We start from the raw sequence: 100376 nt of genomic DNA on the forward strand, positions 1-100376 counted from the left end.
TACTTTTTCCCCAAACATATAAACTTTTAAATCTAATTTTCTAAGACTTTCTACGTATTGTTCTCCAGTCATTAATCCCATTAAAACCATTCCCTTCATATATATATTTTAATTATTTTTAATTTATATTACTTTACGCTTATATATGTAGCAATACCTATGCCAAAGTTATTAATAAGTGATGTTTTTTCTAAAACAATATAGTATTAATGTACGTTAATACATATCTCCCAGTATTTCCATGAATTATTGTTATTCTTTTAACAAAATTATTTTTACAGAATATTATTGTGATCGTTTTCATTTATAAATTTTAGGAATAAATAATATCTGTTGCCAAAATGCAACAGATATTGAGATACAAATTCCATTAATCAATTAACTTTGACACAATATATGTGTTGTGCAAAATAATTATGTTTATTGCACTTCTGCAACACGTTTCATTTTTACAACATATCTTTTCCTGAATATTTTTTACGCTTTCTAACAAAAGTAGAAGCATCAATACCAAGTATTTTCGCTGCATCACGAACATTACCAGCATTATCAAAGGCCTGGCTAATAAGTTTAGCTTCCACTTTACCGACTGCATCCTTTAAATTACTTATGTCTTCACATCCACCATTTTTATCTATGTTGGTTAGAGAATTTTGGATTGGAAGATCACTTTGGAATATTTCATCGCTACTACTCATTACTATAACTCTTTCTACAATATTTTTAAGTTCACGCACATTACCCGGCCAACTATAATTATAGAGTGTATTTAACGCTTCAATAGTGAAACTTTTCTCAAAGTTATATTTATGGTTTAATTGCGATAAAAAATATTGTATTAACGGTACAATGTCTCCTCTTCTTTCTCGTAGCGGTGGTACAGTAAGTGGTACAACATTTAAACGATAATATAAATCTGCTCTAAAAAGTTTCTCTTTGGTCATACCTTCCAAGTCTCTATTAGTAGCTGCTAGTACTCTTACATTAATTTTTATTGGTTTTACTGCTCCTACTCTTTCCACTTCTCCCTCTTGAAGTACATTAAGTAACTTAACTTGTATATCTAAAGGAAGTTCTCCAATCTCATCAAGAAATACTGTACCTCCATCTGCTACTTCAAAAAGCCCCATCTTTCCTTCTTTGTTAGCTCCTGTAAAAGCACCTTTAACATATCCAAAAAGCTCAGATTCTATAAGATTTTGAGGAATTGCACCGCAATTAATTTTTATAAAATTTTTGTCCTTTCTCATACTATTCTTATATATGAATTTTGCAAATTCTTCCTTACCAACTCCAGTTTCTCCTAATATTAAAACAGTAGTATCTACATTAGCTACCCTTTTAGCAACATCCAATAAATCTAACATTGATTTATCCTGAGCAATCATATCAGATAAATTTAAATATTGAATTCTCATAGCTTCTATCTCTGAATAATATTTTTCTGTAAGCTTCATGTTTTTAGCAAGTTGATCTTGTAGCTCATATAGTTCTGTTATATCTCGTACATTTGTAACCACCATGCTTATATTACCCTTATCATCAAATACAGGGTTACTAGAAACTAACACCTTTTTACCCGTACTAAATTCCTGCTCAATGGTATTAGATTTTCTATTTTTTAAAACCATAAGGGTAGCTGACTTAGATATGTAGCCCTCTTTTTCTAAATCATACATATTCCTATTAATCATACTTTTTCTTTGTAATCCAGTTATGGTTTCATAAGATTTATTAATTTTTAAAGTGTTAGCTTTCCCATCTGTTATGTAAATACCATCAAATGATGATTCAATAACTGCATCTAATTCTGTGCAATTAAGGTTGTTCTCATTACATTCATTATTGCAATTAATTTTTTTCTTTAACTCATTAATTTTTTGTGATCCGTTTGCAAAACCCTGTTTCAACATATTATTAACGCTAAATATACCTACAAATTTACCTTCTGCATTTTTAACTCCCATATAACTTTCCTTAGCATCAATATAATCTTGTATTTTAGAATCATCATTGATAATATTTTTTTTATCTAATGATAAATTTTTTATATATATATTTGGACTAGTACCTTTAATAAAATTTTTAATTATATCATTTTTAGTTATAAGCCCAACCAAAATTTCTTTTTCATCTAGTACAGGTATAACTTCAACTTCATCATTACTAAATAACTGTGACGCTTCATAAAAAGTATTGTTTTCTTTAAGTGTGAAATTACCTTTCATCATGACATCCCTTACTTTCATAAAAACACCTCTCACCCTATAACTAATTAAGCTTTGCATTATTTCTAGATTGCATAGCTTCCTTTATTATATCAGATAAGGTCTAATTTAATGTACCTATTCATCTACTTTTTAGGAAAACATATATATATATTAATTTTTTTTTAAAATATAAGTATTTTTTCTTATTTTAATACTAAAACTTCTGCTTTTCCCCTTAAAACTATTTCTTCTTGTTCATTTAGACAAAAGGTATCGAGTATTAGAACCTTCTTTTTTTCATTTATTTCAGTTATAATAACCTTTGCTTTAATTAATTCATTTATTCTTACTGGTTTTATAAACTCTAAACTTTGCTTCAAATAAATATTACCTCCGCCAGGTAATTTCATTCCAAGCAAAGCGGAAATTAATCCTCCAACTAACTGTCCATGTACAATTCTACCCTTAAAGAAAGACTTTTTAGCTTTTTCCTCATCCATATGCATATAGTTATAATCTCCTGTAATTCTTGCATAGGATTCTACATCATCTTCTGTGAATTTTTTTATATACTCCTCGCTTTGGCCTATATAAAAGCTTTTAATATCTGGCATTTTGTCCTCCCCCACTGCATTACAAATTTAGAACATATAACAATAATTATATCATCCCTTTTATATTAATTGAGCACCATCTTACTAATTCACTCATTATTAAACAACCATCCCATGGAGAATCATAAAAATTCATATATCCGATCTTTACAACTCTGTCTACTCCAACTAGAGTAACTCTGTCTGCAAATTCTAATACCTTCTTGCTATTTTTAGACGCAATACCGATGGTTTGTATGTTTTTAGTAATTAATGGACACACATCTAAAATATCCTCAACCTCTTTTATAAATATAGTTCGTCCTGTAATGGCTTCCTGAAGCTTTAATTCTTCATCAATTAATATTGTATATTGGAGCCCCTTACTTATACAAAGTGATTTATTCATACTTAATAAGTATTCTCCTCTTTTGTTAATTATTTTAGCAGCTACAGCTTGTTCTAAGTCCATATTAATATATCTCTTAGAGATCTTTTCGAATTTCCCACTTAACATTTGGGCTGTTTCCTGGATTGTTACGTTACTTTTTTCTAAGAATAACACCTGAGGAGAAGAACATCCCTTTTGATTAAATGCAATTATGTCTGTAACAAGATTTTCTAGATATTCTTTAAAATTTTCACTTTCAATTGCTGTTTTATCAAAAACTGCAAAAGAATACTTAGGCCCAAAAATTATATCCTTACATGTAGTTTTTTTTGGCAATAGAGAAATAGAATCTACTGCTATTTTACTACCCCAAACTATTCTTACATCAGCTTTTAAAGACATTTGGGAGTTAAGATTTTTATCATCACTATCAAAATAAATAAGGGCTATGTTTTTTAATATAGTTTTAGAGGAGTAAATATTTCCTTTGTACTCAATAAATATATTATCCAAAAGTCTTAATAATTTATATGTTTTACTAACAGTTTCCTTGGACACACGTAGAATATTGCCGTTTTTGCATAATATACTTTGTAATACTGAGTAAATACCTAATGTAGGCACATTTCCCGCCATCCAATGGCATACTAGCCCCTTTGGTTGAGCTTTAATATATTTTTCATCCTCTACTTCTACAAAATCATCTAAATATTTTATATTACCTAAGTTTAATTTTAACTGTTTCTCCATGTTTATTTTTTTCAAGTAAAAACATAAGAATGGAACACCTTCCATTCTTAATATTTCTTTGTCTTTTGCAATTTTTTTACTATATTCATTTATTAAAAGTATTATAGCTTGAACAGGAATATTATGAATTTCTAATATGTTATTGTTTATGCTGGTTGCAATTTCATTAAAATCTTCAAACTTTATACCGTTTTCATTAAACTCACCATTTAATTCAAAACAATTTATCATCTTCCTACCTCCCTCTCTGCAAAGGTATCCCCGCAACCTCTAACTTCGGCCTTGTCAACTCTTGACTTAAATCTAAAGTATTTGCCTCTCCTACCACAAGGGCAATCATCTATACCAATAAACTTCCCAATATCCTCAGTTAGAATAGCCTGGGATGGGTAGCTTGAACCTAGAATACTCATTACCTCTATAAGCCCTTTCTCACCAAACTTCACCTCTTCTAGAGTTTGTATGTCCCTTATAATAATCTCTGCAAAATTTGGTACATGTTTATGCCCATATTCACAATCAATAAAAACTACTCCTAACTGCTCTACCATTCCATAGAAATCTATTATATTAGTAGCACTAGTGTTGAATACCTCTGCAGCAGTTTTTCCGAACACTTCCTTCTCTACCTTTTCAGAGGTTAATTTTTTCCACCCTCCACTATGTAGCAGCTTTAAATTTGGCATATTTAATTGTATTTCTTCCTTCTTTAATACTTTTAAAAATTTGGACCATAGTATATAAGTAAATCCATAAACGATTATTTTCTCATCTTTATACTTTCTTTCAAACTCGCGAAGTCTATCTATGTTTACTTTAAGTTCATCTTTTTCCTTATCCATAACATAAAAAAGCTTGCTTGCAAAAGTACTTACCCCTCTAATAGCAGCACCACGTGCAGTTATGCTATCTCCTCTTTTATTGCTATCTTCGCTATCTATAATAAGCATTGGTCTTCTCTTTGATCCTAAAAAGCTAGATAATGTACTTATTAACCCTTGTGTTTGTCTTATTGCAGTCTGTTTATCTAAATATATTTTACTGGGAATTCCTGTAGTTGTTGCACTAGATTGTAGTACTCTTACCACTTGCTCAATCTTACATACTCTAAGATCAAATGATTTAAACATATTGACAGGTATATACGGAACTTGTTCTAATGTTTTAATACTGTTGATATCTACACCTAATTTATTATACATAGATTTTATGTTTACATTTTCCCTATTCAAATCTAGCTGAGATAATATAGTTTTCAAAACTAGTTTTTCCTTCTCTTCTTGCTTTATATTAAACTGTTTGCCCATCACTAACTCATCTATAAGCTCTGTATGCTCCAATTTATTCACCCTCTTATTTTTACTTGAGTTTTTTAAGTAACACTTTACCTGAAGAATTTTTTGGAAGAGTGTTTAAAAATTCTATATATCTTGGAGTTTTGTATGTTGGCATTCTTTGTTTGCAAAATGATAATATATATTTAAAATCTATATAAGGTTTGTTTTCTATTAATACTACAAAAGCCTTTACAGCCTCTCCTAAAATATCATCTAAAACACCTATAACGGCGCATTCTACTACCTCGGGGATTTGTAATATTACATCTTCTATTTCCTTAGGACTTATTCTTATTCCCCCACTTTTAATGATATTTTTTTCTCTCGCTACTATATATACATACCCCTCATCATCTACCTTAGCTATATCCCCTGTATATAAATATCCTTGCCTTAATACTTTATCCGTTCCTTCCTTATCATTAAAATATCCCTTCATTATATTACCACCACGAGCTACAACCTCACCTGTATCTCCAGATTTTACTCTTTTTCCTTCGCTATCTAAAACTAGAAGTTCTGTCCCTTTTATACCGCATCCTATGGAATTCATCTTTTCAATAATTAAGTGAGGAGGTAAATAAGATAATCTCGCTGTAGCCTCAGTCTGGCCATACATTATGAATATCTCTACTCCTTTTAGAATATCTATAAGTTGTTTTATAAAAATCTCTGGGAGCTTTCCCCCTGCTTGAGTTATATACCTTAATGTAGGAAGCTTAGTGCTTTTTATATCTGTCATTCTAAGCAGTATTTGATAAGTGCTAGGAACGCCTGAAAAGCCTGTGCAATTATACTTATTTATATCCTCAACAACTGTTTGTGGAAACATAAATTTATTGTTAATTACAAGGCTTCCCCCTACTCTAAAATGAGTATGTAAAATTGAAGTACCATAGCAATAATAAAAGGGAAGAACATTTTCCACTCTATCTTGATTTGTAAGCTTCAAGTATTCAATTATAGAATCTGTATTGTAGATGAGATTGTAATGAGTAAGCATCACTCCTTTAGGATTCCCTGTGGACCCAGAAGTAAAGAGAATTACAGCCACATCTTCTTTTATATCTATATCTTCAATATCATTATAGTCATTTTCTTGATTGCAAATTGGATTAATCTCATTTTTATCTGTAATAATCTCAACCTCTTCATAATCTAAAGCGTTTATTTTTTCACTATATTTACTTTGAGTAAAAATCAACTTAATTTGTAGAGAGTCAATTATATACTTTATCTCATCACTACTTAAAGCTGGATTAATGGGAACACATATAGCTCCACTTTTAATTACTCCAAAATAGTTTTCAATAAAAAAATTAGAATTCTCTGAAACTAAAAGTACAGCATCTTTTTTAGATAAGTTTTTATTTTTTAAAAACGAAGCTTTTTTTTTACGTTTTCATAAGTTTCCTTATAACTTACTTCATTTTTAAAAATAATAGAGGTCTTATCTAATTTTGATGAAAACTCGAAAATATAATCTGTAAAGGTCATATCTCAACACCATATTTCCCAACTATTTTCTTAATGTCACCTACAGTATACATTCTAGAAATATCTACTACGTCTAAAGATATCTCAAAAACTTCTTCTAAATTTGTTATAAGTTCTACATGTCCTAGAGAATCCCAACCCTCGATTTCATCTGGTCCCAAATCATCATTTATATCCTCTACTTTTTTTATATCAAATATGTCACATAATACCTTGTTTAGTTTTTCTAAATTACTCACAATAACTCCTCCTAAATATTAATATTTATTTTATAACAAGCAATATGTATGCCAGTTTTTATTAAATAACAGTTCATTACTCGAAACACTAGCGTTACTTATTTTTTTTACTTAATTTAACTATAAAATTACTTAATGTTGATTTCATTGAAATAATTATATCATCTTAACGTCTATTCCCTTTAAAATAAGCTTTTGTATAAATAATATTTTTTCTATATCTATAACTATTAATTGTTCCTCATTCACCTCTATCTTATCCGACAAAAGTATCTTGAATCCATCAAAATAGTAAACTGAATATCCTTTTAGATTGCAATTATCAAATCCCATTCGCACCTCAGGCACATAATACTTTTTAGTAGATCCACCACAACATGCACTTGTTTCATTTACAATAGTATAAATTATAACGGAATTTGCATCATTTTTATTTAAGTACTTTAATGCTCTTTCACTAATTATAATTTCCAACTAAGCACCTCCTATAGAATATTTATAGCAATTTTGATGCCAAAAAAAATCACACCTCCCTAAGTATAATCTTTTTTTCCTCTTTACTAAAGTTAAAATAGTCATATAAATAATTTTCGTCTTTCCCCTTAATATCAAACATAACTGGAATACATAATTTCATTAAATTGTTTGGATAATACTCATATGCATCTTCACCTAATTTTTTAGCAAATGTCTTAAAGTAAAATTCATAGATTTTACTATTCAATAAATATAATAAAAACTCATAAGTATAAGGTACATTTTCTTTTAATGTCAATGCATAAACATCTGCACTAAAATAACTTCCTATGTCAAGAGCAAATCTGTTGCTACTTGCTTTAAACGGAAAGATTATTTTTTCCCCTTCAAAAATGTTTTGGTTTCTTCCCCATTGGAGTTCATACCACTTACGTATACCCCTAATACATTCTCTTCTATTTAATAACTTTTCCTTTTGCTGTTCAATATAAACTATAGCATTATTGTATTCTTGTGTGTTATGGATCAAATCTGAATATATTATGTAACTATCTTGCCTTAAAACTACATTTTTTTCAATATAACTACTCTTAATCCAAGGCTTTATTATATCTTTTTCAATATTTTCTCTTATCGCAATATCATTGCTCACAACAAATGCTTTGTCACACCCTGTTATTATCCCCTGATAGCTATTACATATATTACTTAGAGTTGTGATTTTTTTTTGTTCTATTTTATTTATTATGTTTCTCTCTTTTTCATCAATTAAAATCCAACCCTTATCATTTATTTCGTTTTTATTAAGAAGAAAACTGTTAAACTCATTCCCTTTTTTTAAAAATACACTATCATAAAATTCCTTTTTACTTTTACCCTTTACGTTTATTGGTTTTATAATATTAATTTCATTATCCTCATTTTGATAATTTGTAATAAATATAACCAAAGGATCTATTCCAACATTTTTAAATGGTCTTATTCCATAAAAGTCAATAATTTTGTCTATAGTGCAATCTTCTTTTAAAACCTTCCTCAAATCTTCTCCACTAGGAGATTCTAAAAAGTATCTTGAAGTAATAAAAGTAAGCTTTCCCGTTACATTTAAGTCTTCTAATGCTTTTTTAAAAAAGCAATAGGATAAATCTCCTTTATCCCTGTACACTTCTTTGTATCTTACTTTTAAATAAGATGCGTATTCGTTATCTATAGATTTTTTACCCACATAAGGTGGATTGCCTATAATAATGTCAAATTTAACTTCATTTTCATATAATAGAAAATCCTTATTGAAAATATTACTTGGCACGTTACATTGACTTAAATCATATAAATCTATTATAAGAATTTTTACAGCTATATCATCAATATCAAAACCATACAGATTATGTGTTATTATGTGCTCATCTATGTTTTGAACGTTTAAGTTCATCCCATTATTTTCATTAATTTCATATATATTATTTACATATAATTTTTTAAGGTACTTAAAACAACAAATTAATATATTTCCTGTTCCACAAGATGGATCCACAATTTTTATATAAGGATTATTTATTAACTGCTCAACTTTTATTGTATTTTCTATCATATACATGGTTATAGGTTCTGGAGTGTACACTGTTCCTTTTTCTTTATTATTTTTTATAAACTCATAATAAACTTCACCAAAGCTTCTTTTTTGCGATACTTCTATTTCTCTTTTATAATTTACTAAAGCAATGCTCTTAAAAACATCGTCGATTGGACTTAGAATAATATTATATAATTCACAGATTTTCTGTTTTAACATCTCAAGCATTTATTATCTCCCACCTATGTAACTATAAATAAAGCTTAGTTATAGTTATATTAATATATACAGTTCATATGTTTTATCTACACATAATTTTTATTTTCACTTTACTTGAAAAGTCTTTTAAATTATGACTTACATATTTTCATCAACAATAACTAATATTTCATCCCTTTTTACTCTACCCTGTTTCACTAATTCTGTGCATATTGCTTTAATTTCTTCTTTATGAGTTTCATCTTTGATACTGGAGAGATTAATTTTAACATTAAGTATTGCACTTTCAATAGACGCTTGAAGCATTAATGCTGACACCCCCGCATCAGAAATCGCGTTTTTGTTACCTAATTGTGCAGCTACTTTAACATACTCATATATTTTATATGCTTCCTTTGCAACACTTAAAGGAATTTGTAATGCTTTTAGGTAGCCTTCTTGAATTCTAATACTTCGAACCTTCTTTTCGTCGTTACTTTCCTTTGGAAGTTTAAAAGCTGACATGAGACTTAAAAAATACTCTGTATCTTTATTCATTAGTTCTATAAATTTATCCTGATTTTTAAGGCATAGGTCTAAATTTTTTATAACAATTGTTTTGTCTTCATCGCTGTATTCATTATATGCCTTCTTACCCACTGTTAAATTGAACACCATAGAACCTAAGGCAGTAGCTAATGATGCTCCTAGTGCTGCAACACTTCCACCTCCTGGCGCAGGTGAATTGGATCCTAACTCAGTAATAAATAGTCTAACTGTTTTTTCATCTAACATATGTTATAATCTCCTTCTTACATATAATATACTTCTCTAAAAATTGCACTTATTGTTCATAATACAAATGCTTTATATTTTATATCCTAATAACAGTACTAATTATATTATTAAACTTAATTTATCCATTGTCAATATAGTATCTAAATTTAATTTTGCACTACAATTTCGCCATTTTTTATTACTACTTCTACAGCATTTACTCCAAAATGATATATTAAATAATTTAGACTTTTACTATTAAAAATTACTATATCCGCTTTCTTTCCAACCTCAATGCTCCCTATTTGTTTTTCTCTTCCTATAGCACAAGCTGCATTTATTGTCATCGCATTGATAATCTCTTCTGGAAACATTTTCATGCCAAAACAAGCAAATGTCATAACCGTTTGTAATGACTCTGTAGGCGAAGTACCCGGATTACAATCTGTTGCTAAGGATACAGTAACTCCTTGATCTATCATCTTTCTAGCATTAGCAAAATTGTTTAACATTAGATAAAATGAAGTTGAGGGTAATAAAACTGCCACTACATCATTTTCTGCTAAAGCCGCTATCCCGTCGTCTGTGGTTGCAACCAAATGTTCTGCAGATATAGCTTTTAGTTCACCTGCAAGTTCAGCACCCTTAATTGTTTCCACTTCATCTGCATGGATTTTTATCTTTAATCCAAACTTTTGTCCAGATTGTAATATACGTCTACTCTCTGCTACAGAAAAAACTCCTTTTTCACAGAAACAATCAATAAACTCCGCAAGTTTGTTCCTACTTATATATGGAATCATATTATTAATTAAATCTTCAATATAACCTTCCCGATCCATTTTGTATTCCTTTGGTATTGCATGGGCTCCCATAAATGTAGATACAACGTCTATAGGATGTGATTCATTTAGCATTTTGTTTACCTTAAGAATTTTAACCTCTGTTTGTAAATCAAGACCATACCCTGATTTACTTTCAACAGTAGTAGTTCCATGTTTAAGCATTATATCTAACCTTTTTTTACTTTCCTTCATAAGCTGGTCCATTTTAATACTCCTAGTATTATCTACTGTACTTTGTATTCCACCACCGCTGTTTAATATTTCAATATAACCTACCTTATTTAGCTTCAAAGGTAATTCTTTTTCTCTAGAACCTGCATATACAACATGTGTATGCGGGTCAATTAGTCCAGGTGTAACTGTTTTAAAACGCCCGTCTAGGATTATGCTGTCACACGTTATATATTCTTTGTACCCCTCTCCTTCGCCCAGAGCTTTGATTCTGTCATTTTCAATGATTAAATATGCATTTTCTTTGATTTTTGCATCCTTCATCTCTTGACCTTTTTTCCTATAACTTCCACTACAAGTAACTAGACACTCAATATTTTTTATTACGATAGCCAACTTTTTCCTCCATTCTATATTAATCTTATTCCCAAATTCTCTTTTCCAATATTTGATTCATTGAAAAGTCTTCTATTTGTAAATAGTACTGAGCACTTTGTATTAAGGCATCCATTGGTAGTAGTCCGATAACTTCACTTCCGATTACGGGAACGCCATAACGTTTTGCCTCCATTTTTACCATTTCAAATGCTTTATATACTCCCGTTTTTTCATAGTTCACTAAATTCATAGACACTTGGACTATATTTCTGTCTTCAAGTTTTACCCCCATAGCTTTTACGAATCTTAGACCTCCTCCAATATTCCTAACACCTCTCGCAATTTTATCAGCAATTTCAAGATTATCAGTGCTTAGATTCACATTAAAGGCTACTAGTGGAACTCTCGCGCCAATTGCAACGCAACCAGCTTTTGCATTCATTTTAGCTCTGCCATAATCTGGTATCCATTTAACTTCTTTTATTTTTTCAAAGAATCCTTCATATTGCCCCTTTCTTATTGCAGCTAAGTTTTCTCTGTAAGCTACCGATGCTGCTTTTTCATACAAATACACGGGCACATCAAATTTAATTGATATTTCACTACCCACCCTCTTCGCTAATTCAACACATTCATCCATAGTTACATCACTAATTGGCACAAAAGGTACTACGTCTAAAGCTCCCATTCTAGGGTGTGCACCTTCTTGACACCTCATATCAATTGAATTATATACTTCTGATGCCATTGCTAAAATCGCTTCTTCTACTTTCTCTGGTTCACCCAAAAAGGTAACAACAGTTCTATTATGATCACTATCTGATGAATAATCTAATAATTTTATTCCACTTATGCATTTAACTGCATCAACAATTTTTTCAATTACCTCTTTGTTTCTTCCCTCACTAAAATTAGGTACACATTCAACTATTCTTGCCATTGTCTTTTTCCCTCCACTAATTTTTTTATTACGGCGTCTACACCAGTACCTTTACCTTTTGTTCTACACTCTCCAATATAGATCCATCCTTAATTAAATTAGTAACCTTGTCTAATTCAATATACATAATCTTATCTCTCTCAATAAACTCTACATATCTGCGTACAACCTCATAGGCTGCCTTTGTACCTAGCCCTAAAGTATAACCGACTCTAAAATCTATAGCTTGACACGCTGCCATAATTTCAGTTGCCAGTACCCTTTGAACATTTTCAATAATATCTCTACCTTTTCTAGCTGCTATTGTTCCCATACTTACGTGATCTTCTTGGTTTGCGGAAGATGGGATAGAGTCAACTGATGCTGGATGTGCTAAAATCTTATTCTCAGACACAAGTGCTGCAGCCGCATATTGAGTTATCATGAATCCAGAATTTAACCCACCTTCTTTTACTAAGAAAGCTGGTAAATCATTTAGTTGGTAATTAATAAGTCTCTCTAATCTTCTTTCTGAAATACTAGCAATTTCAGCCATAGCTATCCCTAAAAAGTCAAAACTTAACGCCATAGGTTGCCCATGAAAATTACCTCCAGAAATAACATCCCCTTCTTCTGTAACTATTGGATTATCAGTAACTGAATTAATTTCAATTTCAACTTTATTTTTCACATACTCTACTGCATCCTTGCTTGCACCATGGACTTGAGGTATACATCTTAATGAATAGGCATCCTGAACTCTTATCTCCCCTTGGTTTGTTATAAAAGTGCTTCCTTTAGTAAGGTTCAAAATGTTTTTAGCAGTATCGATTTGACCTTTATGAGGCCTTATGCTGTGTGTTCTTGGATCAAAGGCATCTTTTACACCCCTTAGCGCTTCTAGACTTAATGCTGCTGCAATGTCACTTATCTTTAATAAATTAATACTATCATATACGGCTAATACACCCACTGCAGTCATAACTTGGGTCCCATTTATAAGCGCCAAACCTTCTTTTGCTATAAGCTCAACAATATTTATGCCTGCCTTCTTCATAGCTTCACTACCTTTTAAAACTTCACCATTGTACTCTGCCTCTCCCTCTCCAATCATTACAAGCACCATATGGGACAATGGTGCTAAATCTCCTGATGCACCAAGCGATCCCTTTTCAGGAACTATTGGATTAACGCCTTTATTAATCATTTCTATTAAAGTTTTTAGTGTACTTAGCCTTATCCCAGAGTATCCTTTTGAAAGAGCATTTGCCCTTAATAACATTATAGTTTTTACAATTTCCCTTGAAAAACTTTTTCCAGTTCCACAAGCATGAGAAATTATTAGATTTCGTTGTAATTTCTTACAGTCATCCCCTGATATTGTTACATCACTAAATTTACCAAAGCCAGTTGTAATACCATAAATCACTCTATTATTACCCACTATTTCATCTACAATAGATCTAGATTTAATAACTCTTTGTTCCGCTTCCATTGTTAATTCAACCTTATAACCTTGCCTCGCAACCATAGCTATTTCCTCTAAAGTAAGATTATTTCCATTAATTTGTATTGTTGTCATAATTTCTTCCTCCGTCCTTTAAAATGCATTCAATACTACTAATATTCTTTATAATCTTCCAATAACCCTCCTAAAAAGGCAACATTGAATATTGCGAATATTTTTAATTCGTTAATACATTACTAAGGTAAACTGTTATAAGTTTATTATGCCTCCTAAAAGTTGATTAATATGCATATTCTTTTTAATGACTCATATTATAGTTTATGAGTGCTTTTTATGATTGAATATAAATCTTGAATTTGTAAAGGGGAGATTTACATGAAAAAAGATGGTATTGACCCAGACATCGCAAACCGGGATCTTTTCAATACACTTTCAAAGGGTAAAACAGTCGAATAAGAGTTATGTGTTCAAATTATAGAAATAGAAGATGAAGACAAATTTGATTTTGATCCTTTAGATGATACAAAAATTTGGCCATAGGGTAAATCTAGTAAAACCCCACTATAGGCTCAATATTAATTGAAATTAAGCCTATAGTAGGGTCTATTATTTTAGATATTTCTAAAACAGATAAAATATTCAATATAAACTCAAATGCATTCCTAGAAGTGATATTTATATGAAAAAAGATTATGTAATACCTAATCATTCTTTTGTTAATATAACAACCGACATTACAATCATTATACTTCCAATAATAATCCTAAACGAAATAGGCTCCCCTAAAATTAACGTTCCCATTAACAACCCAACTATAGGTTCAATTGTACTAAAAATTGAAGCTTTGGAGGGGCCTATTATTCTAACTCCTTCTAAAAATGCCATTAAAGCAACTACTGTAGATATACATGCTAATAATAATATTGCCACAAGTGCATAAAAAGAAATATGTATATTAAAATTGCTTGTAGTGTTTGCTGCTATAAACATTACAACAGCTGATGCGCAAGAAATATAAAAGGTTAACACATAACTGTTTATATTTTTAAATTCTTTATGAGATGCTCCTAGCACATATAACGAATATAGCAATGCAGCTATACCTGCAAGTATTATTCCCTTTAAATTAAAAGTGACACTTGCCCTATCAATCAAAATGTAAATGCCTATTAAGGAAATTATCAAAGAGGTTAATTTTCTAGGGTATATCTTTTCTTTATAAATTACATAAGACAATAAAGTAACAATAGATGGATATGTAAAGAAAATCATACTAGCCATTCCAATACTTATATAATTATAGGACAAAAATAAACTTGAGGTCGTAAATGTAAATCCGAACACTCCTATAATTAATACTAAAATCAATTGCTTTTTAGGTAACTTCAAAGAAATACTTTTAGATTTTAAATAATAGAAAAGCATGATAGCTGCAAAAAAGAATCTAAGGAATAATGTGGTGTATGTATTTGCTCCTCCTCTATATGACAACTTAGCGAGTATGGGCATAATACCAAAAGCACTGGCAGATAAAATAATATAAAAAATTCCTTTTGTCTTTTCCATAGTACTCCTCCTTGTTTTAATATAAAACACACGAAAATAAATAATAATGTTTTATTTGCTACTAAAATTGTACCATCTTTATGTTAATTTTTCATCATTTAAATATAAATTTTACAAATAATTAAGTATAATATTTTAAGGCTACGTTATATAACTTTTACAATAACAGCTTTTATTTATTTCTGATTAATTTTCTATACCGTAAAATAAAGATTGTTATATATAGTTTGTTACTATAAACAATACAATTTTTACTAGTGCTAAATATATTTATATTCAAAAAATAAATAAAACACCTATAAATATAGGTGTTTTATTTTATCCTAAAACCCAAATTATTTTGTGCTATCATTATATGCATTATCCCAAGTGTTTGAAAATACAAAATCTTTTATTGGTTTTTTATCATAGTGCTCTTTACTTTCTGCAATTTCTCCTATTGGAGTTATAGCAACTACTTTGTAGTTTTGTGGAATTGATAAGGCTTTTTTAATTATATCTTCATTAACTGCTGCAATCCAACAAGTTCCATAACCCTCATTAGTAGCTGATAAAACAAGATGCTCCATAGCTATTGCACTATCTACTAAATAATATTCTTTGTTTTCTACTTCTCCAGACGCATTAGGGTCTGCTACTATAACTGCTGTCATTGGCGCATCAAGTATTGACTGCGCTGCAGCATTATCCTTATTCATTATAGATTTAGAAATTTGTTCTAGTTCTTTTTTTTCATCAACCAAAATAAATTTGTATGAAGTACTATTTTTCCATGATGGTGACATCATAGCTGCATTAATCATTCTAGCTAATTTCTCTGCACTTACTGGTGTATTTTTAAATTTCTTAATACTTTTTCTACCTTTAACTACATCATAAAATTCCATATAACACACTCCTTTAATCTTAGTATGTGTAATTTTTGGCTAAACAATGTAGTTATTTTCGTACAATTTTATTTTTAATTGTTTTCCACAAATATGTACATTCCTCAATCTTGAATATGTATGTTAGAACAAAATACAATAAACTTCCTGTTATTACGCATACTAATAAAATTATTAAATTTATAGTGAAATGAGAAGTTGTATTCATTATAATCATTTTTTTTATTGAATAAATTACTATTCCCATAATGATAGAAGATATGGATATTTTCAATAAAGTTTTCAACATAGAACTAAAATTAATTCCTTTAAATTTTTTATTCATTTTAATAAATAGCATTAAGGTGATGAATACAGATGAAATTGATGAAGATAATGTTAATCCTGGCACTGACATATATCTATACAAAACAGCACTAAAAGCTACATTTATTACAACCCCAACTATACTATAAATCATTGGTGTTTTAGTATCTTTAGCAGAGTAAAATGCTCTATTTAACACGTCTCGAACTCCATAAGCAATCATAGTTGGTGAATAAAACACTAATGCTAAAGAGACTAATTTAACATCGTTTATTGTAAATTTCCCTCTTAAATATAATACACTAATTAAAGGTTCTCTTAAGATTACTATTGCAAGAGCTGCCGGTATCATAACTAAATTTATTATATTAATTGATTTAACTAAGGATTTTTTATATTCCTCATGATTATTTTGAACTATAAAAGTAGACAATATGGGGTATATTATCATAGAAACTGCCACAGCAAAAACCTCATAGGTGAGCAGTGTTACCTTATTGGCACATTCAAGAATTGAAGTTGCTCCTTCATACAAACTCATGGCAAATGATCTATTAATAAATAAATTAAATTGCATTGTTGCAGTACTTATTATTATTGGAATCATTAATAAAAACAGTTTCCTTAAGTCTTTATCCTTAAAATTCATTTCTAATTTATATTTATATCCAAGGCTCTTAAATTTTGGAACATTTATAACGAATTGTACAAAAAATGCCAAAACCGTTGTTATTGCAAATCCAGTAAGCCCGAATTTGTCAACAAACAAACTTAAATATATTATATACATTAAATTTGCTGCGGCTGCCATTGCGGCTGGAATAGAAAATTCTTTATGAGCTTGTAACGCCCCAGCAACAACTCCTTGAAGGGTTAAAAATAGTACAGATAAGAACATTATTCTAAGTATTTTTACAGTTTCGTTAAATATTAATGGGTCATTAGATAAATTGTTTGCAAAAAAATAGACTATGTAATAAGAGCACAATATTCCAATTGCCGTAATGAGTATAGTAAATAACATGGAAGTATTCGTTACGTTATTTACAAAACTATTTCTATCACTTAATTTTTTTTTCTCGATATAATCTGTAAGAATTGGTATTATAGTTGTGCTAAGTCCATATCCTAAACTTGTAAAAAGAAATACTACACCAAAACACCATACATATATGTCTGCTGAATGGGTAGTTCCAAATTTAGAAAACATTAAACTATCTCTTACTATAGCTAAAATTTTACCAATTATTACAAACAGCATTACAATCATCGAACTTTTTAGAACTTTGTTTTCTTTCATTGTACACTCCATCTTTTTGTGAATTTAAGAATTAATACAGCTTAACTCTCTTTAATTTTACATATAACATATCATATTAAGTATATTGATTTAGTATGTATTTATATATTTTAAAATAATTTAACCAGAAAATCTGTATAGTGAAATCTTTTGTAACTATATTATATAAATTCTCACCTTTCACCTTTATATTAATTTTATCTAGATATGCTTCTTTCATTGCAATATAAATATTTTCATTATCTTGCTGAGCTATTTTATACCCGCTATCGTCAGTCAGTATACTTTCTAAGTCCCCAACTTGCGTATAAATTAAGGTTTTTTTAACAACTCCTGATTCTAAAACCGTTAAAGGTGGTGCCCCTCCCTCACTTAGAGATGCTAAGACAGTAACACTTGAGGCATTTATATAATCAATTGGATTAGTAACATTTCCTACCATAATAATTTTTTCTTCTAATTTTAATGAATATATTAACTTCTCCAATTGAACTTTTAACTCCCCATCGCCAACTAATACTAATTTTATGTCAGAAAATTCAGAAGTTAGTTTTTTAAACGCAAGAATAACTTCTTTATGGTTTTTTATAGGATGAAGTCTTGCAACCATAACATATATAAATTCTTGCTTTTCTAATTTCAGTTTATTTCTTATATGTTCTGCAGATATCTTAATGCTAACTTTTTTTAAGTCTATTCCATTGTTTACAACCGCTATGCTTCCCTTGAATTTTTTCTTTACTAATAAATTCTCCAAGTTATTTGACACACAAATATAATGCATAAAGCTTTTTAGACCCATAATACTCAGTGGAGTGAAAATTAAATATTTAAATTTATTATTAAGAAAATCATATCTAAAATCACTGTGGATTACAGCTACAGTAGGAATATTTAATTTCTTTTTTAAAAACAAATGCATCAAGAAGGGTTTTGCACCATGAAAATTAACTATATTTATTGAGTTATGGTTTATAAAATTAACAAGCTCCATATTATTAAGTTTCTTACTAAAAAGTTTATAGCTAATATCCATCATTTTAGCTTTTGAGTAAAGTGGACCTTCTCCCATACATCCCATTATATTTTCAAAGTTTTTGTTGCTTTTACTGCATATACTTAATACGTGATTTCCACCTCCACCATTATCATTGCCTGATATGATATGCAAAACTTTAATATGGATCTCCTCCTTTATTCCCCTTCGTCGAAAACTATTCTTTAAGTTTATTCTTATCTCTTATTACTATTAAAATAAATTTAAAAATAGATGACAATCTTTTAATCCTAAAAGGTTCCTTTGCGACTCTAAATAACCATTCCATACCTAAATTAATCATCCATTTAGGTGCACGTTTTACATTTCCCGCTATTATATCAAAACTTCCACCAACACCCATAAATATTTTGCAAGGAAGTCTATCCATATATTTTGAAATGAAAATCTCTTGCCTTGGACATCCCATTGCAACAAATAGGACTTCTGGTTTAACTTTTTCTATATCCTTCAATATTTCTTCGCAATTATCCAGCTCAAAATACCCATCATGACTTCCTAAAACATTTAATTTACGATATTTAGTTTGTAAATTAATATTGCACATATCTACTGTTTCCTTGGTAGAACCTAACAAGTATATTCCCTTGTTTTCTTTTTCAGATTTTTTCACTATATTATCCATGACTTCTATACCTGCGATCTTTTCTTTCACTGGTTGCCTTACAATTTTTGAACAGATTACTGTACCAATTCCATCTGGGATAATAATGGATTTTTCACTTGTGAAATTATCCAACAATACATTATTTTGCATTCCATTAAAAAGCACTTCTGGATTTCCTGAAACTATATGAACTTTCTTAAAATCACTTATATTTCCAATTAATTCTTGCATGCTCCCATTATAAATTTTGTATTTTAGAATTCTTGTTGTCATAAGACCCTCCCAATAATTTACATTTTATAGATGTGCCTATAATATTAAATTATCTACAATAATTGATTATGTCAGTTTTTGTATATCACTTTTACTATCATTTAATAATGCTTCTACTGTAGCTAATAAAAACCAAAAATATGTTGTTGCTTTAGGCACAAATAGTAAGTTATCTGATAGGTTCATAAATATAAAAGCAGTAACACTTGCCATTACCCCAATATAAAATGGCCTGTTGAATTTATCTTTAGTTGTACTATACAATTTTTTAATCCTAAATAGGGCTGTTACTGCTACCCCTAAGAAAGAAACTGTTCCTATTATTCCTAACTCACTCTGTATTTTTAAATATGAGTTATGAGTTGTAAAAGCCTGATATTTATAGTATCTTAAATCTTTATACTTTTTTATATATTCAGCATATCTAGTAACGTAATTACCATTACCAACACCTAGCACTGGGTGTTCCTTTATCATTACTAAAGCCGTTTTCCAAATTTTAAGTCTTGATTCGTTTTGAGACATACTAACGATTCCCTTAACTCTTTGAAAAACTGAAGGAATAAAAAATATTAATATCCCGAAACCACCAAGAGCAAAAATCAACTTTATACTATAAATAAGTGTAAGGACTACTAACCCTAACCCAAATCCTAGCAACGCGTTTCTAGATAAAGTCATCAATAAATTAGCGAATACTAATATTGAAAGTAATATATATGCTATTTTCTTTTTCTTATTCTTTTCATAAATACTTAACATAATTACTGGAAAAATTATTAGTATTAGATAAGCACCGTACGTATTGGGATTAAAAAGCGTAGCAGCTATCTTTGTACTTTCTCCAAATACATTTGTTTTTTTAAATGTTTCAGCTAATGCAAACCCAGTGAAATACTGTACGATTCCTATACAGCTTAAAACAAAGGATGTAAATATATAGCATTTCAACAAAACATTTATTTGTTTCCTATTATTTATCTCATATTTTATAATAAAATACAAAAATATATACGATATAAATCTTGCACTTTCACTTAATGCTAATTTTTTATCAACTGCATAAATAGTAGATGCAAGCATCATGATTAGTAATATTGACATAAATATACTCAACTTATTTGTAAAGAAATCTATAATACCTTTAATAAAATTTTCTCTGCCTTTCTTAGACACTATTAACTCTATAATGTAGGCAAAAATTATTAGTGCCAAAATTAAATCAGTGAATGGTATCCCCTTAAACTGAATGTCTTCTGGAATTAAAGGTAATAACATAACATAAGCACATGTTAATGAAAATAAAATACTTTTATTAAGATTGATAATTCCACCTCATTTCAAATGGTACAAAATTATTTTAGTAATTTTGTGATTTTTAATGCTTTCCTTCTGTCCTTCATTGTAAATTTTTACTGAATATGTTAACTATCTTTTGTATTCTTTCTCTTATAAGTAGGCACCTTTTTTTCCATTAAAGATAATATGGCTTCTTTATTCTTCCCAACCACATTTTTAAACTCTTTAATAGATGTCTCAATAAAATCTATATCATTTCCAATAGGTTTTTCTACATATATTTTATCGTGCGTTGTTGACGTTAAGGCAACTTCATCCATTAGAAGCTCTTCATAAAGCTTTTCCCCTGGTCTTAATCCAACAAACTCAATTTTCACATCTACATCTGGTTCAAGTCCTGAAAGAGTTATTAAGTCTCTTGCTAAATCAACAATTTTAACTGGCTTACCCATATCTAAAACAAATATTTCTCCACCTTTCGCCATACCTCCAGCTTGAATAACTAATTGAGCAGCTTCTGGTATTGTCATGAAAAATCTGTTTATATCTGGATGCATAACTGTTACTGGTCCTCCATGAGCTATTTGCTTTTTAAATAGTGGAATTACTGATCCATTACTTCCTAAAACATTACCAAATCTTACAGCTACAAACTCAGTTTTACTAATTGTATCAAAAGCTTGAATTATGAGTTCACAAAATCTCTTGGTAGCACCCATAATATTTGTAGGATTTACTGCTTTATCTGTACTAATCTGAACGAATTTTTTAACACCAGCTTCATGACTACATTTTACAACATTATAAGTTCCTATCACATTATTCTTAATGGCCTCGGCTGGGTTATTTTCCATAAGTGGCACATGTTTATGTGCTGCGGCATGGAATACAACATCTGGTTTATGTACTTCAAAAATTTCTTTTAATCTATTAAAATCTCTAACAGACGCAATTATAAACTCTTTATTTAATTCGGGGAACTCATAATTAAGCTCCATTTGTAAATCATATGCATTATTCTCATAGATATCTAAAACTATTAATTTTTTAGGGTTAAATTTAACAATTTGTCTACATAGTTCAGAACCTATGGAACCACCACCACCTGTAACTAATATTGTTTTACCTTTAATATATTTATCAATATCTTCATTTATCAACGTAACTGGTTCTCTACCTAATAGATCCTCAATATTTACATCACGAAGCTCATTAATATTTACTTTTTCATCTATAATTTCATATATACCTGGAATTGTTTTCAACTTACATTTAGTCTGTTTACATATGTTGAATATTTCTGTTTTGGTTCTATAATCTGCAGATGGTATAGTTATAATTATTTCTTTAACCGACTTTTCCTCGCAAATTGAAATTATTTTATCTCTGCCCCCTAAAACTCTTATATCATTCATTACTTTACCTTTTTTAGATTCATCATCATCGATTAATCCCACAATATAATATTTAAGTTCTTTATGTTTTTTAATTTCCTTTACTAATAGTGCACCTGCATCACCAGCGCCTACAATAAGAATGTTCAAACTCTTGTCGCATTGCTTATTTTCTCCCTGGTTTTGTTCTAGTATCCTATATAGTAGTCTCGATCCCCCTAATGTAATTACACAGAGAAGCCAAAATATGATATGTACAGTAAACGGGAATCTATAGTATTCACTGTTAAATAAGGAATGACTAATTAAATAACTATATATTATAAACACGATATTTGCTAAGGATATTGAATACACTATAGATAATAATTCTTCTATAGAAGCATATTTCCATATATTTCGATATAATTTAAATATTTTATTAAAACCAATTATTAAAATTAATACTGGTATAATTGAAAGTTTAAAGAATTCGAAGTATTTATTAGGAATGTTTAAATCAAATCTCAATAATAGGGATATATATAATGAAGCCAAAACACAAACAATATCCACTACAAAGACTCTTTTATCAGTTTTCATTAAGTTCACGTCCTCTATCTAGTTTTAAATCTTTTGTAACTCTCCTTAATCATTTTACATCATTTCTAAAATTATTCAACATATTTTTTATACTTCTATTCCGCTAAATAACAGCATACATTATTATATCCTAAATTATTCTGTTTGTATAATTTAAAAGGATTTTTTAACTATTAATTAATGTTTTGATTAATAGTTTGATTTATAATGTACGGCAAAATAAAAAAAGCCAGTTTTACTTGGCCTTTTTAATAATATTATTTATTCTAGTTATTTTTACACTCATTATAAATTTCTTTAAACTTATCATTGTCTTTTATAGTTAAGAGATATTTCATAAAAGCTTTTTTAAGATCATTATTTTTAAGAGCATATTCTACATTAGCTTCTAAAAATCCTTCTTTATCCCCTACATCATATCGTCTTCCCTCAAAATTATATGCGTACATATCTTCTTCTGCTATTAAAGTTTTTAAAGCATCTGTAAGTTGAATTTCTCCACCCTTACCTGGCTTTGTGTTCTCTAAAATATCAAATATTCTAGGTGTTATAATATATCTCCCTAGTATTGCTATATTTGAAGGTGCTTCAGAAACCTTAGGTTTTTCAACAACATCTTTGACCTTATAAACCCTATCTTTTATTGAAGACCCATCTACTATACCATATTTGCAGACTTCACTTAATGGAACCTTTTGGACTCCCAAAATTGAAGTATTATAGTCTTCATAACAATCTATAAGTTGTTTTAAGCAAGGTACTTCACTATCTACAACATCATCACCAAGCATTACAGCGAAAGGTTCATTTCCAACAAAAGTTTTTGCACAACTTATGGCATGGCCTAGACCTTTAGGTTCTTTCTGACGTATGTAATAAATATTTGCTAAATTCGAAATATCTTGAACCATTTTTAAAACATCATCTTTACCGTTTTTTTGCAATTGATATTCCAATTCAATTGACTTATCAAAATGATCTTCGATAGCTCTTTTATTTCTTCCAGTTATAATTAGTATTTCCTCAATTCCAGATGCAACTGCTTCCTCAATAATATACTGTATTGTAGGTTTATCAACAATTGGTAACATTTCTTTAGGTTGTGCCTTTGTAGCTGGTAGGAATCTTGTTCCAAGTCCTGCCGCTGGTATTATAGCTTTTTTAACTCTCATAGTTCTTCTCCCCTCAAATAACACATTTTTATATTGCAACCATATTCAAAATTTTATTTGAAAATATTGAAAAACGAAATTTTTCCTTTTGATTTTTTAAGTTTTAGTTCTAAAAATTCCGTCAGGTCAACATTATTAATTATATTAGTCTGATTTTCAATAATCCAATTATATAATTTAACATTTACTTTTTCAACAATTTTATATGCTTCTTTTAATTTAGTTTTTCTACTTGTAATATTATGCCCATCACTACCCAAAATATGTATCATATTCCTTTTTAAGAATTCTTGAGCTGTTTTTTTTATATCTTTGCCATTGTCACCCAATAGGCTACCAGCATTGATTTGCATCATTACACCTTGATTTATTAAATTAATAATTAAATCATGATTTTTCATGATTTTAAGATTTCTCTCTGGATGAGCTAAAATGGGTTTTGCTCCAAGTAACATTAATTTGTAAAATACATCTTCAGTATAAATGGGAAATTGCCCATATCTTCTTTTCTTTATAGAGTTTTGGTAAATTGGGATGCATATATATCTCAAGACCAGATAAAATCTTAATATTAAAACTTTCTTCCCTTGATGCTATAACTAACTTATCTAATTTATTAATATATTCATCTCTAGCAATTTCAAATTCCTCAGTTATAAAATGAGGAGTAGAACAAATATATTCTACACCTTATTTTCTGCAATTTTCAACATTTCAAGAGACATATTTAAACTTTTTGCTCCATCATCAACGCCGTGGATTATATGGCTGTGAAAGTCTATCATAAGCTAACACCTTTTGATATTTTAATTTTCGTTTCCATAATAGCCCTTGTAGTACTTACCATGATAACCAGTTACAGCTTCAGGTACTTTATTAAATACAATCCCAAGTATTTTTCCACCAACCTTATCTATTAATTGTTTAGCATCTACCAATGCATTTTTTTGAGCTTCACCATAGGACGCAACAAAAACAACGCCATCTACTATTGTTGATAGAATTTGTGCATCAGTTACTGCAAGAACTGGTGGAGCATCAATAAGAACCAAATCAAATTCACCTTTTAACTCCTCAATAAAATCTCGCATTTTTTTACTTCCTAATAACTCTGCTGGATTTGGTGGAATAGGCCCACTAGTTAGTATAAAAAGATTATTAACAGTTGTCTTAACCACACATTCTTCTTTTTTTACGCCTTGAACTAATACATTTGTTAATCCTATAGAATTAGTGATACCCATTTTTTTGTGTATTGATGGTTTTCTCAAATCACAATCTACAAGGATAATTCTCATACCACTTTCAGCCATAGTTATAGCTAAATTAGACATTACTGTACTTTTACCTTCTCCAGAACCAGAGGACGTAACTACAATAGATTTTAGCTCTTTATCTAAGGAAGAGAATTGAATATTAGTCCTTAATGTTCTAAATGCTTCCGCTGTTCTAGATTTTGGATTTTTTAATGTTATTAGTTTTTTTAACATATTCTCACCCTCCTATTGTTTATCTTCAGTTAAAGGAATAATTCCTATAACTGGTATTCCAGTTAATTTTTCTATGTCCTCTTGCGTTTTTACGGTATTATCTAAATACTCTAATAAGAATGCTATCCCAAGTGATACCATAAGTCCAATAAAAAATGCAATTGCCATATTTAACTTAGGATTAGGATTATCTGGTACTGTAGGTTCTACTGCTTCATCTAAAAGTTGTACATTATCTACTTTTTTCACATCATTACTTACAAACTTTAATGACTTAGCCAACTGGTTAGCAATGTCCATAGCCTCTTTAGGATCCGTAGATTTAACCGTTATAGTTAAAAACTCAGTATCTCCTTTAGGTGCTACTGTTACCATTTCTTGAAGTTCAGTAGGATCTATGTTTAATTTCAGAGCTTTTATAACGTGTTCTGAAACCTTTCTTGATTTAGCAAACTCACTATAAGTTTTAACTAATTGTTGGTACATAATAACATCATTATAGCTATCTTTTGATGTCTCAGATTTATCTTCTGTCTTTCCAATTATTACTGATATGTCAGATTTGTATGTAGGTGTAATAACAAAATAACTTAAAACTCCGCTAAGCACCGTTGCTCCTATAGTAACTAAAATCACTAGCAGAAACCTTTTTTTTATGATATTTAAATATTCAATTATCTCCATTATTTACCCTCCGTGAATAGTTTTTCTAACTGGCATACAATTTCATCTTTTGCATCAATTTTTTTAGCTATATCTAAATGTATCCTTGCTTGTTCATAGTTTTTAACATTTAAATAACACATAACAAGGTTTGTACATATTTCAATAGATTTTGTAACCTCAAATGCTTTTCTAAAGTATTGAATAGCTGTCTCGAAATTTTCTAGACAAGCATAATTAATACCAAATTCGTTTATTACCTCAATTAAGTCTTTATCAATTGCTACTGCCTCATTTAGATAATATATAGCCTTCTCATAATTTTGTAGAATTCTATAAGCTACAGCAGTATGATAATATATATCTGGGCTATCTCCTAATTGCTCCATTAAAGGTATAAAAATCTCAAGTGCACCCTTAGGATTATTAGAAACCATTTCTTTTGCCTTTTGAAAACTTGTTATAGTTTCTAACTCGTTTTTAAGCTCAATAACATCTGTGGTTTTTTCTCCACCACCTTCAATATAATTTCTTAAAGCCATTAAAGCTAAGTCATGTTTGCTTTCGCTATTAAGAACTAATGATTCATATAAATATGCATTACTGTAATTAGTAATTTTTTTAGCTGCTTCAACAAGTCTCATCTCTTCATCTTTAAACATAATATTAGTTAATCTTAATTTATCAACTAAAAGAAAAATCTTATCATAATTCTCTTCATTTTCTTCTATACTTAATAGTCCTTTTAACATAATATATGCTTCCTCATAATTCTCATTTTCAATTTCTTTGAAAATTACACCCTTAATAAAACCTATTGAATTTGGAACAGTATTTATAATTACTTTATATTCTACATTATATTTAAAATGTTCATCTGCTCCTAAAACATAGAACATTCCCTCTATAAATAAATTAACTGGTATATTATCAAAATCTTCTTTTTTCTTTACTTTTTGAATTATTTCATTAGTTCTCACCGGAAAATATATATCATTTAAAATTGTAAAATTGTTGATTTTGCTGTCCTTTTTAATTTCTAAAAAAAGAAGGGCTGCTAATTTTTCAGAAAAATATGTTTTAATGTCCATGCTTACTCCTTCCTACTACGCTTAAATATTTATGCTACAATTGCTACTATTAATAATAATATAATGTTGACAATTTGTAAACATATAAAATCATAGTAGTGGAAATTATGCTTTTATTGGGATAAATGTTTTTATTTTATACATGCATTATTAACTATTGACATAACATTTTCTTTTAACTCAGTTATTTTCTTAGATGTATCCTCTAAACTATTTCCTTTAACTGAAAGATAAATTTTCATTTTTGGTTCAGTACCAGATGGTCTAACTACAAACCAAGAACCATCATCTAAAACAAACTTTAAGACATTAGATTTTGGTAAATTAATTATTTTTTCAGTGTTATTAACTAAATTCACTTCTAAACTAGCTCTATAATCCATTTTTTTTATAATTCTATTATTTCCTATTAGGCCTTTCATTGAAAGTCTTAAATGTTCTAATACATTACTTATTTTTTCTGCACCATCTTTACCTTTAAGTTCTATTGAAACTAAACTTTCCTCATAGTAACCATGTTCTTTATAAATGTCCATCAAAGCATCATACAAACTCATGCCTTTATTTTTATAGTGAAGTGTCATTTCACAAATTAACATTGCAGCTATTACTGCATCTTTATCGCGTACAAAATCCCCTGCTAAATACCCAAAACTTTCTTCAAAACCAAATATAAAGTCTTTTTCGCCCTTCTGCTCAAACTCTTTAATTTTTTCTCCAATGTATTTAAATCCTGTGAGCACATCTAACACTTCTGTATTATATTTTTTTGCAATACTTGCTACCATATCAGTCGTAACTATAGTTTTTATTATTACACCATTTTTAGGCATTTGGTTAGTATTGCTTAATGAGCTCAAAATATAATTACTTAAGAGTACTCCTGTCTGATTACCAGACAAAACCCTATATTTCCCGCCCTTACCTTTAACTACTACTCCAATTCTATCGCAATCTGGGTCTGTACCAAAAATAATGTCTGGATTAATGTCTTCGGCCATTTTAAGTGCTAATTCAAATACCTTTGGGTCTTCTGGATTAGGATATGCTGCTGTAGGGAAATTACCGTTTGGCATCTCCTGCTCTGCTACAACAGATACATTCTCATAACCTAATTCTTTTAATACTCTTCTTACTGGTATATTTCCTGAACCATGAATAGGAGTATATATTATCTTTAAATCATTCGCATATTTTTTAACTAAGTCTTTTCTTATAGTTAAGTTCTTAGTCTTATTAATATATGAAAAATAAAGTTCTTCCCCGATAATTTTTAACATTCCACTTGTTTTTGCGCTATTCATTTCCATAGTTTTTACTTTAGAAAAATCTTTAACGTTACCTGCCCTAGTTATTATTTGGCTGGCAACTTCATCAGTAACTTGTCCACCATCATCACCATAAACCTTATATCCGTTGTATTGCTTAGGATTATGTGATGCAGTAATAACAATACCCGCCTTGCTTTTTAATTCACGAACAGCATAAGATAAAATTGGTGTTGGAGTTAATGTTTCAAATAAATTTACAGAAACACCATTCCCGCAAAGAGTTTCTGCAGCCGCTTTTGCAAATTCCATAGACATATTTCTTGAATCATATGCTATAGTAACTGATATGTTTCCCTTGTATTTTGAGTTTAAATAGTCTGCGAGCCCTTGAGTGGCTTTACCTATGGTATGTATATTCATTCTGTTTGTTCCTGCACCTATTACTCCTCTTAGACCGCCTGTACCAAACTCTAAATCCTTGTAAAATCTATCTTCAATTTCTTTTTCATCTACTAACTGCTCAAGCTCCTTCTTTAACTCTAAATCTATAAAATCAGAATTAATCCAATTTTTATATTTCTCTTTGTATGTCATATATTATCCTCCTTGTGGTTCTATAAAGTAGATAACAAATGTTACCCCCCGTTGCTATTCCCCCTAATCTCTCTTTAGTCTATCATATTATACTATCAAACCATTACAAATAAAAGGCATTTTTGACAATTAACCTGTTTTTACATATTTCTGATTGTTATTTTTTATTCTAAAACCATAATTTCCAAGCATTTAAGAAGTTATTTTGTATAATTTATAATTTATTCTAATTGCATTTGCATATCTAATCCTATATAATTATTAATTGGCTGAATAAATATACTATAAATAGTAATTAAAAAAGATAATATAAATTCTTTCGAAAGGGGTGTATAAATTGTATAGATTAAATCAAAGTGAGACTCCATTATTTGATGCTTTAATGGAATATGTAGACAGAGAAACTCTTCCATTTCACGTCCCTGGACATAAAAAAGGAATAGGCGCTGATGAACAGTTTAGAAGTTTTATGGGGGATAACCCTTTTAAAATTGATGTTACAGTTTTTAAACTTGTTGATAGTTTTCACCATCCTACTGGGCCCATAAAAAAGGCACAAGAATTAGCAGCTGATGCTTATGGAGCTGATGCCTCTTTTTTCTCAGTTCATGGTACTTCTGGTGCTATTCAAGCTATGATTATGTCTGTAGTCGGATCTGGCGATAAAATAATTGTTCCAAGAAATGTTCATAAATCAATAACTGGTGGTATCATTTTATCAGGTGCTATACCAGTTTATATGCAACCAGAACTTGATAAAAAAATAGGTGTTGCTCATGGAGTTTCTCCAGAGACAGTAATCGATACCTTAAAAAATAACCCCGATGCAAAAGCTGTGCTTATTATTAATCCTACATATTACGGGGTTTCCACAGATATAAAAAAAATTGCAGATACGGTTCATGAATACGACATTCCCTTAATAGTTGATGAAGCTCATGGCCCTCATCTTAAATTTAACAGCAGGTTACCAATGTCTGCGATGGAAGCCGGTGCAGATATTTGTGCTCAAAGCACGCATAAAATAATTGGTTCATTAACTCAGAGCTCAATGCTACATGTTAATTCAAAGCGTGTTAGCCCTGCTAGAGTAAGGCAATTAATAAACTTAATGCACACAACCTCCCCCTCATACATACTAATGGCTTCGCTTGATTGTGCAAGAAGACAAATTGCACTTGATGGCACTCAGCTTTTAGAAAAAACTATAGATTTGTGTAATTATGTAAGAAGTGAAGTAAATAAAATCCCAGGATTTTATTGTTTTGGCGAAGAAATTTTAAATGGTTTTGGAGCTTATGCTTTCGATCCAACTAAAATCACAATAACTTGTAGAGATTTAGGCATTACAGGTTATGACTTAGATATGATACTTTCTAACAAATATCATATGCAAATGGAATTATCTGATCTCTATAACATATTAGCAGTTGGTTCTTTTGGAGATACAAAAGAGGGAATGCAACGATTACTTAAAGCTCTATGTGAAATAAGCAACGAATACTATGGTAAAGGATCAAAGAAAACAGATTTTATTGATATTCCTAGCATTCCAGAACAAGTTCAAATTCCTCGTGAGGCTTTCAACAGTGTTAATACTGCTGTAGAAATCAAAAAAAGTGTTGGCATGATAAGTGGGGAATTCTTAATGGCTTATCCACCTGGCATTCCAGTACTTTGCCCCGGAGAGAGAATAACTCAAGAAATTGTAGATTATGTTGAGAAATTAAAAAACACAGGATTATATGTCCAAGGAACTGAAGATCCTGAAGTTGAATATATAAAAGTTGTTCGCGAGGAAGATGCTATGCATATAACTGTTGAATAGAACAAAAGAGAACTCCAAATTAGGAGTTCTTTTTTGTTCTACTTAATATAAAACTCTATTATTAATATTTTCAATAGATTTACACCCCGTGAGGACCATAGCTGATTTTAATTCACTTTTTAAGAAATCGATATAAGATTTTACGCCTTCGGCCTTACCTCCAAAGGATGCAGTTACAAATGGTCTGCCAATAAGTACAGCATCCGCACCCAGTGCTAGCATTTTAAGTATATCTGCACCACTTCTAACTCCACCATCAGCTAAAATAATTACTTTCCCCTTAACTTCTTCCGCTATCTCTGAAAGAACCTCTGCTACACCTGGAGTTTGGTCTAAAACTCTTCCCCCATGATTTGACACTACAATTGCAGCTACCCCTGCATCGACCGCAAGCTTTGCTTCATCTACAGTCATTATTCCTTTTAAAATAAATGGAAGCTTTGTTGATCTAACAATTTCTTTTATTTCATCTACAGTTTTAGGCATAACTGGTTTACCAAGAAGTGCTAAGGTAATAAGCCCACATGCATCTATGTCCATACCTATAGCGAATACTCCTGCTTTCTCCGCCAATTTAATTTTTTCTATAATGTTTGCATTTTCCCAAGGCTTTATAATCGCAATTCCATTTCCACCTTGTTTTTCTAATTCAGAAAGATTAGTTGTGAGAAATGAATCTACAGCAGTGTCGCCCACCATTGGGAAAATTCCTCCCTCTAGGCATCCACTAATAACCCAAGATATATATTCTTCTTCACTATATTTACCACCCATATTTAAGGTAGTCCCAGATACGGGAGCTGCAAATAGTGGCACATCCATTTTTCGTCCAAATAATTCTGTAGACATATCAGGATCTTTTGCATCATGTATAGTTCTCATATTAAGTTTATATTTTGCCAATGATTCTATATTGATTTTAAAAGCGTCTCCAGTTCCCTTACCGCCCATTCCAGGTACTTCGCCAGCACAGGCAATTCCATTACATATAGGACAAACCTTGCAGCTTTTGTTTAAATTTCCTCTAGCATTTTTTAAAACATCTTTATAATTCATTTCCTTCCCCCTTAATTACAACTCCACCTTATCTATATTTCCTTCTGTAAAAACCTTTATACCATTTAATATTAATAACTGAGCAGTAATTCCATTACCTTGTCTTAAAGTTTTACTAAAAGTTCCATCATATATTTTCGAAACTCCACATGATGGACTTCGTGCTTTTAAAATAGCAATGTTGGCTCCAACTGCTTCTGCAATATATAATGTTTCATAAGCACCTTTTATAAACTTTTGGGTAACGTCCTCATTTTTGTCCAGTCCAACAATTCTAGCATTACCCTCTAACACATCCAGACCATTCCCATTTATAATTTCTCGCGCTACCCTAGGAGTTTCTAATCCTCCTAGTTGCTCAGGACAAACCGGCATCACTTTACCCTCTTTAAGTAATTTAAGTAATGCTGCATTTATATTATTCCCACCATCATATTTACAGTTAATACCACACAAACAAGCACTTACAATAATCATACTATAACCATCCTTTATTATAATCTTAACTATTTAAGTTCTACTACAGTAACTCCACTACCACCTTCACCATAATTTCCAAGTCTATATGTTTTAACATGACCATGTCTTTTTAACATATCTGTAATAGTTTTTCTTAATACTCCTGTACCCTTACCGTGGATTATTGTAGCTTCTTTAAGCCCACCTAAACAAGCTTCATCTAAGTACTTATCGACAGTATAAATAGCCTCCTGGGAATCCATACCTCTCAAATCTACAGATGTTGATACACTTCTTAAATTCAGCTTCATATCCCGCTTAATTATTTTCGCCTTTTTCTTGTCTTCATCAGTAAGTTTTGATTTTCGCAAATCATCTAATTTAACATTTATCTTCATTATGCCAGCTTGAACTTGCAGCTCACCTTTTTTATCAGGTTTCGAAATAACTATAACCTTTTGGTTAAGAGATGGTAAATATACTGCTTCACCTTGTTTTACACTTTTAAGTTTTTCTCCAAGTTCATCATTACTTTTTTCTACATGCTTTTCTAAGCTTTCAAGCTTATTTTTGATTTTCAATCTTTCCTCTTCAAGTTTCTGCCTTGCTTCAGAGGAGTACCCCAAATTTTCTAGTTGTCTCATATTTTTAAGAATGATATCAGATTCTTCCTTAGCATCCTTTATAAGTCTCTTTGCTTCCCTTTGAGCTTCATACATTGCGTTTTCTCTTATGTTTTCAAGTTTATATAACTTTTCCTGATATTTATCTTTAAGCTTGCTCGCTTGCAATTTCAAACTTTCTGCAAGTCTTGCATCTTCCTCAGCTTTTATACTTTTTTCTTGCAGACTTTGAACTAGTTCTTCAAACTCTAAGGTATCCTTAGAAATATTTTCTTTTGCGTTTTTTATAATATAAGATGGAAGACCTAATCTCATCGATATTTCAAAAGCATTTGATTTACCTGGCACTCCAATTATTAATCTATAAGTTGGGCTCAATGTGTCTACATTAAATTCTACAGATGCATTTTCAACGCCTGTAGTTTTTAAAGCATATCCCTTTAACTCACTATAATGTGTTGTTGCAACAACTTTTGTATTTCTCGCTCTTAAATTTTCAAGTATAGAAACAGCAAGTGCTGCTCCTTCAGTAGGATCTGTTCCAGCTCCCAATTCATCAAATAGGGCCAATGTTTTATTATCTGCTTTATCAATAATATTCACTATGTTTGTCATATGAGACGAAAAAGTAGATAAGCTTTGCTCTATACTTTGTTCATCACCAATATCTGCAAATATTTCATTAAAAAAGCTTACTATTGAACCTTCTCTTGCTGGGATTAAAATGCCACTCAAAGCCATTATTTCAATAAGACCTACTGTTTTTAGTGTTACTGTTTTACCACCAGTATTGGGCCCTGTTATTACGAGGGATGTAAATTCTTTTCCTAAATATATATTACTTGGCACTACCACTTTAGGATCGATTAGTGGGTGCCTCGCTTCCAATATATCTATTTCTCCTTCTTCATTTACACTTGGAATAATAGCATTAAGTTCTATTGCATACATTGCTTTTGCAAAAATAAAATCTAATTCCCATACTATATCTGCATTGTTTTGAACAATATTTATATTTTCATATATTTTATACGATAATTCGGCTAAAATTCTTTCAACTTCTGCTTTTTCCTTTAGCATAATTTCCTTAATCTCATTATTTAAGTTAACAAGACTCATTGGCTCAATAAACAATGTAGCTCCTGATGAACTCTGATCATGTACAAGACCCGGAACACTGCCTTTATGTTCTACTTTAACTGGAATTACATATCTATCTCCTCGCACCGTATAAAGACTTTCTTGAAGATATTTTGCATTAGATCTAACTAATGAAATTACCTTTTCTTTTACAGATGCACTTTTCTCTTTTAAAGATTTTCTTAAACTGAATAGTAAACTACTAGCCCTATCAGAAATTTCGTCATCACCAATAATAGCTATAAAAATTTCATCCTCTAATTTTTTAATTGGTACAATGCCAATACATATATCAGTAAGAACTCTAAAACTCTTCTCTCCTTCTATATTACCAACATAATTTTTAAATAATCTAGCACATCTAAGCATTTGAGCAATTCTCAGAAGCTGCATTGGCATAAGAGAAGCCCCTTTAGATGCTCTGTTTATCGGACCACGAACATCATATATACCCTCAAATGGAGCACTCCCTTTTCTCGATAGGAGTAACAATGCCTCATTAGTTTCCTGCAAATGTTCTCTTACTTCATAGATATTAGTATATGGTTCTAAACTTTCAATAATATCCTTACCTGCCGTAGTTTTCGCATATACTTTTATCCTATCTTTAATTTTGAAATATTCTAAAACCTTTAATGATTTTGTGTTCACAATTACACCGTCTTTCCTATGTTAATAAACTTAGTTGCCTAATACTATTTATTCGACTCCTCTTTTATAATGCCCTCTAGTATAATTTTTAAAATCTCCTTGCCAATTTTTCTTAATATAATTATTAAGGACCTCAATAGTCTCTTCATAATTTTCATGGATAAAATCTAATCTAAAAGAGGAAATATTATTTTTTTTAATTTCATCAATATTAGCTATTAAGTTAACAGGCACATTATTATAAATATAACTTCTACAATACTTGTCGGTTTTAATACTAAATTCTACACCTTTTCTATCTTTAAGCGTATATGATCCTTTGCTACAATTAGCTATACAGTTTTTATTTTCACTCTTGTTACCAAAAACACTACCTATAGCACAATATTCACTAACCATAAGTTCATATTTTCCGTAAACCATAATTTGAAGCGGCAAAGAACTTTTATATGCCATTTTTTTAATTTCCATTGCGTTTAATTCAGCACTAATACATGTTCCTGTAAGATAACTCTTATAGAAGTCGCTTGCATAGCTGTTAAAAACATTTAATTTATAATCTCCAATAATAGTTATTTTTTTATTGAATTTGCTTATTACTCCTAAATTAGCTGTAATAATACCTTTTATATTAACTAAGTTGTCTTCTATAAACTCACAAATACTTTTAAATTCACTCTTAATAATGTTTGGAACTTTAAGATAAGTATTTATATCACCATTATTCAAATCTAAATTAACCCCTCTCATAAAAGGATTTATAGCAATATTATTAAAGCCCATTTCAATTACGGCCTTTAATTGCTCTTCACTAGAAACATATATAAGAGTCTTAGGTAAAATGTTATCATCTTTATTTTGTGTAAATTCTATGTCTTTATCTACTTGCAGTTCAAGTCCTTTATTATAATTAATTTGCGTATTAGTTTTCTCTCGTTTGTATTTTCTTATTATATTATTTTGAACAGCTTCTATTAATTTCCGCCTTACTAAATTTAATGAAGCCATTGGAATAAAACCTTCTTCAAAACTTTCAAAAGTCACTTCATTTATTATAAACGGGGTATCTCCTGTTTTAGATATATTTTTAATTAAGCGCTGTTTATCTAGTGGCTTGCTTATTGCTTCTTGCACAAAATCTCCTTGTACGCTAAAATTTTCCCCAAGGTAACTCGTGCTTATTTTTAGAGGCTTGTTAATTCTAAATTCTATTGAAAAATCTAATTGTATTTTCCTGTTAAATTTTTCACTATAACTCAGCGCTAGCTCCTTCATTAAATGAGCATCGGATATTTTATATAATAAGTCTGAAGCTTTATATTTAGTAGGTTTTAATATAACTCTATCACCTTTTAACCCTACTGCAACCTCTACTCCATCCTTTATAATTTTAGATAATGTAAACCCATCCTCGCCAAACATTATACCATCTTTTAATGCAACATCCTCTAAAAGCGTTACAGATAAATCATTTGATGCTAAGCCAATTGAAATCCCAGAATTCTTAGGAACTTTGTATGCCATCATATCTTTTCCTTTATTACCGTATAGATATGCCTTTGAAAACCCTTCTCTGTTAAATAATTGAGTTAAGACTTTAGTATCCTTATCTAATTTTTGTATTTTATTATTATAAACATTGTCGAGCGCACGTCTATATATTTCCACTACCCCTGCAACATATTCTGGCTTTTTCATTCTGCCTTCAATTTTTAGTGAGGATGTTCCACTTGCAACTATGTCTTTTAAGTTTTCTAATGTACAAGTATCTTTAGGGCTTAAAATGTATGCCTTATGTTCCTTATTAGTACTCTTATCTATCAGTGTATAAGGTAATCTACATGGTTGAGCACATCTACCTCTATTCCCACTCCGACCGCCAATAATGCTACTCATAAGACACTGTCCTGAATAACATATACATAAAGCTCCATGAATAAAAACTTCTGTTTCCAATTTTAAAGTATTTGATATGTACTCAATTTCTTTTAAACTAAGCTCTCTTGATAAAACTATCCTTTTAAATCCAATCTCTTTTAAAAATAAAGCAGCTTCACCATTGTGAATAGTCATCTGAGTTGAAGCGTGGAGCTCAAAATCCGGAAAATTATTTCTTATTAAATATATTAATCCAGTATCTTGGACAAGCAATGCATCAACTCCAATGCTATACAAAAATCCTACATATTCCATAATATCTTTTAATTCATTATCCTTTACTAACGTATTTAAAGTAACATATACGCGAACCCCATAAATATGACAATAATCTACTGCAAGAGTTATGTTTTCATCATCAAAATTAAAAGCGTAAGCTCTTGCAGAGAATTTGCTTCCTCCTATATAAATTGCATCTGCCTTCATTTGCACTGCTGCATATACACTATCCATGCTGCCAGCAGGGGCTAATAATTCAATCTTTTTCATTTGCATCTCTCCTAATAAATCTTCTATGTCTTATTATACAATAAATGTTGTGATAAATTAAGAGATTAATAGATTTTCATTAATATAACAAATTTTTTATACAAATAGATACAACTTTTAGTTATAGCATAATTCGGGAAAAAGCTCTAATTAATAATTTCCAAATAGGTATTATATAAATCATTTATTAATTTTTCCCAGTTATAATTTTCCTTAATATGATTTTTAAGTTTACTATCCCTACGTTTTTCAAATCCCTTCTTTACTGCATCGCTTATGCTATTGTTATCATATGGGTCACAGTACAAAGCCATATCTTTAAAATATTCTTTATCACAGCCCTCGTCAGATGATATTACATTACATCCACTTGCTGCTGCCTCAAGTGAAGATAACCCTGGCATTCCTATAAAACCTGGATTTACATGCAACTTTGCAAATCTATATGCATTGTACACATTATAACTATCCATAAAACCTAAATATATTACATTGTTATAACTAGTACATTGTTTAAGATATTCATTGTCATCTACACTTCCTATTAAAACTAACTGCTTTCCGAGCTTCTCACATATGCTACATAAAGCAAGCTGATTTTTATTTTTACATATTCTTCCTACACATAAAACATAATTATTAAGATTATACCTCTCTGTAAAATTATATAGAGGTACATCCTCATCTTCAACCTCTACAGCATTATATATAACTTTACATTGCGTATTAACATTAAATTCTTTGAAAATAAGATCCTTTTCTAATTCACTGTTACATATTATAATTTTACTCTTTTTTAGAATTTCCTCTTTATAACTACTACATTTTTCATATAATTTCATATTCTCGATATTATTATTAATCATATGGTATTTTTTCATGTCCCAGTGCATAGGCGATATTACAATATTTTTTTTATAGAAATGTGCAATCTTATAGTACCTGTATGTTTCCCCAGCAGTATCTATATTAAATAAATGCACTATATCATACTCAGAATAATCGTATATCCCACCATCATTTATATCTACTGTTACACCTAATTTACGTAAATATTCAGCTGTCTTAATTACCTTAATAGAATCAACTGCAAAATTTCTATAATAATCTTGTCTAACGCACAATAGAACTTTCATGTTTCATTTCCTCCTATATCTTACTATGCTTACTGTACAATTACGCTAGATCATGTTTACTTATAATATTTGGCTAAACATAATATAAAGTTAACTTTTACTTTCAATTCTTTTATTTATATAATATTACAGTATAACCTAAAAGTTTCTATATAATTATGTTAAATTAGTTATGTTCTTGCAAAATAAATAATGAATTTATTTTAATAAGTATTATATGATTTTAACGTGATAAGGCACCTATAATATATTATAGGTGCCTTATCATATAAATTTAAACTTGTAATTTCCAAACGTATTCCCCTAATTTATTAATATATCCAATTCTTTTACCTACTTCAACTCTTGCAATTCCATCAATAAATTCGTAGGCTTCTTCAAAACTTGCCTCTATAACAATATTCCCCTTGCAATCTATGTAACCCCACTTCTCTCCTATTTGTGCAGCTATTAAGCCTTCACTCATAATATCTATATCCTCAAACTTTGTGGGTATTATAATATTTCCACTCTTATCAATACAACCATATTTTTCATTCTCACAGATTACAGCTATACCATTATAAAATCTATCTGCCCATTGAAATCTAGGTTTTATAATAATTTCTCCACTGCAATCTATATAACCGTATTTTTCCCTCATTTCAACTGGTGCAAGTCCCTCATTAAATTCTGCGCAAACATTATATCGAAATTGTATAATTGTTTTACCCTTATTGTTTATATACCCATATTTACCCTCAGAACAAACGGGTGCCATTCCACAGTTAAATTCGTAGGCATAATCATAAATTGCATCTATTATAACTTTGCCATCTTTATCTATATAAGCTATTTTACCACCTATTTGAATTGCTGCTAACCCCTCGCTAAAATCGTTAGCATCCAAGTATTTTGGTGGTATTACCTCTGTGCCTTCGCTATCTATATATCCCCACATATATCCACTTTTTACTGCTGCTCTTCCTTCCATAAAGCCATTAGCTTCTTCATACTTAGGTTCCACTATAAGGTTCCCACTTAAACTAATATATCCTTTTTTGCCCTCAATCTTTATTGCCGCAAAACCTTCATTAAACTGCTGAACTTCATCATACTTGGGCTCTATTACAAATCCTCCATCTTTATTAATAAAGCCATACTTTTCTCCAATACCAACTATTGCTAATTCCCCTTCGAACTCCTGTGCATAATTAAAAATACATTCTATAACTACATTGCCTTTATTATCTATATACCCATATCTCTTTTTGTATTTTACAGGATATAAATTTCTCTCATTATTCATAGCTAAAACTTCCTTTCACTTTTAAAAACTTGAGTACTTAAAATTATAAGTTTGTTCTTTAATTATCATTATACACTGAAATGTTTGGATAGGTAATTTTAAAACACTACTAAAATGTAGATATAAATATTAATGTAAGATAATGCATACAGGACAATGATCTGATCCAACAACCTCATTTAAAATAGAAGCTTCTTTTAAATCACTTAATAAATCCTCGGTTACAAAGAAATAGTCAAGTCTCCACCCTACATTTTTTTCCCTAGCCTTAAATCTGTAACTCCACCAAGAATATTTTACTTCTTCCTCGTGAAGGTATCTAAATGTATCCACATAACCATAAGATATGAATTTATCCATCCAAGCTCTCTCTATTGGTAAAAATCCTGAATATTTTTCATTTGCTTTTGGGTTTTTAAGATCAATTTGGTTATGAGCTGTATTATAATCTCCACAAATAATTAATTTTTTTCCTTTTTTTCTCAATATTTCACAATAAGTGAGTAATGTATCATAAAATTCCATTTTATAATTTAATCTATCTTCATCTTTCTGACCATTAGGAAAATATATATTAAATACAGTACAATTTTCAAACTCTGTTATTAATATTCTACCTTCATTATCAAATTTCTCTATTCCGATACCATAAGTCACAGATATTGGTTTTTGCTTAGTATATGTAGCTACCCCACTATAACCCTTCTTCTGCGCACAGGAAAAGTATGAATAATAACCCTCTATATTTTTAAGTTCTTCACTTATTTGGTTTTCTTGGATTTTTGTTTCTTGTATACATAAAACCTCTGGTTGTTCAACCGTTATCCATTCAATAAACCCTTTATTTTTTATAGCCCTTATGCCATTTACATTCCATGAATATATCTTCATAAAAACACCTTCCTTCTTAATTGTTTTATACAATAAATTTACCTATATATCTATTATTTACTATTTTAAATCCAGTATGTAAAGTTCTTAATATTAATATATCATATTATTGACTATTATAAAATTACCTATTGTACTTATTGCTTAACAATAAGTATTATAGTTTTTCAATGATTCATTTTAATTGTCTGCTTTAAAATATACATAATTATTATCACCCTTATGGTTAAACCAGAATACTATTATAGTAAAAGGGGGCTTCACTCATGGACCATAGAGAAAAATATACTGGAAGCAAAGAAGTTTTTTACTTTTTTTTAAAGGATGAAATTATAAAATTATTTAAGGATAAACTCAAAATAGACGGTCACCGTGTTTTAATACCAGACAATGAAGAATTAGATTACGAATTTAAACTTGATAGCGATGAAGATTATGGTAATTTTACAATTAAAGTTAAGTGGGGAGAAAAACCTAAACAAACTGACGATGATGAATTTGAAGATAACTCTATACTAGCTGAAAAGTTTAAAGAAAACACTAATATAAACTCTGATGGTATGGATATAACTACGAATGTAAGCTTCGACTACGAACCCTTTGAGATTTAATAAATTTTAAATCTACACTCCCTGAGGATGCATTCTAAAAATATCAAATTATACATTTGCAAATATAACTTTCTTTTCCTCAATACCAATTAACACTCCTCAGGGTTTTGTATATAAGTATAAATTGCAAAGTTACGTATAGCAATTCAAACCCCATCTATTTAATTAATTATCAGCTTTTAGATATTAAAAAGCAAATCTATTGTGCGTAGACGTTTAAATTAGATAACTGGTTAATAAATATTTATAATAGTTCTAGCATTTAAAATTGTTTTCTATTTTCAGAGTTTTACAAGGAGGTCACATAATGGACGAAGAAAATATAAATTCAATACTGTCCCAATACAATATTAATGTCGTTGATGTAAAAAAACAATCTGATAAGGGTAAGAAGGCCGTTTGGTGGATAAAAACTACTGGTGGTGATAAAGTCTTAAAAAAGCACTCCTGCTCATCTAAAACCCTAGAATTCATACTCTCAGCTGTTGAGCACTTACAAAATGGGAGAGTTAACTTATCTAAAATCATCAAAACTAAAGATAATTCTAATTATATAAAAGGAGTTAACTGCTGCTATGTGTTAAGTGATGCTATTATTGGCAATCCCCCAAATGAGGACAAACCTCAAGAATTAAAAATGATAGTAGAACAACTAGCTACTTTCCATTACGATTCTAAAAATTTTGTGTTTCCTGATGATTGCAAGCCGAGGTTACATTTGGGTCTTCAAAAAGATGAGTTTGAGGGTCAAATGATTAAATTAAAAAGCTTTTACGATCTTGAAATATCTAAACCTAAGCATTCAGAATTCGGACAAATTATTATAACAGAATTTCCTTATTTTTATAAAAGAATGCAATTAGCCATAACCGAAAATGAGAAATCAGGATATGCTAAATGGTCTCTTGAAGCTAAAAGTACAAATTGTCTTTGTCATCAGGATTTTACTGCGAGCAATCTCATTCTTACAAATTCAAAAGATATATTTGTTTTAGATATAGATTCTATTACTATAGATTTACCTACTAGAGATATAAGGAAATTTTTAAATAAGATAATGAAAAAGAAAGGTCAATGGGATTCAAAGTTAACATCACAGATACTACAATGGTACAATGCCTTAAATCCCCTAGATCATTGGAAATGGCAGGTATTAAAAGAAGCATTAATTTTCCCCCATCTTTTTGTAGGTATCATGAGCAAATATTATGAGAAGCGAGAAGTCAATTGGCCTGAGGCTAGATATATTGAAAGATTAAAAGGAATGATTAAAACAGAAAAATCTATAGAGCCTATTCTTCAAAATTTTGAAAGAATTATTCCTTCATAGGTTAATATAAGGAGGCATTAAATTGGAAAACGAATGGGATAATTATTTATCACTTGGTAGTAAAGTTCTTCTAAAGTACGCTATAAAGGCACAGAATTTAAAAATACTTCAGAGTAAAGGTTTGAAAACATTATGGAAATTAACGTATAAAAATATACCATTATGTCTTAAAAGATTAAATCAATCTTTTGATGAGGCTCTTTTCTCCGTAAATGCACAAATATATACATTGAATAATGGTGGTAGTGTACCGAAAGTCTATCCTAATGCTAGAGGAAATTTTATAACTGAGTATAACGGACAGTTTTTTGTATTATACAGCTGGATTAATGGACGCGATATGAATTTAGATGATCCTAAAGATTTAAAATTGGCCTTGCAGTCATTGTCAAATTTTCATGTAGACTCAATTGGATATGACCCACCAATACATGCCAAGATATCATCTAAACTTGGCAACTGGCCAAAACAATATGAATCTATGAAAAATAGAATGTTAAAAATAAAAGAGATTTGTATACAATCTCCCAATATCACATCTTATTCAAGCTTTGTACAGCATATAGATCCAATAATAGAAATTTGTAACAAAACTATTAATTTAATTAATAGTTCTCCTTATAGTGATCTATGCAATATTAATCAAAGAGATTGCTGCTTATGTCATCAGGATTTCGGCACTGGAAACGTAATGTTATTAGAAGGCAAAGGCATAGTTATTGATTTAGATAGTGTAACTTATGACTTACCTGCTAGAGATTTAAGAAAGATTATTGGAAAAAGAATGATGAGACTTAAAAATTATAGTATTAAAGATATTGAATCTATCCTAAAATATTACGAAACAAATAATATCCTATCCCCAGATCATAGGGAGGTTTTAAAAATTGATCTGATGTTCCCTCATTGGTTCTTTGGTTTAGTAAAGACTCTGCATAAGAATCCCAAACCTACAAATAGCAATAAACTTTCTTTAATTGCAGAATTCGAACAAAATAAATTCTCTGTTTTGGAGAAATGGCTTTAAGGAGGCATATTATGAAAATAGCAATAGTTTGTACGGAAAAGCTTGCTTTCCCTCCTGTAAATGGGGGAGCTGTTCAAATGTATCTTGAAGGTGCCTTGCCTATATTATCAAAACTTCATGAAATAACTGTGTTTAGTATACAAGATCCTAAGTTACCTAACACAGCTACTGAGAGAGGCGTAAAATATATACGATTACCTGCAAGCACTAAAGAAGAATATGTGATTGGTGTAAAAAGCTACCTTTCAAATGTCTTTGATTTAGTCCATGTATTTAACAGACCTCGTTGGGTTCCCTTCTTAAGTAAAGGCTTAACTTGTGCCTTTAGTTTAAGTTTGCATAATGAAATGTTCCCGCAAAATAAAATTAGTAGTGACTTAGCCAATGCCTGTATTAATAGAGTAAGTTTTATTACAACTGTAAGTCAGTTTATTGCAAATGGCGTAAAAGAATTGTACCCATCAGCTGCAAGTAAACTTCATCCTGTGTATTCTGCAGTAGATTGTAATCTATATAAACCAATTTGGTATAGTGATAAGGATTCATATAGAACAGCATTGCGAGCAGAATACGGACTACAAAATTATAAAACAATATTATATGTTGGTAGATTAACTCCAAAAAAAGGTACCCATATAGTACTAGAAGCTATGAACTCTGTTATGAAATCACACCCAAATACGGCTTTAATGATTATAGGGAGCAAATGGTATGGTCGAAATCAGCCTACTGATTATGTAAAATCATTAAAGAGATTATCTAAAGAACTACCAGGACCAGTTATTTTTACAGGTTTCTTAAACCCTAAAGAAATTCCAAAGTATTATAGCATAGGTGATATTTTTGTTAATATGTCACAATGGAGAGAACCTCTAGCAAGAGTTCACTATGAAGCTATGGCTGCTGGATTACCTATAATAACAACTAATCGAGGTGGTAATTCAGAAGTAATGGAGGAAGGTGTGAATGGCTTTGTAATGAATGATTATGAAAACCCAAAGGTTCTTGAGAAAAATATAGTACGTCTTCTAGATAATAAAGATTTGGCACTTAGCATAGGTGAAAATGGAAGAAAATTAGCTGAGGAAAAGTATAGTTTTAATAGACTAGCTAATGACTTACTAAAACTTTTTGATAGTATTAAATAATTTAAGAACATTAGGGGGTGCATGTTGAAAAATATATTTTTAGTAACTGGGGGCGCAGGTTTTATTGGTTCAAACCTTTGTGATTATTTATTAAAAAACGGTCATAAAATAATCATTATTGATAACTTTAATAACTTTTACAACTCTAATATAAAGAGAAGTAATATTACCCATATGAAAAACTTAATGAAAACTAATAACATTTTAAATGATAATTTGATAATAGAAGAAGGCGATATACGCGATATTAATTTTTTAACAAGAGTAATTAGTTCATATAATATAGATGTTGTAGTTCATCTTGCAGCTATGGCTGGCGTGCGCCCCTCTATCATGGACCCACTTCTATATAACGAAGTAAATATTAACGGAACACTAAATTTATTAGAATTATGTAAGCAATTCAGCATAAATAAACTTATCTTTGCTTCCTCTTCTTCTGTGTATGGCAACAACCAAAAGCTTCCATTTTCCGAATCGGACTTTGTAGATTCTCCGATATCCCCTTATGCATCTACTAAAAAGTCTGGTGAACTATTGTGCCATGTTTATAGTCATCTATATGGATTTAATATAGCCTGTCTAAGATTTTTCACTGTATATGGACGCAGACAAAGACCTGATTTAGCTATTTACAAGTTTACAGACTTAATCTTAAAAGGAAAAGAAATTTGTATTTTTGGAGATGGCACTTCGCAAAGAGACTACACCTATATAGATGATATTATTCAAGGAATAGATAAAGCTATAACCTGGGCAAGTACAGATACTAGTAAATATGGAATTTTTAATTTAGGCAGGTCTGATACCATTATGCTTAAATATATGGTACAAAAATTAGAATCTGAGATTGGCATTAAAGCTAATATGAAATATTTAACCTCGCAGCCTGGCGATGTAGAAATAACCTATGCAGATATTACTAAATCCAATAAAATCTTAGGCTATAATCCACTAACAAATTTTGACGATGGCATTTCAAAATTTGTTAAATGGTTTAGAGCTGTTCCATTTTCAGGGTAATGTTATTGAAAAGGACTAACACTTTTTAAAGTATTAGTCCTTTTTTTGAACTTAATTTCTAATGTTTCCTTTTCCTATAGAGTAATACGCTTTAATATTAGCCTCTTTAATCTTCGCTTTATCCAATATATTTCTTCCATCTATTATCACAGATTCTCTCATTAGTTCTTGAGCCTTAAATAGATCAATATTATAGAATTCGCTCCACTCCGTACAAATTATAACTGCATCAGAGTCTGCTAAGCATTCATACATATCGTAACTATAAGTTATATCTGGAAAAATATTTTTTATTTCTTTTGTAACCATAGGGTCATATGCTTTTACATTAACCTTGCTTTTTAATAATTCTTCAATTATATACAAAGATGGTGCTTCCCTAATATCATCTGTATCTGGTTTAAATGTCAGTCCTAATATAGCTACTACTTTGTCTTCAACCTCTTTATAATATTCTTTTAATATTATCACGGGTAATACTCTCTGCTTTTCATTTACATTAACAGTTGCCCGTAGAATATCAAGGTCACAATTATAATTCTCAGATATTTTAACTAGTGCTTTTGTATCCTTTGGAAAGCAAGACCCACCATATCCAATACCTGCCTTTAAAAATAAAGGTGAGATTCTCTTATCCAATCCTAATGCATAGGCTATAACATCAATATCTGCTCCTACCTTATTGCAAAGGTTAGCTATTTCATTCATAAAAGAAATCTTCACAGACAACAATGCATTAGAGGTATACTTAATTAACTCTGCTGTTTCTGGATTCGTTAACACCATTTTTATATTAAATGGCTCATATAACTTTTTCATTGTTTCCTCAGCTTTAAGCGAGTCACAACCTATAACTATTTTGTCTCCATAAAAAAAATCATATATAGCTTTCCCTTCTCTTAAAAATTCTGGATTGGAAACTACATCAAAATTTCCCTTTGGCACTTGATTTTCCAGAAACTTAATTTTTATATATTTTTGAGTACCAACTGGCACTGTACTTTTAGTTACTATTACCTTATATTTATCAATATAAGGCGAGATTAAATTTATTACTTCATCTACTTGCGCAATGTCTACGTCCCAATTATCATTTGTTGGCGTGCCCACTGCAATAAAAATTATATCCGAAGACTTAATCCCTAGTTCAAAATCCTCAGTAAACTGAACACTCGCGACTCTTAGAGATTCTTTTAATAATTCGTCTAATCCCTCTTCAAAGATAGTTGGTGTTCCATTTTTTAGCATTTTTAATTTATTTAAATCTTTTTCTACGCAAATTACTTTATTTTCTTTTTTACCAAAGCATAATGCAGTTATAAGTCCTACATAACCAGCTCCAATAACGCATATATTCATACAATCACATTCTCCTCTTTGATAGTATCACATTTTTCATCTTATACACCTACCTGTTTATCATCAATTTTCATTTGTAAATTAATAATTCATTTCTGTATTATTAATAATATTTATCATTAGAACATTGCTTGTACATATAATTAACTGATACTAATGCATGATTTTATATATATATAAGTACTATATGAGGTGATTCACAAATTGGTGAGACATACAATGCTATATTACTGAATATCTCAATCATTTATTATTTGATATTAATTATCTATATATAAAGCACATAACGTGTATGGTATAATCAGCTAAGGCAAGTTTTTTAACTATGCTATTACACTAATCTAATAAAAATTAAGAGGTATAAAATGAAGTTTAATAGAATTAAAAAAATTTTTGGATATATGTATGAATTACATCGTAGAAATTTTAAGTTGTACTTTAAGCCAACACGCAATCCATTACATGATCCCGTAGAAACAAACTCTATCCATTGGGTAGGCCATGCTACAGTTGTTATCAATTTGTTTAATAAGGTTATAGTAACTGACCCTGTGACTAGTATGAATCTTGGTCAAATAAAAAGATTAATTAAACCATCTTTAAACTTGTCCACAATTAACATAGATTATATACTGCTGTCCCATGGTCATATGGATCATATGAATTACTCGACCCTTATAAAAATAAACAAAAGTGCTATAGTTATTGCACCTAAAAATTTAAAACTCCCCTTGAAAGTGTTAGGGTTTAAAAATATAATCATTTTAACACATAATCAAACATATATTGATAGTTACATAAACATAAAAGCCTTAAAAGCAAGTCATGATGGAAGGCGGTATCCTTGGGGAGCAAAAGCTGAGAGTAACTCCTATATAATAAAAAGAAAATCAAAGAAGATTTTCTTTGCTGGAGATACGGCTTATACGAATGTATATAAAGATTTAGTAGCTGACGTTGCTATTATGCCTGTCGGTTGCTATAAACCTGATGAGTTTCAAGATTTGCATTGTACGCCCCAGCAAAGCTTTAAGATGTTTAAAATGACAGGCGCTAAAATTATGATACCAATTCATTATAAAACATACATTTTAGCTCAAGATAAAGATGAGGTTACTCGAGATACTCTAAAAAGAATAAATGATGGAAGCATAAAGATTATTGATGTTGGTCAAACTGTAAAATTAGAAGATTCTAAATAAAATTAAAAGCGGGTACTTAGACCCTTTCAAAGGTCCGTGCCCGCTTTTTTTAAATAAATAAATCTTCAATATCATTTTGACTCATCTGAGACAGCAATAATTCTGATCCTGTTTCATTATTAATTACACTTTCAGAAATTTCTTTTTTCTTTTGTTGTAGCTTAAATATCTTCTCTTCTATAGTTCCTCTTGCTATTAATTTAATAACTTCTACTGTTTTCTTCTGGCCAATTCTATGAGCTCTATCTGTAGCTTGAGCTTCTACGGCTGGATTCCACCAAGGGTCAAAATGTATTACCATATCTGCACCTGTAAGATTTATACCAGTGCCCCCTGCTTTAAGAGAAATTAAGAATACCTGCGAATCCCCATCGTTAAAGGTTCTAACCATATCTACTCTATTTTCTGCCTTAGTTGAACCATCAAGATACATATACTTAATCCCTTTAGGTTCAATCCTACTAGCAATATTCTTTAATACCCTTGTGAACTGAGAAAATATTAATATTCTATGGCCTTGTTCTAAACTATTTTCCAAAATCTCATCTAAAGCATCCAATTTGCCGCTACCTCCATTGTAATTTTCTATGAAAGTAGAAGGGTCACAACATATCTGCCTTAACCTTGTTAATATTGATAGTACTTTAAACTTGCTTTTATTGAACCCTTTTTCCTTGATATCATCCTCAAGTTCTCCTTTTGCATCCCTTAAATAAGCTAAATATACTTTCTTCTGCTGTTCTGTCATTTCTACTGAAATCCTATGTTCAATCTTTTCAGGTAAGTCTTTTGCAACCTCAAGTTTAGTCCGCCTAAGTATAAATGGTTTCACATGATTATTTAGTTCTTTAAGTGCTTCCTTACTTGCATTTTTCACAATAGGCGCTTCATATTTCTTTGAAAAAGCACTATGATTTAACATATAACCTGGCATTATAAAGTCAAAAATTGACCAAAGCTCTGTAAGAGAATTTTCAATAGGGGTTCCTGTAAGTGCAAATTTACATTGCGCATGTATACTTTTCACAGAATGTGCACTTAGCGAATTAAAATTTTTAATAAACTGTGCCTCATCTAAAAAACAATATCTAAATTCTATATTTTCATAGTCCTCAAGGTCTCGTCTAATAAGTGCATAGGTTGTAATAACTACATCCGAGTCATAAATGTTTTGTTTTTGTTCATTTCTCTGGCTTTTGCTTCCAGATATTACCATACAATTTAGTGAGGGTGCAAATTTTTCTATTTCATCTTTCCAATTGTACACAACTGACGTAGGGCACACTACTATCGATGGTTGTTTTTTATCATTTTCTTCCACTTCTGATTGAATAAATGCTATAGCCTCAAGTGTTTTACCAAGCCCCATTTCATCTGCTAGTATTCCGCCAAATCCACAACTTGAAAGGGTTTTTAGCCATTTAAATCCTACCTTTTGATAGTCTCTCATTATATTATCCAAAGTTTTAGGAACTATAGTTTTTAATTCTTTTATATCTTTTACAGTACTAACTAATTCTTTAAATTTTTTATTAGTATCCACAAAATCCATTTGTTCTCTTTTTAATTTTTCTTCTATGTATATAGCGTTATATTTAGATAGTAGAACTTTATTCTTTGAAATATCACTATCCTTTATATTTAGATACTCTATCATTTGAGCAACCTTTAATATATTATCTGAATCTAGCAGAACAAAACTTCCATTTTTAAGCCTATGATACTTTCTTTTTTCTCTGAGTGATGCAAAAATATTACTAAGTTCAATATTATCCACTCCCTCAATGCTAAAGCTAAATTCTAAAAGGTTATCCTTGTTAAGTGTTATTTTTGATTTATATCCACTGTTTCCGTGTACCTTAATTTTCTTGAATTCCTCTGAATAGTATACATCTGCGATTTTTTGAAGCTTTCCTATTCCCGAAACTAAAAATTCTAGAAGTTTATCCTCATCTCTCATCTCGAAGCCCTTGTCTGTACGATTAAAGCCATATGCATGAAACTGATTTATAATACTCATTTCCTTTTCCATGTCTCTTATAAGTGCTCTTCCCTCTTCTGCTTTGTTTTTTATACTATTAAACGGATTTATTTCCATATCTCCATACTTAAAAGTTATACTGACCTCAACATTCTTTGATTTTTTTTCAAAATAAACGATCGCTTTTAGCTCTTTTATATAGAATTCTGTCTGGAGTGATGTATCTATGTCAACTTTATTACTTATCTTACTTAAAGTTGGAAGTATAAATGAAGCTACATCATTTCTTTCTTCTTCGTAAAATTCTATGCAGTTATCCTTCTCTTCTTTAAATCTATTATAAAATGGCATATATGAATCCCTTTGTTTAATTGGTGGCTCATATATTTTGCCTTCATAAAAAAAGAACTCACCATCACCACTTAATGCCGTTGGGAAATGATTGTTTTGCTCGAGTATAAATTTATTATCCTCTCTATTAATTTTAAATTCTAGAGGCATAGATTCTCGTTCTATATGTACATTAGTAAATGTTTCACCTTTTATTACCACAGTTAAGTCTCTATTATATAAACATTTAAATAATCTTTTAATCATGCTATCGGTAAAAAAAGCTTTTTTCCCAGACAAAAATTTTATAGTATTACTTCTATATGTATCTGCGGAACCTGCCATAAATTGTAGTTCACTTGCTTCCCTAAATAACTCTATGATAGTTAAATCTTCTTTTTTAAAATAATGTAAATAAGGATTGTATGTGAACTTTTTTCCAAATTCTATAGGCTCATAACTTTTATTATAGCAATTAAAAAACTCTTTTATGTTTTTAACCACATACAACTTATCCTCTCCAACCTTAATCCCCACAGAAGATTTGTTGTTATCACGATTAGACTCATGTTCATATTTTATTTCTATATTCAAAGATATTTTTGCCTTTGGATCATCACTTATATTTTTAGATATTTGCTTAATTAAGCTATTTGTTTTACGCATTTTTTTAGCTTTTAAAATCTGTTCCTTCTCATAAACATACTTAAGCAATGTAGCAACTGCATGTTTACACATGCTTGTCTGTCCATAAAAACTATAATTAGCATTGCAGTCACAATGATTAATTATAAAAGGAGCAATGTTGTTAAAACTCACAACTACTTTATAATGAGTGAACTTTGAAGACTCTACTTTTGAAGTTATCTTCGTTTCCGTATAGTCTTCTTGCTCTTTATTTTCTATATCAATATACTTAACCTTGTTACTTAAGTAATATTCTCTTCCCATTGTATATGTACCTGTATCAGTATTTTTTTGTATAATTTCTTCATTAATGTCAATCAAAAGTTTCACCCACTCAATTTTTGAATTTTTATAATTTTATAAAATAAGCATGTTTTACTATTATATACTATACTAACAGTTATTTCTCACAACCTTAAAACTTAAACCTACCTTTATTTTAAAAATGTTCTCACGCCAATGGTTTTAATTAATCAATTCAAGATTCATTATTAAAAAAGCACACTCAAAAGATTAAATGAGTGTGCCCAAATGTTATTATTCCATGGCCATAAATAATACTTTATTATGATTTTTGAACATTAATAGCTTGAGGTCCTTTAGGTGCATCTACTACATCAAATTGTACTTCTTCACCCTCATGTAAATCCTTTCTTGGTCCTTGTTCTTTTATTGCTAAATGATGAACAAATACATCTTCACCCTCTTGAGCAGATATAAATCCATATCCTCTTTCAACATCATACCACTTTACTATACCTGTTTTCATAAATTTTCCTCCTTGTCATTCTGTGAAATACGAAATAATTCAATGTTTAAGTATAGTATTAACTATAAATATCTAACTAATACTTTTAATGTGCATAAAATCTTTACATAAACAATATAATTATTAATAGTAATTTAAAGAAGGTATGAAATGAAAAAACGTAACACATTGCTTGGATTTATCATGATTTTTGTAGGATCACTACTTGTTGCTGCCCAAATATCTGACATGCATTTTTTAAGTTTTTCAAACTTTTGGCCTCTTGCTATCCTAGTTCCAGGCATAATGCTTGAATTAAGTTTTTTCTCTTTTAAAACGGAACCTGCTATATTAGTTCTTGGTGGAATCTTTACCACTATAGGTTTACTATTTATTTTTGAGACTTCAACTAAATGGACATATATAACTGAAACTTGGTCAATTTACACCTTTAGTTTAGCTATAGGGTTATTTCAATACTATTTGTATTCAAAAAAAAATAAACTCCTGCTATTCTTTATATTTTTACTCCTCTTTGTGTCTATATTTTCTTTTGCCATTAACATCTTAGGAAGTAGATATATTTGGCTTTCTTATGGCTTATTGCTTCCCTATTTAGTTATAGTTATAGGTATATATATATTCTTTAAGAACATTTTTGGTTAAATTATTATTGTGATTTCATATTCATTACTTTTATTGTTTTAACATAAAAAAATAATCCCAGCAAAATAAACTTTATGCTGGGATTACCTATATACATTATTATAACTATCATTATTCTTCATTAATTAAAGATATTTGGCTAGGATGGCAGGATTCGAACCTGCGAATGCCAGAGTCAGAGTCTAGTGCCTTACCACTTGGCTACACCCCAATAAAAAAAAGAGTTAATGGTGACTCCTAGGGGAATTGAACCCCTGATTCCACCGTGAGAGGGTGGTGTCTTGACCGCTTGACCAAGGAGCCTTACTAAGTATTAACACTACGAGATATAGTATACCTCGTAATTCATCATAAGTCAAATCTTTTTTAGCAAATAGTCCATTTATTATTATAACTTGGAATAATATGAATTATAAACATAGAATACAACTATGTCGCAGACCAATTTAATTAATATTATATGCTTTTTAGTATATTATTTATATCATCACTAACTTTTATCCTATTGTCATATACCCACTGTTCATCAAAACTCAATTTAAATACTTTTGAAAATGAATAATAAAGGTTTATTTTTTGATAATAAATTTCTAATTCAGAAAGGTCATCTAATAGACACTGTGGTTTTGATACAATTTCTCTTTTGGCTATAAAAATTTCGTCTACATAGTTTAAAAATGCATCCATCATTTTCTCGTTAGATACATCAAATGGAATTTTTAGTAATCTCCATTGAATTAACTCCTCTAAATTATAACCTCTTAAATTATCTAATACCACCAGATACTCACTTATATCCATTTTTCTATAAAATGTTATTTTTTCTTCTTTTGTACTCCATAATGCTAATTTTTCTCTAAGTGAAAGATTCTTAATTTTTAATATAGCTTCACTTGGCCCTAATACTCCCTCTTCTATGATAATATCATTGCAATCTAAACTCTCTCTTATAAAACTTTGAGTATTACCATAAGAAGCTACGTATCCGACTTCATATATCCCCTTTCTACCTGCCCTGCCTGCTATCTGCTTCACCTCTTGAGAGGTCAAGTATCTTACCTCATTACCATCGAACTTTTTAATATCCATAAATATTATTCTTTTTATTGGTAGATTTACTCCCATACCTATAGCATCAGTAGATATTAAAATTTTACTTCCCTCGTTAATAAACTGATTGTATTGTTGTTTCCTCACCTCTGGTGGTAAATCCCCATAAATTAAACTTACTTTCATACCTATATTAGAATAATGATAAGCTAGTTCTAACACTTTTTTCTTTGAGAATGTGACTAATGCATCACCCTCCTCTATTTTTTTATAAGAAAAAGATACCTGTTCCATTACTAGAGGAACTTTTCTTTTATACTCTATAATTTCATATTCATCAGAACAATCATCTATTATTTTTATAAGCAGTTCTTTCGCGTTCATTGCGCCGCAGATATGTATCTCTTTGCTTTTAAGTCCTAATACAGCTCTTGTCCAAGCAGCTCCCCTTTGGTCGTTATCTATCATCTGTATTTCATCTATGATACCAACCTGATATTCCTTATTTATATCTAACTTTTCAATAGTACAACAGATATGTTTAGCATCTTTGATTATTATCTCTTCTTCTCCAGTTGCTAGATTACATTTTACACCCTCCTCATTTAATTTTTCAAAATTTTCTAGTGCTAGTATTCTTAATGGAGATAGATAAATCCCACATGTTGCCTCCTTTAGCCTAATGATAGCATTATATGTTTTTCCAGTATTAGTTTCACCTAAATGAAGATAAAATTTTCTTTTGAATTTTCTTGTTTTTTCATACTCATCTTTAGGATTAGAAGGAAACACGCGATCAAACTCACTTGATATAGCTTCAGGAATATGTTCAGTAATTAAGACACTGATAATTCCTGACTTTAAATAACTTTCACCCTTATTCTTTAAAATGCTCTCATAATTAAAATCTGTCCCATTTTTATTATTATAATCCTCAAGGAGCCTTATTGATATAGATTTAAATAATTCTAAATAATTTTCATAAACTATCCAATAGTCTTTAAGATTTTCCTTCCTAAATTCCCTTAATTCCTTCATTTTCTTTCTTACAGAAGCTTCATGCTCCCATAGTGCATTTGACTTAGTATGCTTTACTATTTCTTCAATTTTAGTAAATTGACTTTTTACTTTTTTAAAATTCCTTTCTATAACTCCCTTTTTCATTTTATTTCCTCCAATAATGAGTAGATAGGAACATAAATTGAATAACAAGTCAATAATGCGGCTGATATTGACTTGTTATTTATTTTTATGTGACTTATTATTATATTTTCTCACAACTACTTACTTATCATACATTTTATAATAATATAAACAAAACACTCAGCATAATTATATTTATGCTAAGTGTTTGCATTATAGTATTTGTAATATATTTCTCTTTATTTCATTAAATTTTACTGATGTCACTATATCTGCAGTTCTACTTTTAGGTAAATCAACAAATATTTCTTTTTTTATTATTGCTGGTTTGTCTGATAATACATATATCCTATCAGATAAAAAAACTTCTTCTATATCATGAGTTATAAATATTATGGTGGCCTTAATCTCTTTACTTACTTCTAGAAGCCAGTAGTGCATCTTTGTTCTAGTAATAGCATCAAGTGCTCCAAAAGGCTCATCTAGTAGCATAATGTCAGATGACGACATATATGTTCTAAGTAATGCAGCTCTCTGCTTCATACCTCCTGAAAGTTGAAAAAGATATTTGTATTCAAAGCCAACAAGTCCAAATGTTTCAAAATAACTAAGCACCTGTGCTCTTGCCTCTTTTTTAGACTTTCCGTTTATAATTAGAGGAAGCGTTATATTATCAATAATATTTTTCCATGGAAGTAGCAAGTCCTTTTGATGCATAAATGGGAACCGTTTGAGATACTACTAAAATTGAATATATACACTTCTTGATAAGTTTCACATTATCCATTAAAATAGCTAAAAACAATGCAATTAATATTGATATTACAAACCCAATTAAGGCTTCATATAAAGTTGCATATATATGGGTCGTAATGTTTGGAACTATATTAATTAATGTATTAATGATATCTTTTGGTGAAGGTAGTATGTATTGAGGAACCTCCCACTTATCTACAGCTATCTGCCATATAAAAAGAAGAATTAATTGAAATAATATAGGAATAAGCTTATTTTCTATATTTATATACTTTTTCATTCATAGTCACACCTTCAGCTTTATAATCAATTTTCACTATAGAAACAACCCTTGATGCTCCATGGGCTACACAAATTTCTTGAGCTTTCGCTACAATATCTAACAGCTTATCTAGTTCGCCTTCCATAGTAGTTTCCATTGGTCCTACCTCACATTTTACACCGCTCGCTTGAATGTACTCTATAACCTTATCTACTACGGGATAAATCCTTTCCTCTGTTACAACTGGTATAACTTGAAGACTTACATTTACAACTGACATTTAACTTCCCCCTCAAAATATTATTACAACTAAATTTTATTTAATATTTGTACTAACAGAATAAATAAAGCACTAAAATAAACCCTCTGCTTTTACTCAAGCGAAGGGTTCTATAGCTATATAATTTAGCACTATTTATGTAGTATTACTTAAATCTAAATGCAAATCATATTTTCCCTCCGCTGGAATTATCCAATTCAGGTTATAAGGGTCGAAACTTAGCTGTTTCCTCTCAGACGAAATTATTGACTCCCCTAGTTTAATATTAAATTAGTTTACCTATATATATATGTTACCTAAAGTTTCTTGTAATGTCAAACATTAGAGAGGCATCTTTTATTAAGAATTCATATCATCTTGAAACTTTTTAATAGATGCTTTAAGTTCGTCTATCTGTTTTTGCAAATCCATATTAATACTATTAGAATTATCATTTGCATTATCTCCACCTTGATTTCCTGCCTGTGGTTGGATATTTTGAAGTTGAGCTGCAATTATAAAAATAGTTTGCCCCACACCATCTAAAAAATTCCCTACCAGATTTTGTTGGTTAATATTAAGCTTAGAAGCAATTACAATTCCAATTATTGTTGCTAATGTAGCTAATTCGTTAGGTGTGTATTCTTCTATTTTTTTCAAATGATACCCCTTTTTAATATTGTTATATTATATAATATTCATTTCATAAAAAAGTGTAAATAATATTTTTTTGTTAATATAGGTCATAGAAATACACTGATTCATATATTACTCATAAGGGGTGGTATATATGAATGTTTCTACTAATAGAAAATTTGCGGACATTGTGTTTGAAGGAGGCGGAGTTAAAGGCATTGGTCTTGTAGGTGCATTAAAAGCATTTGAAAACAAAGAATATCAATGGAAGAACATCTCTGGAAACTCTGCTGGATCTATTGTAGCTGCACTAGTTGCAGTAGGCTACTCAGCTGAAGAAATAAAAAAATTAATGCTAAAGCTTGACTACACGAAAATTACTGATAGAAGTTATTTTAATATACCTATATTGTCTAATACACTCAATCTCCTCTTTAAAAAAGGCATTTTTAAAGGTGATTATATAAAGAACTGGATTGATGAAGTTCTGTCCTATAAACTTAAGCTTACAAACAAAAACAAAGTTACTTTTGGAGATTTAATTATTCCAGGAGAAAATGGTATTCTTTTAAATAATAAAAAATATAAAAGAAAATACAAACTGCATATTATAGCAACTGATATCAGTAATGGAAAGATGATAATTCTACCAGAAGACATTGCTGAATACGGGATAAACCCCGATGAACTTCAGGTAAGTTTGGCAATCAGAATGAGCATATCTATTCCCTACTTTTTTCAACCAGTTACATTAAACAATATAAATACTAATAAAAAGTCTCTCATTGTTGATGGTGGCGTTTTAAGTAATTATCCAGTTTGGTTATTTGATGTAAATGGTGCTCCTCAATGGCCAACAATAGGTTTTAAACTCGGAGGGAACAAAGAAATACGAGAACATAAAATCACAAATATCTTAAACTTCACTTCTTCAATCATAGAAACTATGCTAGAAGCGCAGGATGATATTCATATAAGAGAAATGGATTTTCTACGCACTGTAAAAATTGATACTCTTGATATTAAAACTACAGATTTTAATATTGAAAGCAAAAAAATTGTGGATTTATATAACTCTGGTGAATCTTGCGCGAAAGACTTCCTTAAGAATTGGGACACCGATTATAAAAAGTATCGAATGCTAAGGAGCAATTCTTTTAACAACAATAGAATATAGTAAAAAAACACGTGGCAGGTATGCTTTCCCTACTACGTGTTTTTATTTAAAAGGATAATCTTACATTTCTTTTTTTATACCTCTACTCAAAGTATTGTCATAATCTATAAATTCATATACATCTTCATCAAATAGATCACTAAAACTTTTAAGTTCATCTAAATTTAATTCTTCTATAGCCTTATGTTTTTTCTCGCAGTTTATTACAATGTTTCCTATAACTCCATGAGCATCTCTAAATGCCATTCCCTTTTTAACAAGATAATCTGCAGCTTCAGTAGCATTTAAAAAACCTCTTTTAACTGCATTATGCATATTGTCTTTTTTTATCTTTAAAGATCCTAGCATTTCATTCATAACCTTTATGCATTTCAAAACTGTATCAACTGCATCAAAGAAAGGCTCTTTATCTTCTTGCATATCTTTATTATAGGCAAGTGGAATTCCCTTCATAGTGGTAAGCAGACTCATTAAGTCTCCATACACTCTTCCAGTTTTCCCTCTTATTAGTTCTGCTGCATCTGGATTCCTTTTCTGTGGCATTATGCTACTACCAGTTGAAAACTCATCGCTAATTTCAATAAAATTGAACTCTTTTGTACTCCATAGTATTAACTCCTCACTTAATCTACTAAAGTGCATCATTATAATAGAAAAATGAGATAGAAGTTCTAATAAATAATCTCTATCACTTACTCCATCCATAAAATTATCTACTGGTTTTTTAAACCCTAATTCTTTTGTTGTAAAAGCCCTATCTGTATCATAGGTAGTTCCTGCTAAAGCGCAACATCCAAGAGGATTCTCATCCATAATTTCAATAGCACTAATAAGCCTTTTTTTATCCCTACTTAGCATATTATGATATGCCATAATATGTTGCCTAAATGTTACCACCTGAGCTCTTTGCATATGTGTATATCCTGGCATTATAACAGCATTATCATTTCCCACTTTAAGAATAGTAGCTAAAATATTATCTAAATTATCAATAACATCCGAGGCCTTGTACTTTGAATATAATCTCATATCTACTGCAACTTGGTCATTTCGACTTCTTGCTGTATGAAGTTTTTTACCGACATCACCTATAGTTTTTGTAAGATTTATTTCCATAAAACTGTGAATATCCTCATAGTCACCTTCAATTTTTAGCTTGCCTTCTTTTATATCTGACATTATAGAATTCAAACCATTAACTATAGTCATGCTCTCATCCTGTGTAATGATGTTACATTTTGCAAGCATTTTAACATGAGCTATACTACCCATAATGTCTTCATAATATAATTTCTTATCAAAGCTTAGAGAACTATTAAAGTCCTCCATAAGCTTGCTTTCCTTTTCAATAAATCTTCCACCCCAAAGCTTCATATTATCACCTGCTTTACCTTCTGTATATTTTGTAATTTTTCCTAGTAGTTATTTAAATGTTTATATGCTTTTATTTTACTTGGTAAAGAAAATAAATTAATAAATCCTTCTGCATCCTTATGATCATATAAGACACTTGAACCAAATGAGGATATACTTGCATCATATAATGCATTAGGTGATTCTTTACTTGCTACCATAATATTTCCTTTATAAAGCTTTAATTTAACGCTTCCTGTTACAGTTTCTTGAGTTTTATCTACAAATGCATCAAGAGCTTCTCTCATAGTAGTAAACCAAAGTCCATCATAAACGAGTTCTCCATATTTTTGTGATATTTGGTATTTAAAGTGAAGTGTATCTTTATCTACGGTTATTTCCTCTAGTTCTTTATGTGCTGCATAAAGAACAGTACCACCTGGAGTTTCATATATTCCTCTTGATTTCATTCCCACAAGTCTATTCTCTACTAAATCTACAATACCTATTCCATTTTCTCCACCAATTTTATTTAATATCTTAACAATATCTATTGGTTCAAGTTCAACACCGTTAACTTTTGTGGCAATTCCCTTTTCAAAATATATATCTACAAAAACAGGTTCATCTGGAGCTTGTTCTGGAGGTGTAACCATAAGGTACATTTCTCTTTTGTGATCATTTTTAAAATCTTCAATATCTCCGCCTTCATGACTTGCATGCCATAAGTTTTGATCAACTGAATATATTTTCTCTTTTGTAACAGTTATTTCTATACCTCTAGCATTAGCATAATCTATAGCATCTTCTCTTGATTGTATATCCCAGATTCTCCAAGGAGCAATAATCTTAATAGACGGATCAATAGCTGCTATTGCAACCTCAAATCTAACCTGATCATTTCCTTTACCAGTACATCCGTGGCATATATATTTTGCCCCTTCTTTATGTGCAATTTCCACAAGTTTTTTAGCAATTAAAGGTCTTGCATAAGCTGTACCTAATAAATACTTTCCTTCATATGTTGCATTTGCTTTAACTCCTTTAAATACGTAATCTTTGATGAATTCAGCTGTTAGGTTCTCAATATATATTTTCACTGCGCCTGAACTCATAGCCTTTTTCTCAATTGCCTTCATATCATCTTCTTGTCCAACATTAATGCAAGCTGCTACAACATCCATGTCATAGTTTTCCTTAAGCCATGCTATTATAATAGAAGTATCTAATCCTCCTGAATATGCTAAAACTACTTTTTCTTTCATATTTATAATCCCCTTCCAATTTTGTTCTATTGTGTTTTAATATATTTATTATTTCTAGGTTCTGCCCTATAATACCTTATTCAAAAATATTTTAGTTCTCTGCTCTTTAGGATTTGAGAAAAATTCATCTGGTGTTCCTTCTTCTACTATTTTTCCTCCATCCATGAAAATTACTCTGTCTGCCACATCCTTTGCAAAACCCATTTCATGGGTTACAACAACCATAGTCATGCCTTCTTTTGCAAGATCTTTCATTACTCCTAGAACCTCTCCAACAAGTTCGGGATCTAGAGACGATGTAGGTTCATCAAATAGCATTATGTCTGGTCTCATAGCGAGTGACCTTGCTATTGCTACTCTTTGCTTTTGACCTCCTGATAACTTTGACGGGTAGTCATCTACCTTTTCAATAAGCCCTACCTTCTCAATAATTACTTTTGCCCTCTTTAATACTTCTTCTCTCGGCTCGTGCTTGACCGTAATTGGGGCCTCTATAACATTTTGCATTACAGTCATATGATGGAACAGATTGAAATTTTGAAATACCATTCCTACTTTTTCAATTGTATTTCTCATATGCTTCTTGTTTTTAATATTCAATTTTTCTCCTTCAATGAAAACCTCTCCCTTATTAGGAATCTCAAGGTGATTTAGGCACCTGAGAAATGTGCTTTTTCCTGAACCAGAAGGGCCTATTATAACTAGTACTTCTCCTTTTTTAACAGCCACATTTAAACCTTCAAATACCGTAAGACTGCCAAAACTCTTAGTTAAATTTTTAGTTTCTATCATATACATTCTGTCTCACCTCTACTAATATACTGACAGTTTTTTTTCATAATATGAAAATACTGTAGTGAAAATTGTTGTCATTAAAAGATATAAACATGCTGTCATAAAGAAAACTTCCAAAGGTCTAAAGCTCGAGGCATATAATAACTGTGCTGTTCTCATAACTTCAACCATAGCAATAGTTGATACGAGCGAAGTATCCTTAAGCATTGTTATAAACTCATTACCAACTGACGGAATAATTATTTTAAAGGTTTGCGGAAATACTACTCTTTTCATAGTAGCTAAATAAGTAAAACCTAATGATTTACAGGCTTCAAACTGCCCTTTATCTACTGAGAGTATTCCACCTCTAATTATCTCTGCCATATAAGCCCCTGAATTTAAGCTAAGCCCTATTAGTGCTGTTTGGAATGCTGTAAACTCAATTCCCGCATATGGAAACCCATAATAAAATACAAATAATTGAAGAAGCATAGGTGTTCCTCTAAAGAGCCAAGTATAAAATCCTGCTACGCTGACCAATAATCTATTTTTAGAAAGTTTTAGCAATGCTGTAAACATCCCAATTAAACTTCCAAGAACTACTGATATTACAGTCAGTTCCATGGTAATTAAACATCCTTTTAATAATACAGGAAACATTTCTTTCATAACATTTATATCCATTCTTGTTCCTCCTGGTATCTCTTCAAAGAAAATAGCAACTATTAATTGTTATCTTCCTAACTATTTTTTATATGCGTCAAATCCGAACCACTTCTGTGAAAGCTTAGAAAGAGTTCCATCTGCTTTAAGTTCATTAAGCGCCTTTTGCACTGCTACTTGTAATTCCTTATCTTGTTTTTTAAATCCAATTCCAATTGGTTCTTCACTAATTTTCTCTTTTAAAACTTTATACATACCTGGTTTCTTTGATACATAATATCCACCAACTTGAGCATCCATAACTACTGCATCTACTCTTCCAGTTGATAATTCTTGGAATGCTTCTGTAATTTTATCATATTTTTTAACTTGTTTTAACCCTTTCATTGCAGTTGCTGCAGTATCCCCTGTAGAACCCAGTTGACAAGCTACAACTTTACCCTTTAAATCAGCTAAATTCTTTATTGTAGTATTTCCTTGTTTTATTGCCGCTACTTGTCCACCCATTACATAAGAGTCTGAAAAACCTATACTTTCTTTCCTCTTATCTGTAATACTCATGGCTGAAATTATAACATTGAACTTTGATGAGCCAAGAGCTAAAAGTATTCCATTAAAATCTGTAGATGTATACTCTGTTTTTACGCCTAATTTTTTTCCTACTGCATCTCCTAAATCTACATCAAATCCAACTAATTTATTATTAGAATCCCTAAATTCCATCGGAGGATAAGAATCATCTAATCCTACAGTGAGTTTACCCGATTCTTTAACTGCTTGGAGAGAATTAAGTTTTTCCTTCTTTTGACCACATCCTACAAGTAATACGCCTGCCATAGTAACTATTAATATAATTGACATAAACTTTTTCAAAAATACCACTCCCCCATATATAATATAAAATTTATGAATATTTATACATTCTTATGCATATCACTTGTTTCATATTATTTCCTTTTATTATCCGTTTCTTAACTTTTATTATTGATTTAACTGGCTTTCTTTTACTAATTATATATTACTTTTTATAATAATGCAATGCTTTTTTATTATTTTCTATTCGTTTTATACAATGTTTATGCATATACCTAATGAGAATTTACTAATTCAATTGATTTTGCTCGTTTTAAAGTTTAAAAGAGCCCTTAGCATCATATTAGGCTAAAGACTCTTACACTTTATTTTTTTAAAATTATTAACTATTATGAATAGGTCATTATGGCTTTAGTAATTATTCTGCCATATTAAATACTTCTAAATTTTCACTTTTAATATCTTTCTTCATAAGATCTACCAATGCCTTTGCAGTGTCTAGTGATGTTAATACCCCAAGTGAACTCTCAATAGCAGTTCTTCTAATTCTAAAACCATCTGTCTTCGAATCATTACCTTTAGTAGGTGTATTTATTACTAAATCAACTTGCCTGCTCTTAATTACATCAATGATATTAGGAGTTCCTTCTGTAATTTTATTAACTTCCTTCGCCTCTATACCATTGTCTCTTAATAACTTAGCTGTACCCTTCGTTGCTATAAATTTATAATTAAGTTCATTAAAAGCTTTAGCTATATATAAAAACTCTTCATAATCCTGTGGATTTATTGTTGCCAAGATAACGCCTTTTTCTTTTTTAACCTTCATTCCTGATGCAACAAATCCTTTATATAAAGCTTCTTCAAAGTTTCTTCCTATTCCTAAAACCTCTCCAGTCGATCTCATTTCCGGTCCAAGACATACCTCAACCTCAGGAAGTTTTTGAGTTGAAAATACTGGCACCTTAACTGATACTAATTTAGATTCCTTGTAAACTCCAGTTCCATACCCCAAGTCCTTTAGTTTTTCTCCTAGCATAACTCTTGTGGCAAGATCAACTATTGGAACTTTACTAACCTTACTAATATACGGAACTGTACGGCTTGCTCTTGGATTAACCTCTATTATGTATAATTCATCTTTAAATTCTATAAATTGAATATTTACCATACCTATTATTTCGAGGCCTACTGCTATCTTTTTCGTGTATTCTAATATTTTTTCTTTTATGTTGTCTGATATGTTTTGGCTTGGATATATGGTAATACTATCTCCAGAGTGAACACCTGCTCTTTCTAAATGCTCCATAATACCTGGAATCAATATTTCCTCTCCATCACATATAGCATCAACTTCTATCTCTCTACCTAAAAGATATCTATCTATTAAAACAGGATTTTTCTTATCCTTAATAAATGCATTTTTTAAATAATGTTTTAATTCTTTTTCTTCATAAGTTATTTCCATTCCTTGACCACCTAATACATAAGACGGCCTTACCAAAACCGGATACCCTATCTTTTTAGCCTCTTCTAATCCTGCTTTTAAATTCCAAACAGCCTTACCTTTAGGTCTATTTATGTTTAGTTTTTCGAGTAGTGCATCAAATTTTTCCCTATCTTCTGCTGCATCTATTTGCTCAGGTTTAGTTCCATATATAGATATGTTTTTTTCATTTAAGAACTTAGCAAGCTTAATAGCTGTTTGACCTCCAAATTGAAGTATAACTCCATCTGGTTTTTCTTTTTCAACAATATTAAATACTTCTTCCTCTGTTAGCGGTTCAAAGTATAATTTGTCCGATATATTAAAGTCTGTACTTACGGTTTCCGGATTATTATTTACTATTATAGTTTCAATTCCTAGCTTTTTAAGTGCAATTACACTATGAACCGATGCATAATCAAACTCAATTCCTTGTCCAATCCTTATAGGACCTGAACCTATAACCATAACCTTTTTCCTATTACTTACTTCAACCTCATCATATTCATCATAAGTTGAGAAGTAATATGGTGATAATGCTTCAAATTCTCCTCCACATGTATCTACCATCTTATACACAGGTTTAATATTCCATGTATTTCTCAGTTCATAGATTACATTTGGGTTTACACTCAATAAATCTGCAATCCCTTTATCTGAAAATCCTTTTTTCTTTAATAAGTATAACCAATCTTTATTCATATCCTTAAGGGTCGATTTTTTTATTTTTTCCTCTTGGTCTACTATCCATTTAATTTTATTTACAAAGAAATTGTCTATTCCCGTTATTTCAGAAACCTTTTCTACTCTATAATCACGTCTAAGCATTTCAGCTAGATAAAATAGCCTCTCATCATCAGGTGCCATTACTCTTTCCTTTAATTCTTTTAGACTCTTTTGTATTAAGGCATTATATTGTAATGAATACTGTCCTATTTCGAGTGAACGAATCCCTTTCAATAAAGCTGCTTCAAAATTGCTTCCTATAGCCATTATTTCCCCTGTTGCCATCATTTTTGTGCCAAGCACTCTATTAGCACCATCAAACTTGTCAAAAGGCCATCTAGGAATTTTAACAACCACATAGTCGAGTGATGGTTCAAAACATGCATATGTTTTTTGAGTTACCGCATTTTTTATTTCATCTAATGCATATCCTAGTGCTATTTTAGATGCCACTTTTGCAATAGGATATCCAGTAGCCTTCGAAGCTAAAGCTGAAGATCTACTTACTCTTGGATTAATTTCTATAACTGCATAATCAAAACTAAATGGATCAAGAGCCAGTTGAACATTGCACCCGCCTTCTATGCCCACACTGTTTATAATATCTATGGATGTACTTCTAAGCATTTGGTACTCTTTATCAGAAAGAGTTTGGCTTGGGGCTACAACAATACTATCTCCAGTATGTATTCCTACAGGATCTACGTTTTCCATATTGCAAATTGTAATACAATTACCAAGACCATCTCTCATAACTTCATATTCTATCTCTTTCCACCCTTTAATACTTTTTTCTAAAAGAACCTGTCCAATAGTACTTAATTGTAATCCTAATTCTAGAATTTCAATTAATTCCTCTTCAGTTTCAGCAATTCCACCTCCACTACCACCAAGTGTATATGCCGGTCTAACAATTACTGGATAACCTATTTCACTTGCGAAACTTAGACCACTAACTATATCTGTAGCAATCGCACTTTCTACAACAGGCTGATTAATTTCCTGCATTAGGTCTCTAAATACCTCTCTGTCTTCACCCTTTTTTATGGCTTCGATAGACGTTCCAATTACGCGTACATTATATTTTTTTAAAATTCCACTATCAGATAATTCTACGGCTATGTTTAACCCCGTTTGTCCTCCCATACCGGCAAGCAAACTATCTGGTCTTTCCTTTGCTATAACCTTTTCTAGGTATTCAATAGTTAAAGGTTCTATATAAACTTTATCAGCAATCTCTTTATCCGTCATGATAGTTGCTGGATTACTATTTACAAGTACAACTTCAACGCCTTCCTCTTCTAATGCTTGACAAGCTTGTGTTCCAGAATAATCGAATTCCGCAGCTTGCCCTATTATAATTGGCCCTGATCCAACTACTAGTACTTTTTTAATGCTCTTATCTAATGGCATATAAATCCTCCCAATGTTATTTATTTAAATATTATCTATATATACGCATGTCCTATAGGTTATAAAATTTTAATTATTATTTTAATTTATTATGTTAAAGATAAAAATTTATCAAAAATTGCATCTATGTCCTTAGGTCCAGGGCAAGCCTCTGGATGGAACTGTACACTGAATATTGGAAGAGTTTTATGTCTCATCCCCTCTATTGTTCCATCATTTACGCTAACATGTGTAATCTCCATATTTTCCGGAAGACTGCTTACATAATAACCATGATTTTGAGAAGTAATGTAAACTTTATTTCCTTCAATATCTTTAACTGGGTGATTACAACCTCTATGCCCAAACTTAAGTTTTTCAGTTTGTCCCCCAAGGGCTAATGCTAAAAGTTGATGTCCTAGACAAATTCCCACAATTGGCTTTTTACCTATTAGTTCCTTTATCGTCTTAATTACCCCTTGTAAATCCTTTGGATCTCCAGGTCCGTTTGATAAAAAAACTAAATCTGGATTAACCTTTAATATTTCCTCTGATTTAGCATCTGCAGGAAATATTGTTAATTTGCAATTTCTCTGCTTAAACGAACGCAGTATATTTTCTTTTATACCAAAATCAATAATAGCTACATGTTGTCCTGTGCCATCAATTGTATAGTTATCCTTTGTAGTAACATTCATTACTGCATCTTTATTATTGAAACTGTTTATTTTTTTTTCTATTTCACTGTCACTAAGTTCACATGTAGCAATAATACCCTTCATAGTACCATTTTTTCTAAGTATTTTTGTTAATGCTCTTGTATCAATTCCTTCGAGGCCAATTATTTTATTTTGCTTAAAATATCCCTCAAGCTCCATTTCACATCTAAAGTTATTTGGGTTATTACATTTTTCCCTTACAATAAAGCCCTTCACCTTAGGAGATTTTGACTCAACATCCTCTAAATTAATACCATAGTTACCAATGAGAGGGTATGTCATAGTTACTATCTGTCCATAATAAGATGGGTCAGTTAAGATTTCTTCATAACCTGTCATACCTGTATTAAATACCACTTCTCCAACGCTTTCCTCTAAATAGCCAAACAGATTACCTTCAAATATTATACCATTCTCTAATATCAACTTGCCTTTCATATTAAAATCCTCCTTAGATTACATGAAAATATATATATCTCTAAATATATTAATAAAGATAACAAAACGATTATTATAATAATCACTCTATTATCCTTCTTAATATGTTAATTATATTTATTAACGAAACAAAAAACATAGTTACAGTATTATTGTAAAAATCAATAACTGTATTACATTTAATAGTATTACATTTAATAGTATTAGATTTAAAATCAACAGAACAAAAAACACATGCCATAATTATCTATACTCCTTCCTAGCCTCACAGGACTAACTTAAAAGTGTACTTTTTCTTTTACAACTTTTTAAATTATATTATTTTATATTTATAATTTCTTCTCATTCTAGTTTAAATTTTGTAATTTGTCAATGCATAAATATAATTTTTTATTGCAACTTTATTCAGATATGGCAGCATATTAACTATATCTACAATTATTTACAGTTATCTTAAATACACTTACCCCACATTAAATCAGTAAGCAACACTATGAAAAAAAAACAGGAATGAGAAATATGAAATCTCAATTTCGGTTTTTCTATGTATAATTATACTAGATTTGTGCATAATGCATTCCCATTTTATGCATGTATAGTTGCCGTATTAACAATGCAAAGTGCTGTTCATCATTCCTTTACTGTTGGCAAGAACAGAATGATTGGTACTGCTTTAGGCGCAATTTGGGAATTAATATTCATTATAAGTCCTAAGGATATATTTCTTACAAGCATTGGGATAGTAATTGTAATTTATTAATTATTAATAACTAAATACATTATACTACAGTATTGTTCCAAACAGTACAGTAACACCACTTAAAATCATTTATACTTATAATATATTGCAAAAATATAAATCATATTGCATATAAAGAGAATAAATCACATTTATATAATCTTACTAACAAGAATAACTATAATTGTTTTCACAAATTATTAAATTATTTTAAACTTTTATAAATAGAACTCAAATAACTCTCCATATTATGTTATACTTATAGTGTAAAAAGTAGGTGGTATAAATAATTTAGTGCATTGTGCCAATTGAAATCAATTATAAAACAAGACTATAATATAATTAATAAAAAACAAAGGGAGGTGCTGCAAAAACATAGGTTAAATACTAATATCCCACCTAATGTTTGAGTGCAGGAAGATATGAATAAAGATGACCAAGTAAGTAAAGAAGAAAAAGAAAATAGTGAAATTATAAATAAATTGTATGCAAATGAAAACATCTCAGAAAAAAGCGATTCAAAAACAGATTCTAATAGTGTACCCAAGTTAAATGATGATATTGATGAAAGTAAAAAATACATAAAAGAAATGCATGAACTAGCAGACAAAAACGAGTTTAAGAACAATATAGTAGTTTTAGGACTTGTAGTCGTTGTAGTAGCTATAATTTTATTCACAATTTTAATGAATACATCACTAATGAAACCTAAAACCGACGTAGTAACTAATACGCCAACTACAAAAAGCACCAGTAAACCTACAAAAACTATAAGTCCCGCTAAAGTTGCTAAACCTAACGTTGTTAAGCCTGTTGACGCTCCAACTAAAATATATGAATATTTAAATGTGGAAACAAACAGAACAGATGTTTTAAAAAAAGCTGTTAAACTAAACGATGGAAGTAAAAAGGGCGTTACTGTATATCTCTTATCAGAAATTTTGAGATCTAATGGCATTACTATCCCTTCCAAAACAACAACAGTTAAACAACTAAAGGAGTCTCTAATATCTAAGGGTTGGAAAAATGATACTCGCTTTTCCCAGTTAAAACCAGGTGATATATGTTTCACCACAGATATGCCAGGAAAAACTGGTTCGCCTTCTCATGCATATGTATTTATGAGTTGGACAGAGAAAGGCAAAACAGACTATGCAAACATTATTGATGGACAACTTGATGAGTTTAGTACTATACTTCATAAAAGAAATCTATCAGTTTCAACTACAAAAAAAGATAAATTTAGTTTTTATCTTAGAAAATGAAAATAGTACCTCAGGGTTTCCTGGGGTATTATTTTTATAGTTTTATTTCTTTTATAACATTGCCCTCTAAATCTTTTATCTGAAATAAATTATCTTGAAGTATTGCGTAAGAGTTAGGAATATTATCCCTAGGTAAAGATATAGATCCTGGGTTCAATACATATATATTATTATATTTTTTAGCCACAGGAATATGGGTGTGACCATAGATTAACACATCATTTTCACTTAACTTTGGTAAGTTTTTCTCATTATATATGTGTCCATGAGTTATAAATAATCTTCTATCATTGTATAATATTGTAGAGTATTCCGCCATCATAGGATACTCTATTAGCATTTGATCTACTTCACTATCACAATTTCCTCTAACGGCTATTATCTTTTTTTTGTACTCATTCAACAGATTAGCTACTTCCTGTGGATTGTAATCTCTTGGCAATGGATTCCTTGGTCCATGATATAAAGCATCTCCTAAAAGAACAATATAATTAGCTTTCTCTTCTTTATAAAACTCTAAAGTTTTCTTTAAATAATATAAAGAACCATGAATATCTGAAATAAAAAATAATTTCATTTTACTAAACTCCTCACCAATATTAATTTTTGTGTTTTATAATTCCTATAGCCGTACCGATTATGAATGTATCTTCACTATCTACAACAATAGGCTGGTATTTTTCATTTGCAGGCATTAGCAATACTCTGTCTAAGCTTATAGAAAGCCTTTTCAATGTAGCATTTCCCCCTATATCAACTGCTACAATGTCATTGTTATTCGCAGCTTGCTCTTGACGTATTATTACATAATCACCATCATCAATGCTTGCACCAATCATACTGTCTCCTTTGACTTTTAATATAAATGGTTTTTTTACTCCCTTTAACCAATACCTTGGGATGTAAAAGTTACCTTCTATTTCTGAGTTAATAAGTATAGGTTCACCTGCTGCGATGTCACTAAATACGGGAATTTCTAGTAACTCTTCATTTATGTACTCATAATCGCCCTTATCATCATTTACTATAATGTCTGATATCCTACTATAATCTCTCATAAACTCATATTCTCTGTTATGCCTAATATCACAATATTTAAAATTCTCCAATGCATCAATATTTATGTTCTTGTTTATTATATTATAACAATTGTCTTTAACCTTTTCTTGTGTTTCATACTTGTTTTTAAAGAAATAAGACTTTACTTTTTCTCCTAAGGGTTTAGCATTTATCCTTCTTCCTTTTATCATCCATGAATTAGAAGGGTGAGTTTCATCTATATCTACAAGAAAAGTCATGCTAGAATAAGTTTTTTCTTTATATAATGCATAAATAAAATCCAACTGTATCTTAGTTAAGTTATTACTTTTGTCAATTATTATATGAGAATACTTGTCCGCCTTAATCGTCTCCGCCATTTTTAGAGCGTATATATTAACATCTTCATTATCAATTAAATTCTCTGAGCTGAGCTTTTTATTATATAATAGCATCAGTTCATATATTGCTTTTCTTGCATTAGAATTTTTAAGTATTCTTTGGGGTCCTTCTCCTTTTTTGCATTTTCTTCCGGTTCTGTTCACTTGTAGATATGAATTAAGTTTTAAATAATTATAACTTTTTATCCATTTAATTTCTTCTATAAAAAATTTAACAAAAGCAATATTTAATATTCTTAACCTTGGATAAATAGTTTTAGTTTCCACTATACACTTTTTTATAATATCATTTTTTTTATCATCCATAATAATTGTTATTTCTTTTAATTTATGTTTGTTTTTATACTTAATAAAATATCTATGTAAAACGCTTTCTAATGTAACCACATTCAGTTTTCTTTTTTTAGTAGAGAATACACTTAAATATTCTAACCTAGTTTCTTCTTCTGCTAAGTTATATATTTTCTCTATATAATCTATGTCTTCATCCTTAGCTGCAAGCATTAATATCTTATCCTCTTCATATAAACAATATTGATTTTTCAAATAAAGACTTCTATAGATTGCTGCAGTTGTTTTACCAGTTCCTTTAATTCCCTTAATTAAGGTACATTTTATAGGTTTACTATGAATTATTCTTTGTTGCTTTATACTCAGTTTCATTTAATTACCTCCACTTTGGACATACTACTAGTATACAATATTAATCAACTTAAAGTAAAACTTATATAAAATTATACTTCGCTATAAAATCATTAATTTATAGTGAAGTATTAAAAAGCATAAAGAATCTATAAAAATTACCAATGTCACAAAGGTTGATTTATGAATATCTATATACATTTACTGAGCATACTAAGTTATATACTAATTAATTATTTTAACTAAATATAGTCAACCAGAGGTGATTTAAGTGAAAAGAAAAATGTTAAGTATTATTATTTCTTCAATACTCTTTATTGACTGTTCCCCAAGTATTTCTTATGGGAATGAATTAAAAACCATTACTAACACAAGCTCTAAAAGTGAATACGTTGAATACTATAACAAGGATAGTACTAAAAAAACTACCATATTTAATTTTTTTAAAAATGTCTTTAGTAATAATGATACTCACGATGGAATAAGTACTAAAGAGTATAATTGGTATTTCCAACCACGCAATGATAATATTCCTCCACAAGGGCCTAAAGAAAACATTCAGATTATGTCAGACTATGGGTGCTATTATTTGGGTGATCCATCAAAAAAGATATTATATCTAACTTTTGATGAGGGCTATGAAGCTGGATATACCGTGCCCATTTTGGATGTTCTAAAAAAACACAATGTAAAAGCAGCCTTCTTTGTTGTAAAACCATATATTACTTCTAATCCTGAAATAATTAAAAGAATGGTGGATGATGGACACTTAGTATGCAACCATAGTAATCACCATCCTTCAATGGCTTCTATAAAGGATGAAGAAAAATTCAACAAAGAATTGTCTGATGTAGAAGATGCATATGAGAATATTACTCATAAGAAAATGGCTAAGTATTTTAGACCTCCAATGGGTAAATATAGCGAGTTATCCTTAAAATATACTAAAAACAATGGATATAAAACTATATTTTGGAGCTTTGCTTATATGGATTGGATTAAGGAAAAACAGCCCTCACATGACGCTGCTAAAAAACGTATTATGCAAAGAACCCATAGCGGCGGAATTATGCTATTACACGCAGTGTCTAAAACCAATGCTGAAATACTAGATGATGTAATTACAAAGTGGGAAAGCCAGGGATATCAGCTAAAAAGCTTAGATGAATTGCCTACTAAACATTAGAATCATCTTCTACTTTCAACCCATTACCTTAGCGAAACCCATTTAGTCAGTAATTATATATAGTTTCTATAACATAACAGAACCTTAACTTTATAAGTTAAGGTTCTGTTATGTTATTTATAAAATTCATCTAACTATATTAGAACATTAATATGAAGAAGCAATCCCAGCTGATGTCGTTGCCCCACTAGCTGCAGCAACTGTAGCTACTATTTGTGCTGCAATTAATGCTTCAATTGAAATTCCAATAATTGTTTGGATAAGTTCCTTGTTATTTTTCATATTCTCAATATAAACATCGCTGACTAAAGCAGCAGCTGTGTATAGATGAGTTTCCTTTGTTAACCATCTATACTTCTTAGTAGATTTCAGAATTCTTACAACTTCAATAACTTGGTCTACTGCCTCATATCCTTCTTCACCAAGTATTGACAGAAACCCTATTGCTGCATATCCACCAGAATAAACTTTTATTTTATTCTGTTTAAGTTTGTTAAACATTCTTATGCATCTTAATACCTTGACTGCATTATCCTCTTTACGGAACCCTAGTATGTGAGATAAAAATTGAAGACCATTATTTTTTTTAAAACCATTTTGATTTAGTAATTTATAACACTCTTCCATATTCTCTATAATACTTTTAACCGAGCTATCTGATTTAGATAAAAATATAGAAAGTGGGTAATCATCTCCACTAGTTAACCAAGGATGATTTTTTCTCATTTCTTTATATAATTCTATAGCTTTATTTATTCTTGTATCCACTCCTTCTTCGTCACATGTAGCTAGAAGCGCATAATTAGCTATTGGTAAATACATACTATTTTTAAATCCTACTTCTCTCATTCTTTTGTCATAATTAAGTATTTTATTGAATTCTACTTTTGGGTCATCATACTTAGATGAAAGCACTGCTGATATAATCATCATAGAAGCACTTCTATAATGAGAAAATATCCCTGTAGTTTTCTTAATATGTTTTCTTAAATTTTCGATTTTGTTTTTATCAAACTCCGACTTGTTTAATGTATAAGTTAATGCTACAAAGTGATTAGTTAATGGTTGTTGCCATTTATATTGCATAGATACTTGATTAAATAAATCTATAAGTCTATCTAGTTTTTCTTCAACTAATTTTTCCATAATAATAGTCCTCCTGTTGAAACAGTTTAATATATATAATGCTTTGCATGAACACATTCAACTTAATTATACCATTTATTTCATATCTTTGTATTATTATGTTTTTAACTTATATAATATTAGCAAATAAAAATCGCCTAAGTATGTACCCTCCTTAGGTGATTTTATTTCATATACCTAATTAAATTACCTCAACCTTGTTCATCTTAAATATAGTGAATATTATAAAGAGTATGCTACACACAGTTGAAAATACTATAGTATATAAATAACTTTCTAGTGTAAATGAATTAGCGCCTTCCACTAATTTGTATGGCATAAACTTTCCAATTGTATCTAAATTTACAAGTGTGGCACTTAGAAAAGTTATTATAAGAGTTATAAAACCAGCTGTTACACCTTTTTTAACAAAGCTACTAAAAAGTGTTACCAATGTTATATTAAAAAAATAGTACACAGACATTAAAATAGCTGAGTTCATTACACCTGGTAAACTCGCCCTCTCCCCTTGTAACAAAATGCTTCCATAGTAATAACAAGTCAAAAATCCTATGAATGTTAATATGGTTACCACAATAGTATAATGAATTATTTTAGCAAGCACTATGCCAACTGGCTTACTTCCCTTAGAATATGGAAAGATGAGTTTTTCTCCATTTATCTCATCATTTAAAGTACTTGCCAATGTAAATATTATGAATAAGTTTCCAATTTGAAAAAGGTCCTTGATATAATTATTAATTGCACTCTTAGGAGTAGCAATAAAAAGTAGACTTAAATCTCCTTGTAATTGTTTTTCCAATATTTTAGGAAGTAGCTTTAACATAAATGGATCCAAAATAGCAAATGCTATTATTCCTACAGCAAGTATTACATATTTATATTGTCTTTTGGACTCCATTATCTCTTTCTTAAAATAAGCCTTAAAGGTTGTCATTTTTATTCACCAGCCTTATAAAAATATCTTCAAGATTACTTTTTCTTAAATCATAAGATAAAATATTATTTTCTCCCTGCACAAGAAGTTTTAAAAGTTCCGATTTAGCAATATCTAAATTATTAACATAGATAGAAACTTTATTTTCCACTATTGAAACTTTCTCTACCCACTTAAAGCCTAAAAGAACTTTATCTAAGGTTAAGCAGTTTTTTTCAAACTCAATATCAAATATAGGCTGAATATACTTATTCTTTAAATTCTCTAAATTATCAGATATGAGTATTTGCCCTTTATCCAAAATACTTAGCTCGTCACAAACCCTTTCTACATCACTCAAAATATGAGTTGAGAGAAAAACAGTGGTGCCTGATGACTTCAAGTCTTTTATAAACTCTAGTATCTCCATTCTACCCTCAGGATCTAATGCTGAGGTGGGCTCATCTAAAAAAACTATTTCTGGTTTATTAAACAAGGCCACTGCAATCCCTAGCCGCTGCTTCATCCCACCTGAATATTGTCCTATTTTCCTCTTTGCCGACGCACTAAGCTTAACAATATCTAAAATTTCTATAGTTCTCTTCAATATATTTTTCTCAGTCATATTTGCTATTTCACCAATAAAATGCAGGTATTCATTAGCATTCATATAATTATAAAACACTGGATTTTGTGGTAGGTAGCCCACTTTTCTTAATAATTCTCTTTTATTCTTTTTAAAATCTTTTCCATCTAAATATATCCCTCCACTATTAAAATCAATTAACCCTGATAGTATATTCATAGTTGTAGTTTTTCCTGCTCCATTAGGACCTAGAAATCCATATATTGTTCCCTTTTTTATTTCAAAGCAAATGTTCTTTAAAACTTCAATGTCTCCATATTTTTTATTTACATTTACCACTTTAATCATCCTATTCACGCTCTCTTCCTATTAATAAAAAAGCTATGCTGCCTATTAATTGAATAAAAAGTATAATCAAAGCCCATGCCCACTTAGGTAAAAATTTTACTTTATCTACTGTTAATCTATATAAGCAGAAACCCATAAGAACTACCTCCAATAAAATTATAGGTGCAAGTAATTTTATTATATCTACTAAAGCCATTCCTTCAAACATATATTATTCCTCCTTTTTATATTTTCATAACTTTAACGTAATAAGAATCAAAAAGTTCATCATAATTTCAAAATATATATTATAAAAAGCAGCTTACCTTTCCTTAGTAATTTTAAACAAACTTTTGATTTCCTAAAGGGTAAAAAAATAGTTGCTAATTTCTTAGCAACTATTCTTTCTTTTTATTCTTTAATATTACTCGTGTTACTAATAGATAAATAAGAAGATTACTTGGCGTATTCATCAGTGCAAAAATTCCCCAAAGCCAATAGTATTTTTCTCTTCGTCTTCTTGCATCACAAAATACCCATGCTCCTTGGATTAATAAGATAGGAATAACTATTGCTAATATTATAATTAGTTGATTATTTGAAATCACCATTAAACTTCACTCCCTCTTCTTTTAGTTGCTAAGCTAGGTATTATTATCCAAGGAGCGATAATTACAATAAAAATCTGCGATATAATTAGTATCTTAGAATCTATTTTAATGATGGCTATGGCATATGAAGAAAGAATTATAAAGGACGATAATATAAATAAAATAAATTCTTTTTTAGCCTTCCTGTTTTCGCTTATAGACTCTCCTTGCTCTATTATGCTTAGGGTATCTATCTGAAAATCAAATATATCTTCATTTAACACATCCATTTTCTTAACTGTGGAATTTAGTTTACTTTTAAATTCTGAAGCTTCACTACTATGATTTGTGTTATTATCCACTTTCCCCTTAGCTTCATTGTAAAATTCATCAATTAAAAAATTTTTAATCTCATCAGAATCCTTCATTCATATTATCTCCTTTTTCTCAATTTCTTTTATTATATATTTCACTGCATAATGAAGCCTTGACCGAACTGTTCCAAGTGGACAGTTTACAATTTCAGATATTTCCTCATAATTATAACCATAATAGTGTTTTAAAATAAATACTGCTCTTTTCTCATATGGTAACTTTAAAATTATCTTCATTATCTCTTTGTATTCATAATTTGCTATTACAACATCCTCTACTTGTTTGCCTCTATCAGCAAAATTTTCATCTATATACTGGAAAACTTTATTCTTTCTTAAATAATCTCTGTAAACATTAGTAGATATTTTTATTAACCATGTAGAAAACTTTGCTTTAGGCTCAAACTTGTTTATATTAAGCACAGCTTTGAGCAATGCATCCTGAACAATATCCTGTGCTAAGTGGGGGTCACCTACCATTTTAACAACATACCCTTTTAAAATATTAAGATTATCTTTTAAAAGAGTATTTAGTGCGCTTTTATTTCCATCCTTAGCCTTGCTAATAAGCTCTAGCTCATCCAATAATAATCACCCCTAACAATCTTTAAACGAAAATAATGATCAAAAAGTTCACTATATTTATATGATTGCTTATTTATATTTAATTTGTTATATTTAATTTGTTATATTTAATTCTGTTTTCTTTTAAATAAAGTGCAATACTTACCATAATTAAAAACACGCTATGTAATAAATAAAAATATTCATTATCATTTAAAACTTATTAGAGGATACCTCATTGGCATCCCCTCTACTTTGTAAAACTTTTTTCTATTTTTCACAACTTTTTTCCCCATAAATTTTATGTAATATTAAATCGTATTCACCTAACTTATCAGCTAACATATGCCAATTTTTATGTTCAGCATTTGCGACATTCACTTGATTTTTCTCGACTATTTCCAGTCTTGAGCTAATATCAACAAGATCCTTTTTCATTTCAATTAACATTTCTTTAATTTCATTATCCATAATTTTCTCCTTTAAGATTTTATTTTATATAAAACATACTATATGACCATTTCCTTCTTATCAACATTAGAATTATATATTATTCCTAATAGAATTAATATGCCACCAATAATTTTCCCCTTTGAAACAAATCCCACTCTAAAATAATCAATTAATATGCCTGTAAAAAGCTGACCCATAAATATAAGCAAGGTAGTATATATGGTAGATATCTTAGGGATTACAATATTAGTACTTGCAACAACTATAACTCCTAGCAATCCGCCTAAAAAGGCCCATACTGGTATGCTATTATAACTAACTAATGATATGTTTATAGAATTTCTCACTAGAATCATAAGTAATATTGTACTAAATATCCCTACTATATAGTTTATAAGAGTACCTTGAAAAACTCCTATTCTTTTAGCTAGATGTGAATTTACAATCATGGATATTATAGTAATTGATCCACATAAAATTGCTAAAATTATATATAACATATTTATCCCCCTATTATTTAAGATACTATCATTGTAATTAGGCCTATAAATATTACAAAAAATCCAATAATTTTTTTCTTTCTAAACTTATATATATTTAATCCAAATAGGCCATAATGGTCAATAAAACAGGCTAATATTAACTGTCCCAATATACCTAATGATAAAGTTAAAGATGCCCCTAATAAATTGAAACACAAATTACTTAAAAACACCATAAAAACTCCTAGAAAACCACCGCTGAATAAATATAATGGAATGTCTTTAGAGAGCTTAAAGTTCTCTTTTTTAAATATTAAGACAGCAACTACAACGATAAGGCCCACTATGTGAATTATAAGTATTGAAACATATTGATCTGTATAATTTGACAAAACCCCATTAAAACTAATCATTATAGCAATTAATATACCTATAAATATCGCATATACTTTATACATTTTATTTCCCCCATTTTTTAATAATATCGCCTACCCCTTTTATAAGATTAGCATAAAATTTTAGGATATATGACGTATGTCATGTTTTGTTTGAATTTAATATGCAAAAATGAAACGAACAACTATAATAATAATACTCGTATAACATATATAATAAGTAATTGTTTTCATTCTTACATCTACAGGGGGTAACCTTATATGAAGCGTATAAATTATCAAACTGATATAGGTATTTGTATAAAAAATTATAGTTTTTAATTTTTTTGGAAAGATGTGAAAAAATATATGGAGCTTCATTCTTTTGATAAGAATAGTCACATTGTCAAAACTAATGACTAAATAAATTATTTGTATTTCCTGAGAAAGATAAATAATTATATATACTATTTTAGATATAATTGCATTGGAAATGCTTGCTAGAGATTTATATAAATAAGGTATATATCCCTACAAGTTTGTTGCTTATAGCAATATATACCCTTTTTCTCAGCTGAAGTACAATGCTATAAGTTAACATGATTTTTAACTAACTTCAGTGCCTCATTTTCTTTACACAATATAAATTTTATCTAATTCCGTTCATTTTACCTTTAAGTGCTTTAACCCTACCATTCACATAATTAGTAAGCTCACGCATATTGTCTTTTATTTCATTTGGAGCACTAGTAACCATTGTAATTATATCTAATTTATTACCCTTTATTTCTTTAGCAACTTCATAAGCTAAGCATTTGTTTTTCATTTTCCAATAGGTAACGTTGAATTGATCTGCTTGACGTTTATTATAATACCCTTTTTCTATACCAAACTGAAATAAATCTGCTGCTGACTCTAATTCTTCTAAATCTTGAACATCTATTGTCTCATTAACTAAATCTTGAAATGTTTTCATTATAGCTCTCCTTTTTAACAGGTAATATTAATAGTCTTTTTTATCATAATTATAATATCGCCTAGTTCTTTGTTTTTAGAAAGTCACTCTTTACTAAATCTTTTCCACAACTTTTATATTTTAACACATATTAAAGAGTAAATAAATTATATCTATAACAATTTTATAACTCTATGGTTATTCTGTCAAATTAAGAAGTATATTATAACTTAAAATATACTTATATATATACATGCACTATGCAAAATAGTGTTTAGCCAATAATTGCAACCTCTTTTCTACATAAAATCACAAAACTTACTATATATAACTATAGTAAAATATTATATTATTGTAACATGTAAACATTTAATTCTCAATAACCCCTTCTTTAATACAATTGACAAATATTATATAAATTATTCCTTATTTCTTTAAGTATATATAATATAAAAATAAGGTTGATAATTAAATTATCAACCTTAACTTTATATTACATATGAATAAAACTAATTATAGTAGTATTATTTATTCGCTTTTTCTACTCTGATAGTTTTACCTTTTATTGTTGATTTTTTAAGAGCTTCTAGAACTAGCTTACCCTTTCCATTCATAATGTCAACATTTGAAAAATTATCTTGAATATTAATAATACCTATATCATCAGCATCAACATCCTTGATGTTGCAAATAGTTCCTACAATATCCACAGTCCTTATCTTTTTCTTTTTGCCTGCACTAATGTATAATTTCATAATATCTTTACTAAAATTAGATTCTTTTGTTTTTTTGATGACAGGTTTAGTATCATGCTTTTCATAAAATGCGTCTTTGCATAACTCCGACTCTTCTTTTGACGGAATTTCCGCTTTAGGTATTTCCATACCAATATACTGCTCTATGGCTTTTAGAAATTTATTTTCATAGTGAGTGCTAAAGGTTATGGCTTTTCCTTTTTTTCCTGCACGTCCTGTTCTACCTATTCTATGTACGTAATTACCTATTTCGAGTGGTAAATCATAATTTATAATATGAGTTATATTTTCTACGTCTATTCCCCTAGCTGCAACATCTGTAGCCACTAAGAATCTAAATTCGCCTTTTTTAAATCTTTCCATAGCATCTAATCTGTCATTTTGAAGCATACCTCCATGTATTTTAATGCATGAATAGTAACGATTCTTCATTTGTACAGTTATTGAATCAACATTTTCTTTTGTCCTACAAAATACAATACAAGAATCTGGATTTTCAATATAAAGTATTTTTTTAAGTACACTGAATTTTTTGTCTTCCTCTACCTCGTAGCAAACCTGATCAATTTTATCAACGGTTAATTTTTCAGGGTTTATTTCTATTTTTACAGGATTCACCATATATTTAGCGCATATTGCTTCGATTGATTCTGGAATTGTAGCTGAAAATAACATAGTTACTCTATCTTTAGGAACAGATTTAATAACCTCTTCTACCTGTTCTATAAATCCCATACTAAGCATTTCATCTGCTTCGTCTAGTATTAGATACTTTACCTTATCTAATTTAATATTACCCCTATCAATATGATCTAAAGTTCTTCCTGGCGTACCTACAATCACGTGAACCCTTTGCTTTAGCTGTTTTTTTTGCATCTCAATAGGTTGCTTACCAAAAACAGCTATTGCTCTAATTTTTTTATATCTTCCGATATTTGTTATATCTTGACTTACTTGAAGCGCTAATTCTCTAGTAGGTGTCAATACTAATGCTTGAGGTTCTGTTTCCTCTATATCTGCACCTTCACAAAGTGGAATAGCAAAGACAGCTGTTTTTCCACTTCCTGTCTGTGATTTCACTATAATATCATTACCTTTAAGAGCTAAAGGTATTGCCGCAGCCTGTACATCTGAAGGTTTTTTATATCCTAAATTATTAATTGCTTTCAATATTTCTTCACTAATATTAAATTCCTCAAACTTCATGTTACTCATTTTAACTTCCCCTCTTTGTTTCATATATAGTTTTTAGGTATAACTCATATAAATTTTAACTCATAAGTCTATATTATACCATGTTTAAATTTATTATTCCTGTTATAAATATTTAAACACTATAAATAAGTTTTTCGATAGGCGAAATTGTTATATTAAGTAGTGCAGGATTTATTTTTGGCTGGGATAGAGCACTGTATTCTCTTATAGCATATTTCATAGCTTTTAAAGCAATTGATGTTATTGTGGAAGGGCTTGATGAATCTAAAGCTGTAATGATTATCTCTGAGAGGCATAAAGATATATGTGAAGCGATAGTTGCTAGGCTTGGCAGGGGAGTAACCATTCTTGCTGGTAGGGAGGATATAAGGGAATTTCTAATGTAATTCTAATCTTTTACTAATTAATATCTAATCCTCCTATTTTATAATAAAAACATAGAAAACAATCACCCAACTAAAGTGGCTTAATGTTTTTCCATGATAAAATAAGGAGGAATTTAAATGACAATAAATTTAGAACAAATTGATGAATTAAGAAAAAGAGCTAATGTCAGCTATGAGGATGCTAAAAATGCATTAGAGGAAAGTGAAGGGAATCTTATTGAAGCTTTAATTTATCTTGAAAAACAAAACAAGATTAAACCCGAGAAAACCCCATTTAGCGAAAATAAATTTATTAGAAAAATAAAAATAATAATTAAAAAAGGAAACGAATCTAAATTAATTATCAAAAAAAATGATGTAGTTGTATTAAATCTTTGCTTAACACTCTCAGTTATAATAACTGTAGTAGTTCCACCACTGGTAATTGCAGCATTGATATTTGCTCTTGCAACAAACCACAAAATAAGAATTCAAAAGAAAGATACTGAAAGTTGTGAGGTAAACAATATTTTTGATAAAATGTCAGTTGTGGTTAATAAAGTAACTACAAAAATTAATGAAGAGTTTAAAACTGAATAAATTATTATAGCCCAGTAACCTACATTTTATATAATGTAGGTTTTTTTTTAGAAACAAAAAATATGAAGCTAATTGTCTGCAATTAAATTAAAATTAATATATAATAAAACTATTGTTATTAATTTAATCGTCTATATTATTTAATAATAAGACAAAGTATTTTAATGTAACATATTTGGGAGGTATAGATATACATGAGCGGACAAAGAATTTTAATAATTGAAGATGAAATAAAGATAGCACGGTTTCTTGAGTTAGAACTAATTTATGAGGGTTACATAGTTTCACAATGCCATGATGGACGTGAGGGGTTAGATAAAGCCACGAGTGGAATATTTGACCTGATACTCCTAGATATTATGCTTCCTTCTTTAAATGGACTAGAGGTCTTAAGAAGGCTAAGGCAAGTGTCAGCCGTTCCTATTATAATGCTTACTGCAAAAGATGAGGTAATGGACAAAGTTATGGGACTTGACATAGGAGCGAATGACTATATGACTAAACCTTTTGCAATTGAAGAATTACTTGCACGAATAAGAACTGCATTAAAAAAGACACCAATTTTAAAGGAAATCTTAAATATATTAACTATTGGAGAATTGACTATAGACTTAGATCAGCATATGGTTACCTTTAAAAATAACCACATAGAACTAACTAAGACCGAATTTGATTTACTAAAATTTCTAATAGAAAATAAAAATATTGTTCTTTCAAGAAATAAAATTATTGATATTGTATGGGGATATGAATATATGGGTGATACTAATGTAGTAGATGTGTACATTAGATATTTAAGAAGCAAAATAGATGATAAATTTAACAAAAAGTTCATTCACACAGTGCGAGGGGTGGGATATCTTTTAAAAGATGAATAATCTAAAGTTTCTCTTTAAATATATATTACAATTTTTAAAATTTTTATACAAGATTACAACGATAGTATTAACTTTTATACCCAGAATTTTAAAAATACTAACTTATAATATTAATAAACGGTTAAAATTTTCTATTAGTTTTAAAATGACTGCTATATATACTCTTATTTTTTCTATTTTACTATTTCTATTAAGTATTGGTTTAATTATAGGCTTTAGGTTATATTTGATCAATGAAGTTCACGATGAACTTACTAAATATAGTACAGTGGCTAATAATTATACTAAGTTAAGCAAAAACCTTAAAGATTTTAATATTAATGTTTTTTCAAATATAAAATATGTAACCTTAAGTGTTTTTGATGAAAAAGAAAGTTTGGTTTACTCCACTGAAAAAAACAAAAATAATGTAGTTTTTAATAAAGATAGTCCACCTTTTACTTTAATTAATGAAACAAATCAACAATTAGTTTATGTAACTACTAAAGTATCTCTTAAAAATAACATCTATTTCATTCAATTCTCTAAAAATTTAATAAGGGAAAATTTATATTTAGGAATCTTCGCGTCTATTATATCCATATTAAATATACTTTCTTTAATTTTTACATTAAGCATAGGCTCTAAAACAAGTAAAAAAATGCTATTACCTATAAAAAATATGACAAAAACTACACAAGCTATTTCAATTAATGCCTTGGAAAGAAGATTGAATGTTAGCAATTCTCATGATGAATTGAAACAACTAGCGGAAACCTTTAATGATATGTTAGATCGTATTCAAAATTCCTATGAAATGCAAAATCAATTTGTATCGGATGCCTCACATGAACTCAGAACTCCCATAGCCGTTATACAAGGTTATGTAAATATGCTGTATCGTTGGGGAAAAGATGATAAAGAAGTCCTTGAAGAATCTATAATAGCTATTAAAAGCGAGTCCGAAAATATGAAGGATCTAGTGGAAAAGCTTCTCTTCCTTGCCAGAAGTGATAAGAATTCTCAGAAAATCTACAAAGAAGAGTTTAATATTAATATTTTAATAGATGATATTATTAAGGAAACAAAACTAATTGACGCAAGCCATGTAATTACAACTAATATAAATGAAGAATTGCTTATATATGCAGATAAAAAATTATTAAAGCAAGCGATACGTATTTTTATTGATAATAGCATAAAGTATACACCAATTGGTGGAAGTATAAATTTAAATAGCTATGTAAAAAAGAAGAATTTAATCCTTGAAGTTATAGATACAGGAATAGGTATTCCTAAAGATGATCTTCCCTATATCTTTAATAGATTTTATAGATGTGATAAATCAAGAGCAAAAGATAGTGGTGGAACAGGCCTTGGATTGTCAATATCAAAATGGATAATTGGAATACATAATGGTTCCATTGTAGTCGAAAGCAGATTGAATATAGGAACGAAAATCATTATTGGACTTCCAATAGGTAAACAAATATAGCATAAAAAAGCAACAGTGCATTAGGGTACACTGTTGCTTTTCTATATGTTATAAACTATTTTATACTTTACTTAATCTATTATTCGAACACTTTTATATACATTTCTTTTATTTCTTTGATTAATGGGTATCTTGGATTAGCACCTGTACATTGATCATCAAACGCTAATTCACACATTTCATCTAATGTAGCATAGAAATCATCTTTCTTAATTCCTGCTGCACTTATTGATTTTGGAATGTTAACTTGATCTTTTAATTTCTGTATAGCTTTAATTAATAATTCTACTTTCTCATCCTCTGTATTTCCACCTAATTGTAAAGCATCTGCAACTTCTGCATATCTACTCTTAGCTTGTGGGAATTCATATTGTGCAAAAGTTCCCATTTTTCTTGGATTCTCTACTGCATTGTATTTTATAACTTCATTAATTAATAATGCGTTAGCAACGCCATGTGGTACATGATGTTTTGCTCCCAATTTATGAGCCATTGAATGACAAACTCCTAGGAATGCATTACCAAATGCCATAGCAGCCATTGTTGAAGCATGAGCCATACCTTCTCTTGCTTTTACATTTGTTGGTCCTTCACTATATGCAAGTGGTAGGTTCTTGAATATTTCTTTTACTGCTTCTAAAGCAAGACCATTAGTAAATGGTGTAGCAAGTATTGATACATAAGATTCAAGAGCATGAGTTAAAGCATCTATACCTGAAGCTGCTGTTAATCCTCTTGGCATATTCATCATTAAATCAGCATCAACTATTGCCATATTAGGAAGTAGTTCATAATCAGCTAAAGGATATTTAGCTCCTGTAACTTCATCAGTGATTACTGCAAATGGTGTAACTTCTGAACCAGTACCTGCTGTAGTAGCACAAGCAACCATATAACATTTTGAACCCATTACTGGGAATGTATATACTCTCTTTCTAATATCCATAAATCTCATAGCTAAATCTTGGAATCTTACTTCTGGGTGTTCATACATTACCCACATGATTTTAGCTGCATCTATTGGTGATCCTCCACCAATTGACATAATTGTATCTGGTTGATATTGGTTTAATACTGCAACACCTGCTCTAGCAGTAGCAAGAGTTGGATCTGGCAATACCTCTGAGAATATTTTAAAGTCCATTCCAAGTTCTGTAAATACTCTTGTAGCTTTAGCAACAACACCAAGATCAACAAGAATCTGATCAGTTACTATAAGTACTTTTTTCTTACCTAATACATTCATTTCTTTTATTGCAAGTTCAAGACAACCATATTTGAAATAAACTCTTTGTGGAACTCTAAACCAAAGCATATTTTCTCTCCTCTCAGCTACGTTCTTAATATTCAATAATTGTTTTATTCCAACGTTTTCTGAAACAGAATTTCCGCCCCATGATCCACAACCAAGTGTTAATGAAGGAGTAGTCTTAAAGTTGAATAAATCACCTATACCACCATGAGATGTTGGCATATTAACCAATATTCTTCCTGTTCTCATAAGTGAACTCCACTTAGCTATTCTTTCTTTAGACTTAATTGCATTTGTCCACAATGCTGAACTATGACCATATCCGCCAAGAACAACAAGTCTTTCTGCCTTAACTAAAGCTTCTTCAAAAGTTTTAACTCTATACATACCAAGAACTGTAGATAGTTTCTCATGTGAGAATTCTTCTTCAAGTTCTACACTTTCAATTTCTCCTATAAGAACTTTAGTTTCTTCTGGAACTTTGAATCCACCAAGTTGTGCAATATATGAAGCTTGTCTACCAACCTGTTTAGCATTTAGTCTACCATTAACTAATATTACTTTTCTTATTTTCTCAGTTTCATCTTTTGTAAGGAAATAAGCTCCTCTTTTGATGAATTCTTTTTTAGCTTCTTCATAAACACTATCCATAACTATGACAGTCTGTTCTGAAGCACATATTGTTCCATAATCAAAATTCTTAGAAAGTAATATTGAACTTACAGCAGTTTTAATATCAGCTGTATCATCAACAATTACTGGTGTATTTCCTGAACCAACTCCAACAGCAGGTTTACCTGATGAATAAGCGGCTTTAACCATTCCTGGACCACCTGTTGCAAGTATTAAATCTGCTTCTTTCATAACAAGACCTGAAAGTTCTATAGTAGGCTCGTCTACCCATGCAATTATATCTTTTGGTGCGCCTGCTGCTACTGCTGCATCTCTTACTATTTTGATTGCTGCAATAGTACATTTTTTAGCACCTGGATGTGGTGAAAAGATTATACCATTTCTAGTTTTTAATGCTATAAGAGCTTTAAATATTCCTGTAGAAGTTGGATTTGTAGTTGGCACAACAGCTGCTAGTACTCCAATTGGTTCATAAATTTTTGAGATACCGCCAGCTTGATCATGTTCAAAAACTCCAACAGTTTGAGAATTTTTATAAGCATTGTATATATATTCTGATGCGTAATGGTTTTTTATTACCTTGTCCTCTACAAGTCCCATTCCTGTTTCTTCAACTGCTAATTTTGCTAATGGGATTCTTGCAACATTTGCTGCAATAGATGCTTCTTTAAATATATGATCTACTTGTTCTTGAGTAAAAGTAGAGAACTTCGTTTGAGCCGCTCTAACTTCCGCCATTCTAATTTTTAATTCTTCAGCGTTTGTAACTAATTCTGTAGTTGTCTTCTTTGGTTGTTCAACATTTGCCACTTTCATATTAACACCTCTCTCATAAAATTTGAGTGTTTAAAACAAACTATAAATATGATATTTGTTATAAATTAACTCTTAAAACTATATTTTATAATCAAATAGAATGAACTCCTCATATTTACTTACACTATATTTATTAGCATTTTCTGTGCCAATATACATATATATTTTTTATTTTTTTTAGATGGTGAATTCACAACCTATTCTTATGCTATTTTAAAAAATTTTCTAATCACAATACTCTAATTGTTCCATTTGGTTACACTTCAACTAAAAATGACTGTTCAATTATGGAACTATGTTCAATTTTGGAACAGTCAATGTTATATTTTTCAATTTTTCTGTATAAAGTGTTTCTTCCAATTTTCAAAATATTTGCTGCTAAGGTCATATTACCTTTAACCTGTTTTATAACTTTGCTTATGTGTAGTTTTTCCATCATTTCCAAACTAAGATTTGTATCCAATTTTATAGTGTTTTTATTAACTTGAGTTACTTCATTACTAATGTTAAGTTGAATTGCTTCAGAATTTACAATTCGTTCAACTGCATTTTCTAATTCTCTTACATTTCCTGGCCAATCGTACTCCATAAGATATTTCATATATGCCTCCGGAATATCCACAATTCTTTTATTAAGCATTTTTGATGTCTTATTCATATAATAATTTACCAATTGAGGTATATCATCTTTTCTTTCTCTAATTGGTGGTAAATTTAAGGGCATCACATTCAATCTATAATAAAGGTCTTTTCTAAAGTTTCCTTTCTCAATTTCATCTTTTAGATCCTTATTTGTAGCTGCCATAATCCTTACATCAATTGGTATCTGTTCTGAACTGCCAATCCTAGTAATTGCACTCTCCGCAATTACTCTCAATAATTTAATCTGCATATCTATAGGCATTTCTCCTATCTCATCTAGGAAAATCGTACCTCCATCTGCGATTTCAAATTTTCCAGCATTGCCACCTTTTTTTGCACCAGTAAATGCTCCATCTTCGTAACCAAATAGTTCTGACTCTACAAGTGCCCTTGGAATCGCGCCACAATTTACTGCTATAAAAGGTTCATCTTTACGAATACCATAATTATGAATAGACTGCGCAAAAACCTCCTTACCAGTACCACTTTCGCCAGTTATTAATACTGTAGATTTACTTTCTGCAATCTTTTTTGCATAGTCAATTGTTTTCATAAATGTTTTATTTTTTCCCATCACTTTATCAAAAGTATATACAGCCTGGCCACTCAACATTTTTCCTGCAATTTTTCTACTCTTTTTTAACTCGTAGAGCACGAGAGTTATTTCCTCTAGATTCATTTTTAAATCATATATCGGATACAACGTCAGGGTATATTGTAATTTATTTACCCTTGCATTTATATAAACGTCTTTATCAATAAAGGTACCCTTAACCTTAAGTTGTCCTAATATTTCACTCCAGTTTTGAATCAACTCAGGGATTATAATTTTTCTCATTTCATTTTCACTATAACCAAACATTCTAACTACTTGTTTATTCATTGCTGTAATATTTCCTATTACATCACAAGTCAAAATTCCAGCAGAAATCGAATTGATTGTGGTCTCTAATCTTTTTTTTGAAATCTCAAGCATTGAATTATATTTATTGATTTCAAACATTTTTTCTATTGCATCCGCTGCAGCAACTACCATTCCGAGAGTATGTGGATTAACATTTTCTATATATCCTGTTAAGTCAATTATTCCAATAACCTTTCCATTTAAGTCCTTAATTGGTGCTGCAGAGCATGTCCATTTATGATATGCTTCCATAAAATGTTCCTTTCCAGAAATCTGAATTGGTACTTCTTCGGATATTACAAGGCTCATTGCATTAGTTCCAATATGTGTTTCATCCATATATGCCCCTGTTATCATTTTGAACTTTATTGCCTCAGATAATATCCTTTCATCTCCTATTACTTTTAGGATACATCCATTACTGTCACATAATATTGCAAAGAAATCGGAACCACTTACAAAATCATATAAATGATTCATAAATGGAATAGCAGTTAAAATAAGCTCTTTGTTTTTCTCAAGAATATTCTTATTTTCAACGTTATTCAAAATTAAGGTACTAAACAAATTTTTCACTAACATTTTTGTTGACCTACATCTATTATGAGACTCCTCAATATACCCTTTCATATTAAATCATCCTTCCTACTTTATTATTCCTTTTCAAACTTTAAATCTCATTCGCCATTTAATTAATTAAAACAGATTGTTCTTCTATTTAAGCTGAGTCTTGTTCAGTTCCATCTACGTTTTTCTCCGCACTGGCTGATAACTCTTGCAAAATTGCTATAATTTCATTTTTTATTCCCTTTAACTTCTATATTTTGATGTTACTTTAATAATATCACCTCTTCTATTTTGAGCTTTTTATAATAGATTACATATTTGATTTTAGCTTATTTATGTTTAGATTATATCACAATATTGCTACAATTGAAAACGGTTTTGTATACCGTTTACATTCGTATAATGATATCACCGTTATAATGAATTATGAAAACATTAGGCAATCAGTTGAGAAAGTTCTTTCCCATAAAAAAAGTTTATAAAACATAAAAAAGCACCAGTGCATTAGGGGACACTGCTACTTTTCTATATGTTATAAACTCTTAAATATTTACTTTCAAAGTTTACTTGTTATTGGTTAATCTATTATTCGAAATTTTTGATATACATTTCTTTAATTTCTCTGATTAATGGATATCTTGGATTAGCACCTGTACATTGATCATCAAACGCTAATTCACACATTTCATCTAATGTAGCATAGAAGTCTTCTTTTTTAACTCCTGCTGCACTTATTGATTTAGGAATGTTAACTTGATCCTTTAATACCTGGATAGCTTTAATTAGTAATTCTACCTTTTCGTCATCTGTATTTCCACCCAATTTTAAAGTATCTGCAACATTAGCATATCTATGTTTAGCATCTGGATATTCATATTGTGCGAAAGTACCTTGTTTTCTTGGGTTATCTGTTGCATTGTATTTTATAACTTCATTAATCAATAATGCATTAGCAACGCCATGTGGTACATGATGTTTTGCTCCCAATTTATGAGCCATTGAGTGACAAACTCCTAGGAATGCATTACCAAATGCCATAGCAGCCATTGTTGAAGCATGAGCCATACCTTCTCTTGCTTTTATGTTAGTTGGGCCCTCACTGTAAGCTAGTGGTAACCACTTGAATATTTCTTTTACTGCTTCTAAAGCAAGTCCATTAGTAAATGGTGTAGCAAGTATTGATACATAAGATTCAAGAGCATGAGTTAAAGCATCTATACCTGAAGCTGCTGTTAGTCCTCTTGGCATATTCATCATTAAATCAGCATCAACTATTGCCATATTAGGAAGTAATTCATAATCAGCTAAAGGATATTTACTATGTGTTACTTCATCAGTAATTACTGCGAATGGTGTAACTTCTGAACCAGTACCTGCTGTTGTAGCACAAGCAACCATATAACATTTTGAACCCATTACTGGGAATGTATATACTCTCTTTCTAATATCCATAAATCTCATAGCTAAATCTTGGAATTTAATTTCTGGGTGTTCATACATTACCCACATGATTTTAGCTGCATCTATTGGTGATCCTCCACCAATTGACATAATTGTATCTGGTTGATATTGGTTTAATACTGCAACACCTGCTCTAGCAGTAGCAAGAGTTGGATCTGGCAATACCTCTGAGAATATTTTGAAATCCATTCCAAGTTCTGAGAAAACTCTTGTAGCTTTAGCTACAACACCAAGATCAACAAGAATCTGATCAGTTACTATAAGTACCTTTTTCTTGCCCAATACATTTAATTCTTTTATTGCAAGTTCAAGGCAACCATATTTGAAATAAACCCTTTGTGGAACTTTAAACCAAAGCATATTTTCTCTCCTCTCAGCTACGTTCTTAATATTTAATAATTGTTTTATTCCAACGTTTTCTGAAACAGAATTTCCACCCCATGATCCACAACCAAGTGTTAATGAAGGAGTAGTTTTAAAGTTGAATAAATCTCCTATTCCACCATGAGAGGTTGGCATATTTACCATAATTCTTCCTGTTCTCATAAGTGCACTCCACTTAGCTATTCTAGCTTTAGACTTCATTGGATTAGTCCACAATGCTGAACTGTGACCATAGCCCCCAAGTACAACAAGTCTTTCTGCCTTAGCTAGTGCTTCATCAAAAGTTTTAACCCTATACATACCAAGAACTGTAGATAATTTTTCGTGAGAGAATTCTTCTTCAAGTTCTACACTTTCAATTTCTCCTATAAGAACTTTTGTTTCTTCTGGAACTTTAAATCCTCCAAGTTGTGCAATATATGAAGGTGCTCGACCAACCTGTTTAGGATTTAATCTACCGTTAACTAATATTACTTTTCTTATTTTTTCTGTTTCGTCTGGTGTAAGGAAATAAGCTCCCCTTTTAATAAATTCTTTTTTAGCTTCTTCATAAATACTATCCATAACGATTATAGTCTGTTCTGAAGCACATATCGTTCCATAATCAAAATTTTTAGAAAGTAAAATTGAACTTACAGCAGTTTTAATATCAGCTGTATCATCAAAAATTACTGGACAATTTCCTGAACCAACTCCTACAGCTGGTTTTCCTGATGAATAAGCTGCATGAACCATTCCTGGGCCACCTGTTGCAAGTATTAAATCTGCTTCTTTCATAACAAGACCTGAAAGTTCTATTGTAGGCTCGTCCACCCATGCTATTATATCTTTTGGTGCGCCTGCTGCTACTGCTGCATCTCTTACTATTTTGATTGCTGCAATAGTACATTTTTTAGCACCTGGATGTGGTGAAAAGATTATACCATTTCTAGTTTTTAATGCTATAAGAGCTTTAAATATTCCCGTAGAAGTTGGATTTGTAGTTGGCACAACAGCTGCTAGTACTCCAATTGGTTCGTATATTTTTGAGATACCGCCTGCTTGATCATGTTCAAAAACTCCAACAGTTTGAGAATTTTTATAAGCATTGTATATATATTCTGAAGCGTAATGATTTTTTATTACCTTATCTTCTACAAGTCCCATTCCTGTTTCTTCAACTGCCATTTTTGCTAATGGGATTCTTTGCATATTTGCTGCAATAGATGCTTCTTTAAATATATGATCTACTTGTTCTTGAGTGAAAGTAGAGTACTTCGTTTGAGCTGCTCTAACCTCCGCCATTCTAATTTTTAATTCTTCTGCGTTTGTAACTAAAACTGTAGTTGTCTTTTTTGGTTCTTCAACATTTGCCACTTTCATATTAACACCTCTTTCATAAAATTTTGAGTGTTTAAAACTAACTCATAAACATAATTCTGAATGTTTAAATATTTGAATGTTTGAATGTGAATGTTTTATTGCTTGTCTACAATTTAGATTATAACATAATATTTTGACAAATGTAAACGGTTATATACTAAAGCTTACATTTAATTCATAGTATAGAAAAAAATAGATTGTTAAATGTTTAATTAGTTTAAACCTTTACACACTAATAGATTGTAGGTTATTTGCTTGTTTGCTGCATAGTATTTTTTTGTATATACTGTTAATATTTTAACAATGCATATATTTATTGTTTATATTTTAACAATGTGTGTGTTTCTTCGTAAATGTACTATATTGTTCGTTTTAAGCCATTTTCTATAAACCAAGAATAAGGCATAGTATTATTACCACGCCCTATTATCTTAAAACCTGCCCACTCATTATTTTCTTATTATTAAAATAAATGTTGAAATAATAATACGTTTGTATATTTTTAAGAATGCCTTATATTCTTTTTACAGATTTATCTCATTAAGTAATGCTTTAAGTTTCATAAGTTCTTCTTTAGTTATTGTAACCCCTTTTCCCATTTTCTCATGTTCTGGAGACCAATCTCTAATATCATACTTAGCCTCTTTATCATTCCAACTTATAAAATTTAATTCCTTTGACCACCCTTTACCGGATTCTGATAACTTTCCTAAAGTTTCTTTTATTTCATATTTAATATCTGCCACATTAAAACCTCCACTCTGTATTGTATTAGTGATATAGTTGAATTTTTATTATCTACATTATATATACCTGATAATATATTATTTACAAAACAATAGCTATCAATCAATATTATACTATAATAAGGCCTCCAAAACTTATATTATTAAGTTTGCTAAAATAAACTTGCTGAAATATACAAATATTTATGGATTATACTTATATTGTTTTACATACACAGTAGTTATGTGATATGATTAAATTTGGGTTTGTTCTTACATCTATTCAAATATTACATTTATTTAATAAGATGTTTTTAGGAAGCATATTTAAATTATTGTTTATAGCATTTAAATATGAAAATTTATCTCTTTAGTAAATTTTCTGACATTTACTTAATGTTACTTTTACAATGATTTAAATTAACTTCATTATGGGTAGTTTGATAACTATAAAATTATACTTATTAAAGAATATTATAAATTACAGAATGAATTTTGATATGATTGAGCAACAATTAAGATATATTGGAGAATAATAGTTATTATACATGTTATAATTATATTCAAAGGTATAACTATATTATATGAGGAGTGATATTATGCAAATAAGATTAGGCTACGTGGCCACGGCCTTAAAGGCAGTTAAAATAACTTCCGCCAGCACAGTAACTTATTCTACATATACTAAACAGTCAACAGATAGAGATAAGCTTGAAAAGCTACAAAAGGTAGCTGTATCAAACGTTAACGATTTGCATAAAATTTTAGAATACACTGTTAAAAACAATGTCCACTTTTATAGAATAACTTCTGCTTTAATTCCACTAGCAACTCATCCCGAAGTTACAAATTGGGAATTTAGAAGAATATTGAAAATGGACTTTGAATGGCTTGGAAATTTTATTAACAATAATAATTTGAGAGTAGATACTCATCCTGATGAATCTAATGTTATAAATAGTTCTAAGGAAGAAGTAATAAAGAATACTGCTAAAAATTTGCAGTTTCATGCAAATCTTTTTAAAGATCTTAGTTATCCTTTAGGAAAGATGGTATTACACATCGGAGGTAAAGAAGGTGGTAAACTTGCTGCTACAGAAAGATTCTTTAAAAACTTCAATAACTTACCAAAGGAAATTACAGATTTGTTAATTTTTGAAAATGATGATAAAAGTTTCACTACTAAAGAAGTACTAAACATATGCAAGGAAATAAATGTACCTATGGTATTAGATGTACATCATCATAACTGCAACAACGGTGGCGATGAACTAGAACCTATGTTAAAAGATATATTTGAAACTTGGGAAGGTCAACCACTATCACCAAAAGTACATTTCTCGAGCCCGAAAACTGGAGAAAAAGATAAAAAACATGCTGATTACATTGATGCAGAATCCTTCATTGAGTTTATTGAAAAATGTATTCCATTAGGAATAGACTTAGATGTCATGATTGAGGCAAAACTTGCAGAGTTATCCCTACATAAACTTTTAGACGAAGTAAAAGCTTTAAAGCCTGAATGGCTATGGCTTGATAATAGTACTATAGAATTTCTAGAAATATAATTCTTAAAAGACAAGACTTAAATGATATAACTATCGTTTAAGTCTTGTCTTTTTTTATAATGCTATATTTTATCTTAGTTTTCCCTAATTAAAATCTAATAACGCATTTAAATATGTAATATAAAAGAGGTATAAAAATAGATGGAAGCATATTACCAACTTTTATTCTTTTAATCTCTAGCATATTTGCACCAATTGCTACGATTAGTAATCCTCCAACCGCTGACATTTCATTAACTACAGACGCTATTAAGTATGGCTTCATAAGCGATGCTGTTAAAGTTATTATGCCTTGATATATAAAAACTGAAATAGCAGAAAAACAAACACCAATACCTAATGATGATGAAAAAATAATTGCGAATATACCATCTAGTAAAGATTTAGCATACAGTATACTATAATTTTTAGAAAGACCTCCCTCAAGTGATCCCATTATAGCCATCGCGCCTACACAAAATACCAAACTAGCAGTTACAAATCCATTCGCTAATTCATTTCGGCTTGAAATCTTCTTATCTAGCCAAGTTCCAACATTCTCTATACCTTTTTCAATATTTACTATTTCACCAATTAGGGTTCCTAATGTAAGACTAATAATTAGTAACAATATGTTATTTACCTGAAGAGCACCTTTTAATCCAATAATTATTACACATAGACCTAGAGCTTTCATAATTGTTTCGTTATGTGTATCAGAAATTTTATTTTTAAGTAATGACCCTACTAGCCCTCCAACCAATATTGATAACGAGTTAACAATTGTACCCACCATAAATATTTCACCGCCTCATTTCTACAATTTTTTTAACAATAATAATTATAGACTTAAACACTATTATTTTCCACTAAAAAAATTATTGTTTTTTCAACAGGATAGATATTTACTTTTTATAAGGTTAATGTTATAATTCATATAATATTAAAAGCTTAACGATCTATTAGAATAAGTCGTTAACTAATTAAATTTTAAATTCGTTGATCAGGAAGAGTAGTTAAAGCCATGCAATTTAAGAGAGCTGAGGATAGTGTAATCTCAGTATTGATAACTTTAGTGAATGGACCTGTTAGAAGTAACCCGAAATCATATTATGAGAGTAGTAGTTACCGGACGCCCACTGTTAAAAGGGCTAGAGTATTTTAGTGCTCGAATTATTAAGATATGCTCTATTTTTTAAGCATAATTTAGGTGGTACAGCGAATATCCTTCGCCCTAATACAGGGCGGAGGTTTTTTTATTTTAAAAAATATGGTTAGGGTGGTGTTTAATTTGTTGTTATGAGATTTACCTACTTACAAAATAATACCTTTAAATATAAATTACTTTAAAAAGGAGCTGCTTTTTATGAAAATAAATAAAATAATAATAACTTCTCTACTACTTGCAATAGGCCTTATATTACAACAAATTACGCCAGGCTTTTTCTTTGGAATGAAACCAGATCTTTTGTTGATATTTATGATTTTGTCTATAACCTTAACTAAAGATTTAAAAATCACTTTTATTACAGGAATAGTAGCAGGAATTCTATGTGCTTTAACTACGACTTTTCCAGGCGGTCAAGTTCCTAACATTATAGACAAAATAATAACTTCAATAATTGTATACGGCATTTATATAAAAATCAATTCTAATTCTCCACTTAAATTGGCAGGTATTTATTTTATTGGAACTTTAATAAGCGGAAGTATTTTTCTAGGTTCAGCTCTTATCCTATTTGGTTTACCAGCACCTTTTTTGATCTTATTTATAACTATAGTAATCCCTACTTCCGTACTTAACTCATTATTAGGATTTTTCCTCCATAGACTTATCATGAGTAACCCGGCAATCAAGAATAAATTTATAAACTTTTAAAAACAACACAATTAAGGAATATCAATATTAATTATCGTTCGTAAACACTATTTCAGTAATAAGTATTCTTTATAAAGAATTAAAGAACCAAGCTACAATTAAGAGCTTGATTCTTTAATAAAATATATTTTATTTTTGTTCAGGATAATATGCTTTAAAAGCGTCATCATAACCTTCTGGTTTTTTAAATTCCTGAACTTCACTTATAAAGGTTTTTTTATTTTCAGTTTGCTTTTCTTTAGTTACTTTTCTATTGCTATCATTTTCCATAAATAAACCTCCTCATTTTCTTTGCAACACAAAAACTTTATTGTATTGCTTATTTATAGTATTTGCAAGAATAGAAAATATATATATTTCTGAGTCAATTTATTTTTAGAAAATAATACAATTTTAACCTATAAAATTTTATTGGTTATTTTTAAAATATTTATACTGACGATTTCACAAAATGGCTAATATCTATAGTTTTCTACTTCATCCAATTTTTTCAGTAACTCATCAAATTCTTTCATATATTTGAGATATTCTTCAGTCGTAAATTGTGCTCTACAACCTATCTCATAAGGAACATTTAACGCTTCATTCTGAAGCTCTTTTCCTTTAATTGTAATTTGAATGAATACCTTTCTATCATCCTTTTCATCCTTTATCCTACATAGCTGTCTTTGACTTTCTAAGTTATTAATTATAGGAGTCAAAGTTCCAGTTTTCATCTTTAAATTATTACTCATATCTTTGAATGATATTTTTTCATGTTCCCACAAAATTAACATAACTAAGTATTGTGGATATGTTAATACTAACTTATCAAGTATAGGCTTATATAATCTAGTCATAGCCTTAGACGCAGAATATATTTTAAAACAAAGCTGATTACTTAATTTTAGTTCATCATACTCCATAAATCTAACTTCCTTTCCATAGAATTTAAATCTTTCATAAAAATAAATTTAAATTCTAATAGCAAATAATATTGCATTCAATTAATCTTATATGACTATTATATATAGTCCATATAATTTGTCAACTACACCTATTCTATTGCAGATATATCGCTCTTTTTGTTGCATAAACTCACATTACATTTTTAGTAAATTCGACTATATTCGACCATAGATTTATTTATGTTTTTCTGTTACAATAGACATATTGCATTGCCGAATCTCCTAGACGGAGAACGGGGGAATACCTTATGGGGTGAATCTCTTATTTTAGAGTAGGGTGCCTTTTACCCGAATCCGTCAACTAACCTCGTAGGCTTATAAAGGAGGACTCGTTATTATTAAATTAAATTTAAAAACTACTTTGTTAGCTTTAAGCCTTGCTTTAGTTAGTAGCAGCTCTGTATATGCTGCTTCATATAAAGTTAAATCAGGTGATACACTATATAAAGTTAGCAAATCCTACAACACAACTGCGAAAGTTCTTATGAAGAATAATGGACTTTCAAACAGTAACATATTTTCCGGACAAGTACTAGATGTTCCTACTAATACTTATAAAGTAGTTAGTGGTGACTCTATATATCTTATAGGAAAAAAATATAATATATCTATGGCTAAATTAAAAACTGCAAATAATAAGTCGGATAATACTATCCACCCTGGAGATGTCTTCAAAATCCCGACTTCTACAGATAATGGACAAGCTGTCCCAGCTGCACCAAAAAGTCCTACTGGAGTTATCAAGTATTCCAATAGTGACGTAGATTTACTAGCTAGATTAATAACTGCTGAAGCAGTTGGTGAAGGTCACGATGCTATGCTTTCAGTCGGAGCTGTAGTTGTAAACCGAGTTCAAAGTTCACAGTATCCAAATAGTATTAGCACTGTAATTAACCAAAAGAGTAAAGATTACTATCAATTTACTCCGGTTCAAAATGGTATGATTAATAAAGCTGCAAGCAAAGCTGCAATTGAAGCGGCAAATGAAGCTTTAAAGGGAACTGACCCAACTAAAGGTGCACTGTATTTTTATGATAATACTGTATCGAACAAATGGTTAACTTCAAAACCAGTTTCTACTTCCATTGGTAACCTAACCTTTGCTTTTTAAAAAAACATTGTGATTTGGTTTAAACAATAAAAAGAACTTCCATATTTATGGAAGTTTTTTTTATTTATGATAATAATCTGTTAATATAGATATCAAAAGTGTAATATATGCCCTTCTCAAATTTTTGTTTCTCTCCAATTGCAAACTTTTCCCACTGCTTATCATCATCTAAATTTACTAATACTTTATTGTGTTCATGCATTTTATATATTTTAGTTATGTATGCCTTATTGCAATATGAAATTAATTGAGAATAAATAGATTCTCCCCCAATTATAAATATGTCCTCATCATTATACTTTTTCAATTCTTGAAACAGTTCTTCCAGAGAATAACATAGAATTACACCTTCACATTTGTAGTTTTTGTTCTTGGTAAGCACTATATTAATTCTTTTCTCTAATGGCTTTTTATTTGGTAGAGATTCAAATGTGGTTCTTCCCATTACAACAACTTTTCCTTGAGTCTTATTTTTAAAATACTTCATATCTTCTGGTATTCTTTCTAGCAAGTTACAATTGTAACCAATACCCCATTCTAAATCAACCGCCGCTATTAAATTCATTTACTTCTCCTTCAATATTTTATTTATGACAAAATCAACAAATTACTATTTATTACTTATGCTTTGTACTTATTTGAATAATATACTTTAAGTAATCAAAAAAAATAAAATGACCAATTATAAACACATATTTGCGTTTATACAATTGCTCATTAAATCTTTTAGACTATTGGTCTCTCAAAATTAAACAGAGAATAGGTACGATTAATTACAATAGATGTTGAAGAATAATTAAATTCTTCTGTTATAAAGACCGAAGTCTCTATATCTACTCCCTAGAAAGGAGGTGATCCAGCCGCAGGTTCTCCTACGGCTACCTTGTTACGACTTCACCCCAATCACCGATCCCACCTTC

General features: G+C 29.9%; 89 protein-coding genes, 2 tRNA genes, 1 rRNA gene, 2 pseudogenes, 2 riboswitches and 1 other annotated feature. Of the genes and pseudogenes, 18 read left to right on the forward strand and 76 right to left on the reverse strand.

Going from position 1 to position 100376, the window contains the following annotated elements:
* Window positions 1–449: 449 nt before the first annotated feature.
* The 28 genes and pseudogenes from LGK95_RS11355 to LGK95_RS11475 form a co-directional block, all read right to left on the reverse strand.
* Window positions 450–2249: a sigma 54-interacting transcriptional regulator gene (locus LGK95_RS11355; RefSeq protein ID WP_226124909.1), complete on the reverse strand. Its 1800-nt coding sequence runs from the start codon at window positions 2247–2249 to the stop codon at window positions 450–452.
* A 164-nt stretch (window positions 2250–2413) separates the two neighbouring features.
* A complete protein-coding gene (locus LGK95_RS11360) occupies window positions 2414–2824 on the reverse strand; it encodes a MaoC family dehydratase (RefSeq protein ID WP_226124910.1) in 411 nt (136 codons plus the stop codon).
* Between the two features lie 46 nt (window positions 2825–2870).
* Window positions 2871–4175, reverse strand: a complete 1305-nt coding sequence (locus tag LGK95_RS11365; RefSeq protein WP_226124911.1) for an acyl-CoA reductase — start codon at window positions 4173–4175, stop codon at window positions 2871–2873.
* Complete coding sequence (locus LGK95_RS11370; RefSeq protein WP_319001918.1) at window positions 4172–5293, reverse strand: LuxE/PaaK family acyltransferase; 1122 nt, start codon at window positions 5291–5293, stop codon at window positions 4172–4174. Before LGK95_RS11370 ends, LGK95_RS11365 begins: the two co-directional genes overlap by 4 nt.
* A 10-nt stretch (window positions 5294–5303) precedes the next feature.
* The gene (locus LGK95_RS22670) at window positions 5304–5720 is read right to left on the reverse strand and encodes a class I adenylate-forming enzyme family protein (RefSeq protein ID WP_404814424.1); all 417 of its coding nucleotides are present in this window, start codon (window positions 5718–5720) and stop codon (window positions 5304–5306) included.
* 45 nt (window positions 5721–5765) lie between these two features.
* A pseudogene (locus LGK95_RS11375) lies at window positions 5766–6608 on the reverse strand (AMP-binding protein); the annotation flags it as partial.
* Between the two features lie 166 nt (window positions 6609–6774).
* Window positions 6775–7017, reverse strand: coding sequence for an acyl carrier protein (locus tag LGK95_RS11380; protein WP_226124913.1), 243 nt, complete (start codon window positions 7015–7017; stop codon window positions 6775–6777).
* Window positions 7018–7173: 156 nt separating this feature from the next.
* Complete coding sequence (locus tag LGK95_RS11385) at window positions 7174–7491, reverse strand: hypothetical protein (protein WP_226124914.1); 318 nt, start codon at window positions 7489–7491, stop codon at window positions 7174–7176.
* Window positions 7492–7540: 49 nt separating this feature from the next.
* Entirely contained in the window at window positions 7541–9295 is a 1755-nt protein-coding gene (locus LGK95_RS11390; RefSeq protein ID WP_226124915.1) for an Eco57I restriction-modification methylase domain-containing protein, read from the reverse strand.
* 129 nt (window positions 9296–9424) lie between these two features.
* Entirely contained in the window at window positions 9425–10060 is a 636-nt protein-coding gene (locus tag LGK95_RS11395) for a cyclodeaminase/cyclohydrolase family protein (protein WP_226124916.1), read from the reverse strand.
* A gap of 149 nt (window positions 10061–10209) precedes the next feature.
* Complete coding sequence (gene hutI / locus LGK95_RS11400) at window positions 10210–11454, reverse strand: imidazolonepropionase (protein WP_264174538.1); 1245 nt, start codon at window positions 11452–11454, stop codon at window positions 10210–10212.
* Between the two features lie 25 nt (window positions 11455–11479).
* Complete coding sequence (gene ftcD, locus LGK95_RS11405) at window positions 11480–12376, reverse strand: glutamate formimidoyltransferase (RefSeq protein ID WP_226124917.1); 897 nt, start codon at window positions 12374–12376, stop codon at window positions 11480–11482.
* A gap of 37 nt (window positions 12377–12413) precedes the next feature.
* Window positions 12414–13937, reverse strand: coding sequence for a histidine ammonia-lyase (hutH, locus tag LGK95_RS11410; RefSeq protein WP_226124918.1), 1524 nt, complete (start codon window positions 13935–13937; stop codon window positions 12414–12416).
* A 591-nt stretch (window positions 13938–14528) separates the two neighbouring features.
* A complete protein-coding gene (locus tag LGK95_RS11415) occupies window positions 14529–15389 on the reverse strand; it encodes a DMT family transporter (RefSeq protein ID WP_226124919.1) in 861 nt (286 codons plus the stop codon).
* Between the two features lie 335 nt (window positions 15390–15724).
* Entirely contained in the window at window positions 15725–16276 is a 552-nt protein-coding gene (locus LGK95_RS11420; RefSeq protein WP_226124920.1) for a nitroreductase family protein, read from the reverse strand.
* Between the two features lie 52 nt (window positions 16277–16328).
* On the reverse strand, window positions 16329–17882 hold the full coding sequence (murJ, locus tag LGK95_RS11425) for a murein biosynthesis integral membrane protein MurJ (RefSeq protein WP_226124921.1): 1554 nt from the start codon (window positions 17880–17882) through the stop codon (window positions 16329–16331).
* A 76-nt stretch (window positions 17883–17958) separates the two neighbouring features.
* Window positions 17959–19053: a glycosyltransferase gene (locus LGK95_RS11430; protein WP_226124922.1), complete on the reverse strand. Its 1095-nt coding sequence runs from the start codon at window positions 19051–19053 to the stop codon at window positions 17959–17961.
* Window positions 19054–19096: 43 nt separating this feature from the next.
* Entirely contained in the window at window positions 19097–19819 is a 723-nt protein-coding gene (locus LGK95_RS11435) for a WecB/TagA/CpsF family glycosyltransferase (RefSeq protein WP_226124923.1), read from the reverse strand.
* A 66-nt stretch (window positions 19820–19885) separates the two neighbouring features.
* Entirely contained in the window at window positions 19886–21097 is a 1212-nt protein-coding gene (locus LGK95_RS11440) for an O-antigen ligase family protein (RefSeq protein WP_226124924.1), read from the reverse strand.
* A 146-nt stretch (window positions 21098–21243) separates the two neighbouring features.
* Window positions 21244–23094, reverse strand: a complete 1851-nt coding sequence (locus LGK95_RS11445; protein ID WP_226124925.1) for a nucleoside-diphosphate sugar epimerase/dehydratase — start codon at window positions 23092–23094, stop codon at window positions 21244–21246.
* Between the two features lie 266 nt (window positions 23095–23360).
* Window positions 23361–24266: a UTP--glucose-1-phosphate uridylyltransferase GalU gene (galU, locus tag LGK95_RS11450; protein ID WP_226124926.1), complete on the reverse strand. Its 906-nt coding sequence runs from the start codon at window positions 24264–24266 to the stop codon at window positions 23361–23363.
* A gap of 53 nt (window positions 24267–24319) precedes the next feature.
* Window positions 24320–24817, reverse strand: a complete 498-nt coding sequence (locus LGK95_RS11455; RefSeq protein ID WP_264174539.1) for a CpsB/CapC family capsule biosynthesis tyrosine phosphatase — start codon at window positions 24815–24817, stop codon at window positions 24320–24322.
* Complete coding sequence (locus LGK95_RS22825; RefSeq protein WP_404814425.1) at window positions 24741–24944, reverse strand: hypothetical protein; 204 nt, start codon at window positions 24942–24944, stop codon at window positions 24741–24743. Before LGK95_RS22825 ends, LGK95_RS11455 begins: the two co-directional genes overlap by 77 nt.
* Window positions 24945–24949: 5 nt before the next feature.
* Window positions 24950–25051, reverse strand: coding sequence for a CpsB/CapC family capsule biosynthesis tyrosine phosphatase (locus tag LGK95_RS22675; protein ID WP_319001919.1), 102 nt, complete (start codon window positions 25049–25051; stop codon window positions 24950–24952).
* Window positions 25052–25072: 21 nt separating this feature from the next.
* Window positions 25073–25756 carry a CpsD/CapB family tyrosine-protein kinase gene (locus LGK95_RS11460; protein WP_226124927.1) on the reverse strand — a complete coding sequence of 228 codons (684 nt, stop codon included), beginning with the start codon at window positions 25754–25756 and terminating at the stop codon, window positions 25073–25075.
* 12 nt (window positions 25757–25768) lie between these two features.
* Window positions 25769–26440: a YveK family protein gene (locus tag LGK95_RS11465; RefSeq protein ID WP_226124928.1), complete on the reverse strand. Its 672-nt coding sequence runs from the start codon at window positions 26438–26440 to the stop codon at window positions 25769–25771.
* The gene (locus tag LGK95_RS11470; protein WP_226124929.1) at window positions 26440–27510 is read right to left on the reverse strand and encodes a tetratricopeptide repeat protein; all 1071 of its coding nucleotides are present in this window, start codon (window positions 27508–27510) and stop codon (window positions 26440–26442) included. Before LGK95_RS11470 ends, LGK95_RS11465 begins: the two co-directional genes overlap by 1 nt.
* A 131-nt stretch (window positions 27511–27641) precedes the next feature.
* The gene (locus tag LGK95_RS11475) at window positions 27642–29375 is read right to left on the reverse strand and encodes a phospho-sugar mutase (RefSeq protein ID WP_226124930.1); all 1734 of its coding nucleotides are present in this window, start codon (window positions 29373–29375) and stop codon (window positions 27642–27644) included.
* Between the two features lie 337 nt (window positions 29376–29712).
* Between LGK95_RS11475 and LGK95_RS11480 the strand changes: the two genes are divergently transcribed.
* On the forward strand, window positions 29713–31203 hold the full coding sequence (locus LGK95_RS11480) for an aminotransferase class I/II-fold pyridoxal phosphate-dependent enzyme (RefSeq protein WP_226124931.1): 1491 nt from the start codon (window positions 29713–29715) through the stop codon (window positions 31201–31203).
* Between the two features lie 42 nt (window positions 31204–31245).
* Here the strand turns inward: LGK95_RS11480 and LGK95_RS11485 are convergent, their stop codons facing one another.
* From LGK95_RS11485 to LGK95_RS11515, 7 genes are all read right to left on the reverse strand, one after another.
* Window positions 31246–32259 carry an alpha-hydroxy-acid oxidizing protein gene (locus LGK95_RS11485; RefSeq protein WP_226124932.1) on the reverse strand — a complete coding sequence of 338 codons (1014 nt, stop codon included), beginning with the start codon at window positions 32257–32259 and terminating at the stop codon, window positions 31246–31248.
* Window positions 32260–32274: 15 nt separating this feature from the next.
* Window positions 32275–32736, reverse strand: coding sequence for a DUF523 domain-containing protein (locus LGK95_RS11490; RefSeq protein WP_226124933.1), 462 nt, complete (start codon window positions 32734–32736; stop codon window positions 32275–32277).
* A gap of 29 nt (window positions 32737–32765) precedes the next feature.
* A complete protein-coding gene (locus LGK95_RS11495; RefSeq protein WP_226124934.1) occupies window positions 32766–35132 on the reverse strand; it encodes an endonuclease MutS2 in 2367 nt (788 codons plus the stop codon).
* 48 nt (window positions 35133–35180) lie between these two features.
* Entirely contained in the window at window positions 35181–37559 is a 2379-nt protein-coding gene (locus tag LGK95_RS11500; protein ID WP_226124935.1) for a DUF3656 domain-containing U32 family peptidase, read from the reverse strand.
* Between the two features lie 146 nt (window positions 37560–37705).
* The gene (locus LGK95_RS11505) at window positions 37706–38695 is read right to left on the reverse strand and encodes a glycosyltransferase (RefSeq protein ID WP_226124936.1); all 990 of its coding nucleotides are present in this window, start codon (window positions 38693–38695) and stop codon (window positions 37706–37708) included.
* A gap of 274 nt (window positions 38696–38969) precedes the next feature.
* Window positions 38970–39983, reverse strand: coding sequence for a WG repeat-containing protein (locus LGK95_RS11510; protein WP_226124937.1), 1014 nt, complete (start codon window positions 39981–39983; stop codon window positions 38970–38972).
* Window positions 39984–40112: 129 nt separating this feature from the next.
* Window positions 40113–40874, reverse strand: a complete 762-nt coding sequence (locus tag LGK95_RS11515; protein ID WP_226124938.1) for an exodeoxyribonuclease III — start codon at window positions 40872–40874, stop codon at window positions 40113–40115.
* A 266-nt stretch (window positions 40875–41140) separates the two neighbouring features.
* Here LGK95_RS11515 and LGK95_RS11520 point away from each other — a divergent pair, with 266 nt between their 5' ends.
* The 5 genes from LGK95_RS11520 to LGK95_RS11540 all read left to right on the forward strand — a co-directional run bounded on the left by LGK95_RS11520 (window position 41141) and on the right by LGK95_RS11540 (window position 46013).
* Window positions 41141–41485 (forward strand): hypothetical protein, encoded by a 345-nt coding sequence (locus tag LGK95_RS11520; protein ID WP_226124939.1) that lies wholly within the window; start codon window positions 41141–41143, stop codon window positions 41483–41485.
* Between the two features lie 307 nt (window positions 41486–41792).
* Window positions 41793–42815, forward strand: coding sequence for a CotS family spore coat protein (locus LGK95_RS11525; RefSeq protein WP_226124940.1), 1023 nt, complete (start codon window positions 41793–41795; stop codon window positions 42813–42815).
* Window positions 42816–42837: 22 nt separating this feature from the next.
* The gene (locus LGK95_RS11530; RefSeq protein WP_226124941.1) at window positions 42838–43842 is read left to right on the forward strand and encodes a CotS family spore coat protein; all 1005 of its coding nucleotides are present in this window, start codon (window positions 42838–42840) and stop codon (window positions 43840–43842) included.
* 11 nt (window positions 43843–43853) lie between these two features.
* A complete protein-coding gene (locus LGK95_RS11535) occupies window positions 43854–44990 on the forward strand; it encodes a glycosyltransferase family 4 protein (protein ID WP_226124942.1) in 1137 nt (378 codons plus the stop codon).
* A gap of 24 nt (window positions 44991–45014) precedes the next feature.
* Window positions 45015–46013, forward strand: a complete 999-nt coding sequence (locus LGK95_RS11540) for a GDP-mannose 4,6-dehydratase (protein ID WP_226124943.1) — start codon at window positions 45015–45017, stop codon at window positions 46011–46013.
* Between the two features lie 51 nt (window positions 46014–46064).
* Here the strand turns inward: LGK95_RS11540 and LGK95_RS11545 are convergent, their stop codons facing one another.
* Window positions 46065–47372 (reverse strand): UDP-glucose dehydrogenase family protein, encoded by a 1308-nt coding sequence (locus tag LGK95_RS11545; protein WP_226124944.1) that lies wholly within the window; start codon window positions 47370–47372, stop codon window positions 46065–46067.
* Window positions 47373–47737: 365 nt separating this feature from the next.
* Here LGK95_RS11545 and LGK95_RS11550 point away from each other — a divergent pair, with 365 nt between their 5' ends.
* Window positions 47738–48574, forward strand: a complete 837-nt coding sequence (locus LGK95_RS11550) for an MBL fold metallo-hydrolase (protein ID WP_226124945.1) — start codon at window positions 47738–47740, stop codon at window positions 48572–48574.
* 49 nt (window positions 48575–48623) lie between these two features.
* On the opposite strand, the gene LGK95_RS11555 is transcribed toward LGK95_RS11550, so the two are convergent.
* The 10 genes from LGK95_RS11555 to LGK95_RS11600 form a co-directional block, all read right to left on the reverse strand.
* A complete protein-coding gene (locus LGK95_RS11555) occupies window positions 48624–51836 on the reverse strand; it encodes an SNF2 helicase associated domain-containing protein (RefSeq protein ID WP_404814426.1) in 3213 nt (1070 codons plus the stop codon).
* A 301-nt stretch (window positions 51837–52137) separates the two neighbouring features.
* Window positions 52138–52341, reverse strand: coding sequence for a cold-shock protein (locus LGK95_RS11560; RefSeq protein WP_226124947.1), 204 nt, complete (start codon window positions 52339–52341; stop codon window positions 52138–52140).
* Between the two features lie 134 nt (window positions 52342–52475).
* Entirely contained in the window at window positions 52476–52697 is a 222-nt protein-coding gene (locus tag LGK95_RS11565; RefSeq protein ID WP_226124948.1) for a hypothetical protein, read from the reverse strand.
* A gap of 425 nt (window positions 52698–53122) precedes the next feature.
* Window positions 53123–53197, reverse strand: a tRNA-Gln gene (locus LGK95_RS11570).
* A gap of 17 nt (window positions 53198–53214) precedes the next feature.
* Window positions 53215–53289 (reverse strand) — tRNA-Glu (locus tag LGK95_RS11575).
* A 153-nt stretch (window positions 53290–53442) separates the two neighbouring features.
* The gene (locus tag LGK95_RS11580) at window positions 53443–55200 is read right to left on the reverse strand and encodes a helicase-related protein (protein WP_226124949.1); all 1758 of its coding nucleotides are present in this window, start codon (window positions 55198–55200) and stop codon (window positions 53443–53445) included.
* 192 nt (window positions 55201–55392) lie between these two features.
* A complete protein-coding gene (locus LGK95_RS11585; RefSeq protein ID WP_226124950.1) occupies window positions 55393–55896 on the reverse strand; it encodes an ABC transporter ATP-binding protein in 504 nt (167 codons plus the stop codon).
* On the reverse strand, window positions 55853–56215 hold the full coding sequence (locus LGK95_RS11590; RefSeq protein WP_226124951.1) for an ABC transporter permease: 363 nt from the start codon (window positions 56213–56215) through the stop codon (window positions 55853–55855). Before LGK95_RS11590 ends, LGK95_RS11585 begins: the two co-directional genes overlap by 44 nt.
* On the reverse strand, window positions 56187–56477 hold the full coding sequence (locus LGK95_RS11595) for a thiamine-binding protein (protein ID WP_226124952.1): 291 nt from the start codon (window positions 56475–56477) through the stop codon (window positions 56187–56189). Before LGK95_RS11595 ends, LGK95_RS11590 begins: the two co-directional genes overlap by 29 nt.
* Before the next feature lie 156 nt (window positions 56478–56633).
* A riboswitch (TPP riboswitch) is annotated at window positions 56634–56743 on the reverse strand.
* A 73-nt stretch (window positions 56744–56816) separates the two neighbouring features.
* Window positions 56817–57116, reverse strand: a complete 300-nt coding sequence (locus LGK95_RS11600; protein ID WP_226124953.1) for a hypothetical protein — start codon at window positions 57114–57116, stop codon at window positions 56817–56819.
* A gap of 130 nt (window positions 57117–57246) precedes the next feature.
* On the opposite strand from LGK95_RS11600, the gene LGK95_RS11605 reads away from it, so the two are divergent.
* Window positions 57247–58269 carry a patatin-like phospholipase family protein gene (locus tag LGK95_RS11605; RefSeq protein WP_226124954.1) on the forward strand — a complete coding sequence of 341 codons (1023 nt, stop codon included), beginning with the start codon at window positions 57247–57249 and terminating at the stop codon, window positions 58267–58269.
* A gap of 60 nt (window positions 58270–58329) precedes the next feature.
* On the opposite strand, the gene argH is transcribed toward LGK95_RS11605, so the two are convergent.
* From argH to LGK95_RS11640, 7 genes are all read right to left on the reverse strand, one after another.
* Entirely contained in the window at window positions 58330–59643 is a 1314-nt protein-coding gene (gene argH / locus LGK95_RS11610; RefSeq protein ID WP_226124955.1) for an argininosuccinate lyase, read from the reverse strand.
* A 41-nt stretch (window positions 59644–59684) separates the two neighbouring features.
* Window positions 59685–60887 (reverse strand): argininosuccinate synthase, encoded by a 1203-nt coding sequence (locus LGK95_RS11615; protein ID WP_226124956.1) that lies wholly within the window; start codon window positions 60885–60887, stop codon window positions 59685–59687.
* Window positions 60888–60953: 66 nt separating this feature from the next.
* Complete coding sequence (locus tag LGK95_RS11620) at window positions 60954–61685, reverse strand: amino acid ABC transporter ATP-binding protein (RefSeq protein ID WP_319001920.1); 732 nt, start codon at window positions 61683–61685, stop codon at window positions 60954–60956.
* A 15-nt stretch (window positions 61686–61700) separates the two neighbouring features.
* A complete protein-coding gene (locus LGK95_RS11625) occupies window positions 61701–62348 on the reverse strand; it encodes an amino acid ABC transporter permease (protein WP_226124957.1) in 648 nt (215 codons plus the stop codon).
* Between the two features lie 60 nt (window positions 62349–62408).
* Window positions 62409–63200, reverse strand: coding sequence for an ABC transporter substrate-binding protein (locus LGK95_RS11630; RefSeq protein ID WP_226124958.1), 792 nt, complete (start codon window positions 63198–63200; stop codon window positions 62409–62411).
* A 358-nt stretch (window positions 63201–63558) separates the two neighbouring features.
* Window positions 63559–66765: a carbamoyl-phosphate synthase large subunit gene (gene carB / locus LGK95_RS11635; protein WP_226124959.1), complete on the reverse strand. Its 3207-nt coding sequence runs from the start codon at window positions 66763–66765 to the stop codon at window positions 63559–63561.
* Between the two features lie 89 nt (window positions 66766–66854).
* Entirely contained in the window at window positions 66855–67901 is a 1047-nt protein-coding gene (locus LGK95_RS11640) for a carbamoyl phosphate synthase small subunit (RefSeq protein ID WP_226124960.1), read from the reverse strand.
* 544 nt (window positions 67902–68445) lie between these two features.
* Here LGK95_RS11640 and LGK95_RS11645 point away from each other — a divergent pair.
* Window positions 68446–68661, forward strand: a complete 216-nt coding sequence (locus LGK95_RS11645) for an FUSC family protein (RefSeq protein ID WP_226124961.1) — start codon at window positions 68446–68448, stop codon at window positions 68659–68661.
* Window positions 68662–69062: 401 nt separating this feature from the next.
* Window positions 69063–69905, forward strand: coding sequence for a hypothetical protein (locus LGK95_RS11650; protein ID WP_226124962.1), 843 nt, complete (start codon window positions 69063–69065; stop codon window positions 69903–69905).
* A gap of 34 nt (window positions 69906–69939) precedes the next feature.
* Here LGK95_RS11650 and yfcE read toward each other — a convergent pair whose 3' ends face one another.
* Both yfcE and LGK95_RS11660 read right to left on the reverse strand, forming a co-directional pair.
* Window positions 69940–70482, reverse strand: a complete 543-nt coding sequence (yfcE, locus tag LGK95_RS11655) for a phosphodiesterase (protein ID WP_226124963.1) — start codon at window positions 70480–70482, stop codon at window positions 69940–69942.
* Between the two features lie 22 nt (window positions 70483–70504).
* Window positions 70505–72007 (reverse strand): S24 family peptidase, encoded by a 1503-nt coding sequence (locus LGK95_RS11660; RefSeq protein ID WP_226124964.1) that lies wholly within the window; start codon window positions 72005–72007, stop codon window positions 70505–70507.
* 250 nt (window positions 72008–72257) lie between these two features.
* Here LGK95_RS11660 and pdaA point away from each other — a divergent pair, with 250 nt between their 5' ends.
* Window positions 72258–73172 carry a delta-lactam-biosynthetic de-N-acetylase gene (pdaA, locus tag LGK95_RS11665; RefSeq protein WP_404814423.1) on the forward strand — a complete coding sequence of 305 codons (915 nt, stop codon included), beginning with the start codon at window positions 72258–72260 and terminating at the stop codon, window positions 73170–73172.
* A 147-nt stretch (window positions 73173–73319) separates the two neighbouring features.
* On the opposite strand, the gene LGK95_RS11670 is transcribed toward pdaA, so the two are convergent.
* From LGK95_RS11670 to LGK95_RS11725, 12 genes are all read right to left on the reverse strand, one after another.
* Complete coding sequence (locus LGK95_RS11670; RefSeq protein ID WP_226124965.1) at window positions 73320–74318, reverse strand: DUF4003 family protein; 999 nt, start codon at window positions 74316–74318, stop codon at window positions 73320–73322.
* A 181-nt stretch (window positions 74319–74499) separates the two neighbouring features.
* On the reverse strand, window positions 74500–75255 hold the full coding sequence (locus tag LGK95_RS11675; RefSeq protein ID WP_226124966.1) for a hypothetical protein: 756 nt from the start codon (window positions 75253–75255) through the stop codon (window positions 74500–74502).
* Window positions 75242–76168, reverse strand: a complete 927-nt coding sequence (locus tag LGK95_RS11680) for an ABC transporter ATP-binding protein (protein ID WP_226124992.1) — start codon at window positions 76166–76168, stop codon at window positions 75242–75244. Before LGK95_RS11680 ends, LGK95_RS11675 begins: the two co-directional genes overlap by 14 nt.
* A gap of 1 nt (window position 76169) precedes the next feature.
* Window positions 76170–76376, reverse strand: a complete 207-nt coding sequence (locus LGK95_RS11685) for a PLDc N-terminal domain-containing protein (RefSeq protein WP_226124967.1) — start codon at window positions 76374–76376, stop codon at window positions 76170–76172.
* Between the two features lie 169 nt (window positions 76377–76545).
* Entirely contained in the window at window positions 76546–76758 is a 213-nt protein-coding gene (locus tag LGK95_RS11690; RefSeq protein ID WP_226124968.1) for a sigmaY antisigma factor component, read from the reverse strand.
* Window positions 76758–77165, reverse strand: coding sequence for a hypothetical protein (locus tag LGK95_RS11695; protein WP_226124969.1), 408 nt, complete (start codon window positions 77163–77165; stop codon window positions 76758–76760). Before LGK95_RS11695 ends, LGK95_RS11690 begins: the two co-directional genes overlap by 1 nt.
* Window positions 77166–77696, reverse strand: coding sequence for an RNA polymerase sigma factor SigY (gene sigY / locus LGK95_RS11700; RefSeq protein ID WP_226124970.1), 531 nt, complete (start codon window positions 77694–77696; stop codon window positions 77166–77168).
* A 249-nt stretch (window positions 77697–77945) separates the two neighbouring features.
* Window positions 77946–78146 carry a hypothetical protein gene (locus tag LGK95_RS11705; protein WP_226124971.1) on the reverse strand — a complete coding sequence of 67 codons (201 nt, stop codon included), beginning with the start codon at window positions 78144–78146 and terminating at the stop codon, window positions 77946–77948.
* A 38-nt stretch (window positions 78147–78184) separates the two neighbouring features.
* Window positions 78185–78628, reverse strand: coding sequence for a DMT family transporter (locus LGK95_RS11710; protein ID WP_226124972.1), 444 nt, complete (start codon window positions 78626–78628; stop codon window positions 78185–78187).
* A 17-nt stretch (window positions 78629–78645) separates the two neighbouring features.
* A complete protein-coding gene (locus LGK95_RS11715) occupies window positions 78646–79068 on the reverse strand; it encodes a DMT family transporter (RefSeq protein WP_226124973.1) in 423 nt (140 codons plus the stop codon).
* A gap of 565 nt (window positions 79069–79633) precedes the next feature.
* On the reverse strand, window positions 79634–79960 hold the full coding sequence (locus tag LGK95_RS11720; protein ID WP_226124974.1) for a hypothetical protein: 327 nt from the start codon (window positions 79958–79960) through the stop codon (window positions 79634–79636).
* A gap of 503 nt (window positions 79961–80463) precedes the next feature.
* Window positions 80464–81909: a DEAD/DEAH box helicase gene (locus tag LGK95_RS11725; protein WP_226124975.1), complete on the reverse strand. Its 1446-nt coding sequence runs from the start codon at window positions 81907–81909 to the stop codon at window positions 80464–80466.
* Window positions 81910–82037: 128 nt separating this feature from the next.
* Here LGK95_RS11725 and LGK95_RS11730 point away from each other — a divergent pair.
* The 4 genes and pseudogenes from LGK95_RS11730 to LGK95_RS11745 all read left to right on the forward strand — a co-directional run.
* Window positions 82038–82295: pseudogene (locus LGK95_RS11730) on the forward strand (YitT family protein); the annotation flags it as partial.
* Between the two features lie 117 nt (window positions 82296–82412).
* A complete protein-coding gene (locus LGK95_RS11735) occupies window positions 82413–82874 on the forward strand; it encodes a DUF4342 domain-containing protein (protein ID WP_226124976.1) in 462 nt (153 codons plus the stop codon).
* Between the two features lie 194 nt (window positions 82875–83068).
* Entirely contained in the window at window positions 83069–83752 is a 684-nt protein-coding gene (locus LGK95_RS11740; RefSeq protein WP_226124977.1) for a response regulator transcription factor, read from the forward strand.
* A 268-nt stretch (window positions 83753–84020) separates the two neighbouring features.
* A complete protein-coding gene (locus LGK95_RS11745) occupies window positions 84021–85226 on the forward strand; it encodes a sensor histidine kinase (RefSeq protein WP_226124978.1) in 1206 nt (401 codons plus the stop codon).
* 79 nt (window positions 85227–85305) lie between these two features.
* Here the strand turns inward: LGK95_RS11745 and adhE (LGK95_RS11750) are convergent, their stop codons facing one another.
* The 4 genes from adhE (LGK95_RS11750) to LGK95_RS11765 all read right to left on the reverse strand — a co-directional run bounded on the left by adhE (LGK95_RS11750) (window position 85306) and on the right by LGK95_RS11765 (window position 93993).
* The gene (gene adhE, locus LGK95_RS11750) at window positions 85306–87927 is read right to left on the reverse strand and encodes a bifunctional acetaldehyde-CoA/alcohol dehydrogenase (RefSeq protein ID WP_226124979.1); all 2622 of its coding nucleotides are present in this window, start codon (window positions 87925–87927) and stop codon (window positions 85306–85308) included.
* Between the two features lie 256 nt (window positions 87928–88183).
* Window positions 88184–90103, reverse strand: coding sequence for a sigma-54-dependent Fis family transcriptional regulator (locus LGK95_RS11755; RefSeq protein WP_226124980.1), 1920 nt, complete (start codon window positions 90101–90103; stop codon window positions 88184–88186).
* Between the two features lie 522 nt (window positions 90104–90625).
* The gene (adhE, locus tag LGK95_RS11760) at window positions 90626–93247 is read right to left on the reverse strand and encodes a bifunctional acetaldehyde-CoA/alcohol dehydrogenase (RefSeq protein ID WP_226124981.1); all 2622 of its coding nucleotides are present in this window, start codon (window positions 93245–93247) and stop codon (window positions 90626–90628) included.
* A gap of 524 nt (window positions 93248–93771) precedes the next feature.
* Window positions 93772–93993 carry a YdbC family protein gene (locus tag LGK95_RS11765; protein ID WP_226124982.1) on the reverse strand — a complete coding sequence of 74 codons (222 nt, stop codon included), beginning with the start codon at window positions 93991–93993 and terminating at the stop codon, window positions 93772–93774.
* Window positions 93994–94571: 578 nt separating this feature from the next.
* On the opposite strand from LGK95_RS11765, the gene uvsE reads away from it, so the two are divergent.
* The gene (gene uvsE / locus LGK95_RS11770) at window positions 94572–95540 is read left to right on the forward strand and encodes a UV DNA damage repair endonuclease UvsE (RefSeq protein ID WP_226124983.1); all 969 of its coding nucleotides are present in this window, start codon (window positions 94572–94574) and stop codon (window positions 95538–95540) included.
* Between the two features lie 88 nt (window positions 95541–95628).
* Here the strand turns inward: uvsE and LGK95_RS11775 are convergent, their stop codons facing one another.
* Window positions 95629–96315 (reverse strand): DUF554 domain-containing protein, encoded by a 687-nt coding sequence (locus tag LGK95_RS11775; protein WP_226124984.1) that lies wholly within the window; start codon window positions 96313–96315, stop codon window positions 95629–95631.
* 194 nt (window positions 96316–96509) lie between these two features.
* Window positions 96510–96759: a binding site (T-box leader), on the forward strand.
* A 126-nt stretch (window positions 96760–96885) separates the two neighbouring features.
* Here LGK95_RS11775 and LGK95_RS11780 point away from each other — a divergent pair.
* On the forward strand, window positions 96886–97398 hold the full coding sequence (locus LGK95_RS11780) for a tryptophan transporter (RefSeq protein WP_226124985.1): 513 nt from the start codon (window positions 96886–96888) through the stop codon (window positions 97396–97398).
* Between the two features lie 129 nt (window positions 97399–97527).
* On the opposite strand, the gene LGK95_RS11785 is transcribed toward LGK95_RS11780, so the two are convergent.
* Both LGK95_RS11785 and LGK95_RS11790 read right to left on the reverse strand, forming a co-directional pair.
* Window positions 97528–97668: a hypothetical protein gene (locus LGK95_RS11785; RefSeq protein ID WP_226124986.1), complete on the reverse strand. Its 141-nt coding sequence runs from the start codon at window positions 97666–97668 to the stop codon at window positions 97528–97530.
* Between the two features lie 185 nt (window positions 97669–97853).
* Window positions 97854–98303 (reverse strand): MarR family winged helix-turn-helix transcriptional regulator, encoded by a 450-nt coding sequence (locus LGK95_RS11790; protein WP_226124987.1) that lies wholly within the window; start codon window positions 98301–98303, stop codon window positions 97854–97856.
* Between the two features lie 243 nt (window positions 98304–98546).
* A riboswitch (cyclic di-AMP (ydaO/yuaA leader) is annotated at window positions 98547–98676 on the forward strand.
* 30 nt (window positions 98677–98706) lie between these two features.
* Here LGK95_RS11790 and LGK95_RS22425 point away from each other — a divergent pair.
* The gene (locus LGK95_RS22425; RefSeq protein ID WP_264174541.1) at window positions 98707–99456 is read left to right on the forward strand and encodes a LysM peptidoglycan-binding domain-containing protein; all 750 of its coding nucleotides are present in this window, start codon (window positions 98707–98709) and stop codon (window positions 99454–99456) included.
* Window positions 99457–99520: 64 nt separating this feature from the next.
* On the opposite strand, the gene LGK95_RS11805 is transcribed toward LGK95_RS22425, so the two are convergent.
* Together LGK95_RS11805 and LGK95_RS11810 are read right to left on the reverse strand one after the other, a co-directional pair.
* Window positions 99521–100021: a dihydrofolate reductase gene (locus LGK95_RS11805; protein WP_226124988.1), complete on the reverse strand. Its 501-nt coding sequence runs from the start codon at window positions 100019–100021 to the stop codon at window positions 99521–99523.
* Between the two features lie 279 nt (window positions 100022–100300).
* A 16S ribosomal RNA gene (locus tag LGK95_RS11810) occupies window positions 100301–100376 on the reverse strand; the annotation flags it as partial.

It is taken from the genome of Clostridium algoriphilum (assembly GCF_020443705.1).
Lineage (GTDB): Bacteria > Bacillota > Clostridia > Clostridiales > Clostridiaceae > Clostridium_AD > Clostridium_AD algoriphilum.

Bases quoted from the DNA above. Each gene is read 5' to 3' on its own strand.
- LGK95_RS11355 (WP_226124909.1), bottom strand. From the start codon at position 2,249: ATGAAAGTAAGGGATGTCATGATGAAAGGTAATTTCACACTTAAAGAA.
- LGK95_RS11360 (WP_226124910.1), bottom strand. From the start codon at position 2,824: ATGCCAGATATTAAAAGCTTTTATATAGGCCAAAGCGAGGAGTATATA.
- LGK95_RS11365 (WP_226124911.1), bottom strand. From the start codon at position 4,175: ATGATAAATTGTTTTGAATTAAATGGTGAGTTTAATGAAAACGGTATA.
- LGK95_RS22670 (WP_404814424.1), bottom strand. From the start codon at position 5,720: ATGAAGGGATATTTTAATGATAAGGAAGGAACGGATAAAGTATTAAGG.
- LGK95_RS11390 (WP_226124915.1), bottom strand. From the start codon at position 9,295: ATGCTTGAGATGTTAAAACAGAAAATCTGTGAATTATATAATATTATT.
- LGK95_RS11395 (WP_226124916.1), bottom strand. From the start codon at position 10,060: ATGTTAGATGAAAAAACAGTTAGACTATTTATTACTGAGTTAGGATCC.
- ftcD (WP_226124917.1), bottom strand. From the start codon at position 12,376: ATGGCAAGAATAGTTGAATGTGTACCTAATTTTAGTGAGGGAAGAAAC.
- hutH (WP_226124918.1), bottom strand. From the start codon at position 13,937: ATGACAACAATACAAATTAATGGAAATAATCTTACTTTAGAGGAAATA.
- LGK95_RS11415 (WP_226124919.1), bottom strand. From the start codon at position 15,389: ATGGAAAAGACAAAAGGAATTTTTTATATTATTTTATCTGCCAGTGCT.
- LGK95_RS11420 (WP_226124920.1), bottom strand. From the start codon at position 16,276: ATGGAATTTTATGATGTAGTTAAAGGTAGAAAAAGTATTAAGAAATTT.
- murJ (WP_226124921.1), bottom strand. From the start codon at position 17,882: ATGAAAGAAAACAAAGTTCTAAAAAGTTCGATGATTGTAATGCTGTTT.
- LGK95_RS11435 (WP_226124923.1), bottom strand. From the start codon at position 19,819: ATGACAACAAGAATTCTAAAATACAAAATTTATAATGGGAGCATGCAA.
- LGK95_RS11440 (WP_226124924.1), bottom strand. From the start codon at position 21,097: ATGTTATTACCTTTAATTCCAGAAGACATTCAGTTTAAGGGGATACCA.
- LGK95_RS11445 (WP_226124925.1), bottom strand. From the start codon at position 23,094: ATGAAAACTGATAAAAGAGTCTTTGTAGTGGATATTGTTTGTGTTTTG.
- galU (WP_226124926.1), bottom strand. From the start codon at position 24,266: ATGAGAGTTAAAAAAGCTATAATACCAGCGGCAGGACTTGGAACAAGA.
- LGK95_RS22675 (WP_319001919.1), bottom strand. From the start codon at position 25,051: ATGATAGACTTTCACAGCCATATAATCCACGGCGTTGATGATGGAGCA.
- LGK95_RS11460 (WP_226124927.1), bottom strand. From the start codon at position 25,756: ATGTTAAAAAAACTAATAACATTAAAAAATCCAAAATCTAGAACAGCG.
- LGK95_RS11465 (WP_226124928.1), bottom strand. From the start codon at position 26,440: ATGGAGATAATTGAATATTTAAATATCATAAAAAAAAGGTTTCTGCTA.
- LGK95_RS11470 (WP_226124929.1), bottom strand. From the start codon at position 27,510: ATGGACATTAAAACATATTTTTCTGAAAAATTAGCAGCCCTTCTTTTT.
- LGK95_RS11475 (WP_226124930.1), bottom strand. From the start codon at position 29,375: ATGACATACAAAGAGAAATATAAAAATTGGATTAATTCTGATTTTATA.
- LGK95_RS11485 (WP_226124932.1), bottom strand. From the start codon at position 32,259: ATGAATTATAAAGATGTTTTAAAAAATGCTAGAGGAAATTTAAACAAA.
- LGK95_RS11490 (WP_226124933.1), bottom strand. From the start codon at position 32,736: ATGATTATTGTAAGTGCTTGTTTGTGTGGTATTAACTGTAAATATGAT.
- LGK95_RS11500 (WP_226124935.1), bottom strand. From the start codon at position 37,559: ATGAAAAAGATTGAATTATTAGCCCCTGCTGGCAGCATGGATAGTGTA.
- LGK95_RS11505 (WP_226124936.1), bottom strand. From the start codon at position 38,695: ATGAAAGTTCTATTGTGCGTTAGACAAGATTATTATAGAAATTTTGCA.
- LGK95_RS11510 (WP_226124937.1), bottom strand. From the start codon at position 39,983: ATGAATAATGAGAGAAATTTATATCCTGTAAAATACAAAAAGAGATAT.
- LGK95_RS11515 (WP_226124938.1), bottom strand. From the start codon at position 40,874: ATGAAGATATATTCATGGAATGTAAATGGCATAAGGGCTATAAAAAAT.
- LGK95_RS11520 (WP_226124939.1), top strand. From the start codon at position 41,141: ATGGACCATAGAGAAAAATATACTGGAAGCAAAGAAGTTTTTTACTTT.
- LGK95_RS11525 (WP_226124940.1), top strand. From the start codon at position 41,793: ATGGACGAAGAAAATATAAATTCAATACTGTCCCAATACAATATTAAT.
- LGK95_RS11535 (WP_226124942.1), top strand. From the start codon at position 43,854: ATGAAAATAGCAATAGTTTGTACGGAAAAGCTTGCTTTCCCTCCTGTA.
- LGK95_RS11545 (WP_226124944.1), bottom strand. From the start codon at position 47,372: ATGAATATATGCGTTATTGGAGCTGGTTATGTAGGACTTATAACTGCA.
- LGK95_RS11550 (WP_226124945.1), top strand. From the start codon at position 47,738: ATGAAGTTTAATAGAATTAAAAAAATTTTTGGATATATGTATGAATTA.
- LGK95_RS11555 (WP_404814426.1), bottom strand. From the start codon at position 51,836: ATGGGAAGAGAATATTACTTAAGTAACAAGGTTAAGTATATTGATATA.
- LGK95_RS11560 (WP_226124947.1), bottom strand. From the start codon at position 52,341: ATGAAAACAGGTATAGTAAAGTGGTATGATGTTGAAAGAGGATATGGA.
- LGK95_RS11580 (WP_226124949.1), bottom strand. From the start codon at position 55,200: ATGAAAAAGGGAGTTATAGAAAGGAATTTTAAAAAAGTAAAAAGTCAA.
- LGK95_RS11585 (WP_226124950.1), bottom strand. From the start codon at position 55,896: ATGCATCAAAAGGACTTGCTACTTCCATGGAAAAATATTATTGATAAT.
- LGK95_RS11590 (WP_226124951.1), bottom strand. From the start codon at position 56,215: ATGAAAAAGTATATAAATATAGAAAATAAGCTTATTCCTATATTATTT.
- LGK95_RS11595 (WP_226124952.1), bottom strand. From the start codon at position 56,477: ATGTCAGTTGTAAATGTAAGTCTTCAAGTTATACCAGTTGTAACAGAG.
- LGK95_RS11605 (WP_226124954.1), top strand. From the start codon at position 57,247: ATGAATGTTTCTACTAATAGAAAATTTGCGGACATTGTGTTTGAAGGA.
- argH (WP_226124955.1), bottom strand. From the start codon at position 59,643: ATGAAGCTTTGGGGTGGAAGATTTATTGAAAAGGAAAGCAAGCTTATG.
- LGK95_RS11615 (WP_226124956.1), bottom strand. From the start codon at position 60,887: ATGAAAGAAAAAGTAGTTTTAGCATATTCAGGAGGATTAGATACTTCT.
- LGK95_RS11620 (WP_319001920.1), bottom strand. From the start codon at position 61,685: ATGTATATGATAGAAACTAAAAATTTAACTAAGAGTTTTGGCAGTCTT.
- LGK95_RS11625 (WP_226124957.1), bottom strand. From the start codon at position 62,348: ATGGATATAAATGTTATGAAAGAAATGTTTCCTGTATTATTAAAAGGA.
- carB (WP_226124959.1), bottom strand. From the start codon at position 66,765: ATGCCATTAGATAAGAGCATTAAAAAAGTACTAGTAGTTGGATCAGGG.
- LGK95_RS11640 (WP_226124960.1), bottom strand. From the start codon at position 67,901: ATGAAAGGCAAGTTGATATTAGAGAATGGTATAATATTTGAAGGTAAT.
- LGK95_RS11645 (WP_226124961.1), top strand. From the start codon at position 68,446: ATGTATAATTATACTAGATTTGTGCATAATGCATTCCCATTTTATGCA.
- LGK95_RS11650 (WP_226124962.1), top strand. From the start codon at position 69,063: ATGAATAAAGATGACCAAGTAAGTAAAGAAGAAAAAGAAAATAGTGAA.
- yfcE (WP_226124963.1), bottom strand. From the start codon at position 70,482: ATGAAATTATTTTTTATTTCAGATATTCATGGTTCTTTATATTATTTA.
- LGK95_RS11660 (WP_226124964.1), bottom strand. From the start codon at position 72,007: ATGAAACTGAGTATAAAGCAACAAAGAATAATTCATAGTAAACCTATA.
- LGK95_RS11670 (WP_226124965.1), bottom strand. From the start codon at position 74,318: ATGGAAAAATTAGTTGAAGAAAAACTAGATAGACTTATAGATTTATTT.
- LGK95_RS11675 (WP_226124966.1), bottom strand. From the start codon at position 75,255: ATGACAACCTTTAAGGCTTATTTTAAGAAAGAGATAATGGAGTCCAAA.
- LGK95_RS11680 (WP_226124992.1), bottom strand. From the start codon at position 76,168: ATGATTAAAGTGGTAAATGTAAATAAAAAATATGGAGACATTGAAGTT.
- LGK95_RS11685 (WP_226124967.1), bottom strand. From the start codon at position 76,376: ATGTTTGAAGGAATGGCTTTAGTAGATATAATAAAATTACTTGCACCT.
- LGK95_RS11690 (WP_226124968.1), bottom strand. From the start codon at position 76,758: ATGGTGATTTCAAATAATCAACTAATTATAATATTAGCAATAGTTATT.
- LGK95_RS11695 (WP_226124969.1), bottom strand. From the start codon at position 77,165: ATGAAGGATTCTGATGAGATTAAAAATTTTTTAATTGATGAATTTTAC.
- LGK95_RS11705 (WP_226124971.1), bottom strand. From the start codon at position 78,146: ATGGATAATGAAATTAAAGAAATGTTAATTGAAATGAAAAAGGATCTT.
- LGK95_RS11710 (WP_226124972.1), bottom strand. From the start codon at position 78,628: ATGTTATATATAATTTTAGCAATTTTATGTGGATCAATTACTATAATA.
- LGK95_RS11715 (WP_226124973.1), bottom strand. From the start codon at position 79,068: ATGTATAAAGTATATGCGATATTTATAGGTATATTAATTGCTATAATG.
- LGK95_RS11720 (WP_226124974.1), bottom strand. From the start codon at position 79,960: ATGAAAACATTTCAAGATTTAGTTAATGAGACAATAGATGTTCAAGAT.
- LGK95_RS11725 (WP_226124975.1), bottom strand. From the start codon at position 81,909: ATGAGTAACATGAAGTTTGAGGAATTTAATATTAGTGAAGAAATATTG.
- LGK95_RS11735 (WP_226124976.1), top strand. From the start codon at position 82,413: ATGACAATAAATTTAGAACAAATTGATGAATTAAGAAAAAGAGCTAAT.
- LGK95_RS11740 (WP_226124977.1), top strand. From the start codon at position 83,069: ATGAGCGGACAAAGAATTTTAATAATTGAAGATGAAATAAAGATAGCA.
- adhE (WP_226124979.1), bottom strand. From the start codon at position 87,927: ATGAAAGTGGCAAATGTTGAACAACCAAAGAAGACAACTACAGAATTA.
- LGK95_RS11755 (WP_226124980.1), bottom strand. From the start codon at position 90,103: ATGAAAGGGTATATTGAGGAGTCTCATAATAGATGTAGGTCAACAAAA.
- adhE (WP_226124981.1), bottom strand. From the start codon at position 93,247: ATGAAAGTGGCAAATGTTGAAGAACCAAAAAAGACAACTACAGTTTTA.
- uvsE (WP_226124983.1), top strand. From the start codon at position 94,572: ATGCAAATAAGATTAGGCTACGTGGCCACGGCCTTAAAGGCAGTTAAA.
- LGK95_RS11775 (WP_226124984.1), bottom strand. From the start codon at position 96,315: ATGGTGGGTACAATTGTTAACTCGTTATCAATATTGGTTGGAGGGCTA.
- LGK95_RS11780 (WP_226124985.1), top strand. From the start codon at position 96,886: ATGAAAATAAATAAAATAATAATAACTTCTCTACTACTTGCAATAGGC.
- LGK95_RS11785 (WP_226124986.1), bottom strand. From the start codon at position 97,668: ATGGAAAATGATAGCAATAGAAAAGTAACTAAAGAAAAGCAAACTGAA.
- LGK95_RS11790 (WP_226124987.1), bottom strand. From the start codon at position 98,303: ATGGAGTATGATGAACTAAAATTAAGTAATCAGCTTTGTTTTAAAATA.
- LGK95_RS11805 (WP_226124988.1), bottom strand. From the start codon at position 100,021: ATGAATTTAATAGCGGCGGTTGATTTAGAATGGGGTATTGGTTACAAT.